The organism is Silvimonas sp. JCM 19000, from assembly GCF_054652575.1.
In genome coordinates this window covers 1-115343 of record NZ_BAAIHC010000005.1, presented here as the reverse complement: position 1 = coordinate 115343, position 115343 = coordinate 1, and the positions used below count along the sequence as shown (strand labels likewise).

Sequence of the window (115343 nt, the reverse complement as noted above, 5' to 3'; positions counted from 1 at the left end):
ATGGGCGTGCATTCCACACTGTTTGGGCCGCTCAAATATTCGGTACTGCCGCAATATCTGCAGCCGCGTGAACTGATGGCGGGCAATGGTCTGATCGAGGGCGGAACGTTTATCGCGATTCTGCTGGGCCAGATTGCGGGCACGGTGATTGTGCAACATCAGCCCCATGGCGAAACCATGATCATCTGGGCCTGCGTTGGCGTGGCGGTAATCGGCCTGCTCGCCAGCCGCAGCATGCCCAAGGCCCCGGCCCCGGCGCCTGATCTGAAAATTTCGTGGAATGTGCTGGGCGAAACCTGGCGCATTATCAGCTTCTCGCGCCAGAACAAAACTGTGTTCAACAGCCTGTTGGGCTTGTCGTGGTTCTGGTTTGTCGGCGCTATCTATCTGACCTATCTGCCGGAGATGGCCAAAGCCGTGCTGCATGGCGATGCTTCGGTCTACACACTGCTGATCACGCTGTTCTCGGTGGGCATAGGCGCGGGTTCGGTGCTGTGCGACAAGCTGTCCGGCCACAAGATCGAGGTCGGGCTGGTGCCGTTTGGTTCGATCGGCCTGTCTTTGTTTGGCATCGATCTGTACTTTGCGCTGGGCCATGCGCCGGCCGGCAGTTACGACTGGATGAGTTTCTTTGGCCACCACGGCCACTGGCGCGTCATGTTTGATCTGACCCTGCTGGGCGTGTTTGGCGGGTTTTATACCGTGCCGCTGTACGCGCTGATCCAGACCCGCTCCGACAAGCGCTTTGTTTCGCGCGCCATCGCCGCCAACAACATCCTCAACTCGCTGTTTATGGTGGTGGCGTCGGTCCTGGGCATCGTGCTGATCAAGGCCGGGCTGACCATACCCGAGCTCTTGCTGACCGTGGCGCTGATGAATGTCGTGGTAGCGATCTATATCTACACGCTGATTCCCGAGTTCTTGATGCGCTTTCTGGTCTGGATCTTGATCGGACTGTTGTATCGCATCAAGGAAAGCGGCCTGGAACATATTCCGGACGAAGGCCCATGCGTGTTGATCTGCAATCACGTCAGCTTTATGGATGCCATGGTCATCGCCGGTACGGTGCGCCGCCCGGTGCGCTTTGTGATGGACCATCGCATCTTCAAGCTGCCGCTACTCAACTTTGTCTTCCGCGTGGCCGGGGCGATTCCGATTGCGCCCGCCAAAGAAGACCCGACGCTGAAAGACCGGGCGTTTGAACGCGTGGCGCAATATCTGGCGGAAGGCGAAGTGGTTTGTATTTTTCCGGAAGGCGCAATTACGCGCGACGGCGAAATCCGCACCTTCCGCCCCGGCATCGAAGAAATCATCAAGCGCACGCCGGTGCCGGTCATCCCGATCGCTTTGCAGGGTTTGTGGGGTAGCTTTTTCAGCCGCAAGGATGGCGCGGCCATGATGAAAATTCCGCGGCGTTTCTGGTCGCGTATCGGGTTTCGGGTAGGTACGCCGGTACCCGCCGAAATGGCAGATCGCACAGTGCTGGAAGCGCGCGTACGTGAGCTGCGCGGCGACTGGAAATAAACCGCAAGCGGGGCGCAGTGCCTGCTGCCCCCGCCTTGTCGCCCGCCTTGCCAGCGCGGTGCATGGCCGCACCGTGCTTGCGCCTGTCCGTCAGAACAAGCCTGATTTTGCACCGCAACAGGCCGAAAAGCGCCTACGCCAGAGCCGTCCATGCACCGGCTTATTGCATGCGGACCGTTCGCTAAGATGGCTTCCACGTCGAGCCACTGCAATCCCGCAGCTGGCGCGGCAGGTGAAGTAGCACGATCGTAAATCCTTCCACAGGAGAAACATCATGGCGCACAACAACCAATACACCAACAACGATTCGAAATCGAATTCCCAACAATCGCAAGCTGGCAGCAGCAAACAGCAAAGTGCTGGTAACAGCCGCAGCAACGCCTCTTCTTCGTCTTCGAAGAACCAGGTGAGCGGCCAGCAAGGCGGCTCGCACGAGCAGCACGTCAATGCCGGTCGCCAAAGCCACAAGAACAGTTAAGTGGCAGAACCTGCGCTCCGCTGAGCGTGGATGACCGACGGAAAAACGGCGCTTTAAGCGCCGTTTTTCTTTGGGTGGCAGTGGGTCCGGTGCGCCATTTGCATCCCGGCCCACACCGCGCACGGTCAGTTCAGTGAATCATCCGGGTAGAACTTGACGCCCTGGCCGGTCAGCTTGGGTGCCAGCGTTTTGCCTTTGACGTCCACTTCGTACATCCAGACGCCCGTTGCCACTTCGACTGCGCCTTTGGTTGCCTGCGCCGCACCGCTCTGGGCATCGGGACTGAAGGTCCAGCCCTTGGTCACGAACTCCTGATAGGTATCAGGCTTGTCGAACACAAACACCACGTTGTAGGTCTTGTGGCCTTTGCCCCAACTGCTGGGCGCGTGCGACATCTTCATATAGGTGGCATGTTTGGTCGCGGTTTCCACCGCCATGCCATTGCCGAAGATGCCGCCAGTCAGCACTTTGCTGGCATTGCTGAAGGTGGCATAGCCCGCCGCCGCGCTGACCTTGGACTTGGCCGAGGGGTCGGCGGCGTATAACGCATCCAGTTCATGCGACGATTGCGTGCGCAAGGCATCGCGCTTTTCAGCAACGTTGCTGGTGGCGTTTTCGGCGCTCCATGCGGGCACCGCCACGGCCAGCAAACTGCCAAGCAATAACAAACGGGACCAGAGTCGGGGTTGGTTCATGATGTTTCTCCGTGTTTTAGCTTTTGGGGTGAAGCTTAATGCGCAGGCGTAACGGCAACCGCAATCTCTTCGGTAATCACCGCCACCACCTGATCACCTTGCTTGATGTCATGCAATATGGCCGGGTCATCGATCTTGACGCTCACCACACGACCCTTCGGCCCTTTGAGCGTGGCTACCCCGGTTTTATGGTCCACTTTGAGCACGTTGGCCACCAGCGTCTGGCGTCTTGCTTCGTAGCCGCCTGGCTTCTCGCCTTGTGGGGCGGAGGCTTGCACCGAGGTCTCGACATCTTCGCGTATGCCCTCACCGCCTTTGCGCAAGGCCAGCGCGACCGCTACTTTGTATTCGGCCTGCACGCGGTCGCCCACTTTGAGCTGATCAAAATTCTTGACCGAATCGTCGACGCGGATTTGCAGCACGCGCCCCTTGTCGCCCTTGATGGTGATTTCACGCGTGGCCGGGTCGATCGCTTCGATGCGGCCGCCAGCACGTTCTTCGGTGGCGGCAACGCCTGCATCGGCCACCTTGGGCGCGTCTTCGGCCACGGCGAAATGCACGCTTCCGGCAAGGGCCAGCGCCAATAAGGTCAGATGGGATTTCTTCATACTGCGTACTCCATGACATCAAGAAAAAAATCAGGCCTGGCGTGCCGGGGCTAAAAGCTGTAACCGACGCCTGCGCCATAAGTCAGCTGATTGGGGGTGCCGCGCTGGGTGACGATGGGGGTATCGGCAGCGGCGGCAATCAGACGCTGTTCGATCACGCCGACGCCCACAAACCATTTGGGCGCCACGCGCACCACCGCGCCCAGCCAGCCATACACCTGCTGGCTACCGCCATGGGCGTCAAACGCAGGCAAGCCACTGGCGGCTGCCCCGGCGCTGCTGACGCCGTAATAGGTATTCATGAAGCTGTGACTGCCCCAGCCGTATCCGAGCCCGGCACCGAGCAACACTTTGGGTGAGGCGGGCACCCAGACCGAGCCATAGATCGAGCCACGGGCACCGGTATATTCCTGGCCCGCATTGGTCATCACATAGGTATACAAGCGCACGCGATACGGCACGCCACCCACGTGCAGATATTCGTAACCGACAAAACCGCCGACTTCCATGGTGTTGTGGATGCCGGGCAAAGCATCCAGCACGGGGTCATCCAGGTTGCTGCGGCCTAGGCGGAGGCCCACCACCGGCCCCCAGCGAAACGACGATCCCGCCTGGCCCAGATCAAGCTGCGCCAGCGGGCCATACCATTCCAGCGTGTAATTGCTGCTGTGATATTCCAGCGCCGGCATCACGCCGATCAGCGTGTCTTTGCAGCCGGTACATTGCGTGGTGACGCCCACGCCTACGCCAACCAGATTGGGCAAGGCGGGCAGATCAATGGCGGCGTGGCTGAGGCCAGTAACAGCCAGCAACAGGCATAGCAGAATTCGGCGGGGCAGCAGCAAAGGGGCGACTCCAGAGATCAATCGGACCTGCCAGGCGGCGGCACTTCATTAAAGATGACGAATTGCCGAATCCCAAGTGGTTTCGCACGCTAAAACATTGCTACCCTTACGTCTTTACGAAATGTCTCAACGGATTGCTTGTGAGAGTGTGTGTTCTTGCCCTGCTACTGGCTGCCGCCGGTAGCGCCCATGCCGACGACAACGCGTCGGCTGTCGCTGAAGCCTTGTTTCCCGAAGCCGCCACGCCCGCGCAACCGGCGATTGTTGAGCCGCCGGTGCCGCCGACCCTGCCGCCGCCAGCAGCCAGCCCTGCCAGCGCCATCCCGACGCCGCCGCCGGCGCCCCGCCCCTTGCTGCCCAATCAAGCAGTGACGGGTGAAAAAGACGGCCGCTGGTTGCTCGACCAGCTATTGCCCCGCGATATCAAAGACCGGGCGGGCTGGAGCAATGACATCTACACCGCCTTCACCGCATTGAAGATCCCCTATACCCCCGCGTATTACTGCGCCGCGATGGCGGTAATCGCGCAGGAATCCACCTGGCAAAGTGATCCGGTGGTCCCCGGTCTGCCCGCCATCGTCTGGAGTGAAATCGACAAACGTATTCATCGCTTTGGCATTCCCCGCCTGGTGGTGCAAGCCGCGTTCGCCAAAAGCTCGCCCGACGGCCGCAGCTACAACCAGCGCATTGATGCCTTGCGCACCGAACGCCAGATGAATGCCTTGTTTGAAGACATGCTGACCGAACTACCGTTTGGTCAGCAGTTGGCGGGTGACAATCCTATCCGCACCGGCGGCCCGATGCAGGTGGGGGTCGACTTTGCCACTGCGCACACCAAAGTCTGGCCCTACCCGTACAAGATCGAGCGCAGTTTGCGCGACGAAGTTTTCACCCGCCGAGGCAGCGTCTACTTTGGCACCGCCCATTTGCTGCAATACCCGACCACGTATACGCAGATGATTTATCGCTTTGCCGATTACAACGCGGGCCGTTACGCCAGTCGCAATGCGGCCATGCAAGGCGTGCTGGCGCGACTGACCCATCAGTCGCTCAAGCAGGATGGCTATCTGATGAGTTACAACGGCACGCTGCCGACTACCGCCGTCACCGACAGCCAGCAAGCGCTGTTTACGCTGAGTGGCGCATTGGGACTATCGCGGGCGCAAATAGTGGCCGATCTCAAGCAGGAGCGTTATGCCGCCTTTGCGCAGACGCCGACCTACACCCGTTTTTATGCCTACGCCGACAAAACGCTGGGCAAGCCGCAGCCGCGCGAGGCGCTGCCGCAAATCAAACTGGTCAGCCCCAAGATCACGCGCAAGCTCACCACGGAATGGTTTGCCAGGCGCGTAGACGGACGCTATCAGGCGTGTCTGGCCACCACGCCGCTGCTGCCGTAAGGCGCGCGGGCTGCCGGGCCAGCGGGCAACCAACGCACTTGCTGGGTGGGATTGGCCGCGTTGTGTTTTTGATAGCGCGCTGGCCACGCGCTACTGCGGTTATAGGGCACGGTGCGGCCCGACAATGCCAATGCCACCCGGGTAATCATGTTTTGCGTGGGTGCGTGCTGGCCGTGCGTGCTCCCCATGATCAATGCAATCAGCAACAGGCCAATAAACTGATAGGGATGGGCGCGCAAATCGCGACCTGAAGTCAAAGCCCACGCCAGGCTCACGCTGGTGCCCAGCATAAAGCCGCCGATCACCTCGGATTGCGAATGCAGATGCAGCACCACGCGTGAAACCCCGATGGCCAGCGCAAACAACACCCCAGCCGTCCATGCCAGCGCTTGCATCCTGACGCCGCGACGCTGCGTCATCCATACCAGCAAGGCGGGATAGATGGTGCTGGAAAACATGGTGTGGCCGCTCAGCCCGGTAAAGTCGAGGGCCTCGATGCCGACGCCCCAACCCAGAAATGCCACTTTGGTCAGCCCGACCAGCGACGCACCGCCGCCAAACAGCACAAGCCACCATGCCAGGCTGCGCCAGGCGCGCTCAAACACCATCCACAAGGTGAACAGTGCAGCCACCGGCATCAGCAAGGCGGAGTCGCCAAAATCGGTCAGTGTAGAAAAAATCGTATAAGCAGTCGGAGTCATGGTTTCTTCGGGTCAAGCTGCAGGCGGCGCGGGTGGGCGCCAGACAAAAGCGGCGGCATGGTTGCAGACTTCGGGCCAGAACGCCAGAAAGTCCGCTTCAAAGCCAGCGTAAGCGTGCTCCAGTTCATCGGCCGCCCCCGCCAGTGCATTCGGTTGCGACAAGCGGTGAACGGACATCGAATCTATGGCCTGGCGCACCGCCGACAGTTCCCGATAGGCTGTCAGCCAGTCAAACTGGCGCATGCGCGGCGCAATGCTGGCCAGCCGTGGCGGCAACCACGCGGCGTGTTCGTCCAGCGCGCCATACACCGATTGGGCAAACAGGGCCAACTCGCCCACGCCCAGTTCGGCCCAGTGCCGCGCCAGCAGATGGTCATAAAACATATCGACCATGATGCCGGCGTAGCGGCGCCGCGCACTGCTGATCCGTTCGCGACTGCGGGCAAATAGCGGATGCGCATCGGTAAACGCGTCAATACTGCGATGCAAGGCCACGCCGCGCGCCAGTTCCAGCGGCAAAGCGCCGGGCAGATGGCCTTTGACAAAGTCACCCAGCAAAGCACCGGTCTTGTCGGCCGCGCTCGGTCCGCCCAGCAAGGCATGCGCCAGATAATTCATACCATCACCCGCAACTGGCTCGCCACGCTGAACTTTTGCGCTGCCAGCGGGCCTGTGGAGCTATCAATCACAAATACAACGTGGATACCGCATATGTCGTGGTTCAAGAATATTCTCGCTTCGGTGCTGACTGCCGCCACGGGCAACCCGCACCGCAATCTGCATTTTGATCCGGCCCGGCCGCATCACACGCCGACCGGGTTTCGCAACCGTTATCCGCACAGCCGCCCCAGTGGCGACGACTTTCGCCGTTGGCGTGCAGAACGTAAAGCAAAAGGCCTGCCACACCCGCCAGCCAGCGATCTGAGCCCGGTGCCACCCGACCTGACGCTGCTTTACGGCAATCGCACGCAAAACACGGTGAGCTGGATCGGCCATAACACCCTGCTGCTGCAAACCGGCGGCCTGAATATCCTGACCGACCCCGTGTTTTCACAACGTTGTTCGCCGGTGCAATTTGCCGGGCCCAAACGCCATCAAGCGCCAGGGATTGCGCTTGATCAATTACCGCATATTGATCTGGTCCTGCTTTCTCACAACCACTATGACCATCTGGACGCGCGCAGCGTGCATGCGCTGGTGCAGCAAGCCGGCGGGCCGCCGGTGTTTGCGGTGCCGCTGGGGCTGGATTTCTGGTTCCAGCGCCACGTACCCAAACTGCCACCCGAGCATCTGGTGGTTCTGGACTGGTGGCAGACCGCCGAAGTGGCCGGCGCCACCCTCACCTTTGTGCCGGTACAACACTGGAGCGCCCGCACACCGCTGGACCGCAATGCCACGCTCTGGGGCGGCTGGGTGCTGCAAACGCCCGATTTTCGCTTCTTTTTCTCCGGCGACCTCGGCTAATCCCGCGACATCGCCGACATCGCCGCGCGCTTTGATGGTTTTGATCTGGCCGCCATCGGCATCGGCGCCTACGAACCACGCTGGTTTATGCAAAGCCAGCATATCAATCCGGATGAAGCCGTGCAGATCCAGCGCGAGTTGCGTGCGCGCCAGGCCGTGGGCATACACTGGGGCACGTTTGAGCTGGCCGACGAGGCACTTGATCAGCCCGCGCTGGACCTGGCCGCGGCCCGGCTGCAGCATGGCGTGGCTGACGACGTCTTCTTTGTCTTGCGCCACGGGCAGACCCGCATTCTGGATACGGCACCCGATGCGCACGCCGCTTCCAATCTGTAGAACATTTGTTCTATAATCCGCCATCCCTTTCCAACCGCATCCGGCAGGACACCCAGACATGGACGACAACAAAAGCAAGGCGCTCGCCGCCGCACTGGCCCAGATCGAACGTCAGTTCGGCAAAGGCGCCGTGATGAAAATGGGCGACAACCAGATCGAAAACGATTTGCAAGTGGTTTCTACCGGCTCGCTCGGTCTGGATCTGGGCCTGGGCGTAGGCGGTTTGCCGCGCGGCCGTATTGTTGAAATCTTCGGGCCGGAGTCCTCCGGTAAAACCACGTTGTGTCTGCACGTGGTGGCCGAAATCCAGAAGCTGGGCGGCACTGCAGCCTATATCGATGCGGAAAACGCGCTCGACCCCATCTACGCGCAAAAGCTGGGCGTTAACGTGGGCGAGATGCTGATTTCGCAACCGGATACCGGCGAACAAGCGCTGGAAATCGCCGACATGCTGGTGCGTTCGGGCGGCGTCGACATCATCGTGGTCGACTCGGTCGCGGCGCTGACGCCCAAGGCCGAAATCGAAGGTGAAATGGGCGACGTGCACGTCGGCCTGCAAGCCCGCCTGATGAGCCAGGCCCTGCGCAAGCTCACCGGCAACATCAAACGCACCAACACGCTGGTGATCTTTATTAACCAGTTGCGGATGAAAATTGGCGCCATGATGCCTGGCCAGAGCCCGGAAACCACCACCGGTGGTAACGCGCTCAAGTTCTACGCTTCGGTACGCCTGGACATCCGCCGTATCGGCTCGGTCAAGAAAGGCGAAGAAGTGATTGGCAACCAGACCAAGGTCAAAGTCGCCAAGAACAAGGTAGCCCCGCCGTTCCGCGTAATTACCTTCGATATTCTGTACGGCGAAGGCATTAGCCGCGAAGGCGAAATTGTCGAGCATGGCGTTACCCACAAGATCGTCGAGAAAGCCGGTGCCTGGTATAGCTATAACGGCAACAAGATCGGCCAGGGCCTGGAGAATTCGCGCCAGTACCTCAAAGACAATCCTGAAGTGGCCGCCGAGATCGTGCAGAAAATCCGCGAGAAGATCGGCCTGAGCAGCGCGCCGATCGAAGTGGGCGGCTCGCTGGCGGACGAAGCCGAGCTGGACGCTTAAGCATTGCCGCTACCTACCCCGGTCTTCGCCCAGTCATGAACAGCAAGCGTGAACACACGCCCACTGCGGCTGACTTGCGAAACCGGGGTTTGCGTTTGCTGGCGCGGCGCGAACATTCACGTGGCGAGCTGCACAGCAAACTCAAGCCTTATACGCCGGACGAAGAAACGCTGAATGCGCTGCTCGATGATTTCGAGGAACGCAAATGGCTGTCTGATGAGCGCTTTGCGGAACAATGGACGCATTTCCGCTCCGAGCGTTACGGTAGCCGCCGCCTTGCCGCCGAGCTACGACAGAAAGGCGTGGCGACCGAAGTCATCAACGAGGCGCTGGACCAGGTCCGCGATGGCGAAGCGGAGCGTGCGCATGCGCTGTGGCAACGGCGCTTTGGCCAGGCCAGCGATGATCCCAAAGAACGCAACAAGCAACTGCGCTTTCTGGCTGCGCGCGGCTTTTCCCCGGCCATCATTTATCGCATAGTCGGCGGCAACATGGACGACGAATTCGGCCTCGACAGCGGCGACGAATAGTCTTGCGTCCTGAGCTGCAGCGGGCCGCTGCGGCCGCTTACCCCCGCCTCGACGCGGCAGCCACCCGGCTGATGCCGTTTCATCGCATTGCCGCATCTCAGCTTGCCTCACAAACCTCTCAGATTTGTCAAACCGTCTGTCTGACCAAGAAAGAAAAGCCGTCGCATTTGCGCCAAATCCGCGTTTAAGCGCCAGACTTTCCCCATCCTCTTGTGCCATATTGTCACCTCTTGCCTGGCTAACTTACAGCCGCGAACTCTGCATCCGCTCTTACACACAGAACGCATGAACGCGGCAGATCATTCAAAACGTTGACGCAAGGCCAGTCCACAGGGCTGGTAGTGGGGAGAGACATTTGATCGTCCGTAGCTACGCCCGGTTGACATGCAGTGGGGCACTGCATGAGTAGCCACATCATTCCCCTTCACGACGAAATGTCGTTTGAACAAGAAGCGCTGGCAGCGGCCGCTGACTTTGAACGCTGGCGCGTGCTGATCGTCGATGACGAGCCTGACGTGCATCAGGCCACCACCTTTGCGCTTAAAGAAGCCGTCATCCTCGACCGCCACCTCGAATTCCTGCATGCCTATAACGGCGATCAGGCCATCAAGTTGCTGGCCACTGAAACCGACATTGCGGTGGTGCTGCTCGATGTGGTGATGGAAGGCGAAGAAGACGGCTTGCTGGTGGCGCGTGCCATACGCGATGAGCTCAACCTGCAGGAAATCCGCATCGTCCTGCGCACTGGCCACCCGGGTTATGCGCCGGAATATCAGGTTATCCGCGATTACGGCATCAATGACTACAAAACCAAATCCGATCTGACCCAGGTCCGCTTGATGACCACGCTGACTGCGGCGATCCGCTCGTATCAGCAACTCAAGATCATCAACACCAGCCGCCGCGGCCTTGAAATGATCGTGGAGGCATCGGCGCTGCTGTTTGAACGGCGCTCGCTGGAAAGCTTTGCCGCTGGCGCGCTCACACAACTGGCGGCCTTGCTCGGCCTGGCGCCGGATGGGCTGATCTGCACACATCAGCCGCGCAGCCCGGGTTTGCGCCCGGCCCAGGACTGGACCATCGTCAGCGCCGCCGGGGAATTGCAGCCGCTGATCAATCAACCGCTGCACGCGCTCGACCGCCCCGAAGTACTCAACGCCATCGAACATGCCATACGCTCGCGCAGCTCCATCTATTCGCCGCGTTTTACCGTACTGTATTTGCGACGGCCGTCGGCGCAAGAGGCGGCGATTTATCTGGATACCGGCCGCCCGATTCCGCTCGCAGACCAGCAATTGCTGGAAATCTTTTGCAGCAATATTGCGGTCGGCTTCGAAAACATTGCGCTGTTCAAGCAATTGCAGGATCTGGCCTATATCGACCCGCTGTGCCATATCCCCAATCGCACGCAATTTGTCAGCCGGCTGAATCACTTGCTGCAATATCCACAACCGGACCAGATTGTGGTTTTGCTCGATATCGCACAGTTCTCGCAAATCAACGACGCGCTCGGCCATCTGATCGGCGACCAGTTATTGCAAAGCGTAAGCCAACGCTTGCGCGCGCTGGTGCCGCCCTCGGTGGCGCTGGCGCATATAGGCGTTGATCTGTTTGGCCTGGCCGGGCGCGAAGCGGATATCGGGCTGGATCGGCTGCATGCCGCTTTTGCCAAGCCTTTTAATGTCGGCACTCATTTATTGCGCATCAAGATTACAAGTTCAGCCGCGCGCTTGACGGATACCGAGGCCACCGGCATCGGCTGCCTCAAGGACGTTACCATCGGCCTGAACCTGGCCAAACGCGAAGGTCCGGGTAGCTTTACCTGGTATTCGCCCGCCATGAGCCTGGCGTCGCGCCAGCGGCTGGAATTGCTGCACGACCTCGAAGCCGCCATCCGCCAGCAACAGCTGCTGGTGTACTACCAACCACAGATTTCGCTGCGCGACGGTGCCGTCATCGGCATGGAAGCGCTGCTGCGCTGGCCTTTACAGAACGGCCAGTTTATTGGCCCGGATCGCTTTATTCCGCTGGCCGAGCAATCGGGCTTGATCATCGAACTGGGTGATTGGCTGCTGGGCAAGGTGTGTGAGCAGATGGTGGCCTGGCGCAATGAGGGCCTCGGCGATCTGAAGGTGGCGATCAATGTATCGATGGTGCAGTTCAACCACGACACGCTGGTCGATCAACTGGCCCTGCGCTTGCGCCAGTTTGGCGTCAAGCCCAGCCAGATCGAAATCGAGATCACGGAATCGGTGGCCATGCAGACGCTGGAAGACGTCATCGACACCATCCGCCGTCTGAAGCAACTGGGCGTTACGGTCTCGATTGATGACTTTGGCACCGGTTTTTCTTCGCTGGCCTATTTGCAGAAACTGAACGCCGACCGCCTCAAGATCGACCGCAGCTTTATCCGCGAAATCGGCGCCAACGAGGGTTCACTCAGCATTGCCGAAATGGTGATCAACCTCGGCCACAAGCTGGGGATCGCCGTGCTGGCCGAAGGGGTGGAGACGGCGGAACAAGCGGCCTTGCTGCGTGCTTCCGGTTGCGATGAAGCGCAAGGCTATCTGTTTGCCAAGCCTGCCCCGGCGCGCATGTTGGGACAATGGCTGCGCGAAACCGAGGGCCGGGTACTGATCGGCGCACCGACCCAAACCGTCCACCCCTGAACCCCGGGTTTAATCCGGGCCGTCAAATGGCCGGGCCGGATTGTGGGGTGCCTGCAGCCAGGCATCCCACGGTGGCGCTTCGCCCCATGCGCTTTGCAGAAACGCAATAAACGCGCGCACCTTGGCCGACACGTGGCGGCGGCTGGGATAGATCGCCTGTAATGCCATGGCCGGTAATTGATAATCCTGCAACAACGGCACCAGCGCGCCCGAGCGTAAATCATCGCCCACCAGAAACGTCGGCTGCTGAATGATGCCCTCACCCGCCCGCGCTGCCGCCACCAGCACATCGCCGTTATTGGCGCGCATCACCGCGCGCACCGGCACGCTGCTGCGGCGTTGTTGCGCATCGACAAAGCTCCAGGTTTCGCCATCGGCGGCATAGCTATAGGTCAATGCGCGATGCGCACGCAATGCCTCCGGGGTAGTTGGCGTGCCGTGCCGCATCAGATAGCCGGGCGCGGCGCAGATGACGATGCGGATGGGCGTAATCTTGCGCGCCACATACGATCCGGGCATTTGCGCGGCAATGCGCAGGCCCAGATCCAGCCCTTCTTCGACCAGGTCCACGCTGCGATCGGCCAGCGAAATATCCAGTTGCACCTGCGGATAACGCGCGCAAAACTGCGGCAGTAGCGCAGCCAGGTGGCGCGTACCCAGCGAAACCGGCGCGGTAAACCGCAGCGTGCCCGTCGGTTCTGCTTCGTGACTGCCGATTTCGCTTTCAGCCTCGGCGATATCGGCCAGGATTTGCTGGCAACGCGCCAGATAGCTACGCCCCGCATCCGTTAACGCCAGCCGCCGCGTGGTTCTTTGCAACAAGCGCGCCTCCAGCTGGCTTTCCAGATCGGACACCAGGCGCGACACCACCGAGGTCGACAGGCCCAGCCGTTCGGCCGCGCCGACAAAGCTGCCCGCTTCGACCACGCGCACAAACACCGTCATTGCCTGCAATTTATCCACGCCTGCCTTCCCTGGTCTGCTGTTTGCGCCGGTAGCGTAATCCGGCCACGCTATTTTGGCTAACGGCGCGCTAGCTGGGCTGTACCTGGCTAAGCTGGAGTACGCCCGCTGCACTGGTTTAAACTGCGCGGTCCTCTCGCCCGTTACCCCGGAACACGCCCTCCATGTCTGCCACCCCCGCCGCCGCCCGCCACCCCGGCCTGAGCAAAGGAGCCATCATCCTGCTCGGCACCCTCACCGCCATCGGCTCCATTTCCATCGATATGTACTTGCCCGGCTTTCCCGCCATCGAAGCCGACCTGCACGCCACCGCGGGCCAGGTGCAATGGACGCTGGCCAGCTTCTTTATCGGGCTGGCGCTGGGCCAGTTGTTCTATGGCCCGATCTCGGATCGCTTTGGCCGCAAGCCGCCGATGTATGTCGGCATGATCCTGTACGCGCTGGCGTGTGTCGGCTGCATGATGGCGCACTCGATCGAGTGGCTGATCGCCTGCCGTTTTGTCCAGGCGCTGGGCGGCTGCGCCGGGATGGTGGTGGCTCGTGCTGTGGTACGCGACCGCTGTGAACCGCGCGAAGCCGCCAAGGTCTTTGCTTTGCTGATGCTGACCATGGGCCTGGCGCCCATTCTCGCGCCCTTGCTGGGCGGCAGCCTGGTCGTATTTGCCGGCTGGCGCGTGCTGTTTGCGGTGCAACTGGCCTTTGCCGTGATTTGTTTGCTCGGCATGCATTTTGGTTTAACCGAAAGCCACAACCGGGACAGCACCCAGCCACTGCACCTGGGTCGCATCCTCGGCAGTTATTTCAATCTGCTGCAGGATCGCTGGTTTGTGGGCTACACCCTGGCCAGCGGCCTCGGCTGGGCCGGCATGTTCGCCTATATCACCGGCTCACCCTATGTGCTGATTACGCTACACGGCATCAAGCCCGAACATTTTGGTTGGGTTTTTGGCAGCAACGCCTTCGGCATGATCTTTGCCGCGCAAATCAACAGCCGTTTGCTCAAGCATTTTGAAATCGACACCATCTTGCGCCGGGCCTTGTGGGTGCCGATGCTGGCCGGGATCGCACTAGCGGCCGTGGCCTGGTTCAAGCTGGAAACCCTGACCATCTTGTTGTCCGGCCTGTTCTGCTTTGTGGCTGCGCTGGGCTTTGTTGGCCCCAACGGCTCGGCCTCGGCCATGCGCCATCAAGGCCAACGCGCCGGGCTGGCCTCTGCCTTGATGGGCAGCATGCAATTTGTGCTGGCCACCGTGATCGGCACCATCATGGGCGCATGGCAAGACCCCAGCGCCCGCCCGCTGGCATCCTTGATGGCGATTTGCGGCATCCTGGCCTTTGTGGTGCACCGACTGCTGGTGGTGCGCGTGGAAGACCCGCGCAATCACCCGGTCTGACGCCAGCAACACGGTGCCTGGCGCCCCTGCGTGGTTGTCATTGCCGGACGGCACCGCGTCGGCTTGCATACATCCCGCCGCGGCAGCTATCCGCTGCGGGATGTTTCCACTAGAATCACGGGTTCCCTATTCAAGCGCGACCAAGCCCCAGACCATGACATCCGCTGAGATCCGGCAGAAGTTCCTCGATTTTTTCGCCTCGAAGGGCCACCAGATTGTGGCTTCTTCGTCGCTGATTCCCGCCAATGATCCGACGTTGCTGTTTACCAACGCCGGTATGAACCAGTTCAAAGACGTTTTCCTCGGCTTTGACAAGCGTCCGTACACGCGCGCCACCACCGCGCAGAAAGTGGTCCGCGCCGGTGGCAAGCACAACGATCTGGAAAACGTCGGTTACACCGCACGGCACCACACCTTCTTTGAAATGCTGGGCAACTTCAGCTTTGGCGATTATTTCAAGGAAGACGCGATCAAATACGCGTGGGAATTTCTGACCAGCCCGCAATGGCTGGGCCTGCCTGCGGACAAGCTGTCGGTCACGGTGTATGCCGAGGACGACGAAGCCTACGACCTGTGGCACAAAACCATCGGCGTGCCGGCTGAGCGCATGATCCGCATCGGCGACAACAAGGGCGCCAAATACGCCTCCGACAACTTCTGGACCATGGGCGACACCGGCCCGTGTGGCCCGTGTACCGAGATTTTCTACGATCACGGCGCACACATCCCCGGCGGCCCGCCCGGCTCGCCGGATGAAGACGGCGATCGCTTTATCGAAATCTGGAACAACGTATTCATGCAGTTCAACCGCGACGAAGCGGGCGTACTGCACAAGCTGCCCAAGCCGTCGGTGGATACCGGCATGGGTCTGGAGCGGATTGCTGCGGTGATGCAGCACGTCAACTCCAACTACGACATTGATCTGTTCAAGCAGCTGATCGCCGATGCCCAACGCGTAACTGGCGCGGCCGATATCAACAGCCCTTCGCTCAAGGTCATCGCCGATCACATCCGCTCCTCGGCCTTTTTGATTGCCGATGGCGCGTTGCCGGCCAACGACGGTCGCGGTTATGTGGTGCGCCGCATCGTGCGCCGCGCCATTCGCCACGGCTACAAGCTGGGCCAGAAAGGGTTCTTCTTCCACCTGCTGGTGGCCAAGCTGGCCGAGCTGATGGGCGACGCCTATCCCGAACTGCGCCAACGCCAGAGCGCCATCGAAGACGCGCTGCGCCTTGAGGAAGAAATCTTCGGCCGCACGCTGGAAAACGGCATGGCGCTGCTGGAATCCGCACTGGCCGGCGACAAGAAAGAACTCGACGGCGCCACCGCCTTCAAGCTGGCTGACACCTTCGGCTTTCCGATCGATCTGACCGCCGACGTGTGCCGCGAACGCAATGTCACGGTCGATATGGCTGGCTTTGAAGCCGCGCTGGAGGCGCAACGCGTGCAATCCAAAGCCGCTGGCACCTTCAAGATGGCGGCGGGCCTGGCCTATGAAGGCGACGGCACCTGCTTCCACGGCTATCAACAAGCCACCGCCGACGCCACCGTGCTGGCGCTGTATCGTGGCAACGAGCCGGTGCAACAACTGCTGGCGGGTGAAGATGGCGTGGTCGTGCTCGACAACACGCCGTTCTACGCCGAATCGGGCGGTCAGGTCGGTGATACCGGCGAGATTTCCGCAACCGGCGGCATCGACGCGCTGTTCGATGTAACCGACACGCAGAAAGTCAAAGCCGATGTGTTTGGCCATCAAGGCCGCCTGGTTCGTGGCACGCTCAAAGTGGGTGACCGCGTTGCCGCGGCCATCGATCAGCACAAGCGCAGCGCCACCCAACGCAACCACTCGGCCACCCATTTGCTGCACGCCGCGCTGCGGGAAGTCCTGGGCAAGCATGTGGAACAGAAAGGTTCGCTGGTTAATTCCGATCGCACCCGTTTCGACTTCAGCCACCCCAAGCCGGTGACGGCAGAAGAACTGGCCCGCATCGAAGCACTGGTTAACCACGTGGTGATGCATAACCACGAAGTCCACACCGCCAATATGAGCTACGACGATGCCATCAAGGCGGGTGCGATGGCGCTGTTTGGCGAGAAATATGGCGACGAAGTGCGCGTCCTGAAGATGGGTGATTTCTCGACTGAATTGTGCGGCGGCACCCACGTCAGCCGTACCGGCGATATCGGTTTCTTCAAAGTTCTGTCGGAAGGCGGCGTCGCTGCCGGCATCCGTCGCGTTGAAGCCACCACCGGCGAAGGCGCCCTGGCGCTGATCCAGCAACAAGAGCGCGAGCTGAAAGCGGCCGCCGCCCTGGCGCAGGCGCAGCCGGGCGAGTTGCTGACCAAGCTGGAGAAGCTGCAAGACAACGCCAAAGCGCTGGAAAAAGAACTGGCCAGACTCAAAGGCCAACTGGCCGCCAGCAAGGGTGATGAGCTGGTCAATAACGCGGTCGCCATCGGCAACGCCAAAGTATTGGCGGCGGAACTGCCCGGCGCTGACGTGAACGCCCTGCGTGAAACGCTGGACAAGCTCAAAGACAAACTGGGTAGCGCGGCCATCGTGCTGGCCACGGTGGCCGACGGCAAAGTCAGCCTGGTGGCAGGCGTAACGGCCGATCTGACCAGCAAGGTCAAGGCGGGCGAACTGGTTAACTTTGTCGCGCAACAAGTTGGCGGCAAAGGCGGCGGTCGTCCGGATATGGCGCAAGCGGGTGGCACGCAACCCGAACACCTCGGCAACGCCCTTGCCGGCGTGCAGGCCTGGGTAAACGCCAAGCTGTAATCCACCACGCATTCAAGGCATTAGCAAAACCCGGCGGCACGCCGGGTTTTTTTACGCCTGCCGTAGCCGCGCGCCTAATTCCTTTCAGCGCTTTTAAGCGCACTGCTGGTTCTTTCACACGGTTTGATGGCCTCGTTAGACTGCCCACTCTCGCATGCCACAAGCATTTGCGGGCTATACCGTAGAGCACGCCCCGGTGCGCTCCGGGCCGCGCAATCCCCTCAAAACCACGCGCTGCCAGCGACAAAATCAATGCGCCGCGCAGGAACCCTGCCATGTCTCAAGACGCCCTGCTGAGCCTGATCGGCCAGACGCCCTTGCTCAAAATCAGCCGGATCGATACCGGCGTGTGTGAGCTGTTTGTCAAACTGGAAAACCAGAATCCCGGCGGTTCAATCAAGGATCGTATCGCGCTGACCATGATCGAAGCAGCCGAGCGCGACGGTCGTCTGCCACCGGGCGGCACCATTATCGAAGCCACCGCCGGCAATACCGGCCTGGGCCTGGCACTGGTGGCCACGCGTAAGGGCTACAAGCTCAAGCTGGTGGTGCCCGACAAAATGAGCCTGGAAAAAATCGCCAACCTCAAAGCACTGGGTGCGGAAGTATTGATTACGCGCTCGGACGTGGGCAAAGGCCATCCGCTGTACTACCAGGATTACGCGCGCCGCCTGGCCGATGAGACGCCGGGCGCCTATTACATCGACCAGTTCAACAATCCGGCCAACCCCGCCGCGCATGAAAACGGCACCGGCCCGGAAATCTGGCAGCAAATGGCGCATGACGTCGATGCCATTGCGGTTGGCGTGGGTTCGAGCGGCACGCTCAGTGGCCTGACGCATTTTTTTGCACGCGCCGCGCCGCATGTCGAGTTCATCCTGGCCGATCCGGTCGGCTCAGTGCTGGCCGATTATGTCGAAACGGGCAAATACGGCGAAGCGGGCAGTTGGCGTGTGGAAGGCATCGGCGAAGACTTCATTCCGCCGCTAGCCGACTTCAGCAAAGTGCAGCAAGCGCATCGCATTAGCGATGCCGAAAGCATTGCCACCGCGCGCTTGCTGCTGGAACAAGAAGGCATACTCGCCGGTTCGTCTACCGGCACCCTGCTCGCCGCCGCGCTGCGTTATTGCCGCGCGCAAACCATGCCCAAGCGGGTGGTGACCTTTGTCGCCGACAGCGGCAACAAATATCTGTCCAAACAATTCAATGAGGGCTGGCTGATTGATCAGGGTTTACACGCGCTACCGCAACAGGGCGACCTGACGGACTTGATTACGCGACGGCATGACCAGGGCGCAACCATCACCGCCCGTGCCGATGAAAGTCTGGCCGACGCCTACGCCCGCATGCGCCGCCACGATATTTCGCAACTACCGGTACTGCAAGCCAACGACCAGGTGCTGGGCATTATCGATGAGTGGGACATTCTTGAAGCCGTGAATGCGGCACCCGAGCATTTTGCCGCGCCGGTGCGCCAGACCATGAGTACCGAGCTGGTGACGCTGCAGCCGGGCGATAGCATGGCCGCTTTGTTGCAGGTTTTTAATCAAGGCAAGGTGGCCCTCATCGTCAATGCCGAAGGCCGCTTTATCGGTCTTATTACGCAAGCCGATGTGATCAATTACTGGCGCAACAAGCGCTAAGCGCGCACGCAGCATGGCGCAGTCCTCTAATCCCCTTGCAGGAGCAAGCATGCCCCATCCCGATACGCTGGCGGTCCACGCTGGCTACGCCCCCGACGCCACTGGCGCGGTGATGCCGCCGATTTACACCAGCTCCACCTACGCCCAAGCGGCGCCGGGCGAACACACCGGCTACGAGTACATCCGCAGTGGCAACCCCACCCGCGCCGCACTGGAACACGCACTGGCCGAACTGGAAGGCGGCGCGGCTGGCTTTGCCTTTGCCTCGGGCCTGGCCGCGATGGCAACGCTGGTCGATTTACTCGACAGTGGCAGCGAAATTGTCGCCATCGACGATCTGTATGGCGGCGCGTGGCGTTTGTTCGAAAAGGTCCGGGCGCGCAGTGCGGGTCATCGTATCCGCTATGTGGCCGATGAGGCCGCCTTCAAAGCCAGCCTGAATGCCAGCACCAAACTGGTCTGGCTAGAAATCCCCACCAACCCGCTGCTCAAGATCATCGACCTCAAAACCGTGATCGAGGCCGCCCACGCGGTGGGTGCGCTGGTGGTGGTGGATGCCACTTTTGCCACACCGTATTTGCTACGGCCGCTGGAGCTGGGCGCGGATATTGTGCTGCACTCGGTCACCAAATATCTGAATGGACATTCCGATGTACTCGGCGGCGCGGTCATTGTGCGCACGCCGGAACTGGCCGAGCGCGTGCGCTATCTGCAAAACGCAGTCGGCGCAGTCATGAGCCCGTTCGATAGCTTTCTGGCTTTGCGTGGACTCAAAACGCTGGGCCTGCGCATGCAACGCCATTGCAGCAATGCCCAGGCGCTGGCGCAATGGCTGCAACAGCAAGCGGGCGTGCAGGATGTCATTTATCCAGGCCTGGCTAGCCATCCCCAGCATCAGTTGGCCGCACAGCAATTCAAGCAAGGCTTTGGCGGTGTGGTAACACTGCGGCTGGCCGCCGATGATGCCGCGGTGCGGCGTTTTCTGAATGCGTTAAAGCTGTTCACCCTGGCGGAAAGCCTGGGCGGCGTGGAAAGCCTGGTCAATGTGCCGTGGTTTATGACGCACGCGTCTTTGCCCGAAGCAGACCGGCTGCAACGCGGCATCGGCCCCAATCTGTTGCGTCTATCGGTCGGCATCGAGCATCTGGATGACCTGCAGGCCGATCTGCGCGCCGGGCTGGCGGCTTTGCACGCGGCCTGAGCCGTGCCGCAAAAAGGCCCGACGGCATCGCGCCAGTCGGGCCTTTTTGGATAGCCATCACGGTAACTGCGGCTCAGCGCCGGGGCTTGCCGCCCCAGGCCGCAGCGCTGTCCTGGCTGCCCCCATCATCGCGCTCGGCTACTTCGGGCGCCGACGCCACTCTGGACGCGCTTTGGTACGAGCTATAAATCCGTCCCACTGAATTTACATAGGCCAGCAAATGCGTACCCACGCTTTGCCTGGCCACTTTCTCGACATTGCCGTTCCACTTGTCCGGATCCAGCCCTTGCGCAGCCGCCTTTTTGCGCAATTGCTGCACCCGGCCCTCGCCTGCGTTGTAGGCCGCAATCATAAAGGCCATCTGGTCATCCGGGCGGATGCTGGGGCTGCTGAATTGATCGCGCAAATAGCCCAGATAGCGCGCAGCCGCGGTGACATTCTGCTGGTTGTCGTGCGGGTTGGTGACGCCCATCTTGCGTGCCGTCACCGGATTGATCTGCATCAGGCCGGTCGGGCCGCCCTTGGTGCGCACCACCGGATTGAGCGAGGTTTCTTTCTGGCCGATGGCGGCGAGCAATAGCCAGTCCATATTGTTGGCAGTCGCCACCAGCTGGAACATCGGCGCAAAAAAGCCGAGTTTATCCATCGACGACATCTGGTCGGGGCTGCTGACATGGCCGTCACTGTCTTTGTTGATAAAACGCTGGGTGCTGGCCAAGGCCCGATTTGCCACGCCGTCGCCTTTGGCCGCCAGAAACTGGTTGACCTGCGCCAGCCAGCCGGGCTTGTCTTGCGGCAGGGCCCACACGTATTCGACCGCCTCGGGCGCGCAGGCATCTACCTGCAACTGGCTAAAGCGCTTGCTCCACAAGCGCGTGACATAGCGGCTGGCCAGCGTGGCTTGTTGATCTTTCAATTCTCCGAGGATGCTTTCCGCTGTGCTGCCGATAGCGGCTTCCTGCAAAGAGACTTTGACGTCGGCAGTGACCACGCGGCGCGCATAACTGGCGGGAGGCTGCAGCAGCGCATGGCCGCCCAGACTGCTCCAGTCGCTCAAGGCGGGCGCGCCTTTGGGCTGCACTACACACCAGTTGTCTTTGAGATAAGGCGTCGACGCCGCCGCCAGTTGGTTCAAGCCCGCCGAAGCGGGGATCAAGCCTGCCGCCAGATCGCCTTTACCGGCGCGCAATTGCGGCAGCAATTCACCGGCATCGACCGGCAGGTAGGTGAACTTGAGCGGCGTGCCATTCTTGCCGCGATTGCGGTTCAGCCAGGTTTCAAACTCTTGCAGCATGCTGTATTCAACGCCATGCGGTCGCCCATGCTGAAAGAAAAAGGTAGAGGCGCCCAAGGCCACCAGCACGCGAATCTGCCGGGGGGGCCTGGCCGGATCAAAGTCCGCCTCGCCCAGCGTGGCCGCGGCATCATCGGCGACGCCAGCGTTGGCGCTGGCGTCATCGACAGCAGGCGCAGCCTTGCCTTTGGCCGTGACTTTGACGGTTTTGCTGGCCTTGGCATGCGCTTTGGCATGGCTGGCGGCATAGCTCGGCGCGGCACCCAACAGCAACAGCGCAAGCACTAAATTGAAGAAAATCAGGGGTTTGGCCTGTGACATGGCCAGCATTGTAGGGGCGTTCGGCGTGGTTGTGCCAGTGAACGCGTCACAGACGCGTATAATCGCGGCCTGTCCAATTTGCGAATTGCTGCCCGCCATGCCTTTGCTTTATGTAGAAAACGCCAGCCTTGCCTTCGGTCACTGGCCCCTGCTCGACCATGCCATGTTGTCAGCGGATGAAGGCGAACGCGTCGGTTTGATCGGGCGCAATGGCCAGGGCAAATCCACCCTGCTCAAGACCATTGCCGGCATCCACGCGCTGGACGACGGCGATATCCGGATCGCGCAATCGGCGCATATGGCCTTTGTGGCGCAAGAGCCCGAATTCCAGGCCGACCAGACCGTATTTGAGGCCGTGGCGGAAGGCCTCGGCGATTTGCGCCAGCTGATCGTCGATTACCACGCCTGCGCCGATGCGCAAGATGGCAGCGAAGCCGCGCTGGACCGCCTGATGGCGCTACAACACGAACTTGAATCCCGCGATGGCTGGCGTTTTGACGCGCTGATTGCCTCAACGCTAACCACGCTGGGCCTGCCGCCGCATACGCAAATCAAGGATTTGTCCGGCGGCTGGAAAAAGCGCGTGGCGCTGGCCCGCGCGCTGGTCAGCGAACCGCAATTGCTGTTACTGGACGAGCCGACCAACCACCTGGACGTATCGGCCATCGAATGGCTGGAAGGTTTGCTAAGCAACTTTAACGGCTGCGTGTTGTTTGTAACGCACGATCGGCGTTTTCTGGACAACGTCGCCACCCGCATCGTCGAACTGGATCGCGGCACGCTGACCAGTTTTCCGGGCAACTTCAGCGCGTATGAAACCCGCAAGGCGGAATTGATTGCCGCCGAAGAAACCGTGGCACGCAAATTCGATAAAGTGCTGGCGGCAGAAGAAGTGTGGATCCGCAAAGGCATTGAAGCACGCCGCACGCGTAACGAAGGCCGCGTACGGCGACTGGAACAATTGCGCCGCGACCGCGCCGCCCGCCGCGAACGCGTGGGCAATGTTTCGTTCAAGGTCGATGCCGGCGAACGCTCCGGCAAACTCGTCGCAGAATTCGAAAATGTCAGCCTCGCCTTCGGCGACAAAACCATCATCCGCAATTTCACCTCGCGCTTGCTGCGCGGCGACAAGATCGGCCTGGTCGGCGCCAACGGCATCGGCAAAACCACTTTTCTGAAGCTGGTGCTGGGTGAGCTGGAACCCGATAGCGGCGTGGTCAATCGCGGCACCAAACTTGAAGTGGCGTATTTCGATCAATTCCGCGAACAACTGGACGAAGAAGCCTCAGTGGCCGATGTGGTCAGCCAGGGCAATGAATGGGTCGAGATCGGCGGCCAGCGCAAGCACATCATGGGTTATCTGGAGGAATTCCTGTTCCCGGCCGAGCGGGCGCGTAGCCCCGTGCGTTCTTTGTCCGGCGGCGAGCGCAACCGTTTGTTGCTTGCGCGCCTCTTTACCCGCCCTGCCAACGTGCTGGTGCTGGACGAACCGACCAATGATCTGGATATTGATACGCTTGAATTACTGGAACAGTTATTGATCGACTACCCCGGCACCGTCTTTCTGGTTTCGCACGACCGGGCGTTTCTCGATAACGTGGTCACCCAGGTCATTGCCTTTGAAGGCAATGGGGTCTTGCTGGAAAACGCGGGCGGCTATCAAGACTGGCAAACCGCGCGCCAGCGCATGCAGCAAGCACGACTCGAGCAAGCAAAGCCAGCACCGTCGGTAGCCGACAAACCGGCGGAACGGCAGCGCACACGCAGTGCCAAGTTGAGTTATAACGAGCAGCGGGAACTGGAGCGCTTGCCCGGCGAGATCGAGTCGCTGGAAACCTTGCTGACGCAAGTACAGGCATCGCTACTGGACCCGGCCACTTATCAAGATCAAAAAAAGGCGCGCGAGATGCAACAGCAGGTTGAACAGATCGAGACCGATCTACTGCAAAAAATGGAACGCTGGGAACAACTGGAAGCCAGACAACAGGGCAGTTGATGAACTGGCTTGAGCGCCTGGCGCACCGCCACCACACGCCGCAGCCGGCGCTCAAACCGCTGCGGACGGCCCTGCTCTGGTTTTATATTGCGTTGCTGCTGTTCAGCGGCTTGACGCTGGCATGGCTCACCTTACGCGACTACAACGCCAATATCGAAGAAGCGCGCGCGCAGGATTTGCTGCTGGCGCGCTCGCTGGACGAACAAGCCACGCGCACCTTCGTGGGCGCCGAGCAAACAGCCCAGGCCACCCTCGAGCGCCTGGCCAGCAGCAACGGCATCGACGCCACCGAAGAGCACGATCTCTCCACCGAAACCCGCGAGCGCACGCGGCAGACGCCGCAAGTGGGCGAAATCATCAGCGTGGACAGCCAGGGCATTTTGCACAGCAGCAGCCTGCGCTACCCGTCCAAGCCGATGGATATGTCGGACCGCACTTATTTCAGCTATCACCGCGACGTAGATGACTCGCGCTTTTTGCTTTCGCCGCCGGTGCTGTCGCGCACCGATGGTCGCTGGCTGATTCCGGTTTCGCATCGCATTAACAAACAGGACGGCGAGTTCGGCGGTGTTTTGCTGACCGGGGTGGATCCGGCTTACTTCATCCGCTTTTACGATTCGCTCAAACTACCGCGCGGCACGCATATCAAGTTATTGCGCACCGATGGCGTGGTCCTGATGAATTACCCCTTTGTGCTGGCCGAATTGGGTCGCAATGTGCGCCAGCCGGATGGCGTGCGTTTCAATGGACCAGAGTCAGCACCGGGCGCGCATTACCGCGATATGGGCAGCGAAGGCAGCGATGAATTGCTGACTTATCTGGTCTCTAGCGGCGATTTGCCGCTGGTGGTGATGGTCAGCTCTGACGTCAATACCGTCATGACCAAATTCCATAGCGATCTGGTAAGCCGCGCAATTTCAGCATTGGTGCTGATCGTGGTGGTCAGCGCTTTGCTGTATTTGTTGTTGCGGCAAATCCGCCGGGTAGAGCAAATTGAATCGCGCTTATATCTGACGCAATTTACCGTCGATGAAGCGCCGGATGCGATGTTATGGGCAGATCGACAAGCGTTTATCCGCTATGCCAATCGTGCCGCCTCCATGAGTAGCGGCTACACCAATGAAGAACTGGTGACCTATCGTTTTCTTGATCTGTTTCCCAATATCACCGATCCGCAATGGCAAGACTTCTGGTACAAGCTGACCGTCGATAAACGCCTGGTCTATATCACGCATCAGCGTGACCGCAGCGGCAATCTGTTGCCGGTGGAAATCACGTTTAATTACATCGAATTCTTCCAGGAAGCCTATGCGTGCACTACGGTGCGCGATATTACCGAGCAACAGAATTCGGAACGCGAACTGCGCCGCCACCGCGATCATTTGCAAGATCTGGTGCTGGAGCGTACCGCCGAGATTCGCACCGTACTCGATGCCAGCCCGTTGGCGATCATGCTGTCGGTGCGCAATACCATACGCCTGGTCAATCCGGCGTTTGAAATCCTGTTTGGCTATGCCGCCAGCGACATTATCGGTTTACCGACGCGGATTATTCATGCCTCGGAAGAACGCTATTCCGAACTGATCAGTGCCATTTGGGGCCGCATCAATACCGGCGGCGTGTTCCGCGGCGAAATCGAGCTGTACCGGCGCGATCATTCCGGCTTCTGGGCCATGCTCTACGCCAAGGCGCTGGTACCGGGAGATCCGGGCAAAGGCATGATTACGGTGGTCGAAGACGTAACCGCGCAACGGATTGCGGCGCAGGCCTTGCGCCAGTCGGAACGACTCAAGCGCACGATTATCGACACCACCGCCGACGGTTTTATCCTGATCGACACGCACCGGCATATCGTCGATGTCAACAATGCGTTTTGCCAGCAACTGGGCTTCCGCCGTGAGGATTTGATCGGCAAACAACCGCAAAGCCTATGGGGCGAAACCGCGCTGCAATTGTTCCCGGAACAACTGGTCAAGGACGGCAATGGCATCAGCCATATCGCCGAAGTCAGGCTGCCCGACAATACCGGACGCAAGCTGCCCTTCCTGGTTAATTCGGCTTCGATCAATGACGAGCAACAGCGGCTGGAATATGCCTTTGCCTTCCTCACCAATATTTCGCATCTCAAAGATATCGAGATGCGTCTGGTTGAAGCCAAAGAATCGGCGGAAGAAGCCAACGTCTCCAAATCGGCCTTCCTCGCCAATATGTCGCATGAATTGCGCACGCCGATGCATGCCATTCTCAGCTTCTCTGAAATGGGCATTTCCAAAGCGGGTAAAGCCGATCCGCAAGCGCTGGCGCGTTATTTTGAGCGCATTCATTCCAGCGGCAATCGTTTGCTGGTGTTGCTGAATGATTTGCTCGATATGTCGCGCCTGGAAGCCAACAAAATGCGTTACGACAAAACGCGGCATTGTTTGCAGCACACGGTGCAAGGCGCGGCGGCAGAAATTGCGCCTTTGTTGGCGGGCAAACAGCTCAGGTTGTTTATCGATGATATGACCGCGCCACTGGAAGGCTGGTTTGACCAATCCCGCATGATGCAGGTGGTGGTCAATCTGTTGTCCAATGCCATCAAATTCAGCCCGCCGGACAGCACCATTGAAATTGCCTTTATGGCCGATGTGACACTGGATGGCGCGCCTGCAATCGGCTTGACCGTGCGCGATCATGGCCCGGGCATACCGGACAATGAGCTGGATGCCATTTTCGACAAGTTTATTCAGAGCACGCGCGTGCGCTCCAGTGTCAGTGGCACCGGCTTAGGTCTGGCCATCAGCAAACAGATTATGGAAGACCACGGCGGGCGCATAGTGGCGAGCAATCATCCGCATGGCGGCGCGGTGTTTACGGTGTGGATACCGGTGGGCGAAGCCGATTAAAGCGGCTGACTTGATGCAGAAAAAAACGGGGCACTCCAGCAGGAGGCCCCGTTTTTGATTACGCCATTCCAGTCACTTGTTCCGGCTGCGGAAAGCGCTGGCACAAGGCATTAAACAGCCATGCGCCGTGTGGCATCCATTGCTCGCCCCAGCGCCAACTATGCGCCATGGTGGCGATTTCAGACTTTTTGAAGTCGATGTCGTGCTCGTTATCAAAACCCGCCGTAATGCCATTACAAACGCCGCCCGGCGCATTGTAATAACCAGGCTCGTAACGCGGGTTATTGCGCCCCCAGCCTTGCAGCATGCAGGCGTCGTAGGGATTGGCGCCCAGAATCCAGTCCAGCGCGCCTTGCGCATATCGCTCCAGCGCTGCGACCATATCGTCCTCGCCTTCAAACAAGCGCTGCGCGCGCGTCGCGGCGGCGGCCAGCGAGCCAAGCCGGGCGTTTTCGCCCTGCCACCAGTAACCGGTGCCGTTGTCGTGCGGAATAAAGAATTGCGTCTGGCCCACGCTGCCCGGCTGTTTGACGTATTGGCGGGGGTAGCCAAAGGGGTTGTTGACCTCATTAAACGTGATGCTGATTTCAAACTCATAGGCATCGCGTAATGCGGCGCGGATGCGGCCAGCTGCCGGGCTGGTTGGCACCACCTCGGCATAACGCTGCAGCGCAATCAGCGGCAAGCCAGCATCCACCGCGTGAAACCAGGACCGCTCGCCCAGCGCATCAGCCCTAAACCAGCCTTGCGCGCTCTGCCGCTCCAGCAAGCTCAGGGCCCGGCGGATGGCGGCATCGGCGTACTCGCCCTCACCCGTCACCGCCAGCAACTCGGTGGCGGCCAGCAAGGCGCAGAAGTCGTCGATGATGTTTTCCGCGCCGTCGTCCAGGTATTCGAGATTGTGTGCTTGCAGATGGGCAAAGCCGCTGCGCGCAGCTTGCAGATATTGTCCGCGCGAAAAATCGCCATCCCGTGGCAACAGGCTGGCGCGCGCCAGCGCCGCAATCGCCATACCGCCACCCTGGCGGAACGCCGCTTGATAGTGGTCGGACTTGCTGCCTTGCTGCGTGGCATAAGCGCATAGATCGCGCTGGTTTTCGTCTTTGCTCCAGCGATCAAACAGCGTCATGTAGAAGTAACCGGCCGGGTCTTGCATGCGCAGCAAAAAATCCGCGCCGTGCAGGGCTTCATCGACCATGCGCTCGTTAAACCATTTGAGTTGCGGCGGCAATTGCGCCCAGCCATCAAGCAGATTCCACACCACTTGCGGTGTCTGCTGCGGGTTCATGAAATTGGCGACGGACAAATGCGATAGATATTTGGAGCAATCGCCCGAGGCGTCAAACCAGCCGCCGTGCACGTCGCGGCGCTCATCGCTGCCGAACTTGGGACGGCTGCGGTCGGCATGGTCGTACAGGCCGGTGCAGCGCTGGCCTTTGATGTAATGCACCAGGTCAGACAGCATCTGCCCGGCAAACAAATCGGCGCCAACCGCAAAGGTGTGTGAAGTCAGCGCAGGCTGCGGGCCATCCACCACAATGAAATACTCGCCCGGCGTAGCCAGCGCAGAGAAATCCGCCTGCCAGAAATGCCAGTCTTTCCACTGGTCGACGCCCCCGGTCGCAACCAGGGCGCCGGTGTGCACGGCGGCGCGCGTCTCGGCGTCATAGACGGTAAAGCCGGTCAGCGGTGCGGCGGCCGGCGCTTCGATCAGCGCAACCTTGCGCGCGGACGGCGTGTAGCCAACGTGGTTCAGCAAGATTTTCATGGCGATAACTTGTGTTGTGAGCCGAAGGCGCCAGTCTGGCATCGCGCAACGGGCATAGCCAAACGAGCGGACAAGCCGGGCAAAAGACACGCCGACGCAACCTGGATTGCCGTGACCACCACGCCCGCGCGGTACCGCCCACATGTTTGTACGGCGGCAGCAGGGAGCGCCCGATAGACTTAGCGTGCTTCCGCCGGATGGTATGGCGCGGGCTCGCTCGGGACTTCATCCGCTTCAAACAAGGCTTCCAGCTCTTGCATGGCATCGCGCGACGCCTGAATCAGCTTGTCCTCGTCGTGGTAAATCGCCATCTGCCGCTGCAGCAGCGCTTCATCGTGCTGACGGAAGATGCGCGCGGTGCGCTCCGCGTCCAGACGGCTGGCACCGAGCGCCTCGAGTACATCAACGCCCAGTTCAACGCTGGCCGGAAAGGTCTCGCGCACCGCCGCCTCGACCCCGAGGTCCATCAGCCGGTAGTAGTGAAAGCGGTTGCGCGCCCGGGCAAAAATCTTCAGATGGGGAAAGTGCTCACGCACGGTTTCGGCCGTTTTGATCGAGGCCGGGATATCGTCGATGGCCAGCACAAACACCTTGGCCTTGTCCGCCCCGGCCGCACGCAGCAAATCTACGCGCGACGCATCGCCGTAATACACCTGGTTGCCGAAGCGCTTCACAAAATCAACCTGATCCGGGCTGATTTCCAGCAGCGTGGCTTTGATATGCCTGGAGCGCAGCATCCGCGCAATCACCTGCCCAAAGCGGCCGAAACCGGCCACGATGACCGGGTTGTTCATATCCGGCAGTTCATCGAAATCACGGGTGGCGCGCTTTTCCCGCCACGGCACAATCACGCGCTCATGCGCCAACACCACGAATGGCGTTAACGCCATCGACAAGGTGACCGCCAGGCTGAGCAATTGCGCGGTGGCTTGCGGCAGAATGCGACCCTCATCAGCCAGCGACAGCAATACAAAAGCAAACTCACCACCCTGGCACAGATAGACCGCAAAACGGCGCGATATCTTGCCGGTCGCGCCCGCCATGCGCTCGATGCCCCACAGAATCAGCGCCTTGACCAGCATCAAGCCTACCGCCAGCAACAGCACCAGCAAGGGCTTGGCTACCAGCAAGCCCATATTGGCCGACAGCCCGACCGCGACAAAAAACATGCCCAGCAGCACGCCCTTGAAGGGTTCGATATTGGCTTCGACCTCGTGGCGGAATTCCGAATCGGCCAGCAACACCCCGGCCACAAACGCGCCCAGGCTCATGCTGAGGCCCGCCGCTTCCATCAACCATGCGGTGCCGGTGACGACCAGCAGCGTGGCCATGGTCAGCAGATCGCGGCTTTTGGCGCGCGCCACCAGGCCAAACGCGGGCCGCAGCAAAAACCGCCCGGCCGCGACGATAGCGACCAGAGCCAGCAAGGACATCCACAACGGAATACCGGATTGATCCACGTGCACGGGTGAGAGCCACGGCAAGGCGGCCAGCACCGGAATAACGGACAAATCCTGAAACAGCAGCACGGCAAAGGCGTCGCGACCGTAGTGGGTGGTCAGCTGGTTTTTCTCGGCCAGCATCTGCAATACAAACGCCGTGGACGACATCGACAGCGACACGCCGACCACAGCGGCGGCCTTCCAGCTCAGCCCACAGGCCATGGCGATGCCGCCGAGCGCCAGACTGCACAGCACCACCTGCGCGCCGCCCAGGCCGAATACGGCACGGCGTAACACCCACAAGCGCGACGGCTGCAGCTCCAGCCCGATGACGAACATCAGCAAAACCACGCCGAATTCGGTGGTTTGCAGAATCTGTTCCGGCTCGCCCACCAGCTTGAGACCCCACGGCCCGATCAGCACACCTGCCACCAGATAGCCCAGCACGGCGGCCAGGCCAAAACGCTTGAGTATGGGCACGACCAGCACGGCGGCGGCCAGCAAAAGGATGGCTTGGGTTAATCCGGGCATCGGGCGGCAGCCGTGTGGTGTAAGGAGGAATGCGCGAGTGTAACCTGCCCTCGCCGCCCGGCCAAACCGGCAGATGGGCTAGATCGGCCGCAGCCAGGGCTTGCCTGACCAGTTGGACGGTGTATCTGTTTTGTATCGCCTGTAACGCACCCGTCACGTCGCTTCTTGATACTGCGCGAACCTCTCACGCAAGGAAGTCGTCAAGAAATGATAACGTCAACGCGCACTCTGCAATCCGTACTGGGCCTGACCGCCGTCGCCGCGCTGCTAAGCGCCTGCGGCAGCGGCAACGATGGCCCGGTGGGCACCACCATCCTGCCCGCAGGTAGCACCATGGATGTGGCCATCCTGGAAACCAGCGACATCCACTCCAATGTGGTCGGCTACGACTATTACAAACTGGCGGAAGACAAAAGCTACGGCCTGGACCGCACCGCCACGCTGATCGCCAATGCGCGCAAGCAGTGGGCCAATTCGCTGCTGTTTGATAATGGCGACACCATCCAGGGCACCGTGCTGTCGGACTACCAGGCGCTGATCAATCCGGTGCAATGCTCCGACATGCTGGCCGTGTACAAGCAGATGAACCAGCTGGGTTATGACGCCGGCACCATGGGCAACCATGAGTTCAATTACGGCCTGCCATTTTTGTCCCAAGTCACCAACACCGACTTCAAACTGGCTGGCATTTCCAAGGGCACCAGCAAAACCAATCCGGGCAATGCGGCCACGTGTGCGGCTCCCAGCTTTCCGTTTGTATCGGCCAACGTGGTCTCTGCGGCCACGCAAACACCCATCTTCAAGCCCTACCAGATTCTGGATCGCACCTTTAAAGCCAAGGACGCCAACGGCAAACTGTTCGACGCCACCCTCAAAGTGGGCGTAATCGGCTTTGCGCCGCCGCCGATCATGCAGTGGGACAAAGGTAATCTGGAAGGCCATGTGCTGGTGACGGGCTGGAAAGAAACCGCGCAAAAGTACATTCCCGAAATGAAAGCAGCGGGTGCGGACATCATCGTGGCGCTGGCGCACGGCGGCATCGATATGGTGACGCCGTACGCGCCGGATATGGAAAACGGTGCGGGCTACCTGAGCCAGGTGCCGGGCATCGACGTCTTGCTAACGGGCCACCAGCATTTGTTGTTCCCCGATAACAGCGGCAAATCCACCTTTGCCGGCCAGCCCGGTGTGGATGTGGTCAATGGCTTTATCAACGGCGTGCCGACCGTGCAGCCGGGCCAGTGGGGCAACAACCTGGGCACCGTGCAATTGCAGCTGGCTTATGCGGATGGCAAATGGAGCATCAACAAGACCGCCACCAAAGTCGCCCGCCAGACCACGCTGCTGACGGCAGCCGCAGGCACTACCCCGGCCACTTATGTAACGCCGGATACCAGTCTGCAAGCGCTGGTGCAGTCGGTGAATGACGCCACCATCGCCTATGTAAAAACGCCGATTGGCACGGCCAGCTTTGATATGTCGACCTATTACGCGCTGCAAGGCGACGTGTCTGCGCTGCAGATCGTCAATATGGCGCAGATCGATTATCTGAAGAGTTATGTGGCCGCCAACAACCCGAGCTGGGGCAATCTGCCGGTGCTGTCGGCCGCTGCGCCGTTCAAGGGTGGCCGTAATGGTCCGGGCGACTTCACTTTTGTGAAGCAAGGCCCGATCGCCATCAACAATGCGGCGGATTTGTACCTGTACCCCAACACGCTGCAGGTCGTGCGCGTATCGGGCGATATCGTGCGGCAGTGGCTGGAAATGAGCGCGCAGCAGTTTAACCAGATCGACATCAGCAAGACCGATGTGCAGCAGCTGGTCAACACCGCGTTCCCGACCTTCAACTTTGACGTGCTGTACGCCGAGGGCAACAAGCTGCAATACCAGATCGACGTGACCAAGCCGGTAGGTTCGCGCGTGACCAACCTGACCTATAACGGCGCGGCGCTGGATCTGAATGCGCAGTTTCTGGTGGTCACCAACAACTACCGCGCCAGCGGTGGCGGCAACTTTCCGGGCCTGGTGGGTGGCACCGGCGATATCGTGCTGAAAGCGCCCGATGCCAGCCGCGATGTGCTGATCAATTACATCAAACGCGCCAACACGCTGGATCTGGCCACCTATGGCAGCGCGCGCAGCTGGTCGTTTGTGAAGACCGCAACGCCGTCCGGCCCGGTGGTGTTCAGCAGCGTGGCCGGCAGCCTGGCGCTGGCAGCGGCGCATGGCGTGACCAACCTGAGCGTGTACAGCACCACGCCAGACCCGGTGACGTCGCTGACGCAATATCAGCTAAACCTGGCCCAGTGATGTAACCGCTGTCTCATAGGGTGGGTCTAGACCCACCACCCAGAGTGGCTTGCCAAGCTCCGCACTACTGGCAAATGGCTTTGGGTGGTGGGTCTAGACCCACCCTATGCTTTCTTCGGACAGACGTTGGGCGGCATCAGATCGCCCAGTCGATGGGCGCGCGGCCGTGTTGTTGCAAGTACTGGTTGGCGGCGCTGAAGTGGCCGCAGCCGATAAAGCCGCGATAGGCGGACAGCGGCGAGGGGTGTACCGATTCCAGCACGCAGTGGCGCTGGCGGTCGATCAGCGCGGCTTTTTTCTGCGCGTGGCTGCCCCACAACAAGAACACCACGCCGGTTTCACGCGCGGCCAGTTCGCGGATCAGGGTGTCGGTCAGGATTTCCCAACCGCGTTTGGCATGCGATGCGGCCTTGTTGGCTTCGACCGTCAACACCGTGTTCAGCAGCAACACGCCCTGCTCGGCCCAGCGCGTTAACGTGCCGTGTTGCGGCGGCGTCAGACCAAAATCGCGCGCCAGTTCTTTCCAGATGTTGTTGAGCGACGGCGGCATGCGCACACCGGGCGGCACCGAAAAGCTCAAGCCGTGCGCCTGGCCCGGTCCGTGATACGGGTCTTGCCCCAGGATCACCACGCGCACGGCGTCGGGTCGGGTATGTTCCAGCGCGGCAAACCAATGTTCGCGCGGCGGATAGATGGCCTTGCCGGCGGTGGCTTCGGCTTCCAGAAAATCAGACAGCGCCAGCAAAGCGGGATCGTGTCGCAGCGATTGCAGCAACGGTTGCCAGGCGGCGGGTACGGCATCAAGAATCAAGACTTGCTCCACGCAAAGAACGGATATGCACGCGATGGCGGCTGAACAGCACGCGTTCAAACGCCTCGCGCAGGGCTGGTTGCGGCCACAGGTAGCGGGCGCGGATTTGCCAGGTGTCACCTTGCGGCTCGGCGGCGCTGATTTCCAGCGGCAGGCTCAGCAAATAGGCAAATTCATGGCTGAGTGATACATCCAGCCAGCCTTGCTGCCCGGCCAGCAACGCTTGCGCTGACGTCCAGACCAGATCATCCAGCCCGAATTGCACGTCCGCGTGCGACGGTAGTTGCGGCGTCAGCAGGCGCCCCAGCCACAACAGCTGCAAATCCAGCCGTCGCTGCATCGGATCAGGCTCGTCGCCTTCCGGATGCTCCAGCAGCATCAGCACTTGCAGATAACGCGTCGCCTCAAGCGCGCTTTGGCCCGGCTGGCTGGACCAGCGCAGTGGCAGCGTGGCGGGCACGTAAAAGCTTTCAGACGGTGCGGACATGGTGACGATCCTGGCGGGCGCAACAGACGCGCGATTATACGCGGCTCTGGCGCACGCGTTCGTACAGGCAGATGGCGGCGGCGTGGCCGACGTTGAGTGATTCGATACCCGGTTGCATCGGGATTTTAAGGCGCAGCGTGGCGGCAGCTTCAAGTTCGGTACTCACGCCCTGACCTTCCGCGCCCATCACCAGGGCAACATCGCCACGCAGATCGCTTTCATACAAATCAACGGCGCCGTCGAGCATCAAGGCGGCGATGCGGCCGTTAAACTGGCTGGCGGCGGCCAGCAGATCGGTGCGCTCGACAATCTCCAGGGCAAAATGCGCGCCCATGCCCGCGCGCAAAACCCGCGGCGACCAGACATCGGCGCTATGCAGCGACAACGCCACTTGCTGCACCCCGGCCGCCGCCGCAGTGCGCAATATTGCGCCGACATTGCCGGGGTCTTGCACCCCATCCAGCCACAGGCACAGGCCCGCGTGGCGCAGTGCGGGCGCATTGGGGATGTGGGCGAGCGCGATCAGGCCGGTGGCACTGGGCAGCTCGGTCAGCGTGGCGAACAGCGCGTCGTCCAGCAAGGCGGGGTCTTTGCCATAGCGCGCCAGCAGGGTCTGGTGCTCCGGGCGCTGCAGGCCGCTCTGGCTGATCAGGATGCGTTCCAGTGGCCAGCCCGCATCCAGCGCCGCCGCCACCAGATGCGGACCATCGAGCAAGGTCTGGCCGAGCTTGAGCCGGTCGCGCCGGTTTTCGGCGAGCTTGTGGCACAGCTTGTAGAGCGGGTTTTGCGCGGACTGGATCAGATCCATGGGATTGGGGGCTAACGACGAGAAAGGCGAGATGATACCGCGCGCGGCGCGGTCGGGCAGCATTGCGTCTGCCACCACGGCCAACCGCGCGCAAACCGACCAGCAAAGCCGCCATCACATAGGGTGGGTCACGACCCACCCTACAAAGCCGCATGTTCATATTGCGGCCCCATATCGCGGCCCGTGGTTATGGCTTGGGGCTTCTGTCGCTCAGGGCACGCCCCACCAGCAGGCAGACTTGTTTAAAGCTGGCGAAATCAGCATCGGCGAGCGGATCGTCGCTGGGCCGTTCGCCCACAAAGATGCCGATCGGCTTGGCACCCATAAACAAGGACATCGCGCAGAAGTCGCCATTGCCAAAGCGCTGCAACCAGGGCGCGGGCAGCAGCGGCTGAATTTCGGCGCGCGTGCCATTGTGCAGCCACACCGCCTGCGGTTTGTTCAGCAAGCGGGTAAACAGATGCGGGGTAACGGCGGCGAGCACCAGATCGCGCAGAGGCTCGTGCGGATCAGCACTTTGCACCAGCCGCGCTTGCAGACGCTGGTCGGCGGGCACGTAAACCAGGAATGCTGCGCGCTTCATATTCAGGCCTTCAACCAGGGCACGCAGACTCAGATTGATCAGTTGCTGCGCGGTGGCGCCCTGTTTTCCCGCCAGATGCAGAGCCTGCATCCGTACCGACAAGACATCGCGTACTGGCGCATCCGTCGCGGGCGACGCGGCGCCTGCCGCCGTTGCCGCTGCGGTTACGGTGTGCGGGGTGGCGCGCGGTGGCGGCGCGGCGCTCACTTCCACTGTGGGCAACGAGGCCATGACCGGCGTGGCGACCGGGCGTGGTGGTTTGGGCCATTCGCCGGGCAACATCGGCAACCAGCGCGGCGCCTGCAGCCGCATTTCACCAAAGGGCTCGCGCTGCACCTGCGTCAACATCATCTTGCGCGCGGTGCTCCAGGTATTGGCCACGTCCTCTTGCAACACGCCCGCCAGGGTAGCCAGTTCGGTCTGCACCTCGCTTTGCCACCAGCCCCGGTCCAGCGCATGTGCCAGCCGCAAAGCAGAATGCTGCAACACCACGCGTGGCCCGCCTTCGGCCGCCGGCGTCATCAGCGTGAGCACGGCTTCGGGAAAGCGCCAGGCACTGAACAATTCATGCGCGGCGCCCGGCGCGGGAGGCTGGGCGGTTTCGGTGCTGGCCAGGGTATACAGAATGGGCGGCACACAAGCCATCAGCGCGGCAATAAACACTTCGTCCAGGCGGGCGTCCATGCGCCGATTGGCGTAGTCGCGCGTCAGGCGCGCCGCAAAGCGGCCATCCACCACCAGTTTCTGGATGCGTTCATAGGCTTGCGGGTGGGCGGGCAGGATCAGATCTTCCAGCACCGGCATGCGGCTGAAGCGATCCAGAAACGGCGCCGTACCGAATAATTGCAACGCGTTGTCGATGCTGACGATATCGGCCGACAGACTGGAGCGCATGCGCTGGTTGACCACGCGCAGCACCTGCGCCGTCAACAGCGGATCGCGCAGCACCAGATCAACCACATCGGCGGGCCGCACGCGTTCGGCGCGGCGCAGCATGGGCTGCAATTGCTCGTGGCTGCGCTGCAACATGGGCAGCGCGCGGCCCGACCAGTAGTCGATCCACGGCTGATGCGTCATCGGTGATGCCATATATAAAGTCTGCTGTTTTTCCAGTCTTCCACCTCGACAATCTCGTCAGGCGGAACACCGGGGATTGCAAAACTGTTGCTGATCAGACGGCTGCCGGGCTGCCACTCTTGCTGCAGTTTAAGCCACAGAGCGGCCATCGGCTCAGGCGAAAGATAAGCATAGATGACGTCATAGCCGCCCAGGTTGAGCGCCATGGCATCGCCGCGCAGCCAGGTGGCGGCCTTGCCCAGGCGCGCGCGGCCGATCAACCACGGCAGCCATGCCAGTTCGATGCCACTGAGCTGCACGTCGGGGCGCTGGCGATGCAACCACGCCAGCACGGTGCCGGTGCCCGCGCCGATATCGAGCAGGCGCGCGTGCGGCGGAATATGTTCGGAGAGTTTGCCCAGCGCATGCGGGTTGCTGAGGTAGAGCGGCACGCGGCTACGCACCGCTCCGGAATACACCACAAACATCAGCACAAAAGCGACCAGCCAGACCCAGGACGGCACGTTGAGCGTCAACGCGCCGACTACGGCCAACGGAAACACGGCGTGTATGAGCATCCACCAGCGGCGGTCATGCACCACGCGCGCGGCAATGGCGGCCAGCAAGGCGGCCGTCACCGCCTGATTGAGCAAGCCTGCACGCGGCAGCAGCCAGAAAGCCAGCAGCACCGCGGCCAGTTGCAACAAGACAAAGCGCAGCGGCTGCGACATTACTCGTGGGCAGGTGCAACAGGATGGGCGTTAGCGGGCCCCGCCACGCGCCCGGTGGTCGAAGTCGCGGGCGCGGCGGGCGCATCCGGCGTGGTGGCCATTGCGGCCGGGCCAGGATTGGCGGCATCGGCGGGTGCCGACGCGTCTTGCGTTACGCCCGCCTGGCTGCGGATTTCGTCAGCCGCTTCTTTGTTCAACACCACGATGCTGATGCGGCGATTAACCGGCGCGTAGATATTGCTTTTATCCAGCGGAATCTGGTCGGCAAAGCCATTGACGCGCAATACCTTTTCGCCCGGCACACCCGCGCCATCAATCAATTCGCGACGCGACGCATTGGCGCGATCGGCCGACAATTCCCAGTTGCTAAAGCCGCGTTGGCCGCCGGCGAATTGCTGCGCATCGGTGTGGCCGGATAGCGAAATATCATTGGGCACATCGACCAGCAATTTGCCGATTTCATCAAGAATATCGCGCGCATACGGTTCGAGCTCGCTGCTGCCCGATTTAAACATCGGACGGTTTTGCGCATCGACAATCTGAATGCGCAAACCTTCGGCCACCATATCCAGCTTGAGCTGGTTTTTGAATTGCGCCAGCTTGCTATTGGTTTTGGCCTTGTCATCCATCATGGCCTGGAATTTCTTTTGCAATGCCGACAAGCGCCGCCGATCTTTGGCCTGCTCATCTTGCTGCACTGCGCCTTTTTTCATCTGGCCCACTTGCTGCGTCAAATCTTTGCCGCCGCCCTTGACCAGCGAATCGGCATCACCCGCGCCCTCGCCGCCGCGCCGCGCAATCTTGAGCGGATTGGAAAAGTAATCAGCAATGCCTTTCAGATTGCCTTTGGAGACTGAGCCCAGCAGCCACATCAGCAAAAAGAACGCCATCATGGCGGTCATGAAGTCGGCATAGGCGATTTTCCACGCGCCGCCATGGTGGCCGTGTTCGCCCTTCTTGATGCGCTTTACGATAATGGGACGTTGTGAGTCGTCGCTCATGGTTGCCCCTGCAAGGCAGAACGCCGCGGCAGCAAGGCTGCGCGGCGTTGGTTGATCGGATTACGCGCCGATGTTATTTCGACTTGGCGTTCTTCACGAATTCTTCCAGCTCCTTGAAGCTGGGGCGCTCGGTCGAATTAAGTGCCTTGCGGCCAAATTCGACCGCCACTTGCGGCGCGTAGCCATTCAGGCTGGCCAGCATGGTGGTCTTGATAACGGTAAACGCCTGGTGCACGGCGGCATTGCGTGCTTCCAGAATGGCCGCCAGCGGGCCGACAAAACCATAGGCCAGCAAAATACCCATAAAGGTACCCACCAGCGCCGCGCCAATCAGCTTGCCCAGCTCGGACGGTGGCAAATGCAGCGAACCCATGGTGTGCACCACGCCCATCACCGCCGCCACAATCCCGAATGCCGGCAAGCCATCAGCCAGTTTGGTCACCACAGTGACCGGGTCGGCGGCTTCGTGATGGTGAGTATCGATTTCCACATCCATCAGGTTTTCGATTTCAAAGGCGTTAAGGTTGCCGCCCACCATCAAGCGCAAATAGTCGGTAATGAATTCAACCAGATGGTGGTCGTGCGCCACTTTGGGATATTTGCTGAACACCGGGCTGTTATGCGGATCTTCCACATCGCCTTCAATCGACATCAAACCCTCTTTACGGATTTTGGACAGCAGCTCAAACATCAGCGCGAACAAATCCATATAAAAGTTTTTGTTGTAAGGCGGGCCTTTAAACAGCAAGGGAATCGACTTGAGGAAAGCCTTCATCGGCTTGCCACCATAGCCGACGATGGTGGCGCCAATGCCGCCACCAAAAATAATGATGATTTCGACCGGTTGCCACAGCACGCCCAATTCGCCGCCGTGTGCCGCATAGGCGCCAAAAATACAGGCGACCATGAAAATATAACCAATGATGACGAACATGCGCCGTGTATTCCCTGTATTGAATTCGGGGGAGTGGCCGTGAATGACGGCACTTTGATTTTTCTATGTAGAACAGCGCAGATCTGCGCGCCTGATCAACACAAACATCCGTGATTCCACAAACCGTTGTGGCCCCTTATCCAGATGTCATTTATCCCGCATTCCCGCAGTTTAGAGGCAAGGGCTTGCAAGCGACAACCCAGGCTTACTCCCAGAGCGACATTTGTGCGACGGCCATACGCACCGGCGCAAAACTGTTGCGATGGATCGGACATGGGCCCAGGCGCTTGAGCGCGCTCAGATGTTCGGGCGTGCCATAGCCTTTGTGGCGGGCAAAACCGTAATCGGGCCAGGTTTCGTGGTGCTGCAACAGCTCGCGATCACGCGCCACTTTGGCCAGGATGGACGCGGCCGAGATGCAAGCCTGCAGTGCGTCGCCCCCGATAATGGTCTGCACCGCGCAGCCCAGTTGCGGCGCCCGGTTACCATCAATCAAGGCCAGTTCCGGCGGCGTGTGCAAACCGGCAACCGCACGCTGCATCGCCAGCATGGTGGCCTGCAATATGTTGATGCGATCGATTTCTTCATGCGTGGCAAAGGCGATCGACCAGGCAAGGGCTTTTTCCTGAATTTGCGGAAACAGCTTTTCGCGTTGGGCTTCGCTCAGCTTTTTGGAATCATCCAGCCCCTTGATGCGATGGCGCGGCGGCAGGATCACGGCGGCGGCAAACACCGAACCCGCCAGCGGCCCGCGCCCGGCTTCGTCCACACCACACACCAGTTTGATCGGCTTGATCGCCTTGTCAGCCACGGCCCTTCCCCAACACCTTGACCACCGCATCCGCGGCGCGATCCGCTGCGCCACAGCGCAATTGCTCATGAAACCCGGTAAAACAAGCGTTAATGCGCGCGGCAAAACGCTTGTCATCAATCATGTTTGAAACGGCTTGCACGATATTGTCGGCGGTGGCGTCGTGCTGCAACAGTTCAGGCACCACAAAGCCAGCCGCCAGCGCGTTGGGCAAGCTGATGTAGGGCGTTTTAATCTTTTTGCGCACCATGCGATAGGTGAAGTTGGTCAGCCGGTAGGTGACTACCGTCGGACGCTTGGCCAGCATGGCTTCCAGCGCGGCGGTGCCGGAGGCCACCACGATGGCGTCTGACGCCTGCATTGCTTCATGCGCGTGACCGAACATCAAACGGAACGGCAGTTCTTGCGCGCCCTGCTTCCACATTTCGGTTTCGAACATATCGCGCGTTTCTCGCGTAATGAACGGCACCAGAAAAACTGCATTGGGATAGCGCTCAAACAGTTTGCGCGCGGTTTCGACAAACAGCGCGGCGTGCAACGCCAGTTCACTCTGGCGGCTGCCCGGCAATAGCGCAAACACGGTGGACGCCACCGGCACTCCCAGCGTTTCGCGCAGGGCCGGTTGGTCGGGTTCGAGCGGAAATTGATCAGCGAGCGGATGCCCCACATAAGTGGCTGGAATCCCCGCCTGGCGATACAGCGCTTCTTCAAACGGAAACAGCAACAGCACGTGCGACACCGCTTGCCCGATTTTCTTCAGGCGTTCGGCGCGCCAGGCCCAGATGGACGGGCTGACGTAATGCACTACCGGAATCCCGGCGGCTTTGCACGCGGCTTCGAGGCCCAGGTTGAAATCAGGCGCATCGATACCGATCACCAGATCGGGCTTTTCGCGCAGGATGGCGTCTTTGAGTTCACGCCGGATACGCAGCAGTTCGGGCAGATGCTTGATCACTTCGGCATAGCCGCGCACGGCCAGCTTTTCCATCGGCACCACGCTATGCGCGCCCTCGGCTTTCATGCGCGGCCCCGCAATGCCGCTATAAATGGCATGGGGCAAACGCTGGCGCAGCGCTTCGATCAGCGCGGCACCCAGCAAATCGCCCGAGGCTTCGCCCGCGACGATGGCAATACGCGGATGACCGCCCGCTTGCGGAAAGAGTCGATCTATCATCGGCTCACACGGAAAACAGAGTTAAGGGACAAGCAGACGGTTGCCAGCTCACCGGATAATGCCACGTTCGCTGGCTTGCACGAATGCCAACATCGCGCCCACTTCAGCCGAAGTCTGCGCCATTTCGGCCAACGCGGCCTGGGCGTCTTCCATGCTCAGCGCCTGGCGATACAGCGCCTTGTAGGCTCGTTTGACCACACTGATCTGCTCGGCGCTGTAGCCGTGACGACGCATGCCTTCGCTGTGCGCGCCAGCGGGCTTGGCCCGATTGCCTGCGGCCACAACAAACGGCGGTACGTCTTGCGAAATCGCGGCGGTGAACGCGCTCATTGCATGCGCGCCAATGCGGCAGAACTGGTGCACGGTGGTAAACCCGCCCAGAAAAACCCAGTCCTCAACATGCACGTGGCCAGCCAGCGTGACATTGTTGGCAAAAATCGTATTGCTGCCGATGCGGCAGTCATGCGCCACGTGCACGTAGGCCATGATCCAGTTGTTGTCGCCAATACTGGTGATGCCTTCGTCCTGCGCGGTGCCGGTCGAAATGGTGATGTATTGAAAAAAGGTGTTGCCGTCGCCGATGGTCAGCCGCGTCGGCTCGCCCTTGTACTTTTTGTCTTGCGGGTCGCAACCGATGCTGCCAAACGAATGGAAGCGATTGCGCGCGCCGATGCGGGTTACACCGCTGATGACCACGTGTGCATCAATCACCGTGTCCTGGCCGATGCTGACATCGGGCCCGATGATTGCGTACGGGCCGACGACCACGCTGTCATGCAGAACCGCGCGCGGATCGACCACGGCGGTGGGATGGATATTTGCCATAAATGCGGGTCCTGAAAGGATGAAGCGGGCATAACGCCCGCCGCAACAACCTGCCTGATCGATCGCGCGCGCCGCGCGCTTACAGGCTCTTGTTCACCTTGCGCTCGGCGCAGAGCAATTCGGCTTCGGCCGCCAGCTCGGTGCCGACATAGGCTTTGGCGGCGTACTTGTAGATGCCACGCTTGGACTGCAGCAGCTCAACACACAAGGTCAGCTGATCACCCGGCACCACCTGGCGCTTGAAGCGCGCATTGTCGATACCGGCAAAGAAATACAGCGAACTGCCATCCGGCTCTTTGCCATCGCTCTTGAACGACAGCACGCCTGCGGCTTGCGCCAGCGCTTCCATGATCAACACACCCGGCATGACCGGGTAGCCGGGAAAATGCCCGGGGAAAAACGGTTCGTTGATGGTGACGTTCTTGATGGCCTTGATCGATTTGCCCAGCTCAAGTTCAGTCACGCGGTCTATCAGCAAAAATGGATACCGGTGCGGTAAGTATTTGATGATTTCATTGATATCCATTGTTTCGCTCATTCTTCCTCCTGCGCTGCGGCAGTGTCTTGCGCCGCCAGCTTTTTTTCCAGTTGTTTGACCTTGCCGCTCAGTGCATCAAGGTGCCGCAAATGCGCGGCGTTTTTGAGCCACTGATCGTGGGTCTGCACGGGGCTACCCGCGTAAATGCCTTTGTTGCGGATCGACTTGGATACCAATGCCGAATTCAGCAGGATGACATCGTCGCCAATCTCGATATGGCCGCCCATACGGGTGGCACCGCCAAACTGGCAGCGCGCACCGATGCGCACCGAACCCGAAATACCGCTCATGGCTGCCATGGCGGTGTGCTCGCCCACGTGCACGTTGTGGCCCAGCATCACCAGGTTATCAATGCGCACGCCATTGCTGAGCACGGTATCGTCAATCGCACCGCGATCCACCGTGGCATTGGCGCCTATCTCAACGTCATTGCCCAGCACCACACGCCCGATCTGCGGGATTTTCTCCCAGTGATCCTTGGCCCAGGCATTGCCAAAGCCATCGGCACCAATCACGGCGCCCGGATGCAGAATGCAACGCTCACCCAGCACACATTCGTTCATCAATGTGACATTGGGATAAAGAATGCTGCCAGCGCCGATCTGCGCATTGGCGCCGACAAAAACATTGGCGCGCAACACCACGTTAGCCCCGATGACGGCCCCCGCCTCGACCACCACATTGGGGCCGATTTGCGCAGTGGGATCGACTTTGGCGCTGGGGTCGACGCAGGCGCGCGGATGGACGCCAGGCTGCACGGCCGGGGCCGGATGCAGCAGCGCGGTGGCGCGTGCGTAGTACAGATAAGGATCGTCGGTAAGGATGCACGGCTTGCTGATATCGGCCGCATCGGCGGGCTTGATCAGCAGCGCGGCGGCCTGACTGGCCATCGCCTGACTTTTGAAGCGCGAATTGGACAAAAACGCCAGCGCATCAGGCTGGGCGTTTTCGAGGGCGGCCACACGGCTCACCTGGATATCTTCACCCCGCAGGGTGCCGCCAAGGGCGGTCACTAATTCTGATAAAAACATACGCCGCTCACTTGTCTGACAGCAGCTTGAGCACCTTGTCGGTGATATCAATGCGCGGACTGCGATAGGCCGCTTCCTGCAAGATCAGATCATATTTTTCGCTATTGGCAATCTGCTGGATCGCGTTGTTCACGCGTTCCTGAATGCCCGACAGCTCTTCATTGCGGCGCGAGTTCAAGTCTTCGTTGAGCTCGCGCTGCATCCGTTGGTAATCGAGGTTGAGCTTGACCAGTTGGCGCTCTTTGTCTTTGCGATCCGCATCGGCCAAGCCGCCTTTGTCCAGCTGCGCCTGCAGGGATTTACCTTGATCAGCCAGCTTCTGCACGTCCAGGCGGCGGCCTTCGAATTCCTTCTCCAGCCGTTTGGCCGCACGTGCTGCCGGCGCCGATTCCTTAAGGATGCGATCGGTATCCACAAAGCCGATGCGGATCCCGACATCGGCTGCCATGGCCGCGGTCGAGACTAACGCAACGCACAACAACATTCCGATCTGTCGCGCTAACTTCATGCTTGCAACCTCTTTTCTATATCCGGTCAGAAAATATTGCCGATCTGGAACTGGAACGCTTCCGTCGAATCGCCCGTCTTGGACTTCATCGGCTTGGCAATACTGAACTTGAGCGGACCAATCGGCGAGACCCACGAGAACGCGGCACCGACCGAATAACGGTTATCGCTGAACGAGAACTTGTCGTCCGGACCCCACACGCCACCCGAATCCGCAAACACCGACAAACGCGTGCTGTGATCGTTTTTCATACCCGGCATCGGGAAGAACAACTCGAAGCTGTTGGTCAGCATCTTGTTGCCGCCCATACCGTCGCCGTATTCATCCTTCGGACCAATCGTACCGTAGGCAAAACCGCGCACCGAGTTCACACCACCGGCGTAGAAGTTCTTGTAGAACGGATAGTCCGTGTTGCCATAGCTATTGCCGTAACCGGCTGCCAGGTTCCACATCACGGCAAAGTCTTCACCGATCGGCACCCAGTACTGGCTGGTGGCGTTCAGGCGATAGTACTTCAGGTCCGAACCCGGCACCGAGGCTTCGGCCGAGGTATTGAACGACCAACCCGTCGTCGGATAAGACGCGCTGTCACGCGTGTCACGGGCAAAGCGGATGGTCGAGTTGAACGTGCCGGTCTTGTTGCCGTACTTGTTGACGAAGTCTTCAACATAAGCAGGCGTCGACGTCGTGGTATCGATCTTCAGGTTGTCATAACCAAACGACCAACCCACGCGGTTTTCTTCAGTAACCGGCAAGCCAAAGGTCAACGCGCCACCCCAGCCATTGGTGGTGTAGTTACCCAGGTTGTTGTACGACGGATCGGTATCGCGTTTGTAGAAGTTCCAGCCCATCGAGATGCCATCCGGCGTCGCGTACGGGTCAGTCAGGCCGAGCGAATACACGCGCTGCGATGAGCTGTTGTTGAATTCCGCTGAGAACTGCTTGCCGCTACCCAGAAAGTTGGTCTGCGAAATCGACGCAATCAACACCACGCCTTCCGACTGACCGTAACCCGCGCCGATATTGAACTGGCCGGTTTTCTTTTCGGTAACCCGGACGTTCATATCCACCTGATCCGGCGCATCCGGCACCGGCGGCGTATCGATATTCACTTCCTGGAAGTAATCGAGCTGGTCCAGACGCTGCTTGGAACGCTTGATCTTCGAACCATCATACGGCGCCGATTCAGCCTGACGCAGTTCACGGCGCACCACTTCATCCCGCGTCATGGTGTTGCCGACCACGTTGATATTGCGCACGTAAACGCGACGACCCGGATCAACGTAGAAGGTAAAGGCAACGGTATGGTTGACCTTGTCGACATCGGGCACGGCGTTGACGTTGGCAAAGGCGTAGCCATCGACACCCAGACGATCCGTGACCGCCGCGGTGGCTTTGTTCAGTTTCTGGCGCGAGAAGGTTTCACCGGCCTTGATCTTGACCAGTTTTTCCAGCTCGGCTTGCGGGATGGTGCTGTCGCCGGCAAATTTGACGTCGGTGACGGTGTACTTTTCACCCTCGGTGATATTGATCGTCAGGAAAACATCTTCTTTGCTTTCCGAGATCGCCACCTGGGTCGAATCGACGTTGAACTCAAGGTAACCGCGGTCCATATAGTACGAACGCAGGGTTTCCAGATCGGCCTGGAATTTCTGGCGCGAATACTGATCGTCCTTGGTATACCAGCTCATCCAGCCCGGGGTGCTGAGCGACAATTCGCCCAACAGGTCTTTTTCTTTAAAGACCTTGGCACCGACCAGGTTGACCTGCTGGATCAGCGCGGTGGCGCCTTCCGAGATATTGAATTCGATACCCACGCGGTTGCGTTCAAGCCGTGTGACCGTGGTCTTGACGATCACCGAGTAACGACCGCGCGAGTAGTACTGTTGTTTGAGTTCCTGCACCGCGGCATCGAGCGTGGCTTGCTCGAAAATACGACCTTCGGTGAAGTTCTGGCTGCCCAGCGCCTGCTTGATCTGGTCTTTTTCCAGCAGCTTGGCGCCGTTGATGTTGATCTGCGAAATGGTGGGGCGTTCGTCTACCGTAACCACCAGCACTTCACCATTGCGTTCCAGCCGCACATCGTTGAAGAAGCCGGTGGCAAACAGCGCCTTGATGGCGGCTTGCGCCTTTTCATCATCCAGCGTGTCGCCCACTTTGAGCGGCAGATAATTGAAGACCGTACCCGCATCGGTACGTTGTAGTCCTTCTACGCGGATATCCTTTACGACGAATGCGTCGATAGCCCATACCGGGAGTGCGCTCACGGAAAGTGCAGCGCCAAGCAACAGGGAAAGCGTTTTTAATTTCATGTGTCGGATCGGATTCTGGCGGAGTCAGCCAGTTATGAGTCGGTAGAAATCGTTATACAGCGCGAGCGCCATCAAGCCGGCAAGAAAGAGGAGGCCCAACCGCATGCCGACTGCTTCCACTGTGGCGGACACCGGTCGTCCGGTCAACAGTTCGGCAGCATGATACATCAAATGCCCGCCATCAAGCAGGGGCACAGGTAACAGGTTAAGTATCGCCAGACTCAAACTGACCAGCGCCAATGTATCGATAAATGGCTCCAGTCCAGCCTGTGCGCTTTGCCCTGCCATGCGGGCAATCGTGAGGGGTCCACCCACCTGGCTGGCCGACACATGCCCGGTGATCATGCGGCCAAACAGCACGCCGTTCAGCCGTATGGTCTGCCAGGCCTTATTGACAGCAGCGCCCAGCGCCGCTACCGGGCCATAACGCATTTTCATTTGCTGGCTGGCCCATTGTTGCTCGTCCGGCGTCGGGGCAATGCCCAAGCGCCCGATTTGTTTGCCTTTTTCGGTGACCACATCCGGATGCGCGATCACTTCGAGGTGCTGACCGTGCCGCAGCAAACCCACGCGCAAGGGGGCGCCGGCCGCCTGCGCCAGTCGATGTTGCAGCATGCTCCAGCTGGTGAGGGCCTGGCCATCAAGGCTCTGCAGCAGATCGCCTTGCTGGATGCCGGCCCGGGCGGCAGCGCTGCCGGGCGACACTTCAGACACCTGCGGCACGATATGCATCGGTGATACGCCCAGCTTGCTGAGGGTGTCGGCATCGACGCTCTCGATACCAAATGCCACCGGGTCGATAGAAACGGCTACATCACGCCCGTTACGCTGCAATTGCACCGAAAACTTTTTTCCCTGACTGGCGGCATCGAGCAGTCCGGTCTGGATGTCATCCCAGTTGCGCACAGGGGTCTGATCTATGCGCTGGATGCGATCACCCACGCGGATGCCGACATGGCTGGCCACGGTATCGACCGCCACATCGCCCACCACCGGCGCCAGGGTGGACACGCCCACCATAAACAACACCCAGTAGAACAGCAGTGCCAGCAACAGATTTGCAGCCGGCCCGGCCACAACTACGGCCATTTTCTTGAGTGGATGTTGGCGATTGAAGGCGCGATCAAGATCGGCTGCCGCCACGGGGGCTTCGCGTTCGTCCAGCATGCGGACGTAGCCGCCGAGGGGAATGGCGGCAATTTGCCAAGTGGTTTCGCCGCGCTGCCAACGATAGAGCGCCTTGCCAAACCCGATGGAGAACGTCAGTACCTTGACGCCACAGCGGCGCGCCACCCAGTAATGACCGAATTCATGCACCGTCACCAGGATGCCCAGCGTGACGATAAACGAGAGCGCCGCGACCAGGCCGTTCATGGGTTCAGCGCTCGCGCAGCCACTGTTGCGCCACTTCGCGCGCGTGCGCGTCGGCTTGCAACAGCAGATCGATAGAGGCATCGCTGGCGTTACTACAGCAAATGCCCAGCGTGTGTTCGATCAGGGCGGGGATGCCATTCCAGTCGAGTTGGTGCTCGAGGAATGCAGCCACAGCAACTTCATTGGCCGCATTGGCGATTGCAGTCGCCGGGCCGCCCTGGCGCAACGCTTCAAAGGCCAGGCGCAGGCAGGGAAAACGCTTGAGATCGGGCTCTTCAAAATCGAGGCGCCCTACTTTGAACAAATCGAGCCGCTCCACCCCGGATTCGACGCGCTGCGGATAAGCCATGCCATAGGCAATCGGCGTACGCATATCGGGCGCACCCAACTGGGCCAGCACCGAGCCATCCACATACTCGACCATCGAATGCACGATGCTCTGCGGATGCACCACCACGGTAATTTCGTCGGGGCGCGCATTAAACAACCAGTGCGCTTCGATGACCTCAAGGCCCTTGTTCATCATGGTGGCCGAGTCGACCGAAATCTTGCGCCCCATCGACCAGTTGGGATGGCGCACTGCTTCTTCGGGGGTGATGGCGGCCAGCGTCTCCAGCGGCCGGGTACGGAACGGGCCACCGGAAGCGGTCAGCAGAATCCGGCGCACACCCGCTTGTTGCAGGGTGCCGTGATACGGCCGCTCGCGATGCGCGCGCGGCAACACCTGGAAGATGGCGTTGTGTTCGCTATCGATAGGCAGCAGTTCCGCGCCAGCGGCGGTAACGGCATCCATAAACAGCTTGCCCGCCAGCACCAGCGTTTCTTTGTTGGCCAACAGCACGCGCTTGCCGCACTGCGCGGCGGCCAGCGTTGACTTCATGCCCGCTGCGCCAACGATGGCGGCCATCACGGTATCGACTTCGGGCGCGCAGGCCACTTGCTCGAGCGCGGCCGCGCCACACAACACTTCGGTTTCGAGCCCGGCGGCGCGCACCATGCCACGCAAGGTTTCGGCAGATTGCTCGTCCAGCACCACGGCATAGCGCGGCGCAAACTGTTTGCACTGTTGCAGCAACCGATCCAGCTGCGTGGCGCCACTGATGGCAAACACACGATATTGATCGGGATGGCGGGCCACTACATCGAGCGTATTGACGCCGATGCTGCCAGTGGCGCCAAGGACGGTAAGTGTTCTGAGGGTCGGTGCGGTCATGGATTGCCGTAGTTTTCTAGAGCGCCGCGGAATCAACCGGGCGATTAATGCTGGATCAGCCAGGGCCAGAGCAAGGCGGCGATGGGCAGAATGGCAAGCAGGCTGTCGACGCGATCAAGCACGCCACCGTGGCCCGGCAGCAACTGGCTGCTGTCTTTGATACCGGCCTGGCGTTTGAACAACGATTCCATCAGATCACCCACAATGGAAACGGCGGTCAACACCCAGGCCGCCAACACCAGCTTCCACAAGGGCAGCGTGGTCAAGGCGCCCAGCACCAGCGCATAGATAGTAATGCCGACCAGCGCCCCCGCGACACCTTCCCAGGTTTTGCCCGGACTGATGGCAGGCGCCAGCTTGTGTTTGCCAAAGGCTTTGCCGGAGAAATAGGCGGCAGTATCAGCCACCCAGGCAATGGCCATTACAAACAGCAAAGGCAGCGGACCCGCCTCGGCACGCAAGGCAATCAGCGCCAGACCCGCCGCCACCAGCAGCAGCACGCCAGGCAGCGCGCCATTGGCCAGCGTGCTGCGCAAAATCCAGCGCTTGCGCAACCACAGCGGGGCCAACACAAACCAGAACAGGCTGGCCGCCGCCAGGGTCGGCCAGAGCCACGCGGTATGAAACACAAAGTTCTCGCCCGGTGACAGCGCCATCACCAGCGCGCCCACCAGCACGCCCAGGGCAACCCGGGCCGGCATGCGATAGCCGCACAGCGCGCCCCATTCCCATGCGCCCAATCCGGTAACGACGGCGGCGAACATGGCCCAGCCCGGCGCACCCAGCAAAAACAAGGCGGCCAACACCAAAGGAATGAGGATCAGCGCGGTAATGACTCGGGTAATCAGCATGTCAGGGCGTTACGCTTTGCAGTTGTTCGCTGATGCGGCCAAAACGCCGCTCGCGGCCGCGATACCAGTCGATAGCGGCTTCAATGGCGGCCTGATCAAAGTCCGGCCACAGCATGTCGGTGAAATACAGTTCGGTATAGGCCAGGTGCCACAGCAAAAAGTTGCTGATGCGGCGCTCGCCACCGGTGCGGATAAACAGATCCGGCTCCGGCGCATAGGCCATTGCAAAATAAGGCGCCATATCGGCTTCGGTAAAACGGGTGGCCAGATCAGGGCGATCCGCCAGCAAGCGATGCGTGGCTTGCAACACGTCCCAACGCCCGCCGTAATCGGCGGCAATCGACAGCGTTACCCCGCTGTTGCCCGCAGTGCGTTGCTCTGCGGCTTCGATCATGGTGACCAGTTCGGCCGAAAAATGCGTACGGTCGCCCACAATCTTCAAGCGGATGCCGTTCTCGTGCATGCGGTCGATTTCGGACTGCAACACACGCAAGAACAGCCCCATCAAGAACGAGACTTCATCGGCCGGGCGGCGCCAGTTTTCGCTGCTGAAGGCAAACACGGTCAGATATTTGACGCCCAGCGTATCGCACGCCTTGACGGCGCGGCGCAATGCTTCCACGCCTTTTTTGTGACCGAATACACGCGGCATCAGCCGCTGTTTGGCCCAGCGCCCATTGCCGTCCATGATGACGGCGATGTGCTCAGGCACAGCGGCGATCTCTTGTGGCGTCTCTACCGTTGAACTGCGAAAAATGCCCAACCCGCACCTCTGAACAAACTTCAAGTTTTGATACAAAACGGCGGCCACCATTGCTGGGGGCCGCCGCTGCGGTGGCCGTGATCAGACGGTCAGCAACTCTTTTTCTTTCTCAGCCAGCGCCTTGTCGATTTCGGCGATAAAGCGGTCGGTCAGTTTTTGCACTTCATCCTGGCCACGACGCTCGTCGTCTTCCGAAATCTCTTTGTCCTTGAGCAGGTTTTTCAGGTCGTTGTTGGCATCGCGACGGATATTACGCGTGGACACGCGCGCGCCTTCAGCTTCGGTGCGCACTACCTTGATCAGGTCTTTGCGGCGTTCTTCGGTCAGCATCGGCATCGGCACGCGAATCTGGTCACCGTTGGTGGCCGGGTTCAGGCCGAGGTCGGAATCGCGAATGGCCTTTTCGACCTTGCTGATCATGTTCTTTTCGTACGGTTGCACGCTGATGGTGCGGGCGTCGGCCAGCGAAATATTGGCGACCTGGTTTACCGGCACCGGCGAACCGTAGTAATCGACCTGGATATGGTCGAGCAGGCCGGTGTGTGCGCGGCCGGTACGTACCTTCATCAGATCGGTCTTCAACGCTTCGAGCGTCTTCTGCATTCTGGTTTCGGTATCTTTTTTGATCTCGGGGATCATGACTAAGCCTCTTTAAAGCGAAGGTCGGCCCCTTGCAAGGCGCCGACTGTCAAAACGGTAAGGTAATGCCAGAGAAGCTCAGCAGTGTACCAGCGTACCCTCGTCTTCCCCAAGTACCACGCGCTTGAGTGCGCCGGCCTTGAAGATACTGAACACGCTGATATTCATCTTCTGGTCACGACACAAGGCAAACGCGGTCGCGTCCATCACCTTCAGGTTACGGCTGATGGCTTCGTCAAAGGTGACGGTGTGATAGCGCACGGCATCCGGATTCTTCTTGGGGTCGTCGGTGTATACGCCATCGACCTTGGTCGCCTTCAGCACGATATCGGCGCCGACTTCCATGCCACGCAACGCGGCAGCGGTGTCGGTGGTAAAGAACGGGTTACCGGTACCGGCACCAAAGATCACGACCTTGTTTTCTTCCAGATAACGGATGGCTTTGCCGCGAATGTAGGGCTCAGCCACTTGCTGGATGGTGAGCGCCGATTGCACGCGGCTGACAACGCCAGCGTGGCGCATGGCGTCTTGCAGGGCCAGCGCATTCATCACGGTGGCCAGCATGCCCATGTAATCGGCGGTGGCACGATCCATACCCGCTGCGGCAGGCGCCACGCCACGGAAGATGTTGCCGCCGCCAATCACGATGGCAACCTGCACACCCAAATCCACTACGCCCTTGATTTCATTGACGATACGCTCGATGGTGACGCGGTTGATGCCATAGCTATCTTCCCCCATCAAGGCCTCGCCAGACAGTTTGACCAGGATACGTTTGTATTTGGGTTCGAGGCTCATGCGAGATTCCTTAAGCGAGGGGTATAAAACGGGAGTTGACCGCGATACGGTCGAAGTATGCACTTGGCGATGCCTTGTGAGCATGGCGAAGCACACACCAGGCGAACAAACGCCGCGCGTCGCCGCGCGGCGTTGGTATTACGTGTCATCCATCAAGGAGCATAGACGAATGATACGGTTTTCGCAGCCCGACCCTGGATTGCAGGGCCTGGCTGGGTGTCAGGCTGATCAGACCTTGGCAGCGGCAGCGACTTCAGCTGCGTAATCCACCACTTTCTTCTCAATGCCTTCGCCGACCACAAACATGGTGAATGCGTCGACTTTGGCGCCCTTCTCGGCCAGCAGTTTTTCAACGGTCTGGTCCGGGTTCTTCACGAACGGTTGGCCCAGCAGGGTGACTTCGGCCAGGTACTTGGTGATACGGCCTTCAACCATCTTGGCAACGATTTCTGCCGGCTTGCCCGATTCAGCAGCTTGCGCGGAGAAGATCTTGCGTTCGGTTTCCAGCAGTTCGGCCGGTACTTGATCCTTCGACACGCAAACCGGCTTGCTGGCCGCGATGTGCATGGCGATGTCTTTGCCCAGTTGCTCGTCGCCACCTTGAACGGCGATCAGAACACCGATCTTGGAGCCGTGCAGGTAAGCGGACAGCGCGCCGTTGGTTTCGTAACGCACCGAGCGACGCAGGGTGATGTTCTCGCCCAGCTTGGCCACGATGGCTTTACGTGCTTCTTCAACGGTGGTGCCTTCAACGCTGACGTTAGCCAGGGCGTCGATGTCGGTCACGTTGGATTCGGCAACGGCTTTCACTGCCAGCGCAGCGAAGGCAGCAAAGTTGGCATCTTTAGCCACGAAGTCGGTTTCACAGTTGACTTCGAGCAGTGCGCCCAGCTTTTTGTCGTCGGAGATGTAAACAGCAACGGTGCCTTCAGCAGCGGTACGGCCAGCCAGCTTGGTGGCTTTGTTGCCGGACTTGATCCGCAGCAGTTCTTCAGCAGCTTTGATGTCGCCCTGGGTTTCGACGAGTGCTTTTTTGCACTCCATCATGCCCATGCCAGTCATTTCACGCAGTTCGCCTACCAGCTTCGCGGTGATTTCGGCCATGGTGTTTCTCCTGATTCGATGATTTTTGAATACTTACGAAAAAGGGGCTGTTGCGCCCCTTTTTCGACTGGATATTACCGAGCGTTAATTACGCTTGAGCTTCAGTCGCAGCCTCAACCACTTCCTGGATGGCCTGGTTACGGCCTTCCAGCACAGCGTCAGCCACGCCACGAGCGTACAGACGGATAGCGCGCGAAGAATCGTCGTTACCCGGAACCACGTAATCGATGCCATCCGGATTGTTGTTGGTATCAACGATGCCGATGACCGGGATGCCCAGTTTTTTGGCTTCGACGATGGCGCCGTGTTGGTAACCGGTGTCGATCACGAACAGAGCGTCCGGCAAACCCTTCATATCCTTGATGCCGCCCAGCGAGCGCTCGAGCTTTTCAACTTCGCGCTTGATGGTCAGCAGTTCTTTCTTGCCGTAGCCGTTGTTTTCGTCAGCGATGATGGCGGTCAGTTCTTCCAGACGCTTGATCGATTGCTTGACGGTCTTGAAGTTGGTCAGCATGCCGCCCAACCAACGGTTGTCGACGTAAGGCATGCCAGCGCGTTGTGCTTCTTCAGCCAGGATTTCGCGTGCTTGACGCTTGGTGCCCACGAACAGCACGGTGCCCTTGTTTGCCGACAGACGACGCACGTACTTCAGTGCTTCTTCAAACAGCGGCAGGGTTTTTTCCAGGTTGATGATGTGAATCTTGTTGCGTGCGCCGAAGATGTATTGACCCATCTTCGGGTGCCAGTAACGGGTTTGGTGGCCGAAGTGAACACCGGCCTCGAGCATTTGACGCATGCTGATAGACATTGCAAAAATTCCTTGATAAGGGTTATGGCCTACCGTTCGCGCGACACGCCAGACAAGTCTGACGCACCCTTAGGGGCGAACCGGGAAGTTTTTCCGCACAGCGCGGAACGCAAGATTATGCCGTAATTGTTACTTCGCCTCAAGCCCGGCTTGCCGTTCAGCCGGGCGCGCCGCACACGCGGGCACGCTGGCCGCAGCGCACAGACTATCCAGCCGTGTCTGTGCGTCGACATGGATATCAGCGCGTTGCAGTTGCTGGCCTATGCGCACTTGCAAGGCAAAGTCATCGGCCAGCCACGCCGGCACGGCCAGTTGCCGGTCCAGCACCAGCGCCGACTGCAGCGATGCCCAGGCGGCCGCGCCCTGATTTTGCAGCAATTGCGCCTCCGCCAGCAGCCGCCAGCCATGCGCACGCTCGGATGCAGGCGCGTCTGCTTGCGCGGTCACAGCGGAGGCCAACGCCGCTGCGCGCGGTCCGTCTTGCTGCGCCAGCGCAATACGCGCATCCAGGTTATCGAACCATGGCCTCAATCCGCACGGCGCATCGCAAAGCGCGCGCGCCTGCTGCACGTGGTCCGCTGCGGCGTGCGCATCGGGCAGGGCCAGCAAGGCCAGCTGGTAATGCGCACGGCTGCGTTGCAATCGCGGAAACAACATCTGCCCCGGCATCGGTGCGATGGTCTGGCGCGCGGCTTCCCGTTGCGTTAGTTCGACCTGGGCATTGGCCAATCCCAACCTTGCTTCACCCTGCCCGGCCCAATCGTCCACAGCGGCGCTCAGCAGCAGCGCCTCTTGCCATTGCGCGGCGGCGTCAGCCCACGCGCCTGTCATGGCCGCGCGTTGCGCCGCCACCGCGTGTGCGTTGTATTGTTTAAGCGCAGCAGGTTGCACCGGCGCAGGCTGGCTGGCGCAAGCACTCAGTATTAATAGAAGTACGGGCAGATAGCGTTTCATTGGCGGCTATCCGGCATAGGCGCAGACGCGTCGGGCGCGCTGATCCACTTATTGAATGGCCAGCTATGGCTGGCACCGTTGGCCAGTTCGCTGCCGGTTTGCACCAGCGCATCGGCGTTACGCACCAGGCCCGGCAAGCGCGGCGCGGCCTGGTCGACGGCCTGGCGCGTGGTGGTGGTGATATGCGCCACTTCGCTGGCAGCCGTATTGGCATGGGCGACGATTTCGGGCGCATGCGCCGCCACTTCGGACGCCACCTGGTCGGCTTTGTTCAGTACCGCTTGCGCCTGGCGCGCGGCATCGGTGCTGGCCACCAGGGTGGCGGGCAGTTCGGTTTTGCTGACGTGCTCCAGATTAACCAGTACCTGGTCCAGCGTTTTGCGGGTCTCACGCAGTTCGGCTGAGAATGCCTGCACATTGGCCAGCGTGCCGCGGATATCGCCCTTGGGGTCATTCACATAATCCAGCGTCTCATGCACCGAATCGATAATCGGGATGGTGCGCTGGCGCAGATCAGCCGCAATCTCCGGCAAGCCCATCGCGGGCGCAAACACCAGCTTGCCGCCTTCCTTGATCGGCGCGGCGCCGGGCGTGCCGCCCGCCACTTCAATGTAATGATCGCCCAGCAAGCCATCCTGCTGTAGCAACGCCACCGAATCGGGCTTGACCCACTTCAGATACTTGTCGTCGATCAGCATTTCCACATCGACTTTGGCCTGATCATTCAACGTGACCTGATCCACCACGCCTATCTTGAAGCCGGACAAGCGCACCTGCATGCCGTTATTCATGCCGTTGCCGCTTTCGGCCACAAACGACAAGCGGGTGCGGCTGACAAAATAACCTTGCTTGAGCGCCAACAGGCCCAGCAACAAGCCAAAGCACACCAGCCCGAGCGCGATAAACATCGCCACGCGCCAGCCCAACCACTGAAAACGGGCATCAGTGTCCCGCAAGTATTTCAAGGCCATTGTCGCTTCTTGTTCAAGTTGTCAAAGGCGCCAGCGTCAGGTCGTGCAGCGCCCAGGCGTGGTCGGGCGCGCCCTGACCGATAACCAGCACGGCCGCGGTGGCAGCGAGTTCATCCAGCACCGGGCGCAATAACGCCGAGCGATTGCAGTGCCCCCAGATGTCCTGGTCCAGCAAGATCAGGCCGGGGCGCAGAATGGCGGCACGCACCAGCATCAGCATGCGTTTGCGGTCGCGCTCCAGGGTCACCGGCAAGGCGGTGGCGATGCGCTCGACCTCGCTATCGCTGATGCCCAGCCGCAGCAAGGCGGCGACAAAGCGGACTTCCAGCTCCGGCAGCGGCGCTACTTTTTGATACCAGGCGGGCAGGATCAGGTTTTCCCACACGCGCAGATTACTCAGCAAGCCGCCGTTTGATTCCAGTACGGCCACCTGGCCGGGGTAGCTTGCCTGCGCCAGACCCGCGGCCAGATCGAGCTGCGTCTCGGCCTCGGCCCGGGTCGGGGCCGCGCACCAATAACGCTGGCCCACTTCAAGGCGTACCGGGCCGGTGGCGGCCAGGGTCAGATCGTACATAGCGTCCACGCCGTTTCGATCAGAAAAATCACAAACAAACCGCGCATTACGGCGCGCGACGATGCTTTGGGGATATCGGTCACATACGGTCCGACGCGCAGCCCGACATAGCACGCCGTCAGCGAACACCCCAGCCCGAACACCAGCGCTTTACCCAGACAAGTGAGCATCAGATCAATGCGCAGAATGCGGTCGATGGCGAGGATCTCGTAAGTGACATCAGTCCCCGCCGAGAACAGCGTGCCGCCCGCCTGCGACGTCAACGCAATATATAAAGTGAGCCCGACGCAGGCGATGGTCATCCCCAGCACGCGCGGCATGATCAGATAAGTACCGGGTGGTATGCCCATGCGGAACAAGCTGCGGATTTCGCCGTGCACCTGCATGGTGGCCAGCTCACTGGCGACGGCGGAGGACGAGCGTGCCACCAGGATGATGGCGGCCAGCAAGGGGCTGATTTCCTTGAAGCTGAGCGCAGCCAGCAAGCGCAGCGAGGCGTCACGGCTTTGGCCGTACTGGCCGTGCAACAGCGAAATCACAATCGCGCCCAGGGCAAAACCGATTGCCAGCACCAGAAACACCGCCTCGTTGCCGGTAAAGTAGATCTGCCGCAGCAGCACGCGCCGCACCGGCTGGTGGCGCAGGCCAGCCAGCGGCGTGGTGATGGGGGCAAGCAGTTGGGCGAGGCGCATTTTTTATAGAATTCGACGGGGCGGCGGGTTTGGGCGAAACGCCAAGCCGCACTATAAACTGTCATCAGGCTGAACGGCACCAGGTATCAGCATGTATCTGATCATGGCGTGACCGCGCTCCCTCTTGCCAAGCCGCTGTTGCGCCCATAACTCGGTGATCAGACACCGTCGCAAAATGGCTCACAGGCATTACGCTCTGTGTAATCGCGGCAATAGCCATATTCGATTAGATCGGCTTGATCGTATGACTTAGACTAACGGCCGCTTAACTGACGATAAAAAGGAAACCCTCATGTCCACCCGACACTCGCCGTTGCTGATTCTTGGTTCCGGCCCAGCAGGTTATACCGCCGCCGTTTACGCTGCTCGCGCCAACCTCAAGCCGGTGCTGATTACCGGTCTGGCCCAGGGCGGCCAGTTGATGACGACCACCGACGTGGATAACTGGCCGGCGGATAACGATGGCGTGATGGGTCCGGAATTGATGAGCCGTTTCCAGAAGCATGCAGAACGCTTCGGCACCGAAATGATCTTTGATCACATCCACACCACTTATCTCAAAGAAAAGCCGATCCGGCTGGTGGGTGACGCGGGCGAATACACCTGCGACGCGCTGATCATCGCCACCGGCGCTTCGGCCCAGTACCTGGGTCTGCCGAGCGAAGAAGCGTTTGCGGGCAAGGGTGTATCGGCTTGCGCCACATGTGACGGTTTCTTCTATCGTGGCCAGAAAGTGGCTGTGGTGGGTGGCGGCAATACCGCCGTCGAAGAAGCGCTGTATCTGAGCAATATCGCCGCGCACGTCACGCTGGTACATCGCCGCGATACCTTCCGCGCCGAGAAGATTCTGGTTGACCATCTGCATGAGAAGGTCGCCGAAGGCAAGATGACGTTGGCCACCAACCAGACGCTGGACGAAGTACTGGGCGACGCCACGGGCGTGACCGGTGCTCGCCTGAAGTCGAGCGTGGATGGCGCCACCAGCAACCTGGACGTCGCTGGTGTGTTTATCGCGATCGGCCACAAGCCCAATACCGACATCTTCCGCGGTCAGCTCGAGATGGACGAAACCGGCTACATCATCACCAAGGGCGGCCGTGATGGCGGCGCCACGTCGACCAGCGTGCCGGGCGTATTTGCCGCGGGTGATGTGCAAGACCATATCTACCGTCAGGCCGTCACCTCGGCGGCCAGCGGTTGCCAAGCGGCGCTGGATGCCGACAAGTATCTGGAAACGCTGCGTTAAGCCCTGCTGACGTACAAAAGGCGGCCCACGGGCCGCCTTTTGTGTTTCTGGCGGCTCTGCCGCTTACCCCGATGGCATGTTATGTTTCGGCCATCGCCGCCGTCCCGCCGTGCTTCTGCCGTAATGTCCGACCTCAAAAGCAATCTCAAGCAAATCAAGCAGCGCCTGCAGACGCAGCCCGCGGCCGCCCGGCCCGCGCCTGCGCCCGCCCCGGCGCCGACCGATCACGAGTTGTTTATGGCCGAAGTGCGCGACGTGACGCCGTTGTATCGCAAGCCCGATTACCAACATCCCCCCGAATGGCCCAGCCCGTGGCCACGCCAGCGCATGAAAGACGAAGCCGCGGTCATGCCCGATGCCATGACCGACTTCTGGCCGTGGGATGAGCTGGAATCAGGCGAAGAATTGCTTTATCTGCGCGCCGGGCAAAAGCTGGACACGCTCCGCAAATTGCGGCGGGGCGAATGGGTGATTCAGGGCGAACTGGATTTGCATGGCCTGAATACCGATGAAGCACGCAGCGCGGTGGCCGGGTTTTTATTGCAGGCGCGGCAAAGCAACAAACGCTGCGTGCGCATCATTCATGGCAAAGGCCTGGGCTCGAAAAATCGCGAGCCGGTATTAAAGCTCAAGTTGAAGAACTGGCTGGTACAACGCAACGAAGTATTGGCCTTCAGCCAGGCCCGCGCTGTGGACGGCGGCTCGGGCGCATTGCTGGTCTTGCTGAAAGGCTGGCGCGAAAAGTAATCGCTGCCGCGCAACCACCCAGGCTCAACGAAGCGACAGCGTAAATGCGCCATCCGGAAACTGTTCACAAATAAACGCTACAAACGCCTGCACCTTGGGGCTCTGCAGACGGCGCGAGGTGTGCAGCACCCACAGCTCGACTTCATCGCCGTAATGGGCCCACTGCACCAGCTCGCCGCTCGCCAGTTTGTCCTGGATCAGCGAATGCGGCAGCACCGCAACACCGACGCCCGCCACCACGGCATCACGCACCATCAGCAGCGACGATACACGCAGCACCGCTTGCGGCAATAAGCGCAGACGCCCATCGCGCACGCTCCAGATCTCTCCGGGCCGAAAATACGGCATCACCACGGCGGGTACCGGCCAGGGTTCGTCACGCCCGGTCGGCAGCGGAATGCCGGGCGCGGCCGCCAACACCCTTTGGTCACGGGCAAAGCAGCGCCCCACCAGCGTGCTGTCCGGATCGGGATTGATGCGGATGGCGATATCAAATTGCTCTTCCACCAGATCGACCAGCTTGTCGTCGGCTACGGCTTCAATTTCAACCTCAGGGTAAAGCAACTTGAACTGCGCCAGCAGCGCGCCCAATGTGGTTTGCGAAAACAACAGCGGCGCGGCTATACGCAAGCGGCCACGCGGTGTGGCTACACCTTCACGCGCTGCCGCCACTGCATCCATCACTTCGCGCAGCGGCCCTTCAGTCCGGCCCAGCAATTGCTGACCCGCGTCGGTCAATTGCAGACTGCGCGTGCCCCGTTCAAACAGCCGCACACCCAGGGCCTGTTCCAGCTCGGCAACCCGCCGCGACAAGGTGGCTTTGGAACGACCCGTCGCCCTGCTGGCGCGACCAAAGCCGCCATGGGCCGCTACCTGATGCAAATCTGCCAAGGCGTTCAAATCCATGCTGTCTCAATTCTGATCCACGATGTCTCGATTTTAGGGTCTGTGTTTTGAATATGAAACCTCCTATTGTTCGTCTTGCTTAACAACAACACACCAGACCAACCTGAAGGAGATTTCGATGAACACCGTCCGCGCACTTGTATTGAATGATTACGGCGACCAGAGCGCCACCCAGGTCGCATCCGTCGACGCACCCAGCATTGCCGCCGACCAGGTGTTGGTGCGCGTCTACGCCGCAGGCATCAACAGCCTCGACTGGAAAGTTCGTGAAGGCTGGGTACGCAAGGCCTTTCCGCTGCAATTGCCCAGCGTGCTGGGTATCGAACTGGCTGGCGTGGTCGAAGCGGTCGGCGCGGCGGTCCAGCATCTGCAAACCGGCGATCGCGTAATGGGGCCGCTCGGGGGTCTGGGCGCGTATGCCGATCTGGTGGCGGTGAATGCCAGCAACCTGATCAAGATCCCGGCAGGATTGAGCAATGTGCAAGCGGCCGCGCTGCCCATCGCCGCGGTATCCGCCTGGCAAAGCCTGAACCGGGCCGGCCCCGTCCGCGCGGGCCAGCGCATTCTGATTCATGGCGCAGCCGGCGGCCTCGGCGGATATGCGCTGCAGTTTGCCCACCGCGCGGGCGCCGAAGTCTTTGCCACCACCCGTAGCCAGCACGTCGATTATGTAAAAGGCCTCGGCGCCGACCATGTCATCGCCTATGACCAGACGCGCTTTGAAGACAGCGTCAGCGAGATTGATCTGGTGCTTGATTACGCGGGCGGCGAAGTGCTCGACCGTTCGTGGTCCGTGCTGGCGGCCGACGGCGTCATCGTCAGCGCGGCATCGCCGACGATCGAGGCTTGCGTGCCCGCCGGGCGGCGCGGGCTGTGGTTTATGAACCAGCCCGACAGCAAGTTGCTGCAGCAAATTGCGGCGGATGTGGTGCAGTTGCGCCTGCAGTCGCGCATCAGCGCCACCGTGCCCTTTGCCGACCTGCCCGCCGCCATAGAGCGCAATCGTATTGCCGCGCAGCCGGGCAAAACCGTGGTCGATTTCACGCTTTAAGCGCCCCCCTTGCCACATCAGCACGCAGCAAAAAGCCGGCACCCGCCGGCTGGGCGGCACACCTCTGGGGTGCCGCCTGTTTTTCATATCTCCCCGTTTATTTACAGCGCGGTCACCGTATAGGTATGCGTATTGGCGGCCGGATTGGCGGTGATGGACAGCACATGACGTACCGGGTCATAGCTGCTGCTCCAGCTGCCCGCTGCGTCGGTGGAAGTGATGGTATAGCCATTGCTATACACGGTGGGGCTGAGGAACATGTCCGTCGTACCCGTCACCCCGGTCTTGTTAATAAAGCTGGCGTTAAGGCTGCGCTGGGCGGCGTCAAAGTACAGCTGCACCGGGGTGCCCGCTACCGCTTGCACGTAAGGGCGCGACAGATGCGGGGCGAGCGCGGTAAATACGCCGCCACCTGCGTAAGGACCGCTGGGGCCCTGGTCATTGGACCACCAGAACCAGCTGGCGCCGATGTTATCCATAGCCGCCACAACCTGGTCGACATACGTGCCATTCCCCGGCGCGCTTACGTAAATCGCGCCCCACTCACCCAAAGCAAGCGGTGCATTCCACAGTGCTGCCGTGGCTGTATTGGAGGCCAGCCAGGTGGTGGTTAACAGATCCACCGGGATGACATTCAGACCGGTATAAGACCCCGAATTCGAATACTGGCTAAGGGTGGGCGGATACAGGTGCGGTGCATACACCAGCCGGGCCCCACCTGAGCGCGGGTCTAGCGGTGCCGGCAAAGTGGTCGGCAGGCCTTGATTGATCGGGAAGGCCGAGGGTTCGAGGAAAATCCAGTGCTCCTGATCCACGGTGCGGATCTGGTTGATCACCGCCTGATACGTCGCCAGCAGTACGGTGGGCTCAAAGGTGGCGCTTTGCAGGCTACCGCCCCATGGCTCATTCATCAGGTCGTAGCCGATCACTGTGGTGTTGGCGGCAAAGTAAGCGGCCACGTGTTTCCACGCGTTGGCGTAGTAGGCGCGCAATTCCGGGTGCTGGCCGCTGGTGCCCCAGAAGTTGTCCCATGCGTGCGTTTCGCCCGGCTGCAGGTAGGTCAGCCCGAAATTGCTCTGGTACTGCACCGGGTAACCATCGGTATAGGTGGCCCAGGCGGGGGCGCCATCCACGTCAGTGCCGTTGTATGCGGTGGGCCATACAGATCCTGGTGCATGTCCAGGATGACGTACATGCCCGCTGCCTGGTACCACGCCACGCGCGCGGCAACGCTGGCCAGATAGTTATCGTCATACTGGCCGGGCTGCGGCTCCAGCAGATCCCAGAACACCAGATAGCGCACGGCGTTGGTACCCATGGTCTGGTTTTCGGCCAGCACATCGGTGGCAGAAATCCACGGCGTGCCGTTGCCCTTGGAGGCAGCTGAGGTATTCAGGCCATGCAATACCAGGGCGCGCCCCTGGTGATCGGTGATATAGCCCCCGGCAGGCGCCAGGCCCCCCAGGGCGTGGGCGGGGGTACTGAGCGCCAGCAGCGCGGCAAGCGTGCTGCAGCTACGCTGCCATTTGCCCCACAGTGGGCTGCGGCTTTGGGTGCGGCCATGCATGACCGTTTCCTTTTTGCGAAGGGAGGCGTCGAAATAACATAGGCAGCAGCCACAACTCGCAACGATGTCGGATTTGGCAGGATATAACGCAGGCTTGGCCGGGATGGGCAATCGGCCTGCGGGCCGGGCTGCGCGCCTGGTACCCGACTTAAGTCATTGGCAAGCATGTTGCCATGAGCAAAGACATGTAATGCCGACGAAGGGCGCAGCGCTGGATGCGTTTGCCGGTTTTTAACGTCCCGCTCACCTGTCCGGGCACGGTCAGAACCGCTGTGCGCCCAACGGCGCGACCAAACGCGGAACGGGCCAATAAAAAAACGCCATCAACCGCTGATGGCGTCAGATTGACGCGGGCGCACGCCGGCTTTTATGGAACCTGAGCCAAGGCAGCCATCACGCCAATGCGGTGTTCACCTTCTCCAGAAAGTCGGCGTAGTGGATCGGCTTGGCTACATAGCCATCGCATCCGGCCGCCAGCATGCGCGCTTCATCGCCTTTCATGGCAAACGCGGTCACCACCACCACTTTGATATGACCGGTGGTGCTGTCCGCTTTTAATAAACGGGTTGCTTCCAGCCCATCCATACCCGGCAATTGCACATCCATCAAAATCAGATCGGGCAATTCCGCGCGCGCCAGCGATAAACCTGTGGCTGCTTCGGTCGCCGTGCTGACCGTATGACCGGCGTTCTTGAGCAGAAAGGTGAATAGCTTCAGATTCGCCGCGTTGTCTTCAATAATCAGTATTCGTGCCATAACGCCTGGTTACTCCGCCGGGTGGTAGGGCAACCACACCTTGAATTCGGACCCCTGCCCGGCCGTGCTCGCCACCGACAGACGCCCATCATATAACTCGACCAATTGCCGCACCAAAGCCAGGCCCAGACCCGTGCCTTCGTATTTGCGCGACAAAGAACTATCCAGCTGCACAAATGGCTGGAACAGATTATTCAATTCTTCCGGGGTAATGCCGATGCCGGTGTCGCGCACCGCGATGGCCAGATATTCCGGATGCTGCGGCACGCTGTCACTACCAATAAACCGCAAGCCGCTCAAGCTGGCACCGCTGACGCGGCGGGCAATAACCGTTACTGCGCCGCCGTCCGGGGTAAATTTAACCGCGTTGGACAGCAGGTTATAAATGATCTGCTTGGTTTTACGCGGATCGAGTTGCGCCCGGCCCAATTCTTCGGCGTCGACTTTTAATTCTATGCGGTGCGAATAGGCACGCCCCTTCAATACCGTCAGGCAGTTCTGCAGCAAGGTTGGCAGATCAACCGCTTCGATCTCCAGTTCCATCTTGCCGGCTTCGATTTTGGACAGATCAAGAATGTCATTGATCAACAGCAGCAAATGCTCGCCGCTGGAATAGATGTCCGAAACAAATTCTTTTTGCTGCGCATCCAGTTCGCCGATCAAACCATCGCGCAAGACCTCGGAAAAACCAATAATCGCATTCAGTGGCGTGCGCAATTCGTGCGACATATTGGCCAGGAATTCGGATTTCATGCGGCTGCTATGTTCCAGTTCCTGATTCTTGCGTGCAATTTCTTTATTGGTTTCTTCCAGTTCGGCGGCGTGTTGCGCCAGCCGGATATTCAATTCGCTGACCTGGCGTTCGCGCTTGAGCAATTGTTCATTCACCATCACGGCCTGTTCATAGGTCGAGATCAGCAAATCCAGAATCTGTTGGCGCTCTGCATTGATAAAGTGTTTTTGATTGCCCAGATACAGCGCGATGCCAAATTGCACATTCTGGCCATGGCGCAATTTCTGGTTCATCAACACGTGCTCGATCAGCGTGAGCAGATAGGTTTCGTCATAAGGCTTGCGGATAAAATTGTCGGCCCCGCATTCCAGCCCCCGGATGATGTCTTTGGGGTCGGTCAGCGACGTCACCAGGATGACCGGCACATCGCGCCATTGCGGCGTGGCCTTGATGGTGCTGCACAAGGTATAGCCGTCCATTTGCGGCATCACCACATCGGACAACACCAGATTGGGCCGCTTTTGCTCCATCAGCGCCAAAGCCTGATGGCCATTGGCCGCCACGCGCACGCTGTAGCCTTTGCTCTCGATCTGGTAGCGCAGTTTTTCCGCCTGGGTGGGGCTGTCCTCAACAATCAGGATCTCTATGCCCGTGGACTTGTTGTCCATGTACTACTCCGTGTTGCTGCTGCGTTTATCAATCTATCCGGCCCGGGGTAATAACCCCTGCTTGCAAGCGGGCGAGCCGTGGCCTGTTCCGGCCGGTGGGGTGGCACGCGTTCGAGCGCGTGGCGCACACGTTAATACATACGTTGCATTTGCAATTACCGACGGGTTTGCCCGACTGACGGCGCAGGCAGGCGCTCGACCAGTTGGGCTATGGTCATGGCAATCACTTCAGGTGGCTGCACATAGACGGCTGCATCCAGCTTTACCGCTTCGCCGGGCATGCCAAAAATGACCGAGCTTTCTTTATCCTGGGCAAATGTCACCGCGCCCGCCTCGCGCATGATGCGCAATTCTTTGGCGCCATCGCGGCCCATGCCGGTGAGCAAGACGCCCACGGCCGCCGCGCCATAGACCTGCGCTACGGCACGGAACAAAAACGAAGCGGAGGGCCGCACGCAGTACTCGCGCGGCGCCTGCACCAGATCGATCAACCCCAGCGGCGTCACCCGCATCTGCACGTCCCACGGCGCCACATAGGCCGATCCGTTAACCAGGCGCTGGCCATGCTGTGCCATATAGACCGGCATGCCGCTGGCCTGGCCGAGCCAGTCACAAAAGCCCTGGGTAAAGCCTTCGGCAATATGCTGCACGATCACAATCGGTAATGGAAACGGTTTCGGCAGATTCTCCAGCAGGCACTTCAGCGTCAACGGTCCGCCGGTCGATGCGCCCACCGCCACGATGCGCGGTTTGCTCGCCGCAGCGCTGGGCAAGAGCGGCGCCGCCGCTGGCTCTGGGGCACGCTGACCGGCCCAGCGTTTCACCACTTGCACGCCAGCCATGGCACGTATCATCTGCAAGAGTTCGCTGGCCAGTTCGGCATGTTTCGGATGGCCGGGCGGCGTGGGCTTGACCAATACGGTCAAGGCGCCGGCTTCCAGCACGCGGAAATCATCGCGCGCATTTACATCAACCGGGGTGGCGGTGACGATGATGATGCGCGTCGGCGCCGTCTGCATGATCTGGCGCGTCGCCTCAAAGCCATCCATACCCGGCAGGATCACGTCCATGGTGATCACATCGGGCCGCAATGTTTGCGCGGCGCGCACGGCCTGTTCGCCGCTGGCCGCCGTGCCGACCACTTCGATGTCGGCATCGCCGTCAAGGATGCTCAGCAACAGTTCGCGCGCGGTAATCGAGTCCTCCACCACCAGCACGCGGATCGGCTGCGCCCGCTTTTTCATATCAATCTCCGGATGGCGGCCAGCAAGCTGGTCTGGTCGAAGGCACTCTTCACAATATAAGCATTGGCGCCCGCCTCAACCCCGCGCTCCTTGTGCTCGCGACTGTCGAGGGCCGTGACCAGGATTACCGGCGTAGCCGCGGTCCGGGCCTCGGCGCGCAGGCGGGCGGTCAGGTCAAAGCCATCCATACGGGGCATTTCAACGTCGGAGACCACCAGATCAAACTGTCCGGCCCGCGCCTGGGTCAGCGCATCCAGGCCATCCACCGCGGTGGTCACCTTGTAACCATTTGCTTCGAGGATGCCTTTGAGCAATGAACGCGAGGTGATCGAATCTTCCGCCACCAGCAGCGACTGCTGCGCTGGCGCATCCGGATCGGCGGGACGCAAGCTGCTGCCCGCGCTGGCGGCAGCGCTGGCGATCAGTTCCGCCGCGTTCAGCACGGGCACCACCTGGCCGCCTTCGAGCAAGGTTGCGCCAGCGATATTGCGGACGTGGCGCAATTGCGGGCCCAGGCCTTTGACCAGCACTTCGATATCGGCCAGCACCGCATCCACCACAAAGGCAATGCGCCGCCCGCTGGCGGCCACCACCGCCACATTCAGCCAGTCATTGAGCGGCGCGGCGGCCGCGCCGCTCAGGCCCAGCGTTTCACTCAGACGCACCACCGCGATCGCCTCATCCCCGATGCGGGTACTGGGCTTGCTGCCCATGCTGCCGACGGCGCTGGCGGGCAAACGCAACACGCGTTCAACGTGGCGCGTCGGCAGCACAAACTGACGCTCACCCGCGCTGACCAGCACGCCACGGAAGGTCGCCAGCGTGGCAGGCAACAGCATTTCAAAGCGCGTGCCACCCGCCGCGGGCGCTTGCAGCAATAGATGACCACCCAGCTTTTCCACCTTCTCGCGCACGATCGCCAGGCCCAGACCGTGGCCGGACAAATCGGTCAGGATGGGGCTGGTGGAAAAGCCGGTTTCAAAGATCAGATTGCGCAGCGTGGCGGTGTCCATCGCGTCGAGTTGCGCTGCGGTATAACGGCCCTGCGCCAAGGCCACTTCGCGTATGCGCTGCAGCGCGATCCCGGCGCCGTCGTCTTCGATGCATAACAGCACTTTGCCGCCGTCATAAGGCGCTACCGAAATCCTGAGCTGGCCGCGCTCCGGTTTGCCCAGGCTGCGGCGTTGTTCGGGCGCTTCCAGGCCGTGATCGATGGCGTTGCGCACCAGATGGATCAACGGGTCTTTGAGTTGTTCCAGAATGCGGCGGTCAATTTCTATGCTCTGGCCTTCCAGCAGCACGTCGACCTGCTTGCCGGTGCTTACGCCCAGGTCGCGCGCCAGCCGGGGCACCAGATCCAGCAAGACCGCCGCCGGTTGCAGCAGCACTTGTTTGACGTCATCGAGTAACTGATCCACCAGCGAGGCCGTGGCGCGTTGTTGCTGCCGCGCCGCGTGTTCCATATGCGCCAGCTTGTCTTGCAGTTGCTTGCCGAATAGCTCGTCTTGGGTATTCACCTCCAGCCAACGCGCAAGTTCGCCGCTGCTGTCGGTATTCTGCTGCCGCGCTGCCACGCGCAAGCCCAGCACTGCGCGGGCGCGATCACGCCGCCAGGTGCTGACTTCGTCATGCAAGGCGCGGATCGACGCCACCCGGTGCGCAGCCTCTTGCTTCAGGCCCAGCAATGATTCGAGTTCATTCAGCAATACCCCGAGCCGGCCTGAGGACACGCGCACGGTATCGCCCATTTCTTGATGGCGCGGGTGGAAGTCATGGGCCGAGGCAATCGGGGCGCGCCCGGCGGCGGCATCCGGCACGGCCTGCGGCGCGGCCGCTTCCGGCGCAGCCACGGTCGGCGCCACCACGGCGGGCGCCACCGCAGGCAGCGGATCGGGCAAAGGCGGCACCGGCATGACCGGCTCCACCTGCAAGCCCAGCGGCGCCAGCGCCAGCGATTCCACCGGCGGCAACGGCAGGCCAAGGTCTTCCGGCGGCGTCAGCAACTGATCGAGCGCGCCAATCAGCTTGATCGACGCCAGATCCAGCGGCCGATCAATCGGCTCGCTCGACAGCACATTTTCCAGCCCGACCACCGCATCGCTGACCGCACGGTGCACCGGTCCGGTCAGCGGCATCTGGTTTTTGCGCAAAGCCGACAGCACGCTTTCCAGCGAGCGACAAATCAGCTCGATGGTCTCCAGATTAACCGAGCGCGCCGCGCCCTTCAGGCTGTGCGCCTCGCGGAACAGCGTTTCGATCAGCGGCTGCAACACCTCGCTACCGTCTTCGGCCCGCACCGCCACGTCCAGCTCCAGCATCAGGCTGGACATGGTCTGTAAATGCTCCTGCGCTTCGATGCGGAACATGGCCAGCAAACGCTGCAGAAAGCGTTCTTCTTCAGTCGACATTCACCCTCAACCCGGCTTGTAGAGCCCTGCGGCCGCGTGGCCCGGCTCGTCGTGTGTTCAGACCTGGTAGCGGTCCACTACCTGCTTGAGCTTCTGCCCCAGCATGTGCAGGTTGTGCGCGGCCACTTCGGTCTGGCGCGTGCCTTCCATATTTTGCGTGGCGGCCACTTTGATATTGTCGGCGGCTTGCGCCAGTTGCCCCATCCCCGCCAGTTGTTGCTGTGCCGAAACGGCAATCTGGCTGGCGGCTTCGGCGCTTTCGTCGCTGCTTTCGGCCAGCAGGCGAATCGATTCACCGGCCTCGCGTGACAAACGGGTGCCGGCTTCGACCGCGCGGTTGCCTTGTTCCGTGGCGACGACGGCGCGACTGGTGGCTTTCTGGATATCCCCGAGAATGCCGCGGACTTGCGCGGTGGCCTGGCGCGATTGCTCGGCCAGGCTCTTCACTTCTTGCGCCACCACGGCAAAGCCCCGCCCTTGCTCGCCCGCTTTGGCGGCTTCGATCGAGGCATTGACCGCCAGCAGATTGGATTGCTCGGCCAGATCGTTCACCGTGGCGATGATTTCGCCGATGGCCTGGCTTTGCTCAGACAAACGCAGAATGCTGTCGCCGATCTGTTCCATTTGCTCGCGCACTTGCTGCATGCCCAGCATGCTTTCGTCTACCGATTTGCGCCCCGCCACCGATACTTGCGCCGAACGTTGCGCCACGTCGGCCACATAACGCGCTTTCTGGCTGGACACCAGCGCGGTTTGTTTGACTTCTTCCACCGTGGTGGCGGTCTCGGTGGTGGCGGTGGCGGTCTCGGCGGCGGCGGCGGCAATCTGGCTGGCGCTCACCTGGATTTCGCTGGCCGACGCCGTCAACACGCTCACGCCCTCGGCAATTTCGCGGTTCACCTGGCGCAGATTCTGCGTCATGGTGGCAAAGGCATTGCCCAGCACGTCTTGCGCCGACACCGGCGTGATGCTGGCGCGCAAATCACCTTCGGCGATGCGTTGCGCCACATGCGCCATGCCGCGCAGCGATTCAGTCATGCGGATAAACGCGGCGTTCAGCGCGCCGACTTCGTCATTGCGCTTGACCACCTGGGCATCGACACTCAGGTCGCCCAGGCTGATGCGCTCGGCCACCCGGGTCAGGTCACGCAAGGGGCCGACGATGGCACGATTAAGAAAGATGCCCGCCCCCAGCACAAACAGCGCGGTCAGGCTGATCCCGATGACAATGGTGTCGACGGTAAAAGCGGAATTGGCTTCGGCTTCGGCATTACGCGCTTCCAGCGCGGCCACCACTTTCTTGTTGAGCTCGGTCACGATGCCGCGCGCCTGATCCATGGTGGTCTTGCCGCGATCGGTGACGACCACGGCGCGCGCGGCTTCAAAGCCTTTGTCGCGGCGCAGGATGATGGTCTCCTTGAGCTCGGCCAGCTTGGCATCAGCCAGCACGGTCAGTCGCGCGATGGCTTGTTTGGTCTCGGCCTGCTCGACGGTTTGCGCCAGCGTGGCCAGCCGGCTATCAATCTGCGCTGCCGCGTTGTTATAGGGTTCCAGATAACGCTCTTCACCGGTGATGACATAACCGCGCTGGCCGGTCTCGGCATCCTTCAGCAAAGACATCACGTCGGCCAACTGGCTTTGCACATCCAGCGCATGCGCAATGGCCTTCTCGGATGCGCTGAACTTGTTGATATTGGTCCAGGCGGCCACCCCCACGATCACAATGGCGGCCAGCACCACCAGCAAACTACTCCACAGCTTGACGCCGATGGATGACTTCATAAGTGCTCTCCCTGCTTGGTTAGGCATTGGCGCGGCCCGCGCCTTATCAGTATCGGATGTTGTTTTAACTTAGGCGCTGGGCTGCTCGACCACAACCGCGCTACTGCGTAACAAGCGCAGCGCATCGATCACCACGCTCTGGCTGGCGGTCACGCCCTTCAGATAATCGGCCCGCACGCCCCCCAGCGTGGGCAAGGGCGGCTGGATCTCGGCCAGCGCCAGCATGCGGGTGCCGATGATCACATCGCCCAGAATGCCGAATTCCATTTCGCCATCGCTCAGCACCATCACTTTATTCAGATCGGTAATGCCACGCGCAGGCAAACCAAAAAACACGCGCAAATCCATCACCGAGATGATCTTGCCGCGCACATTGACCACGCCCAGGACAAAGGCGGGCGTACCCGGCAGTGGCGTTAACTGGCGCAGCGGATACACCTCTTGCACCCACGCCGTTTCGATGGCGTAACGCTCGTGCGCCAGGATGAATTCCAGCACCTCTATGTGTTCGCCCTCGGCCGCGCCGTCCGCGAGTGGACGGGCCAGCTCACGGGCGCGTTGTTGCATCAGCGCGTCGACGCCAGCGGCGTCCGCTTCTGCCAGCGGATTGTTCATGCTCATCAGTGCCATTCCTCAGTGCGGATCGGGCCAGCGCGCTTCATGCGCTGGCCTGCAACATCAAACGCAATTGCGCCACGGTCATGCCGTCGGATTCGGGCAATAAATCGTCATCGCGCAGGCCGCTTAACAAGCCGAGTGTCACGCCGTACTGGCGTGTGGCGGCGCTGCGCTGGCCAGCCCGGGCCAGCAGTGTACCCAGAAGATAGTGGGCCAGCACAAAGTCATCCTGCAAAAACAGCGCCTGGCGCAAGGCCTGGATGGCGGCGTCGTGGTTGCCTTGCTCGCTGGTAATGACCGCCGCCAGATAACGCAGGCTGGCATCGGTTTTATCGTGTTCGATGGCTTGCTGGCACCAGCGCCCGGCCGCATCCAGCTGGCCCATATTGGCGTGGGCGCGGGCCAGCAAGGGCAATTCCGCGGCGGTTGGCGTGCTGCCGATCAGGGTAATGACCTGCGCGTAGCGATGCTCGTCCAGCAAACCCTGGGCGATTTCGTGCCGCGCGATCACGGCAGGCGCGGCCACGGGCGGATGTAGCGCAGCGTGGCGGGCGGGGGGCGACCGGGGCGTGGCTGGCGCGGGCGCGGCAGCCGCCGCTTCGGCCACTGCGGTGCTGGACAGGGGCGGCAACCATGCCGCTGCTGGCGACAAACCCTTGCGATAAAAACTGACGTCGAGCGCGGTTTCCTGATTGAAGCCGATAAAACGTTGGCGGCCGGTTTCGCTCAGCCCGGTCAGCAATACGCCGCCATCGACCAGGGCATCGCGCAGCTTGTCGACGATGCGCTGCATGGCGGCTGGCTCAAAATACATCAACACATTGCGGCACAGGATGATGTCAAAGGCGGCGAGATTCGCCACCGGCGGAAATGGGTCGTTGAACAGATCGATCGAGACAAACTGCACCAGCGGCCGCAATGCAGCCGCCACCTGGAACTGCCCGCTGGCGGTGGTCTGGAACCAGCGTTGGCGCAACCAGGCGGGGGTGCCGCGAAACGACCATTCGCGATATACCCCGGTGCGGCCACGTTCCAGAAAGCGCGGCACGATATCGCTGCCGACCACGCTGATGCGCCAGTCCGACAGGTCCGGCAGCAAGCGTGACAGCAGTATGGCCAGGGTCCAGGCTTCTTCTCCGCTGCAGCAGCCGGCGCTCCAGATGCGGATGCTGCGGTCCAGACCACGGCGGCGCTCGATCAGCTCGGGCAACAATTGCTGTTCCAGCAAATCCAGGGTGGGGGTCTCGCGCAGAAACCAGGTTTCTCCAACCGATAAATGGCTAGCCAACAATTCAGCATGGGCGTGGGTATACGGCCGCGTCATCAGCCAGCCCATTGCCGCTTGCGCATCCGCCAGGCCGAGTTCATGCGCTACCCCGGCCAGGCCGCGCCACAGTTCGTCATAGCGTGAGGCGGGATAGCTCAGGCCGGTGCTGCGGCCCAGCCATAGCAGAAAGGCTTCGGGGATGGCGCTGCCAGGGAGCGGGGTTGGAGTCAAACTCACACCGCCGTCAGTGCCTGGTCTAGCCATGCGGCTTCGTCCTGCGCCAGAAAGCGGTCGAAATCCTGGATCAGGATCAGCCCATCCGCCAGCCGCAGCACGGCGGCGGTGGTGGCATCCTGCACGCCGAGCGCGGCGGCATCGAGCAAGGCAGTGTCGGGCCAGGCGGCCACGCTATGCACCTGATCCGCAAAAAACGCCAGCCTGCGCGTCGGGGTTTGCACCAGCACCAACTGGTCGGCCGGGCGCGGCGCTCGCGTGGGCAAACCAAAGCGGGCGCGCACGTCAAATACGGGCAGGATTTCGCCACGCACATTGATCACGCCAAGGATACTGACCGGCGCGCCGGGCAAGGGGGCCACGGCGGCGGCGCGTTCTACCCGGATGATCTGATGGTGGTCGAGTGCGTAACGCTGCGCGTCCAGGCGCCATTCCAGCAATTGCCGCATGAGAGAACTCGTCTGGCTGACAACCGCCGGGTTTAGCCGCCCACCTCTTCTGCCAACGGCAAAGGCCGTAAAAAGCGGTTGACGGTGTCCAGCAGTTCCCAGCGATTAATCGGTTTATGGATAAATGCATCGGCGCCGCAGCTATCAATCCGCTGCTGCACCGCGATATCGTCGAGCGCCGACATGATCACTACCGGGGTGTTTTGTAATACCGCAATCTGGCGGATCCGGGCGGTCAGCTCGAAGCCGTCCATGCCTGGCATCATCAGATCAACCAGGATCAGGTCGGGCTGCATGGCAGGCATCAATGCCAACGCCGCCTCGGCGCTTGAACACTCGAAGGTGGCGTACTGCTCGGCGCTGATCAGTATATTCAATAATTTGCGACTGAACTCGTCGTCATCGACGATCAGGACTTTCGCCGTAGTCTGGGTCATCAGGAATTGCGCCTCGAACTTTGCCGTGGCGTCTCACAGCAGATTAGTCAAAGTGGCCGGTTTCCGCACATCCGGCGCAAACGTCCGTCGGTCGCCACCGCCGGGTGGGATGCTGACACGCGCAAGCTACACTTACCAGTCAGTCATGGACAGCAAGGCATGCCTTGCTATAAAAACGCTGCCACAACAAACCAGAACAAGCGCTTTTCGCCATGCTCAGGCCATGCCCACAAGGCTGAAACAAACGCCTGTCTGCCGCTACCAGGAGCGCTCCCGGTTGAAGCAGAACCATAAACAGCCAAGCATGGCGCAACGAAAAAAAGGGAAGCTGTATGCCACTTTCAATTCTCGTGGCGGATGATTCATCGATTGCCCGCAAGATGCTGATCAAGGCTTTGCCCCCGCATTGGGACATCAGCATCAGCCAGGCCGCGGACGGCCAACAGGCGCTGGCCGCCTGCCGTCAGGGCGATATCGACGTAATGTTTCTCGACTTGACCATGCCTGTGCTCGACGGCTATGCCGTACTGCAAGCACACCGCGATGAAGATCTGAACGGTCTGATCATCGTGGTCTCGGCCGACATCCAGGAACAAGCCCAGATTCGCGTACGCGACCTGGGCGCCATCGCATTCATCCAGAAGCCGGTCGACGCCGGCAAGATCGAGCGTGTGCTCAAAGAATACGGAATTCAATTATGAGCACCGACTTGCTTAGCGAAGACCAGCGCGAGGCGCTGCAAGAACTCGTCAATATCGGCATGGGCCAGGCCGGCGCCTCGATTGCGCAAGTGCTGGATGAGTTTGTCAAACTGTCGATCCCGCGAATTTCTTCGGTGGCGGCCTGCAATCTGTCGCAGGAAATCGTGCGCCTGGTGGGCGACGCCGATGTCTCCGCCATACGCCAGGCGTTTACTACCGAATTCCGTGGCGAAGCCATTGTGGTGTATCCGGAACAAAGCATGGCCGGGCTACACGAGGTGATGGGCTATGACGCCGGCACCAAAGAAAACAAGGGCGAAATCCTGCTGGATATCGGCAATATCCTGGTCGGCGCCTGCGTGGGCGGCATTGCCAATTTGCTGGGCATGCTCAGCGCCTTCTCCGCCCCCACGCTGATCGCCGATCAGACCCCGGCTTATCGCTTGCTCAAACCCGAACACATACAGGCCCGCGTGGCGCTGCTGGTCGAGGTTTACTTTGTGCTGGAAGAACGCGACTTCCGCTGCCATCTGATCATCCTGATGCCGGAAACCGACATCCTGGCCCTCGGCCAGGCGCTCGACCGTTTTGTCGACGGCATTTAAGCGCCGCAACGCATACGGTGGGTCTAGACCCACCATTCAAAGCCACGAACAAGAACGCAACCATGGCGGGCTTGATCAATGGCCTTGGGGGTGGGTATTGACCCAACCTATGCGTTCCGCGCTGCGACACGGCGTAGTCGCAACACAGCGTTGTCTCCTGGCCGTTCCGCCTCGCAACGGATATAACTAAGGCACAAGCAACCGGCGCACCCGCCGCCGCTGGAGATCTCCGTGCCCTGCTCTATTTGCCCTGGCGTTTTGTCTTTCGCATGATCCCCGCCCCGATTCCCGCCAATGATGCCGCCCGCGTGCAGGCGCTGCGTGCGCTGGCCATGCTTGATGCTGGCCCGGACGCCACGCTGGACCGCGCCACGCGGCTGGCGGCGCGTTTGATGCAGACACCGCATGCGCTGGTCACGCTGGTTGATGCCGACCGGCAGATTTTCAAAGCGCGGCATGATTGCGATCTGACCGGGTCGGAACGTGCCATTTCGTTTTGCGGCCACGCCATCGTGCAAGACCAGCCGCTGGTGGTGACCGACGCCCTGCTCGATCCGCGCTTTTCTGATAACCCGCTGGTGCTCGGCCCGCCTTCCATCCGCTTCTACGCCGGGGTACCGCTCTATACGCTGGAGCGTTACGCCATCGGCACGCTATGCGTATTCGATACCGAACCGCATATTCCGGATGCCGCCAGCCTGGACGCGCTGACTGATCTGGCGCGCTTGCTGCAGCAATCGATCAATCTGCGCGAACTGGAATTGCGCAAGACGGTGCAGCACAGCGACGTCCTCAAGCAAGTGCAGGATGAAGTGGTGCGGCGGCAAAAACGCCTGGCCGATACGCTGGAGACCGCACTCGAAGCCTTTATCGGCACCGCGCAGGATGGCCGCATTCTGGCGTGGAACCACGCGGCAACCGAGCTCACTGGCTGGAGCGCGGACGAAGTCAGAGGCAAACGCTATCAAGATATCTTGCTGATTCCGGAAGACCGTCTGGCCGCCGCCAGCGCGCGCGATGAATTTATTCGCGAGGGCCGCAGCAGCCGGTCCGCGCGGCGCGAAACCGAAGTCTTGCGCAAAGACGGCAGCCGCATCGCAGTCGAAATGACGGTCAACCCCATCGCCGATGGCGGCGACATTTTGTTCAACCTGTTCATGCACGACATCTCGGCGCGCAAGCATGCTGAAAACGCCCTGCGCGAAAGCCGCGAAGAGCTGCAGACCATTGCCGACAATCTGCCCGTGCTGATCGGCTATATCGACGCGGATTACCGCGTCGGCTACGTCAACGCCATCTGGAAAGACTGGTTTGGCAAATCGCCCGCCGAAGTAAATGGTCGCCCGCTAGACCAGGCCATCGGCCCCGAACTATGGGCGCGCGCCCGGCCCTTGCTGGATAAAGGGCTGCAGGGGCTGAAACTGGCGTTTGAATCCACTGTGCCCATCCTGCACGGTGAACGCACGCTGCGCCTGACAGTGATTCCGGATGACGACCACCAGGGCAATACGCGCGGCGTGTACATGATGATCATCGACATCAGTGACCGCAAACGGCTGGAAGAACGCCTGCAGCGCGAGGCGCTGGAAGACCCGCTTACCGGCCTGCCCAACCGCCGCGCCATCCTGCGGCGCATCGAAGAAGCCTGCGTGCGGCAAAGCCGTCATCCCAGCCCGGTGGCGCTGTTTTTTCTGGATCTGGATGGCTTTAAAGGCGTCAACGACCGCTTTGGCCACGACGCTGGCGACGAAGTGCTGCGCGAATTTGCCCGCCGCCTGCGCGAAGCCGTGCGCGCCAATGACACCGTGGCGCGGCTGGCCGGCGATGAGTTCACCGTCTTGCTGGAAGACCTGCACGACGAGCATGATGCCGCCCAGGTGGCCAGCAAGATTGTCGGCGTGATGCGCGCGCCGTTTCTGTTGCATGGCGAAGTACTGCACCTGTCGACCAGCATCGGCATTGCCATGCGTATGCCGCACCAACCGGCCAATCCTGGCGCATTGATCGATGCGGCAGATGCCGCCATGTATGCGGTCAAACGCGCCGGCAAAAACAACTACGGCTTTGCTGCGGAAGGCGATAGCTAGAACACGGACACAAGCATGCGGATTGGTTTGATCTCTGACACTCACAACTTGCTGCGGGCCGAAGCGCTGGCGTGGCTGGCCGGGTGTGACCATTTGATCCACGCGGGCGATATCGGCAGCGCCCAGATTCTGGACACCCTGCGCACCCTGGCGCCGCTGACCGTGGTGCGCGGCAATAACGATATGGCGGCGTGGGCGGATACGATCGCCCCGCAAGCAACGGTCGAACTGGGCGGCGTCAGCTTTCTGGCCGTGCACGACAGCGCCGACGTGCCGCGCCCACTACCCGCGGACATCCGCGTGGTGGTCACTGGGCACTCGCACAAGCCGCTGATTCGTGACGCGGGCGGCGTGCTGTTCGTTAATCCCGGCAGCGCCGGGCCGCGCCGGTTTTCGTTGCCGATTTCCGCAGGCGAGGTGCGGATCAGCCACGGCCGGCTCACCGTGCGGACATGGGATCTGATCGCCAACCAGCCCCTGGCCGAACACCCCATTCCATAGGCTGGGCCACGACCCACCACCCCAAGCCGCCAGGCAGAACATCGTCGCCATGCTGTTCTGCGCCGCCGCTTTAAAAAGTGGGTCACGACCCATACCCGCGCTTACTGGCGCATGGTCTTCAGATAGCTATCGCGTGAGGCCACGGCGGTATTGGTGAAGTCAGTAAACACGCCATCCACCCCCAGTTGAAAGAACTTCTGATATTCCGCATCCGGACTGCCCTGATACGAGCCAGCCAGATATTTCGCTTCATTGCGGAAGGTAAACACATGCACAAACAAGCCCGCCGCGTGCGCATCCTTGATCAGCGAGGTGGCCGGTTGCGCGCTGGCTTGCGTGGTTGAGCCGGTAAAGGGCGTGCCGTCGGCGTTGCTGTCGCCTGGCCACGGCGTAATCTTCAACGGCACGATCATTGGCTTCCACGGACCGATGCCGTCGGCGTAGGTCTTGATCTCGGCCAGACCTGCCGGGGTGAGCATGGCATCAAACCAGCGCGGATCGCCTGCAATCGTCCAGTCGTAGGGGCGGCTATCGGTGATCTCGTTGTACACCACGCTGCCGTCTTTCAGGTTGACGTCCCACGCATCAATCAGCTGCACCACCCGCGTGTTCAAGCCGTGGCTGCGCATGTATTTGAGGCTGCCGGGTTCAAAGCTTTGCACAAAGACCGCAGCAGTTTTGCTGTTGAGATTGTTGTCGTTCAGGATCTTGATCAGCGCGTCTTCCAGCGGATGGCTACCCGCCACGCCGCAGCCATTGGCGATGGCTTGCTCATTATTCCAGGTCGGGTTTTTGGTCTCGGGATAAACCGCAATCGGGCGGCCGTATTGCGCGCTTTTGGCCTTGGCGATGTTGATGATTTCCTGAAAAGTCAGTACCGGATACAGGCCGTTGTACTGGCTGGGGCGCTCGCTGGCGGCATCGTAAGTGGTGCCACCAATCAGCTTGAGTTCGGCCGCGGTAAAGTCGGTAATCGACCAGTCATTGGTGTGGTCTTCGCCATCCACAATCAGTGACTTGAGCACAGATTTCGGGTCATTCGGGTCGGTCAGATCCACCAGATATTGCGCGGGCCCACTGGTTGGCGTGGTCGGCCAGCTCACATTGACCAGGCGGCCAGGCACCGTGCGTTTGCGCGCCGCAAAATCCGCGTTGGTGGCAGCGACCGCGGCGATATTGGTGTTGTCGCTCAGCCACGGATTGTGGCGTGCCACCAGCACACAGTCTTTGCTCAGGTGCAGATCTTCTTCCAGCGCGTCGGCGCCATCATCGGCCGCCAGTTCGTACGACGGTTGGGTTTCTTCCGGGCGCAGGCCAGGCAAACCGCGATGGCCTATGACCATGGGCTTTTGCCCGTCCAGCGTGGGCAGCGTGGCGGAATCGTTGCCTTCGCCGCAGGCGGCAAGCAAGGCGGCGGACAGGCAGGCAGACAACAGCGCCAGGCGGCGCAAGTGCGGGTAGGTCATCGAGTCGCTCCAGATGCGTTTTTTAATGGCGCAGTCATTGAGCAACAGTTTCATGACAGTTTGACGATACGGCGCGTTACAACCGTGCTGCAGTACCGATGCAATCGGCCCATCGATATAAGGCGTTTCTGCAGGCGTTGCGGGCCTCAGGCCAGATCGGGTGGGCCTTCCGGTGGCCAGTAGCGGGTCTGGATTTCCGCCATCACCCCGGTCTGTTCGATCTTGAGCAGCAGCGCCAGAAAATCCGGCCGACTTTGCGCCAGATGTTTACGCGCACCGGTCCACTTCGACAGGATGGCCGCCATGATATCGAGCGCATTCAGTTGGGCGCCGCCCAGCCACGGCGCGTCCGGCGTGGGCTGATAGAACATATCGGCAAAGGCATCCCATAAAAATCCGGCGCGCGCTTGCGTGCCTTTGCGGATGCGGGCGATATCGTCTGCCGTGGCGTTATCGCACCAGCGTTCGGGATAATCATTGATGCCGGTGGCGGCGTAGTTATTCGCGGCCATATACACCAGGCCGCGCAGGGTGCGCGCCCGCGCGGCGGCGGCTTGCGGCAGCAACTGGCTGTCGGGGTGGCGTAATCCAAGTTCGATCAGGATGGCGGCGCTTTCGGACATCACGGTGCCATCCGGCAAGACCAGTGTGGGTATCTGTACCAGCGGATTCAGTCGGGCCAGTTCGTCACGGCCCGGACCCGCATCCCACGAGGCGGCGTCAACATTGCGATATTCCACGCCGATGATTTCAAGCGCTGCAGCGACCACCGCCGCGCCAGAACCGGTTGTGCCGTACAGGGTATACATCAACGCCTCCTCACTCTTGCCGGGGCGCTGCGCTTTATTTGCGGCTCAGCACCCAGGTGACCAGTTGCCTGGCTTCATCCTCGGTCACCGGGTTTGCCGGCATCGGCACCGGGCCCCAATCGCCCTGGCTGCCATTACGTACCCGGCCCGCCAGATAGGCCAATGCGTCTTTGCGACCTTTGTATCGAGCCGCAACATCTTTATAGGCCGGGCCGACCACCTTGTGGTCAACGGCATGACAGGCCAGGCAGTTTTTGGCTTGCGCCAGCGCCTCCGGGTCCGCTGCCACAGCGGGGGTGGCGACCAGGCCAGCCAGCAGCAGCAAGGGCAGTAAGCGACGATTCATTTTGATAATCCTTTTTGAGTGTGGGCCGGTGCGGTGGCCGGGATGGTTTAAAATGGCCGCGCACGCACCCTGACCGACATCCCATCGTCATACTTTGATCTGGATCATTACCGCTCGTTATGGATACCTTTCCGCTGTTTCTCAATCTGCAAAAACAACACGCGCTGGTCGTCGGCGGCGGTGAAGTGGCTTTGCGCAAATGTCGTCTGCTATTGAGCGCGGGCGCCACTGTGCAGGTGGTGGCCCCCACCCTGGTGGCCGAACTGGCGCAATGGGCAGCCGATGGGCAAGTGACATGGTTGGCGCGGGATTATCAAACAGCCGATGTGATTGGACAGCGGGTAGTCATTGCCGCCACCGATGACACCCCGGTCAACGAGCAGGTGTTCACCGACTGCGAAGCGCGCGGCATTCTGGTCAATGTGGTCGACAATCCGGCGCTGTGCCGGTTTATCGTGCCGGCGTTGATCGACCGCTCGCCCTTGCAGATTGCCATTTCCACCGGCGGCCGCGCCCCGGTGCTGGCGCGCTTGATCCGCACCCGCCTCGAAGCGCTGTTACCGCAAGGCTATGGCACGCTGGCGCGCCTGGCCGGTGATTTGCGTGACGCGGTCAAAGCCCGCTTTGGCGACAACGAACGTGCGCGGCGGCGCTTTTGGCAAAGTGCGCTGGAAGGCCCGGCCGCCGAGCAGGCGCTGGCGGGTGATGTCGAAGCCGCGCTGGCGCAATTGCAGACGCAACTGGCCAGCGCCGACGAGGGCGAACTCAATCGCGGCGCGGTTTATCTGGTCGGCGCCGGCCCCGGCAATCCGGATCTGCTCACCTTTCGCGCACTGCGTTTGATGCAACAGGCCGATGTGGTGCTGTATGACAATCTGGTCTCGCCCGCCATCGTCGAGCTGGTGCGGCGCGATGCCGAGCGCATTTACGTGGGCAAAAAGGCCAGCAACCACGCACTGCCGCAACAGGACATCAACGCCCTGCTGGTCACGCTGGCGCAGCAAGGCAAGACCGTAGTGCGGCTGAAGGGGGGCGATCCGTTTATTTTTGGTCGCGGCGGTGAAGAAATCGAAGAACTGGCGCAGCACGGCGTGCCGTTTGAGGTGGTACCGGGCATTACCTCGGCGGCCGGGGCTTCGTGTTACGCCGGTATCCCCTTGACGCATCGTGATCATGCGCAATCGGTCACGCTGGTGACCGGCCATCGCCGCGAAGGCGAAATCGAGCTGGACTGGCCGCGTTTGACCAATCCCAACGAAACCGTAGTGGTGTATATGGGCGTAGCGCAGGCGCCGCGGCTGTGCGCGCAGCTGATCAGCCACGGTCGCGCCGCCGACACCCCTGCCGCCGTCGTGCAGCAGGCCACGCTGCCGCAACAACGCGTGCTGATCGGCACGTTGGCGAGCTTGCCGCAACAAATTATCGAGGCGCAAATCAAGCCGCCAGCGCTGATCATCATCGGCAACGTGGTGAGCCTGGCCGACAAGCTGGCGTGGTATCGCGCGCAGCATGCGACCTGAGTTGTTGTAAGCAGGCCGCATTTGTCTGCCGAGTTTCGGCGTGTATACGCCAACCAGCACGCCGCACATGCTCAAATTGCGCGCGACCTTTATGATGCTGGCATAGCTGCACGCCACGTCGTGCCGCCTCATAACAATCATTTATCGCGCTCAGGCAAAGCATGGCTCACGACGTAGGCAAACTGCGTTATGTGATGGCGGGACTGATCTTGCTCACGCTGGTGTTGCTGGGCTGGCAACACTGGGGCATGAACCGCCGTCTGGACATCAGCCCGCAAACTGGATATCGGTACAGCGTCACGGACGACCGCCCCGAGGGCGACTCCATCGCGCAATTTTTTGGCGCTGCACACGGCGGTCGCCTTGAATGCAGCGTGGGCAGCAAAGCCGCCAGCCCGTATTGCCAGCTGGATATCCGCACTGACAGTCTGGCGCATGGCGTTGATCTGTCGGCCTATGACTCGGTTTATCTCGAAGCTAGTTATCACGGCCCGGGCAGCCATCGCCTGCGTTTGTTCCTGCGCAACTTTGATCTGGCGCAATCGCGTGCCGATAACGAAAACAGCTGGAAGCTGAACGAACTCGACATCACCCCCGACCCTGCCGCCGAGCCCGATCACATCAGCATTCCCTTGCGCAATATGAATGTGAACTCAGCATGGCTGGCTGATAACCAGGTCGCGGCCGACTACGCAGCGGTGGATTTATCCAATGTGGTGATGTTGCAGATTGCCACGCCCGGCCTGCGCGAGCCGGGCCTGCATACCATCGACATCAAGGCATTGGCTTTCCGCGGCAAATGGATCAGCCGCGAAGCCTTGCTCTTGCTGATTGTGGCGGTGTGGGCGGGTGCCGCGCTGATCTATCTGTTACTCGGCCTGCATCGGGTCCGGCAGAACCTGGCCGCCAGCCGCGCGCGCCAACAAGAACTGGAAGCGATGAATATCTCGCTCGAAATCCAGAACCTGCGCATCGAAGAAGCCGCGCGCCGCGATCCGCTCACAGGCGCGCGCAATCGCGCCGGCATACGCGACGAACTGGTGCGCGAAATGAAAAAAGCGCGCAAAGGCGTCGATACCTTCTCCATCCTGTTTATTGATCTGGACCACTTCAAACGCATCAACGACGAACGCGGCCACGGCGTGGGCGATGCGGTGCTGAAGCAACTGGTACGTGAACTGGGCAGCCAGATTCGCCATAGCGATTATCTGGTGCGCTGGGGCGGCGAGGAATTCATGCTGATCTGTACCAATACGCCGTTTGAAGCGGCGACACGGCTAGCAGAAAAACTGCGTTTACATATAGGCGCCGCGCAATGGCCCGAAGCCCTGGCGGTGACCGCCAGCTTTGGCGTGACCACTTATGCCGCGCCGGAAGCGCTCTCCGCCGCGCTGGCCCGCGCCGACGCAGCGCTGTACCAGGCCAAACACAACGGCCGCAACCGCGTGGTGGGCCACGCACCATAACCCCCAGCCCGGCCACGGCCCGCGCGGGCCATGCCCACCCCAGGCTGCCGCGCGCATAGCGCAGAGCCTGACCCTGACCGCAGCGCGGTCTTTTCTGACTGCTCGCTTGAAAAGCGTCCGGTGGTGCCCATCTTTTGGTCAATTGCACGACTTACCAGAGGGCCAATCATGCGCTTTGACAAACTCACAACCAAATTTCAACAAGCCTTTGCCGACGCCCAAAGCCTGGCGCTGGGCAATGACAATGCCTATATCGAGCCGCAACATTTGCTGCTGGCTTTGCTTAACGATGCCGATTCCGGCATCCCCGCCCTGCTCGCTCGCACTGGCGTCAATGCCCAGCCGCTGAAGCAGGCGCTCACGCAGTCGATCGAACGTTTGCCCAAGGTGGAAGGCAACGGCGGCGAGATCACCGTATCGCGTGATCTGGCCAACCTGCTTAATCTGACCGACAAAGCCGCGACCAAACGTGGCGATCAATTCATCTCCAGCGATCTGTTTATCTTGGCGCTGGCCGATGACAAAGGCGACACCGCGCGCTTGTTCAAGCAGCACGGTGGCAACAAGGCCGCCATCGAAGCCGCGATTGAAGCCGTGCGCGGCGGTGCGGGCGTGGATAGCGCCGATGCCGACCAGAAGCGTGAAGCACTGACTAAATACACCACCGATCTGACCGAACGTGCGCGCCAAGGCAAGCTCGACCCGGTGATCGGCCGGGACGATGAAATCCGCCGCGCCATCCAGGTATTGCAACGCCGCACCAAAAACAACCCGGTGCTGATCGGCGAACCTGGCGTGGGCAAAACCGCCATTGTCGAAGGCCTGGCGCAACGCATTATCAACGGCGAAGTGCCGGATTCGCTCAAGCACAAACGCGTGCTGGTGCTCGATCTGGCGTCCTTGCTGGCTGGCGCCAAATATCGCGGCGAGTTTGAAGAACGCCTGAAGGCCGTGCTGAGCGAACTGGCCAAGGACGAAGGCAGCACCATCATCTTTATCGATGAAATCCACACGCTGGTGGGTGCGGGTAAAGCGGAAGGCGCCATGGACGCCGGCAATATGCTCAAGCCTGCCCTCGCGCGCGGCGAACTGCATTGCATCGGCGCCACCACGCTGGATGAATATCGCCAGAACATCGAAAAAGATGCCGCACTGGAACGGCGCTTCCAGAAAGTGCTGGTGGAAGAGCCCAGCGTGGAAGACACCATCGCCATCCTGCGCGGCTTGCAAGAAAAGTATGAGATACACCATGGCGTCGAGATCACCGATCCGGCCATCGTGGCAGCGGCCGAACTAAGCCATCGCTATATCACCGACCGTTTCTTGCCCGATAAAGCCATTGATTTGATTGACGAAGCCGCGTCGCGCATCAAGATCGAAATCGACAGCAAGCCGGAGGTAATGGACAAGCTGGACCGCCGCATTATCCAGCTCAAGATTGAACGCGAAGCCGTCAAACGCGAGAAGGATGAGGCCAGCCAACGCCGGCTGGGTCTGATCGAAACCGAGATTGGCGAGCTGGAAAAAGAGTATTCCGACCTTGAAGAAATCTGGAAGGCCGAGAAAGCCGCCGTATTGGGCAGCCAGTCGATCAAGGAAGAAATCGAGCAGGTTAAATTGGCGATGGACACCGCGCGCCGAGCCGGCGAATGGGACAAGGCCTCCGAGCTGCAATACGGCAAGTTGCCGGAGCTGGAAGCACGTCTGCACGCCGCCGAAGCGGCCGAGGGCAGCGCCAACACGCCAAACAAATTGCTGCGCACGCAAGTGGGCGCGGAAGAAATCGCCGAAGTGGTCAGCCGCGCTACAGGTATTCCGGTGAGCAAGATGATGCAAGGCGAGCGCGACAAATTGCTGCGCATGGAAGACGCGCTGCATAAACGCGTGGTGGGCCAGGATGAGGCCGTGCGCCTGGTCTCCGATGCCATCCGCCGTTCGCGCTCGGGCCTGGCTGATCCTAACAAGCCGTATGGTTCGTTCTTGTTCCTCGGCCCCACTGGCGTCGGCAAGACCGAACTGACCAAGGCGCTGGCGGAGTTTTTGTTTGATTCGGATGAGCACCTGATCCGCATCGACATGAGCGAATTTATGGAAAAGCACTCGGTCAGCCGCCTGATTGGCGCACCGCCGGGCTATGTCGGCTACGAAGAAGGCGGTTATCTGACCGAGGCCATCCGCCGCAAACCGTACAGCGTCATCCTGCTGGATGAAGTCGAAAAAGCACATCCGGACGTGTTTAACGTGCTGCTGCAAGTGCTGGACGACGGCCGCCTTACCGATGGCCAGGGCCGCACAGTCGATTTCAAGAATACGGTGATCGTGATGACGTCCAACCTGGGCTCGCAGCAAATCCAGGCCATGGCATCGGATGATTATCAGGTGGTGAAACTGGCGGTGCTGGCCGAAGTTAAAACGCATTTCCGGCCCGAGTTTATTAACCGGATTGACGAAGTGGTGGTGTTCCACGCGCTGGACCAATCGCAGATCCGCAATATCGCGCGCTTCCAGCTGGGCCGCCTGCAACAACGGCTGGCGCAAATGGAAATCGGGCTGGAAGTGAGCGACGCCGCGCTCGAAGTGGTGGCCGACGCGGGCTTCGATCCGGTGTATGGCGCCCGTCCGCTGAAACGCGCCATCCAGAGCGAAATCGAAAACCCCTTGGCCAAGCAATTGCTGGCAGGCGAGTTTGCCGCCAAGGATACGATCAAGGTGGACGCCAACGGCTCGCGTATGGTGTTTAGCAAGGTGTAATGCGTTTATTTTTGAATAAGCAAAGCCCGATGGCGCAAACCATCGGGCTTTTTTCTGGCACCCGGCTGCCGCTTTATCCCAGCAAGCCCAGCTTGACCATTTTGACCGCCGCATCCGTCTTGTTGACCGCGTTGAGTTTGGTCATCGAGTTCTTGATATGGAATTTGACCGTGCGCTCGTCGATGGCCAGGATCATGCCGATCTCGGAATAGGTTTTGCCCGCAGCGGTCCACCGCATGACTTCTCTTTCCCGCACCGTCAGTTCTTGCCGGCTTTCCGGCACGTAGCGTGCCATCAGCAGCGAGTTGATCGAGCCCTGTACCGCATGGGTCAGATAGGACATCCGCACTTCTTTGGCGTCCAGCTCGCTTTGCTCGATCTGCTCACCCGAGCGCACAAACGACATCATGCCCACATCGCCGCGCAGGCCGCGCACGGGCATGCACCAGCCTTGTGACAGCTGATGTTGCTCCGCTTCTTCCCAGAATTCGTTTTTAAGTTTGAGGCGACTGCTGGCCCACACCAGCGGCTCGGTGCGGGTTAGCCCATGCTGCACGGTGGGGTCAACCTGAAAGTAATTCCGACTGACGTATGCGGTTTCCCATGCCGCCGGATAATTCGAATACAGCACAAAGCGTTGATTGCTGACAGGCAATGGGAGGCGCACACCGTAGGAGCTATATTCAAAACCCAATTGGCTTACGAGTTTGCCCGCGATTCTAAAAACGTCTTCGGCCGTCGTTGCCTCGGCAACAACATTCAGATAATGCTCTCTCCAGGTCACCATTTAATTTTATTGCCCCAATGGACAGTTACATTATTAGCGTGGCATTGACTACGATAAGAACCTGGTCACGACCAGAATCCTGACTTTGATCCTGATTCAATCGCGAGAAAATATATGAAATTGCTAATCCCGGACGGCCTGGTACGTATCGGCTATGCGGACCTTGCAAATTTTTGCTTTCAGCCCTACCTGGCCTGGCAAGATGCCTGTCTATCTGGCGAGTTGCAACATCAGGGCCTGCCCGCCGTGCTTGCCGGTTACTCGGAATGGATCAGCTACCAAAGCCCGCAACCCTTATCCATAGGCTGGGCGTGGTTTTCCTGCGAGTACGGCACCTACAGCCTGGCCCCGTGTGGTTTTTCGACCAATCTGATGCTCTGCGATTGCGCGGGTTACGATCTGGGGCAACAACGCACCGAGGCCATGCTTGATCTCTGGCTTAAAACACAAGACTGGCAGAATAAAACCAGAATCCTGGTCGATTCAACCATGGGCATTTAATCCACGTTTTGATGTTGCTTTTTTACCTGCCCAAAATGGCAGCTTTTTATCGCACCATTTTGCGAACTCTAATTGGGACACTTCAACTTCCATTGAAACTCCCGATGTTACAACTTGTAACTGGCACCAAAAAAACCATAGGCCCGCAGGCAGAGTTAAATCTGGCGCAGTATCGATACCGGATATTTTTTGAAAAGATGGGCTGGCCATTACCGGTTGAAAATGGCCTGGAGCGCGACGACTTTGATCGCAGCGACACCGTCTACGTGGTGGCCCACGGCCCCTCCGGCGACGTCTGTGGCTGTGGGCGCCTGCTGCCCACGCATACTTCTTATCTGTTGAAAGAAGTGTTTCCCGAACTGGTGGGCGAAATGCCCCTGCCCTGTGACCCCCGAATCTGGGAGCTGTCGCGCTTTGCCATCAGCCCGCCCGCAGGCATGGCGCTGTCCGCGCCAGAAGCCTGGGCAAACACCTGTCGCTTGATGTCCGGCATTGTGCGCACCGCGCTCGAGCACGGCGCAGAAAAGCTGATTGCATTCTCTGCAGTGGGCAATGAACGCTTGCTCAAGCGCATGGGCGTCAGCGTGCAACGCATTGCCGCGCCACGTTTGATAGACGACAAACCGGTGGTGGCCTTCTGGATAGACATCGATGCCAGGACCCGGCAATCACTGGGCCTGACTGGCCTGGATTCGGCCCGCCTGAATGACTGACGCCTGCCTGCACCGAGGTCTGAAGGATATCCGGATATGCAATTTCTAGATGAACCCGCCAACGCGCAGTGGCAGCACTACCTTAGTCAGCAGCGCCTGACTGCAGCCGAAGCCGTGGCCGCTTTTAAAGCGGCGCAGGCGCGTGCGGGCGAGCCACTGCAGAACATCGTTTTTCCGCCGCCTTTGTTTACCCGGTCGACCATCAGCGCACTGGCGCAGGCTTCGACCGAACTGGTGCGCATACTGATGTCTTTGCCCGAACGTATTTTTGGCGGGGATATCGCTGCCATGCTGGCGTTTCAGGGCATTCCCGCCGCCGAAGCCCGTTTTATCCAGCATTTCTGTAGCCCTAAGTTATTGAATGCCGCCCGCGCGTTTGCACGGCCGGACTTTTTGCTGACCGAAGCGGGCTTTAGCGCGGTTGAGATCAACGTCGGCTCCGCGCTGGGCGGTATCGGTTTTTGCGACGGAATTGCGGCGGGGTTTCTCGCGGATCAGTATCACCAGCATTTGACCGCACAAAACGTCCAGTGCCGGGCGGCACCGATGCTGCAAACCTGGCTGGCGGCGATCCGGGCGCTCCTGCCCACCGCCGTGGCCAACAAAGCCGCGCCGCTGTTTTTTGAAGCCATGGTCGACCCGCAGGACTTGCAGTCGCCGTTGCTGGGTCATGCTTACCTGGTCAAATCCTTGCGCGAGCACGGTTTTGCCTATGCCAACGGGCTGGCGCAAGACCTGACGTTTCGCGAGGACGGTGTTTTTTATGGCGATCGCCAGGTCGATATCGTCTACGGCATGTTTACCTATGCCGAAATGCGTGCCTTGCACGTCGCACCCGATTTTCTGTATCGCCTGGCGGAAGCAGACGCAAAGCAGCAGGTGGCCATGATCGCGCCGCCGGCAAATATGCTGTTCGATAACAAAGCCAACCTTGAGCTACTGAGCGCCAGCCAGTTTGCAGACTATTACTCGCCCGCCGAGCGCGCGCTGCTGGCGCGTCTGGTCCCCGCCACCTTCCGCCTGCACGAGGCAAGCATGCAGCGTGCCCTGGCCCAGCGGGACGCGTGGGTGCTGAAACCTGCGGCCGACTACGGCGGTGCAGCCGTGACCATCGGCGCCAATGTGACCGATCTGGCCTGGCTGCAGATCCTGCACGCTGCGCTGGTCTCGGGCAGCCCGTATGTACTGCAAGAAAAAATACCCACCTTATGGAGCTACGCCAGCGCTGCCCACGCGGCAGGGCAACGGTTTTTTGTTTGCCTCGGGCCGATGGTGTTTGGTGGCCAATATGGCGGCGCCTTGCTGCGCCAGACGCCACTGACGCCGCATATCCCGGTCATTAATGTGCGACAAGGCGCGTCGGCGGGCGTGGCGCTGGCCACTGGCTAAGCCAGCCCGCGCGGCCGCTGCGCAAGGCCCCGGCCACGGTGTGTGGCGCGGGGCCTTGTGCGCGTTCAGGCAAAGTACTTGGCCGTCTCCAGCCCGATCAGCGGATCCAGCTCGCACAAAAAGCGGTGGGCCTTGTGTGCCACTGCTTCCGGCGTTTCGGCAGTGCAGATCACGTGCCCCATGATGCTGAGATTGCCTTCGTATTTGTCGATCTGCTTGCCCGCCTCGATGGCCAGCGTATTAAACGTAATGCCGTATTGATCAAGCAGTGCCTGCAACTGCCCTTGTTCAAACGTGGCCGCAATGCGCCCGCCATGGCGCGCCGCAACGGCAAGCGTAATGCCAGCGGCGGCAAAGCCCGCATCATTCACTTCCACCGGCTCGCCCAGATGCAGGCGGACCAGGTGCTCATAGGCATCCTGACCCGTCAGCATCTGATACATGACCGGCGAGACGCTGCCCATCATGCGCGCATTTATTTCCACCAATACCGGCCCCGTCTCGGTCATCAGCAGCTCAACGTGGTAGAGGCCGATCTGTATGCCCAATGCAGAAAATACCGTCTGCAAATACTGGTTAATTTCCGCTTTTTTTGCGTCGGCCAAGCCGGATGGCATCACGGCGGCCAGCTCGAGCAAATCGTAATAATGGGCCCGATAGCGCGAGGTGGTGGCGTAACACATCACCCGGCCGTCGCGCACGATGGTTTCCGCGGAATGCAGCATGCCGCTTACGTATTCTTCAACAATATATTCGTGACTGATGATCTGATCGATGGCGTCCGATTTCTCACGGCTCTGCTGCAATGCCAATACATATTGCTCAAAGTCGGCCTGGGTTCGGCAAATGGCGGAAAACTGTTTGGCAAAGCCGCGCACCGGCTTGACCACAAACGGCAATTTGATTTTGCGCGGGCCCTGCAATAAATCTGCTTCGGTCAGGACTTCAAATTCTGGCGAGCGGATGCCGTGAGCGGCCAGGGTGGCGCGCAATTCGTTTTTGAAAACCGCGGCGCGCAACGCCTCAGCCGAGGGATAAAGCGTGCCGAATTCTTCCGCTGCAATCGACGCCGGCACAATGCCGGTTTCGGCGGTACTGATAATTGCGTCGATCGGGTCCACCTCGGCCAGGCGGCGTAATAGCTGGCTGACGTTGTGCTTTTCCAGGTCATCCACCAACAGATAGTGATCGGTAAACGCGAGATGGGGCGCCAGACGTGCCGGATCTTTGGCCATCAGATCAATAAAGCTGGTGGAGCGGGTCGGCTTGACCAGTGTCACGCGATGCCCCATTTTTTTGGCCGAGCGAAACGCATTCAGCCCGATTGCCGTGCTATCAAGAAAAACCACATGTGCCATAAGGTGCTCTTTTTAGTGTCGGCGTTATTTATAAAGGCTGCAAAACGCCAGATTGGAAAAGAAAACAAATGAAAACAGCGCCACGCTCATGGCCGTGGCGGGCAGCCTGATCTGCAACATCACGATTTGCGCCAGCGCAATCAGGGCGGAGAGCGCCAGCACTAGCCCTGCCGGACAATGGCCAGCAACAAACAGCATTAACAAATTGGCAATCAGAAAACCTGCATTGGTGGTCGGCAAGCCGGTACTGCAATGGCCAGCGCCATCGGATGTGATATTGAAATGCGCCAGCCGCACGCAGCCACATAACACCAGCGCCGATGCGACCAGCCAGGCGCCATAGCCATCCAGCAACAGCGTCAGGCACAAGGCAGGCACGATATTGAAATTGACCAGATCCGCCAGCGTATCCAGCTGTTTGCCAAATGCGCGCCGGGTTTGATCTTTAAAGAAATAGCGTCGCGCCAGATAACCATCCAGGTGGTCCAGAATGGCAGTGATATAAACCATGCCCAGCGCAAACCGGGTTTGTTGATGCAGGGCCAGATAAAGCGCAGCCACGCCGAGCAAGACATTAAGCCCGGTTACATTGTTGGCGCCGTCCATATAGGCGCCCGGCATCAACCAGGATTTGCTGGGGCTAGGCATATGACGTCCTCGCCGCCAACTGTAGCGTGGGTAAAGCGCTCAGGCGCTGCAGCGCCGCATCAAACGCCGCAGGCGGCGCCGATAGCACCATGCGCAGGTGGTCCTGCCCTTGCTGCCCATACACCGCGCCAGGCACGGTCGCCACCCGGGCTTGCTGCAACAGAAACGTGGCCACATCTTCTCCGGCGCTGGCCGCGCGCGCGCTGGCGGGCAAACTGTTGGCCAGCGCGGCCACCTGGGGAAAGGCAAACATGCCGCCCATGGGCTTGCGGGTCCATGCAAATCCGCGCGCTGCGGTCAGCGTGCTTTGCACCGCCTGCGAGCGCTTTGCAATCAGCTCGGTTTGCTGGCTTAACCAGGCGTCAATTTGCGGGTAATCGAGTATCCGCGTCGCGATGCGTTCGTATTGCGCGTTCACCGCCAGCACCAGGTAGTCATGCACTTTGCCCGCCGCTTCGATCACTTCCGGGCACGCCACCATCCAGCCGATGCGTAAGCCGGGTACACCGAATTTTTTCGACATGCTGTTGAGCAGGATGTGACGTTTGCCGCTGCGGTCAAAGCGTCGCGCCGAAAAATGCGCACGCCCGAACGTCATGCTGTCGTACACCTCGTCATGGATCACCCAGGTTTTGCCCTCATCCGCGTGTGCCATCACCTGGCGCCAATCATTTTCGGAGAGCACATAACCCGTTGGATTCTCGGGTGAATTGATGATCAGCGCCGCTGCATTGCGCAGCCCTTGCACAAAAGCGTCGTTCTGCCCGAGCAAGGCAGCATATTCGTCGTACGCAGGCGGACGCAGGAACACATCCGGCTGCCGGCCCAGCGTGAGCAAGGCACGCTGATACAACATATAAGACGGATCGGTCAGCGCCACGCGGTCGCCCGGCGCTGTGCACGCCAGCAGCGCCAGCGTGAGCGCTTCCACCCCACCATGCGTCACCAGGATTTCGGTGTCGGGATTCACCACCAGGCCATAGCGGCGCAAATACCAACGCGATATCGCCCGACGCAAGGCGAGCGATCCCTGCGTCGTCTCATAGGATTTGGCGCACTGCAGAAAAGTAGCGAGGCTTAAATCCTCGGTTTCGATCTGCTGCAACAGCGGCTCCGGCGGACCGAAAAACGGTTCGCCGATGCTCAGATTGACGATAGACGCATCGCGCTTGGCCGCTTCGGAGATGCGCTTGGAGGCATACGGCCCTAAGGCCATCACAGCTTCATTCATATTGATTCCAGAATCAGTCCCGCTCAGGCGGCGGCAATGGCGGCAGCCAGATCGCGCGCACGCGCCAGGTCGCCAGCGTTATCGATCTCCACCCACGGGCGGCCCTCGGCATCCACATAAGAGGTGTCAAAGCGGGCAAAGGCGCGCTCCAGAATCTGGTACAGCTGCATCGGCCCGGTGTAGTCCAGCCGCGCCAGCGCATCCACCACAAACTGGCGGGCGCGATTGCTGAGCTTGACCGTGCAGATCAGCTCGCCCAATGCGCCATCAGCGCGCTGCAGTTGTGCGCGGCCGTGCTCGACAAACTGCAGCGCCGCCACCTTGCCTTGCGCGGCGTAGGCCACCGTGTCGATGGAGGGACTCTGGCTTAAGGAATCAACCGCGATGCAGATATCCGCCGGGCTGGCCGCAAGTTGGCGCAGTAGCGACGGCGGCACCAGCAAATCGCCTTCAAAATAAATCACATCGTCTTGCACGCTCGATAAGGCCAGCCAGGCACTCCAGTCCAGATTGCGGGTGACGTAGTGCGGGTTATTGATCAGACGAAACGGCTGTTTGGCAAAACCATGGGCGATCTGCACGGCCAGCTCGGCGGCACCATGGCCCAGCACGAAGGTGGCGTCAGCCAGCCCCGCCGCGGCAAAATGCGCCAGTTGCCGCGCGATCAGCGATTGACCGGCCACGTCCAGCGTCGCCTTATGGCAATGCGTGGTCAGGGGGGCAAGCCGGCTGCCTATGCCAGCCATTAAACAAGCGATGTACATGCTGCGAACTCCGTAAAAAACGCTGCGTAACAAGGCTGGCTTATGCCGCCTCAAAGCCGACCGTAAAGCTGCTGCCCTGGGCCAGGTTGACCGCAATCGGCACGCCGTCGTACCAGTCTTCCCGCACAAAAGTGCCGCTGTATTGACCATCCAGCACGATGGAGCCCATGCAGATCATCCGGTTTGCGCCTTGCCACGCCGCCAGCGTGTAGGTCCAGATGTCTTCGATCAGCTGTTGCAACAAATACGGTTCCTCGGCTGCCACCAATTGTTCCAGCAAGCGCTGCCACGAGGCGTCGTCATGGTTTTTGCCAAATTCCACGCCAAAACCGCATAGTCCCAACCCGGGTTTAACGACAAAACGTTGCCGTTGTGCCAAAGCCAGCGGCAACGTTTCTTTATTGAGAATAAAAGAGGGCGGTATATATTGATCAATCAGTGCCGCTTCCTGCGCCGTAAAATAGTGGCGATATTGCGGGCTGCTTAAAAAGGCCAGATTGATTTTGTTGTCATAGATGGCACACGCGGCTGGCGAGCCAATAAAATCAATTAATCCGTTTGCTTCGGCTGTGGCCAGATCGGCAATGATTTGCGCATCGACCTGATATTGCATTTGCTCGGCGTACACAAAATCGGTATAAACCACGTCCACCTTTTTGCCGCGGCAATACACGCCGCTGGCATCGATGGTCAATTCGCCGGTATTGCCGGTAATGACCTCGAATCCGCTTTCTTTAACCATATTGATAAAATCAGGCCACGCAAAATTCAATTCCGGCTGCTCGGCCGGATTATCCAGCAGCTCCAGCAAAACAGTGGCGCGCTGCGGCGACCATGTCTGGCATTGCGCGCGCATCATGGCGCCCCAGTGCTGATTGATATCCGGCTTGCTCAGCGCCACGCCTGATTGCGCAATAGCGTGATACAGCGCATCGCTTTCAAAGCTACGCGCGCAGCGGTTGGTGGAGCCGAGGCCGCCGAGTGAGGGCGTGACATTCATTTCGACAAACTGGAATCCACGCTCGGTCAGAATTGCATCGGGTCGCGCCAGTAATCGAGCCCGCCCCAATTGGCGCGGCGAGGCGGCCTGCAAAAAATATTCGACCCGGGATTGCGGCAATCCTTGCGCTTGCAGCATTTTCTGCAAATCCCCGGCAAAAATCCGCTCGGGAATCTGAAACACCAGTTCCAGCAATTGCCGCGCAATATCGCCTATTTGCGCAACGTAACCAGCCTTGAATACCGGTGGCGGATAACATACCGGCCATTTGCCATTAAAAATCTGTTGCAAGCGCTGGTTATAGGCATCAAAAGCAGGCTGATAGCCTGTGGCCTGCAGCCAGCAGTCCGCAATTTCAAACACACGGGGATCCAGCTTTTCTGTCATTGTCGACTCCGCAAAAACCTTTTTGGGTTCTGGATGGGCATCACGCCCAGATTGCTTTATGTATTTCCGCCATGCGGGAAATAGCGCGCTGAAATACCGCGCCGTCGCCACAATTGGTCAAGCGGATATGTCCGGCGCCTGCCTGGCCATACAAGTCGCCGGGAACCACGGCGATTTCGTGCGCCTGCAACAGATATTTCGCCACCGCGTCTGACGCCGAAACGTCAGAACCGGCGTATGCCGCGGGCAGGTTTTGATAGATCGCACTGACCTCGGGAAACAGAAACATGCCCCCGCGCGGCGTGCGGTTCCAGGCGAAACCGCTGGCGGGCCCGAGCGCATTCAGGGCGTACAGATTGCGCTCCCGCAATGTCTGCGCGTTGTGCTCGCACCAGGTGCTCAGGCCAGGGTCTGTCAACAGCCGCGTCGCAATGCGTTGCGCCCACGGGTTTACGCTCAAACACATCGACTCATGCACGCGCGCCGCCAAGGCGATCACTTCTGGCGCGGCGATCAGCCAGCCTATGCGCAAGCCTGGCACCCCGAACTTCTTTGAGCAGCTGTTGACCAGGAGCGAGCGCTCGCGCAAGCCCGCATGTGCCCATGCCGGCTGGTGCGGGCGGCTCAGCGCCAGCGTGTCATAGACTTCGTCGTGCACCAGCCAGCAACCGGCGCGCGCCACCTCGCTCTGAATCCGCGCCCAATCTGCCGCACTGCTGACGTAACCAGTGGGATTTTCCGGCGAGTTAAGCAGCACAGCCTGGCTGGAGGCGGCGATGCTGAAGTCCAGAAACTCATGTTCCGCCGCCGCCCGGCGATAGCGCCTTACGCGCCGCCCCATCAAATGAATGGCGCGATCGTACAAGGTGTAGCCAGGATCGCTCAGCTGGACTTCATCGCCAGGATTGGTCACGCACAGCAGCGCCACGTTCAGCGCCTGCATGCCGCCATGGGTCACCAGGATTTCTTGCTCGGGGTCAATCTGCAGGCCGTAGCGCTGCGCATACCACGCTGCGATGGCGCGCCGCAGCGTCAAAGCGCCGCAGGAATGTTCGTAGGCTTTGAGCCCTTGCAACAGCGGTGCAAGCTGCAGATCTTCAGCCGCCACGGCATCCAGCACCTGCTGCGGCAAGGCAAAGTCCGGTTCGCCTATGCTCAGGTTCAGGATCTGCGGATTCGCCTTGGCCGCCTGCGCGATGGCCTTGGAAGACTGCGCCGGCGCTTGCTGCAAGTACTGGTTTAGTGTGGGCATACTGTTTCGCACCTCGGATCAGGCTCGCGCCCCTCGGTGGCCGCGAGCGCGACAAAACGCGCCAGCGCTGCGACCAGCTCATCGATATCCAGCATGCTCAACTCGCCGATCACCCCCACCCGAAACGAATGCGGATTGGCGTGTCTGGTCGGATAGATATGCAGCCCTTGCTGCGCCAGCCAGGCATGGAGCTGGTCCATGGGCAGCATCACCCCGGGCGCGGCTTGAAACGTCATGATGATCGGGGCGCGATATTGCGCGGCGATCACCGGGGCAAAGCCGATTTGCCGCATGCCCGCCAGCAAATGTTCCGCCCGCAGCGCGTAGGTCTTTAGCCTGGCGGCCTGGCCACCGTGTTGCTCGTATTCCTGAATTGCTTGTTGCAGCGCCAGCAACACTTGCAGCGGCGGCGTAAAACGCCATTGCCCGTCTTGCTGCAAACCCAGCCATTGCGCTTTGAGATCAAGGCTGAGCGAGCGCGGCGCGTTGTTCTGCAACAGCAGGTCAGTCCGCGCAATCACAAAGGCCACACCCGGCAAACCATGCAGACATTTGTTGGCCGACAAGGCCATGCCCGCAATCCGCCGCGGCTCGATATTCAAGGCCATGGCGCCAAAGGTGCTGATGACATCCAGCAACAGCAGTGCGCCATGCTGTACGGCCAGGCGCGACAGTCCTTCCAGATCGTTCAGCACGCCGAGGGCAGTTTCAAAATGGACGGCCGCCAGATGGGTGATGTGCCCGCTCTGCTGCAGGCGCTGCTCCACCAGCACAAGGTCGAGCGCCTGATACGGATCCAGCCGCAGCACCTCGTGCGAGATGCGGTGGATGCGGCAGATCTCTGTCATGCGGGCGCTATATACGCCGTTCTCGATGATCAGGACGTGGCTGTGCGCGTCCAGCAAACTGGTCAACATGGCCTCGACCGCAAACGTGCCGCTGCCCTGGATGGGCACCACGCTGTGCGCGTCGCCGAGGCCGGCAATCCTGGCTATGGCGTGCTGCAAATTCTGCGTCAATGTGATCGCTGCAGGCGTCCTTGAGCCCAGATCGGCGGCCGCGGCAGCGCGCACGCTCGAACTGGTATTCAAAGGGCCGGGCGTAAAAAGCCGGTCAGGAGTGCTCATAGGGTTTCCGGGTGGCAAGGGTCGGGGCAGCGGGTGCGCACCCGCTGCGCTTCAGGTCAGCGCATCGTGCAAAGTCGGCGTCGACACATGGAACATCGGATGGCCGGGCTGCTCGCGCTTGGCGCGGTAATACGGTGCGTAGCGCTCGCCCTCCGCCTGCAGGCTGAAGGTAAAAAACAGGATGCGGCGGGTGTGGTCCGAGCGGTTTTCGGCCGAGCGATGCGGCACAAACGAATCGAAGAACACAATATCTCCGGGCGCTGCCTCAAGCAGATTCCAGTGCATGGTGGCGGCGAACTCGTCCCGGATATCGCCATTTCTGGCCCCACCCACATAGCTGGGCAGCACGGGCAGACGTCCACGTGGTGTGTTTATCAGTGTGTCGTGCTGCCCCTTCGCCCAACCGGGCGCGGCCATTTCGAGGGCGCCATTGCGGGCGGTGGCGGGTTCCAGCATCAGTGCGGCCGTGATATGAAACGAGCTATCAAAGTGGCGGTAGGCCGTAATATCCTGGTGCGGCGCAAACCCGCCGCCTCCGGGTCGTTTCAGATTGCATTTGTCTTTAAACAGCAGCAGCGGCGCGCCCACCAGCGCCTCGGCCACGCTTTGCAGCGCGCCCACCACCTGGTGCCGGAAAAACGGCGAGCTTCCCGCGATATGTTCAAAGCGGCACAGCTGCTGCCGGTCGCGGGCTTCTGCCACCGCAATCAGCGTGCTGGGCGGAGTGGCCGCATGATTGAGCAAAGCGGCCTGCGCCGCCAGTTCAAGGCGGTCATGCTCGGCACGCAACGGTGCCAGGTCGAGGCCGCTTTGCTGCGCTGATTGATGCACGTAGCCCGCTTGATGAAACTGTGCTTTGAGTTGTTCCATGTCTGCCTTATCTGCTGGCTGAGGACGGCCCCGACGTCGGGGCCCAGGGCTTTAGCGCAGGGCCGCCAGCCGCTGCAAGGCGCGCTCGAATTCTTCCTGCGGCGTGCACAAGACCATCCGCACATGGTTATTGCTGGCGGGCCCGTAGACCGAGCCTGGCACCACCGCCACCCCCACCTCGTCCATCAGATAGCGGGCGACAGCGTCACCGACGGGCAGGCCTGGCGTACGAAACTGCTCCGGCATGCGGCGATAGATTGCGCTGACCTCCGGAAACAGGAACATCGCGCCCAAGGGCTTGCGCGGCCAGGCAAAGCCAGCCTCGGCGCCAAGCGTGGACAGCGCCACCGTGGCGCGGTCACGCATGTCTTTCGACACCTGTTGCAGCCAGGGGCTACGCGCACCATCGCGCAACAGGCGCGTGGCGATTTGCTCGTACTGGATATTGACGCCCAGGTACAGATAGTCATGCGCCTTGGCCGCCTGTTCGATCACCGGGGCGGGCGCCACCAGCCAGCCTATCCGTAAGCCGGGCAGACCAAATTTCTTGGAAAAACTGTTGATGATGATCGCGTTATCGGCCAGCCCCTCTACCGCGCGCGCCGGGCGATGGCGCCGTTCAAAAGCCATTGCGTCATAGACTTCGTCATGAATGATCCACGTGCCGTTGCGACTTGCGGCGTGGGCAACCTGCTGCCAGTCCTCGTCACTGAGCATGTAGCCGCTGGGGTTTTCCGGCGAATTGATGATCATGGTTTTTACCCCGTCCAGTGCGGCCGGGTCGGCCAGCATCGCGGTGTATTCATGCACGCCAGCGGGCCGGGTCAAGCGTTTGACCTTGCGCTCCAGCGTCTGGATGGTTCGGGCGTACAGCATGTAGGACGGGTCGCTGATCGCCACCGACTCGCCCGCGGCGGTAGTGCTCAGCAAGGCCAGGGTGATGGCCTCTACCCCGCCGTGCGTCACCATGATTTCGCATTCCGGATCCAGCACCAGGCCGTAGCGTTCCAGATACCAGTGCGCGATCGCCTGGCGCAAAGCCAGACTGCCGCGCGGCGACTCGTAACGCTTGGCGGCGTCGAGGAAACGCGCGATAGACAGATCTTCGTTGGCAATGGCCTCCAGCAAATATTCGGGCGGCCCGAATACGGGCTCACCAAAACTCAGATTGGCGACATCCGGATTATTTTTGGCCTGCAAGGAAATGGCTTTGGAGGCATAAACGGCCATGCCGGTCAGCACAGGGTTAAGGCTGTGGTCGGGCTTCAGTTCAGTGGTGTTCACGAGATTTTTCCCAGTTTTATCGGTAAACGGTCGGGTCGATCAGCAAGGCGCAATTTCGAGCGCTGTATCGCAAGCCAGGCGGGGCGCATCGGCGCTGCCCGCCAGCGTCTGGCGAAAACGCTGCGCCACGGCGGCCGGGGTAAGCGTGGGACGGCCGAGGGTGGCCATCGACCCCACCTGAATCGGCACGTGCAGCAAGCGTGGCCCGGCGCAGGGTTGCGCCAGCGCAGCGGCAAATTCATCCAGCGTGGCGCAGCGCCGTGCGGCGCTATACCCGGCGGCTAGCGCCAACCGGACAAAGTCCACCGCGTCGGCGGCGGTGCGCTGCCCGCCGGTCGAGTCATAGCTGCCGTTATCGAGAATGATGTGGGTGAGATTGGCCGGTGCGCTCGCGCCGATGCTCGCCAAATTGCCCAGATGCATCAGCGCGGCCCCGTCGCCATCCAGCACATACACCGGGCCTGCGCTGCCCAACGCCACACCATGCGCGATGGCGCTGGCGTAACCCATGGAGCCAACGCAATAAAGATGCTGCGGCCGGTCCTCGATGGTGAACAGCTCCCGGCCGGTCTTGCCGGTAGTGGCGATAACCATGGCATCCGGGTCTATATGCGCCAGAAAAGTGGTCAGGGCTTGCTGCCGCGTAGGAAGAAACGCCGCCTCGGCTGCGGTGGCGCCACTCGGGTTTGCCGGGCTGAAGGTTTCGCCCCCCAGAATCAGCGCGAAGGGCCGTTGTTCGCGGGCGATATAGGCCAGGGCATGCTCGACGGCCGCGCGCGAACCCGCCTCGTCATCCGGCAACAGCGCCCAGCCGACGTCCAGCGTATCAAGCAGATCGGGCATGATCTGCCCCATCTGGCGATGTTGCGGCTCGTCTTTGGTCCCCGGCCGCCCGCGCCACGTCATCAACAGCAGCACGGGAATTGCAAACGGCTCATTCAACGAGGTGAGCGGATTGACCATATTACCCAGACCGGAATTCTGGCAGAGCACGACGGCGGTTTTGCCGGTCAGCCAGATTCCTGCGGCAATCGACACCGCCTCGCCTTCGCTGGCCGCAATCACATAGCGGGTTTCGTTGCGGCCTATGACTTCGTTGATCAAGGGGGTCAGATAAGAGCATGGCACGCCGGTAAAGCAAGCGACGCCGGATTGCACGAGCTGATCTACAAATCTTTGAGGCGATAGCATGATAGGGGGCTCATTGCAGACGGGTTATTAAAATGAACGCAATTACACTTCCAGATATTTCTTTTCCGCCGCCTGCACTTCAAATTCATTGGTCAGCTTGAAAACTTCATTCAGACTGGCAATCCGGTCTTCAACAATGGCCACTGATTCCTGGCTTTTAATCGTGCGCGTTACTTCACGAATTGCATTGATCGATGCACGCAAACTGTGATTTGCCCAGATCACGCAAGAAACGCCGGCTTGGCGAAATGCTTCCGTCGGGGTGTTGTAATACTTGGTGGGCACAATAATCACCGGTGTATTGCGCTGCCAGTGCCGACAAAATTCAAGAATCTCGGCGCCATCGGCTTTTTTGGAATGAATCAGAATGGCATCAGCGCCGGCATCGCTATAAGCATCCGCCCGTTTCAGGGCTTCTTCCATCGGGCAGCCGCTAATCAATGCCTCTACCCGCGCCACCACGCAAAAATCGGCATCTTCCTGGCTATCCTTGGCCGCGCGCAGTTTTCCGGAAAACTCCTGGATGGTGGCCAGATCCTGGCCCGCGCCAATAAACGAATTCACTTTGGGGAATAATTTGTCTTCAAGGCAGACGCCGGCCACATTCCGTTGCGACAGTTTCTTGACCAGGCGGCGCACATTATTAAAGTTGCCAAAACCGGTATCACCATCCAGCAGGATCGGCACCTGGGTGTTATCAACCATAAAATCAACCACATCCATGACCTGAGTCCACGAGGCTTCGTTGCGGTCACTCAAGCCCATGGAGGCAGAAATAGATAAACCCGAACCCCACAAGGCCTGAAAACCACTTTCTTCCGCAATCCGGGCGCTCAATGCACTATGCGCTTCCATAATGAAAGTCAGCTCATTGCTATTGATCAGCTGCTTCAGCTTTGTTGTTTTCTTCATATTTAACTCCGCTGCGAAACCTGTTTCGCAAACTGTTTTAAATGACGGCGGCGATTTCACCCTAAGGGGATGCTTTGATCGCCGGGACCGCAGATATAAAGATAAAAACGGGATGCGGTTGATACGCCCGGTTTTATGCGACATAGGGCAATACGCGGTACCGGACTTTGCAGAATTGCAATCTGAATCACCGGGATCGATTTATATTGATTTGTCGGCGCTGGGCCGGGATATACCAATACAAATACAAGCGTGCCGCTGCAGCATCGGGTCTGTATGGCCGGGGATAGCCCGAACCGGAAAAATATCCTGTAATTTCTTACAACTTACGCAGCAAGAAATACAATAGCAGCGAATTTATGGAAGGCCCTCGTAGTGGGCAACTGCCCGATCGGACAGGTAGCGCATCAGCCCGCGCAAGCCGTTTTATACCAAGGCTAAAACCATTGTGCCCCGCGCCTATGCCCCGCTTTGCCCTGCCATAGCGTGCGCATGCGGCGGCGGCCTATCAAACGCATAACCGGCCAGCTCGCCAGATAACTGCTTGATCGAGCGTGCCGACAGGAAGATCGCCATTGTTTGCCCGCACAGAACCTGATCACAACCTCACGCGGGATTTCTACCGCTTGTGGATGGCCACACTGTTCTCATGCCTGGCAGATGGGATTTCGGTGGTTGCGTTTCCATTGCTGGCCCGGCAATTCAGCGCCTCGCCGGTCGACATCGGCTGGATCGTGGCATGTCGCACTTTGCCGTGGCTGCTACTAAGCATTCCGGCAGGCGCACTGATTGACAGGCTGGATCTGAAGCGGGTGCTGATCAGCGCCAATCTGATCCGCGTGAGCGCCTGCCTGATGCTGGTGGTACTGACCTTGTTGCAACGGATCACGCCACAGATCTTGATGGGCGTGGGCTTGCTGATCGGTACGCTAGAGGTCTTTTTTGATATGTCGATGCAGACGCTGCTGCCGCGCCTGGTCAATCAAAACGCGCTGACCGGCGCAAATAGCCGGCAACAAGGCGCAGAGTTGCTGATGAACAAATTCATCGGCGCGCCCGTGGGCGGATTTCTGGCCGCCTACAGCTTTCCGCTGACCTTTGCTGTGCTCTGCGTCTGCTTTTTGATACCGGCGCTGCTGGTCAGGCGCATTGCGGGATCGGGCCAGCTGGAAAGCGCACTGCCACTGCAGACCCCCTCGCTATGGGGTGGCATGCTGGAAGGCATGCACTATGTGCTCCGCCATCGCATCCTGCGGCTATTGGCCTTCAACACCGGCTACGTCAATTTTTCGCTGCAGGCCGTCAACGCCATGTTTGTGGTGTTTGTGGTGCAGGGCATAGGCGCCCCTGCCTGGACGCTGGGGCTGCTGACCACGGCGGGTGCCTGCGGCGGCCTGCTCGCCGCGTTATTTACCGAAAAGGCGCGCCGCTTGCTGGGACTATCTACCTGCCTGCGCCTGCTGATCGCCGCACTTCCGCTGACGATACTGATCACGCCGCTCGGCATGAATCTTTGGGTCACTGCATTTGCGCAGTTTTTGCTGGGGCTGGACCTGTCAGCGTGGGCCATCCTGTCGGTCTCGTATCGGCAGTCGGTGGTGCCCGCACCCATCCAGGGACGCGCCAACGCTTTTTATCGGCTGATGGCGTGGGGCTTGCTGCCCTTGGGCAGCATCGCCGGGGGCTGGGCCGCCACCCAGTTCGGCTTTGTGCTTATGTATCTGGGGTTTGGCAGCGCCTTGATCCTGCCGCTGGCATTGATTCCGCTGTTGTCACCCGCGCGGATCGCGGCCGCCGAACGCACGGCAGGCAAGGCAGCGGCCCCCGCCCTCGCCTGCAGCGTCATCGGCGCCGAGGACGCGCCCTGAGCGGGCACAGGGGCACTGCGCTTGCGGCAGCGCCTGTGCAATCGTCTCAATCAAACGCGTGCTTTGCTGCACGATGCTGTCGCGGTATTGCTCAAACGTGGCGTCGGTTATCGCGTTGCCATCTTGCGCATCAAATACCGTCATCACCGGCACATGCAAATGTCCGGCCCGCATTTTGGGGTTATGTATTTCGCGCAGCAAGACATTGCGATAGCCGCTTTCATTGGACAGATAATTGCCACCGCCCCCGCTTTGCGCGCAACTATCCGCAGCTGGAATCACGGGCGCAATCACCGGTGGATAAGGCCCGCCCTGTTTTTCATTGAAATGCGTAATGGTATTGGTATTGCAGTCGGCAAAAGCGCTGAATGAGGTATGCCACAGCACCGGAAATCCATCAAAGCCGCCCGCGTAGGGATTGGCGATGCCTGCACCGGTGTGTGCGTTGATCATGGCCGCCACCGGCAAGCTGGTGCCCAACCATTGCGGCGGCTGGTTTTGTTGCCACGGCTTGGCGTTGTAGCCCAACACATCACTGGGCGGATAGATATCCGAATCGCCTTGGTGCGCTAATAAAGGCGGAATGATTTCGCCGAGGTTATCGGCAAAGTTGGTGGCGTGATAACGGCCATGCCATTGCTCAATCCAGAATTCGCCTTTACCGCCCTGGCTCACCGTAATCGAAGCCTGCACGGCATTGGGGCCGCGCATAAAGGGCAGCAGCGTGTGTTCTTGCATGCCGTCGCGGAACGGTTGGTAATTGACCGGCAATAAATAAGTCTGGATTACGGCGATGCTGCCATCGCTCAATGTGATCTGGCGGCCATTCAGCGCCAATGCCAATGCGCCTGATGGATTGCCGATCCGCACATGCGCATCTGCGCTGCCCGGCTTGCCCAAAGTAAACGGATCGAAGCCGCTGATGATGATGCGGCGATATTGCGCCCCGGATGGAAACCGCATGCTGAATTGGCCGCGCGAGGCGCGTTCCAGCGTCCACAGCAATTGCGCGCGTTGCGCCTCGCTTAATTTGAAACCGGGCTGCCATTGCCGCACTGCTGCGGTCAATTGCAAGCGCGACCAATACAGCATGCGGTCATCGCCATGCGGCAAATCGCCCCGCACCACCCGGCCCTGCACGCGGTCGAGTGCCGCTTGCCACAAGGCAATGCCGCTACGGCGGATGAACTGGTCAGCAGCGCCAAACGAAGTTTGCTGGCACAAGGCGCTGGCAAAGGCCGGGCCGTATTGATCAAAGCCACTGGCGCGCAGGATTTGCGCCGAGAACGCGACGCCGCCTGGCACCACCGTATTGGCCAGGCGCTGCTCTTCCACCGACAGCGGCCGCGAGGCATCGATACACCCTGCATGCGCCCAACTTGCCACTACCAACGCCATCATCGCCAACCAGTTTTTCTGCATCGATTACTCCGTCCCGGGGTTGCTTGTGCCAACAACGCAGTCTACCGGCAGCGCCGCCCGTCGGGCAGTCCTGGCTGGTGCACCGCGTTTTCAGCCTGGTTGACGATCATCTAGACGTCCGTGCGCTTGCGCGCTACGCAGCGATACTTTGCGCAACACATCGCCCCCATAACCAGCTGGTCAGTGTCGGTTTCCGACGGTTTTTGCTTAACAAATCCGCAATCTGCGCTGCCTACCTTGCGCTGGCGCCAGCCCGTTGCGGGCCAGGCAAATACAGACCCACAGAGGACGGAGACGAGACCATGGATCAGCACAACAAGCCTTTTAACCGCCGCCGCTTTATGCAATCCGCCGGCGCCGCTTTAGCGACTTCGATGTTGCCACCGGGCCTGCAGAAAGTACTGGCCGCCCCGGCGGGCAGCGGCACTTTGGGTTCGATCGCGCATGTGGTGATTTTCTCGCAAGAGAATCGCTCGTTTGATAGCTACTTTGGCAGCTTGAATGGCGTGTCTGGCTTTGCTGACAACCATCCGCTGCTGCAAAACGCCGCCAATGGCGTGGCCAATGTGTTTTATCAAAAGAGCGGCAGCACCATCCAATGCCCGTTTCATCACAACCTTAAAACCACGGCTGCCGAATGCGCCGCCGATGTGGCGCATGACTGGACCTCGGGCCACACCGCCTGGGACAACGGCAAGCTGACCAGGTGGTATAGCGCCAAGGGCGGCTTGTCGATGGGCTATTTCAACCGCGCGGATATCCCGTGGCATTACGCGCTGGCCGACAATTTCACCACCTGTGACCATTATTTTCATTCGGTGATGGGCCCGACCAACCCCAATCGCTTGTACCTGATGACGGGCACCATCGATCCGCAAGGCAAGAACGGCGGCCCGGTCATCGATAACAGCGAAAAGGGCTACACCTGGACCACCTACGCCGAGCGCTTGCAAGCCGCAGGCATCAGCTGGCGCGTCTATCAGGAAACCGATAATTTCGACGACAACGCGTTGGCGTGGTTTAACAGTTTCAAAAATGCCGCGACCACTTCGCCCTTGTATATCAACGGCATGCAACGCCGTGCCGCCAGCGCATTCGCCAACGATGTGGCCAATGACACGTTGCCCGCGGTGTCGTGGATTCTGGCCCCGACCGCGCTATCCGAACACCCGGACCATGGCCCCAATCCGGGCGCTAATTACGTGAACCAGTTTCTGACCGCACTCGCCGCCAACCCCAAGGTGTGGGAAAAAACCGTGTTCTTGCTGGTGTACGACGAGAACGGCGGCTTTTTTGATCATGCAATGTCGCCGGTGGCGCCCAGCGGCACCGCCGATGAGTTTGTTAACGGTTTGCCGATAGGCTTGGGTGGGCGCATTCCGGCGCTGGCGATTTCGCCGTGGTCCAAGGGCGGGTATGTGGCCAGCGAAGTGTTCGACCACACCTCCACACTGCGCTTTCTGGAAGCCTGGACCGGCGTGCAGGAACCCAATATCAGCGCGTGGCGGCGCAAGGTGTGCGGCGATCTGACCAGCGCCTTCAACTTTAACGCGGGCGACTACGCTTTCCCCACGCTGCCCGACACCGCCGCGCTGGCTGCGGCCGCCGCAACGGAATGCAAAAACCTGCCCGCCGCCACACCGATCGCCACCACCACCGCGCCGACCCAGGAAACCGGTCCACGCCCGGCGCGCGTGCAACCGTATCAGCTGAATGGCTGGGGCGGCGCGGAGCGTTCCACCGGCCGCTACTGGGTGTATATGACCAACCACGGCCCGCAAGACGTGATGATGACGGCGTACGTAAACGCCTATCGCACCGATGGCCCCTGGCGGTATCAGGTGACTGGCGATGGCGTGCAGGCCAAGGATTATTTCAGCGTTAACACCTACGGCGGCGGCAAATACGACATCAGCCTGTATGGACCCAACCGCTTCTATCGCCGTTTTGCCGGCAATATCAGCGCCACCGCATGGCAGAACCAGCCCGAGCCCGAAGTGACCATTACGCTGGGTGCGGCCGGTGCGCCGATTGCGCTGTCGTTTGTGAATGCGTCGACCACCACAGCGGCCGTGTTTAGCGTCAAGCGCCGCAATGTGCCCACCGACGGCAGCGGCGGCCGCGTCTGGACGGTGACCGTGCCGGCCGGGCAAACCATAGGCGGCAGCTTCCCCACCAACAACGACTGGTATGACTATGTGATTACGCTGAGCGGCGACAGCCTGTTTGCGCGTGAGTTTGCGGGCCATATTGAGGGCGTGGAAAGCAAGACTGAAATGCCGTTTACGGGCTGATCGGGGGTTTGGCGTCCGCGTTTGGGCCCATTAATCAAAGCCGTATGCCATAGCGCGGCGGGTGGCCAGGGTGGTGGGCGGGGGCAAAACCACCCAAAACCCGGCCAGACGCCCCTATTGCAGCATCTGGGTACGGCTTTGATGGGTGGGTCGAGACCCACCCTATGGTGCGCCGCCTTGCGCTCGCGCGCGGGGCGGCGACACCTGCTAAAATCCGGGCTCACGATCAAAGCCTCCGCCCCATGCCCAGTTACCTCGCTCTTGAAACCTCCACCGAACATCTGTCGCTGGCGTTGCACACGCCGGAAGGCTTGTTTCTGCACGCCGAACACGTCGGCCAGAAGCATGCTGAACTGACGCTGCCCGCGCTCGAACAACTGCTGGTGCAAGCTGGCGTAACGCGCGCTGAGCTGGCGGGCGTGGCGTTTGCCATGGGCCCCGGTTCGTTTACCGGTTTGCGCATCGGCTGTGGCATTGCGCAGGGCCTGGCGTTCGGGCTCGATATTCCGGTGGTGGGGGTGTCGACGCTGGAAGCGCTGGCGCAGCAATGCCCCGGCGATCTGGCTTATATCTGCATTGATGCGCGCATGAACCAGGTCTACACCGCGGCGTATCAGCGCGAAGGCGAGCAATGGCACGAAATCTTCGCCGCCGATGTGCTCAATCCCGATACCATCCCCGTGCCCGAGCAAAGCGGCTGGATGGGCCTGGGCAGTGGCTTTGCCGCTTATGCCGACACGTTGCAGCAACGTCTGGGCGCGCAACTGGCTGATACGATGCCCGATGCCTATCCGCATGCTCGCAACATTCTGGCGCTGGCTTTGCCGCGCTTTGAGGCGGGCCAGGGCATGCCGGCGGATCAGGCCACCTTGCTCTATCTGCGCGACAAAGTGGCGCTTAAAACCCACGAGCGGGTGGCCAAATGACAGTAAAGCTGCGCGCCTTGCTGGGCTCGGATATCCACGCGGTATTGGCGCTGGATAACGCCACCAATCCGCACCCATGGAGCCACACGCAATGGCAGCAAGCGCTGGAAGCGCACGACTGCATTGCGCTGGACCGTGATGGCGCGCTGGCTGGTTTTGCCGTGACGAATACGGTGCTGGACGAAGCTGAATTGTTGTTGATTGCGGTCGACCCCGCGCTGCAACGCCAAGGCCTGGGCACGCAATTGCTGAGCGCCGTCATCAATGCCTTGCGCAGCCGCGACGTGGCTAAATTGTTTCTGGAAGTGCGCGCGGGCAATGCCGCCGCGCAAGCGCTGTATGCCAAGGCGGGCGGTCTGCGCATTGGCCTGCGCAAAGACTACTATCCCGGCACCGACGGCGGCCGCGAAGATGCCGTCAACTACGCCTTTACGCTGCATGCTCCCAGCAACGGGACTGAGCCATGAGTCGGCGCGAACAGATCCTGGATGAACTCGGCCTTGGCCCGCTCTGGCTGGAGCGCGCGCATTGGCAGTCGCTGGCGGCAACCGAATTTGTGCCTGCCCCACTGACCGACGGCCCGGTTACTGCGCCCGCCCCCGTACCGGTCGCACATGCACCGCATCCGGCTGTGCCGGTACCCGCCGTCGATACCGCGCCGGTGATCGCCACGCACGCCATTGCGGCGCTGGAAGCGACTTCCACGGAGCGTCCGCTGCGCAAAGCGCCGATTGTGCCGCTGGTGGAAACCCGCGCCGAGCCTGCACTTGCCGAGGCCGCCACCCCCGACACCCGTGCCCTCGAAATCGCGCAGATGGATTGGCCGACTTTGCACGCGGCGATGCAGGGCTGCGTGGCCTGTGGCTTGAGTGGCAGCCGCACGCAAGTGGTGCCGGGCGTGGGCAGTCCGCAAGCCGACATCATGGTGATCGGCGAAGCGCCGGGGCAAGAAGAGGATCTCCGTGGCGAGCCGTTTGTGGGCGCGGCCGGCAAGCTGCTCGACAATATGCTCAAAGCGATCGGCGAGGCGCGCGGCGAGCGCGTTTATATCGCCAACGTGCTCAAATGCCGTCCTCCCGCCAACCGCAATCCGCAAGCGGACGAAGTGGCACGCTGCGCGCCCTTTCTGCAGCGCCAGGTGGCGTTGGTGCAGCCCAAGGTCATCTTTGCCGTCGGCCGCTTCGCCATCCAGATGCTGTTGAATACCGACGCGCCCGTCAGTGCGCTGCGCGGCGAAGTACATTACTACCAGGGCATCCCGGTCGTAGTCAGCTACCACCCGGCCTATCTGCTGCGCAATCTGCCCGACAAAGCCAAAGCCTGGCGCGACCTGCTGCTGCTAAAAGCGACCCTGCCATAGGGTGGGTCCAGACCCACCACTCAAAGCCGATGAGAAGCTTGATGCAGTAAACCTTCTCGCTGGTTTTAAGGGCCGCAATAAACCAATCCCCGAGAAGACCAATGAGTTAGCCCTTCTCTTTGGCTTTGCCGGGTGGGTCCAGACCCACCCTATGCCTGGCGTGCGGCGTCAGCAGCGCTCATCCGATCCTGCCATAGGGTGGGCCCAGACCCACCACTCAAAGCCGATGAGAAGCTTGATGCGGTAAACCTTCTCGCTGGTTTTAAGTGCCGCGATAAACCAACGCCCGAGAAGATCAATGAGTTAGTCCTTCTCTTTGGCTTTGCCGGGTGGGTCTAGACCCACCCTATGCCTGGCGTGCGGCGTCAGCAGCGCTCCGACCCTGCGATAGGGTGGGTCCAGACCCACCACTCAAAGCCGATGAGAAGCTTGATGCGGTAAACCTTCTCGCTGGTTTTAAGTGCCGCAATAAACCAACGCCCGAGAAGTTCAATGAGGTAGCCCTTCTCTTTGGCTTTGCCGGGTGGGTCCAGCCCCACCCTATGCCTCTGCGGTTATTGCGCCCGCGCGGCGTTGGCGAATTGGCGGGCGGCGTCGGCGGCGCTCATTGCGGGCGAGCGCCAGAACTCGCGTGCGACCTTCATGCAGCCTTCGCGCGCGGCTTCGGCCAGACACTGGCTGTGCGCCCATGACGGCACCAGCACATTGGCACCGGCGGCCTGGGCAAAGTCCTGCGCCGCCTGGCGCGAGTAGCCGTCGAACTTGCCCAGGGGCACGTCGGTGCGCGCCGGGATATTACCCTTGAACAAGTTGAACGCTTCCTGCCCTTCCTGGCTCATCACCAGTTCGACCAGATCGCGCTGGGCCGCCTGCCTGGCCGGCTCTTGTTGGCGGAACATGATCAGCGCATCGGCGGCAAACGAAAACTCGCCGCGCGCGCTCGGCGCAGGCCAGCCGGTGTAATCGCTGCCCTGCTGTTTGCCGGCCTGAATAAATTCCGGCTTGGCCCAATCGCCCATGATCTGCATGGCGGCACGCCCGTTCAGCACGTCGCCGGTGGCCAGGTTCCAGTCGCGACCGGCTTTGTCTTCGGTGCAATACGGCTTGAGTTTGCGGAACAACTCAAACGCCTCGACCATCTTGCTGCCACCCAGCGCACTGGCGTCACGCTCTACAAAACAGGCACGATAAAAATCAGCGCCCTGCGCGGCCTGGATGGTTTCCAGCAAGGTGGCGATTTGCCAGTCCTGTTCGCCGATGGCCAAGGGCGTGATGCCGGCCTGTTGCAACTTGTCGCACAGCGCAAGGAATTCCGGCCAGCTGCGTGGCTGGCTGCCGCTTACCTTCTGAACCAGGCGCGTATTAACCCACACCGTATTCACCCGCGCCACGCCCAGCGGAATGGCCACGTAATGGCCGTCCACCTGGATCATCTTGTCAAACACGGCGGGCAGCAACTTAGACCAGCCGCCGCTGCGCGCTTGCTCGTTCAGATCAGCCAGCGCGCCCGCCTGCGACCACTTGCCGATATTGATAATGCGGTTTGCCGCTGCTGTCGGCGCCTTGCCCGCCTGCACCCGTGCATTCAGCGCCGCCATCGGGTCACCGCTGCCCGCGGGCGTATCCATCCAGTGATGGTTACGCTGATTCAGCCGGGTCTTTAACTCGAACACCGCACGCGCTTCGCTCCGTGACAACCACCAGTGCAGTACCTCGATATCGGCCAGCTGAAACTTGCCTACTGCCTCCAGCAAGGCTTTGGCGCGCTCATCCACGGTCTTGAGCGTTTGCGTGGCTTGCGTCAGCGCCGAATCGGTCGCTTGCGTCATATCGCTGATATGTCCAGCCGCACGTGCCATGGTTTCGGTGGCCGACGATTGCTCTTGCGTGGCTTGCGCAATCTGCCGCACCACTTGCGCTACGCCATTCATGCGCTCGGCGATTTCGAGCATGTGGGCGCGGGCATCGCCGGCCCGTTCTACCGACTGCGCCACGCCCGCCGAAGTACGGCTCATATCGTCGGTGGCGGCGTGGGTTTCGGTATTCACCGACTCAATACGGCGCGCGATATCCACGGTGGCGGCTTGCGTGCGTTCAGCCAGCTTGCGCACCTCATCGGCCACCACGGCAAAACCCCGGCCTTGCTCGCCGGCGCGCGCGGCTTCAATCGCCGCGTTGAGCGCCAGCAAATTGGTCTGACCGGCAATATCCTTGATCACGCCGACGATGCCGCTGATTTCCGCCGCGCTGGTATTCAGATTGCTCATGGTGCCGCCAAGGCCGCTCATGGCGCTGGCAACGCGCTCGACCTCGTCTGACACACTTTGCACCGCATGGGCGCTCTGGCCGGACATGCTTTGGGTTTCGGACACCACCTCGTCGACATCACGGGCGCTATCGGCAATGCGCGAGATGCTTTCGGTAATTTGCTCCACCGTCGCGGCCGAGGCGGCGGCATGGTCGGATTGCTGGCGGGTATCGGCCGAGATTTGCGCGGTCACGGCGGTCAGCTCGTGCAGGCTGAGCGCCAACGCTTCCATTTCGCGCTGCACTTCGCGCAGTAGTGATTGCTGGCCGCTGACAAAACGATTGAGCGGCGCGGCTATGGCGGCCGTCTCACCACGCTCGGCAAAACGCAGAGACAAATCGGCCGAACCTTGTCCCAGTTGTTGCAGCACACTTTCGATCTGACGCAAAGGCTGCATGATCCAGCCCGAAGCCAAAGCCACCACCAGCGTGCTGACCAAGGTAACTGCCAGTGCACTGGCTACAACTGTAACGCCGGGTAAACCGCCCTGGGCAATGCCCGCCGCGACCATGCCCGCCACCCCGCTGCCTAGCGCCACCAGCGCCAGCAACCGCCCCCGGATTGAATTCAACATCACTGACTCCCCTAAACCCACAAGACGTGTTCGCGTATCTACTGCGATGTCAGCTGCATCGCTGAGATGTAATTCTAGGGGAGCGACTACATTTTCGTCTCAACCGCGCACCGCCCTGATGCATTGCATACACACCAGGGCGGCACCTTATAGCGCGGCGGGATTATGTGGGCTGGGTAAAACGGAACAGCAAACCGCCGGTGACCGCCGGGCCGAGCGTAATCTGGCCACCGTAGCGTGCGGCAATATTGCGCACGATGGTCAGGCCCAGGCCACTGCCCGTGGCATCGTTGCCGGGCACGCGATAGAAGGGATCAAAAATCCGCTGCAGATGTTCGGGTGCGATGCCGGGGCCGTTATCTTCCACTTCAAACACCGCCGCGCCGTCCTCCGCCCGATAGACCGAGACGGTAACCACGCCCCCCTCGGGCGCATAGCGCACGGCGTTGTCGATGGCGTTACGGCACAAGGTACGCACATCCACTTCGATGGCCTGGACCGCCACCGCCTCCAGTCGACCAAACCCCAGGTCGACCCGCCGCGCCAGCGCCGCCGCCATGATGTCCTCGACCGTGCGGCGGGTTGCCTCATCCAGCGACACCGACACCGTATTGCCCACGGCCGCTGCCTGCAGCCGCGCCAGTCCTAATAATTGTTCCAGTAACAAACGTGTGCGTTGCAGCCCGGATTGCAGAACGGCCAGACGCTCCGCGCTCTCGCGCGGCAGCTGGCTATGCGCCAGGTTCTCCGCTTGCACCGTGAGCGCAGTCACCGGCGAGCGCAATTCATGCGCGGCGTCGGCGATAAACAAACGCTGCTGCTGTAATGCCGTCGCCAGCCGGTTCATCAGCCGGTTGATGGCGCCCACAAACGGCCGGATCTCGCTCACCATCGTGGCCTCATCCAGCGGCTGCAGATTGCCGTCATCGCGCTGATCCAGTTGATCGGTAGACTGCCGGATCGGCTCCAGCGTGCGCCGGATAATCAACACCACCATGCCCACCAGCAAAGGCAGCATCAGCACCAGCGTGACCAGGCCGCGCATGCTGCCAAAGCGGGCGATCTCGTCGCGCACCATGGTTTGCTGTGCCACCGCCAGCCGCTTGCCATCGGGGCCGCTCTCGATATAAACGCGCCAGTGTTTGCCATGCCAGTGCGCGGTCTGCATGCCATCTGACAACGGTTTGATCAACGCATCGGCGGCGGCGGTTTCACCTTCATGCTGGATCACCACATTCGATTCTGAATCCTCGGCGCCGCGGCCGCTCAAATCCGTTTCATCCACCGTCGGCAAGTGATAGCGCATGGCCAGCAAAGAAATCTGGCGCAGCTGGTCATCCTGCGTTTGCGCCGCTTCTATATATAAAGACACGTAGGACACCAACGTCGCCACCAGCGCGAACAGCACGGTAAACGTGGCCATCCACAGCGACAAACGATATTGCAACGAGTTTTTCACGTATTTTTGTCCACCATCCAGCCCAGACCGCGCACGTTTTTGATCACGTCGCTGCCAAGTTTTTTGCGCAAGCTATGGATTACAAATTCAACCACATTGCTTTCGACCTCTTCATTCCAGCCGTAAATGCGGTCTTCCAGTTGCTGGCGCGACAGGATGGCACCCGGGCGGATCAATAAGGCTTGTAGCAAGGAGAACTCGCGCGCGGATAGGCGACAGGTGCGCTCGGCATAAGTGGCCTCACGCGTGGCCAGATCGAGCACCAGCGTGCCATTGCCTAGCGTGGGCGCGCCCGCACCGCTCTGGCGCCGTGCCACGGCACGCATCCGTGCCAGCAATTCGCCCACTTCAAAAGGCTTGAGAATGTAGTCATCCGCGCCGGCGTCGAGACCGGCGATACGGTCTTCCACCGCATCGCGCGCACTGACGATCAGCACACCGACCGGGTCTTCGCGCTGGCGCAACCACGTCAGCACCTGCATGCCGTCGCGGCCGGGCAAGCCCAGATCCAGCAGCAGCACCTCATAGCAACTGGCTTGCAAAGCCTGCATGGCGGACTCGCCATCGCGTACCCAATCCACGGCATAGGCCGCATCTTTGAGCGTCTGCACCACCGCCTCGCCGATCATCCGATCGTCTTCTACCACCAGAACTCGCATGCTTTGCACCCAGGACAACGTTCATGGACCACCGCGCCATGATAGACGATGCAGTGTCGCGTATCGGGCTTAGCGTGTGCTTAGCCGCAGCATAGCGGGCTATGTTCCGGCCTGTACTGCATCCAGTGCCGCTGGCGCTGCGTATATACGGATGACCGCGCCAACAGACGCGGCCCTTCTGATAACAATGCACTGGAGAAAATACGATGAAACGTCTCGTCATGAGCTTGCTGCTTGCACTCGCCGCCGCCGGCGCAGTCAGCCCGGCCTTTGCCGACCAGAATGGCTCGCAAGGCGCGGTCTGGCACAAAGGGGACAACCCGGCCAACCCGGACCAAGGTGTGCCGCCCATGCAAACGCAGCACTGAGCTTTGCCCGGGCGCAATCGGCCTCTGCCTGGGCGGAGCGATTGCGCCATTTTCTTGTGCTGCGCCGCTGCACGCTTATTAAGAATTTTTGGGCATACTGCAGAAGTATTCAGTTTTGTTCAGCCGGGCCGCCCCGCCGCCCAGAATGGCCTCCATCAGCTCAACCAAGCCCTGACTGGAGACCATCATGCAAAAGACCACCGCCATCATCATCCTGACCCTGAGCGCCATTTTCGCCGTGGCCGAAGTCGCCGTAGCGCAACGTTTTGAAACGGTGCTGGATAAAGTGGAATTACAGATCGAACAAAGTGGCGCCCATGGCATGGAACAACAGATTGTTCCGCCGGCTGCGGACCTGAGTTTTTTGCGTTGAAACCAGCGCACACAAAGCAATTGCAGCCTTTAAAAAACCCATGCTACTATTCGCCCCCTCAAGTGTGCCGTTGTAGCTCAGTTGGTAGAGCACCTGACTTGTAATCAGGGGGTCGCGAGTTCGATTCCTGCCGGCGGCACCAGAAATAATGCAGTTGATTCAAATAGTTATGCTTAAGGCCATCTCCGCGAGGAGGTGGCCTTTTTTGTTTTTGTTCGCTTATATTAGAAAAGTTTCTAATAAGAATTTCGCCCGATGTGACAGCTTCAGTACCGGCGGCGTCAAGCCAGCGTCGCCGACAAGGCTGAGATAGCAACTAGCGCCATGGCGAACGGCGGGGTTCCAATGTATTTCCACAACCCCGAATCCGGTGAGCACCGCCATCACGCTTATCGGCCGAAATAACCCACAGTAGAACGATCGTTCTAGAATGGCGGGCCATTATCTACGTTGCCCATCATGTGTACTCGGATCGTCCAATGTCGCGAACTGAACGACTATGCCACTTCGCTATGCTGGAACTCGCGCACCCAGCGCAAGCGGTGGCCGGAGCCAAACTACAACGCGGGCTTAGGCCATCGCATTGTGATCGCCCATACGCTTGATCGGATCCCCGACGGCAAATTCAGCTTGAGCAAGTGGGGCCTGCGACCTCAATGGGCTACTGATACCGGCCTGCCTGTGGTGATAAACGCCCACTTCGGGCACGTC

Annotated in this window: 100 protein-coding genes, 1 tRNA gene and 1 pseudogene (1 of these 102 running past the window's edge); 36 read left to right on the top strand and 66 right to left on the bottom strand. The window is 60.5% G+C overall.

The genetic code is table 11. The features are described from left to right. Window positions 1-1524, top strand: partial view of an MFS transporter gene (locus tag ACYQ1A_RS06825; RefSeq protein ID WP_499361222.1) — the 3' portion only. It extends 357 nt beyond the left edge of the window; only the last 1524 of its 1881 coding nucleotides appear in the window; its start codon lies off the left edge, out of view; it ends in the stop codon at window positions 1522-1524. A gap of 274 nt (window positions 1525-1798) precedes the next feature. Further along, window positions 1799-2002, top strand: coding sequence for a hypothetical protein (locus ACYQ1A_RS06820; protein WP_062224727.1), 204 nt, complete (start codon window positions 1799-1801; stop codon window positions 2000-2002). Between the two features lie 125 nt (window positions 2003-2127). On the opposite strand, the gene ACYQ1A_RS06815 is transcribed toward ACYQ1A_RS06820, so the two are convergent. The 3 genes from ACYQ1A_RS06815 to ACYQ1A_RS06805 are packed head-to-tail and all read right to left on the bottom strand — an operon-like array spanning window position 2128 to window position 4150. After that, window positions 2128-2697, bottom strand: coding sequence for a lipid-binding SYLF domain-containing protein (locus ACYQ1A_RS06815; protein WP_499361221.1), 570 nt, complete (start codon window positions 2695-2697; stop codon window positions 2128-2130). Between the two features lie 35 nt (window positions 2698-2732). Continuing rightward, a complete protein-coding gene (locus ACYQ1A_RS06810) occupies window positions 2733-3305 on the bottom strand; it encodes a hypothetical protein (protein ID WP_499361219.1) in 573 nt (190 codons plus the stop codon). A 50-nt stretch (window positions 3306-3355) separates the two neighbouring features. Further along, on the bottom strand, window positions 3356-4150 hold the full coding sequence (locus tag ACYQ1A_RS06805) for a MipA/OmpV family protein (RefSeq protein ID WP_499361218.1): 795 nt from the start codon (window positions 4148-4150) through the stop codon (window positions 3356-3358). A gap of 140 nt (window positions 4151-4290) precedes the next feature. Here ACYQ1A_RS06805 and ACYQ1A_RS06800 point away from each other — a divergent pair, with 140 nt between their 5' ends. Further along, the gene (locus ACYQ1A_RS06800; RefSeq protein ID WP_499361217.1) at window positions 4291-5550 is read left to right on the top strand and encodes a DUF1615 domain-containing protein; all 1260 of its coding nucleotides are present in this window, start codon (window positions 4291-4293) and stop codon (window positions 5548-5550) included. On the opposite strand, the gene ACYQ1A_RS06795 is transcribed toward ACYQ1A_RS06800, so the two are convergent. Further along, window positions 5514-6251, bottom strand: a complete 738-nt coding sequence (locus tag ACYQ1A_RS06795; protein WP_499361216.1) for a phosphatase PAP2 family protein — start codon at window positions 6249-6251, stop codon at window positions 5514-5516. The genes ACYQ1A_RS06800 and ACYQ1A_RS06795 overlap by 37 nt on opposite strands. Window positions 6252-6263: 12 nt before the next feature. Then, a complete protein-coding gene (locus ACYQ1A_RS06790) occupies window positions 6264-6869 on the bottom strand; it encodes an acyl carrier protein phosphodiesterase (protein WP_062222820.1) in 606 nt (201 codons plus the stop codon). Here ACYQ1A_RS06790 and ACYQ1A_RS06785 point away from each other — a divergent pair. From ACYQ1A_RS06785 to ACYQ1A_RS06770, 4 genes and pseudogenes are all read left to right on the top strand, one after another. Continuing rightward, window positions 6783-8051 (top strand): annotated as a pseudogene (locus ACYQ1A_RS06785) (MBL fold metallo-hydrolase). The gene ACYQ1A_RS06790 and the pseudogene ACYQ1A_RS06785 overlap by 87 nt on opposite strands. Before the next feature lie 58 nt (window positions 8052-8109). Then, window positions 8110-9162: a recombinase RecA gene (recA, locus tag ACYQ1A_RS06780; RefSeq protein ID WP_062222819.1), complete on the top strand. Its 1053-nt coding sequence runs from the start codon at window positions 8110-8112 to the stop codon at window positions 9160-9162. Window positions 9163-9197: 35 nt separating this feature from the next. Then, on the top strand, window positions 9198-9692 hold the full coding sequence (gene recX, locus ACYQ1A_RS06775) for a recombination regulator RecX (RefSeq protein ID WP_062222816.1): 495 nt from the start codon (window positions 9198-9200) through the stop codon (window positions 9690-9692). Window positions 9693-10093: 401 nt separating this feature from the next. Beyond that, window positions 10094-12361 carry a GGDEF/EAL domain-containing response regulator gene (locus tag ACYQ1A_RS06770; protein ID WP_499361210.1) on the top strand — a complete coding sequence of 756 codons (2268 nt, stop codon included), beginning with the start codon at window positions 10094-10096 and terminating at the stop codon, window positions 12359-12361. A 9-nt stretch (window positions 12362-12370) separates the two neighbouring features. On the opposite strand, the gene ACYQ1A_RS06765 is transcribed toward ACYQ1A_RS06770, so the two are convergent. Beyond that, the gene (locus ACYQ1A_RS06765; protein WP_499361208.1) at window positions 12371-13324 is read right to left on the bottom strand and encodes a LysR family transcriptional regulator; all 954 of its coding nucleotides are present in this window, start codon (window positions 13322-13324) and stop codon (window positions 12371-12373) included. A gap of 164 nt (window positions 13325-13488) precedes the next feature. Here ACYQ1A_RS06765 and ACYQ1A_RS06760 point away from each other — a divergent pair, with 164 nt between their 5' ends. The 4 genes from ACYQ1A_RS06760 (at window position 13489) to ACYQ1A_RS06745 (ending at window position 20344) form a co-directional block, all read left to right on the top strand. After that, entirely contained in the window at window positions 13489-14718 is a 1230-nt protein-coding gene (locus tag ACYQ1A_RS06760) for a Bcr/CflA family multidrug efflux MFS transporter (protein WP_499361207.1), read from the top strand. Between the two features lie 154 nt (window positions 14719-14872). Next, the gene (gene alaS / locus ACYQ1A_RS06755) at window positions 14873-17500 is read left to right on the top strand and encodes an alanine--tRNA ligase (protein ID WP_499361206.1); all 2628 of its coding nucleotides are present in this window, start codon (window positions 14873-14875) and stop codon (window positions 17498-17500) included. Window positions 17501-17775: 275 nt separating this feature from the next. Continuing rightward, window positions 17776-19143, top strand: a complete 1368-nt coding sequence (locus ACYQ1A_RS06750) for a pyridoxal-phosphate dependent enzyme (protein WP_499361205.1) — start codon at window positions 17776-17778, stop codon at window positions 19141-19143. Window positions 19144-19192: 49 nt separating this feature from the next. Further along, a complete protein-coding gene (locus ACYQ1A_RS06745) occupies window positions 19193-20344 on the top strand; it encodes a trans-sulfuration enzyme family protein (protein ID WP_499361203.1) in 1152 nt (383 codons plus the stop codon). Window positions 20345-20417: 73 nt separating this feature from the next. Here ACYQ1A_RS06745 and ACYQ1A_RS06740 read toward each other — a convergent pair whose 3' ends face one another. Beyond that, the gene (locus ACYQ1A_RS06740) at window positions 20418-21959 is read right to left on the bottom strand and encodes an MltF family protein (RefSeq protein ID WP_499361202.1); all 1542 of its coding nucleotides are present in this window, start codon (window positions 21957-21959) and stop codon (window positions 20418-20420) included. Window positions 21960-22056: 97 nt separating this feature from the next. Between ACYQ1A_RS06740 and ACYQ1A_RS06735 the strand changes: the two genes are divergently transcribed. Then, complete coding sequence (locus tag ACYQ1A_RS06735; RefSeq protein WP_499361200.1) at window positions 22057-23955, top strand: ATP-binding cassette domain-containing protein; 1899 nt, start codon at window positions 22057-22059, stop codon at window positions 23953-23955. Beyond that, a complete protein-coding gene (locus ACYQ1A_RS06730) occupies window positions 23955-26840 on the top strand; it encodes a PAS domain S-box protein (protein ID WP_499361198.1) in 2886 nt (961 codons plus the stop codon). The genes ACYQ1A_RS06735 and ACYQ1A_RS06730 overlap by 1 nt, the downstream gene beginning before the upstream one ends. Window positions 26841-26898: 58 nt before the next feature. On the opposite strand, the gene ACYQ1A_RS06725 is transcribed toward ACYQ1A_RS06730, so the two are convergent. Beyond that, on the bottom strand, window positions 26899-28608 hold the full coding sequence (locus tag ACYQ1A_RS06725) for a glycoside hydrolase family 9 protein (RefSeq protein ID WP_499361196.1): 1710 nt from the start codon (window positions 28606-28608) through the stop codon (window positions 26899-26901). 179 nt (window positions 28609-28787) lie between these two features. Further along, window positions 28788-30581, bottom strand: coding sequence for a monovalent cation:proton antiporter-2 (CPA2) family protein (locus ACYQ1A_RS06720; RefSeq protein WP_499361195.1), 1794 nt, complete (start codon window positions 30579-30581; stop codon window positions 28788-28790). A gap of 207 nt (window positions 30582-30788) precedes the next feature. On the opposite strand from ACYQ1A_RS06720, the gene ACYQ1A_RS06715 reads away from it, so the two are divergent. Further along, window positions 30789-32891, top strand: coding sequence for a 5'-nucleotidase C-terminal domain-containing protein (locus ACYQ1A_RS06715; RefSeq protein WP_499361194.1), 2103 nt, complete (start codon window positions 30789-30791; stop codon window positions 32889-32891). Window positions 32892-33027: 136 nt separating this feature from the next. Here ACYQ1A_RS06715 and ung read toward each other — a convergent pair whose 3' ends face one another. The 26 genes from ung to ACYQ1A_RS06585 all read right to left on the bottom strand — a co-directional run bounded on the left by ung (window position 33028) and on the right by ACYQ1A_RS06585 (window position 57242). Beyond that, on the bottom strand, window positions 33028-33702 hold the full coding sequence (gene ung / locus ACYQ1A_RS06710) for a uracil-DNA glycosylase (protein WP_499361192.1): 675 nt from the start codon (window positions 33700-33702) through the stop codon (window positions 33028-33030). Continuing rightward, window positions 33692-34189, bottom strand: a complete 498-nt coding sequence (locus ACYQ1A_RS06705; RefSeq protein ID WP_499361190.1) for a hypothetical protein — start codon at window positions 34187-34189, stop codon at window positions 33692-33694. Before ACYQ1A_RS06705 ends, ung begins: the two co-directional genes overlap by 11 nt. 34 nt (window positions 34190-34223) lie before the next feature. Continuing rightward, on the bottom strand, window positions 34224-35060 hold the full coding sequence (locus ACYQ1A_RS06700; protein ID WP_499361189.1) for a TrmH family RNA methyltransferase: 837 nt from the start codon (window positions 35058-35060) through the stop codon (window positions 34224-34226). A 124-nt stretch (window positions 35061-35184) separates the two neighbouring features. After that, the gene (locus ACYQ1A_RS06695; protein ID WP_499361187.1) at window positions 35185-36669 is read right to left on the bottom strand and encodes an HDOD domain-containing protein; all 1485 of its coding nucleotides are present in this window, start codon (window positions 36667-36669) and stop codon (window positions 35185-35187) included. Further along, complete coding sequence (locus ACYQ1A_RS06690) at window positions 36654-37367, bottom strand: class I SAM-dependent methyltransferase (protein WP_499361185.1); 714 nt, start codon at window positions 37365-37367, stop codon at window positions 36654-36656. The genes ACYQ1A_RS06695 and ACYQ1A_RS06690 overlap by 16 nt, the downstream gene beginning before the upstream one ends. Continuing rightward, entirely contained in the window at window positions 37367-38368 is a 1002-nt protein-coding gene (gene motB / locus ACYQ1A_RS06685) for a flagellar motor protein MotB (RefSeq protein WP_499361184.1), read from the bottom strand. The genes ACYQ1A_RS06690 and motB overlap by 1 nt, the downstream gene beginning before the upstream one ends. A 73-nt stretch (window positions 38369-38441) precedes the next feature. Beyond that, entirely contained in the window at window positions 38442-39302 is an 861-nt protein-coding gene (motA, locus tag ACYQ1A_RS06680; RefSeq protein WP_053935945.1) for a flagellar motor stator protein MotA, read from the bottom strand. 205 nt (window positions 39303-39507) lie between these two features. Beyond that, window positions 39508-40113, bottom strand: a complete 606-nt coding sequence (gene rnhB, locus ACYQ1A_RS06675) for a ribonuclease HII (protein ID WP_499361183.1) — start codon at window positions 40111-40113, stop codon at window positions 39508-39510. Further along, window positions 40106-41287 carry a lipid-A-disaccharide synthase gene (gene lpxB, locus ACYQ1A_RS06670; protein ID WP_499361181.1) on the bottom strand — a complete coding sequence of 394 codons (1182 nt, stop codon included), beginning with the start codon at window positions 41285-41287 and terminating at the stop codon, window positions 40106-40108. Before lpxB ends, rnhB begins: the two co-directional genes overlap by 8 nt. A 48-nt stretch (window positions 41288-41335) precedes the next feature. Then, window positions 41336-42112, bottom strand: a complete 777-nt coding sequence (gene lpxA / locus ACYQ1A_RS06665; protein WP_499361179.1) for an acyl-ACP--UDP-N-acetylglucosamine O-acyltransferase — start codon at window positions 42110-42112, stop codon at window positions 41336-41338. A gap of 79 nt (window positions 42113-42191) precedes the next feature. After that, a complete protein-coding gene (gene fabZ, locus ACYQ1A_RS06660) occupies window positions 42192-42650 on the bottom strand; it encodes a 3-hydroxyacyl-ACP dehydratase FabZ (protein WP_499361178.1) in 459 nt (152 codons plus the stop codon). After that, on the bottom strand, window positions 42647-43681 hold the full coding sequence (lpxD, locus tag ACYQ1A_RS06655; protein WP_499361177.1) for a UDP-3-O-(3-hydroxymyristoyl)glucosamine N-acyltransferase: 1035 nt from the start codon (window positions 43679-43681) through the stop codon (window positions 42647-42649). Before lpxD ends, fabZ begins: the two co-directional genes overlap by 4 nt. Before the next feature lie 7 nt (window positions 43682-43688). Then, a complete protein-coding gene (locus tag ACYQ1A_RS06650; protein ID WP_499361176.1) occupies window positions 43689-44189 on the bottom strand; it encodes an OmpH/Skp family outer membrane protein in 501 nt (166 codons plus the stop codon). Window positions 44190-44215: 26 nt separating this feature from the next. Then, the gene (gene bamA / locus ACYQ1A_RS06645; protein WP_499361174.1) at window positions 44216-46456 is read right to left on the bottom strand and encodes an outer membrane protein assembly factor BamA; all 2241 of its coding nucleotides are present in this window, start codon (window positions 46454-46456) and stop codon (window positions 44216-44218) included. Between the two features lie 69 nt (window positions 46457-46525). Next, window positions 46526-47875, bottom strand: coding sequence for an RIP metalloprotease RseP (gene rseP, locus ACYQ1A_RS06640; protein WP_499361173.1), 1350 nt, complete (start codon window positions 47873-47875; stop codon window positions 46526-46528). 4 nt (window positions 47876-47879) lie between these two features. Then, window positions 47880-49088 (bottom strand): 1-deoxy-D-xylulose-5-phosphate reductoisomerase, encoded by a 1209-nt coding sequence (ispC, locus tag ACYQ1A_RS06635; RefSeq protein ID WP_062223698.1) that lies wholly within the window; start codon window positions 49086-49088, stop codon window positions 47880-47882. A 44-nt stretch (window positions 49089-49132) separates the two neighbouring features. Next, window positions 49133-49939 carry a phosphatidate cytidylyltransferase gene (locus tag ACYQ1A_RS06630; protein ID WP_499361171.1) on the bottom strand — a complete coding sequence of 269 codons (807 nt, stop codon included), beginning with the start codon at window positions 49937-49939 and terminating at the stop codon, window positions 49133-49135. A gap of 1 nt (window position 49940) precedes the next feature. Next, on the bottom strand, window positions 49941-50627 hold the full coding sequence (gene uppS / locus ACYQ1A_RS06625; RefSeq protein WP_499361361.1) for a polyprenyl diphosphate synthase: 687 nt from the start codon (window positions 50625-50627) through the stop codon (window positions 49941-49943). Window positions 50628-50783: 156 nt separating this feature from the next. Further along, window positions 50784-51341: a ribosome recycling factor gene (gene frr, locus ACYQ1A_RS06620; protein ID WP_499361169.1), complete on the bottom strand. Its 558-nt coding sequence runs from the start codon at window positions 51339-51341 to the stop codon at window positions 50784-50786. Between the two features lie 78 nt (window positions 51342-51419). After that, on the bottom strand, window positions 51420-52139 hold the full coding sequence (gene pyrH, locus ACYQ1A_RS06615; protein WP_053935934.1) for a UMP kinase: 720 nt from the start codon (window positions 52137-52139) through the stop codon (window positions 51420-51422). Between the two features lie 228 nt (window positions 52140-52367). Beyond that, window positions 52368-53243 (bottom strand): translation elongation factor Ts, encoded by an 876-nt coding sequence (gene tsf / locus ACYQ1A_RS06610; RefSeq protein ID WP_499361168.1) that lies wholly within the window; start codon window positions 53241-53243, stop codon window positions 52368-52370. 88 nt (window positions 53244-53331) lie between these two features. Beyond that, window positions 53332-54051, bottom strand: a complete 720-nt coding sequence (rpsB, locus tag ACYQ1A_RS06605) for a 30S ribosomal protein S2 (protein WP_053935932.1) — start codon at window positions 54049-54051, stop codon at window positions 53332-53334. 129 nt (window positions 54052-54180) lie between these two features. Beyond that, entirely contained in the window at window positions 54181-55005 is an 825-nt protein-coding gene (locus tag ACYQ1A_RS06600; protein WP_499361167.1) for a hypothetical protein, read from the bottom strand. Further along, window positions 55002-55976 (bottom strand): MlaD family protein, encoded by a 975-nt coding sequence (locus ACYQ1A_RS06595; RefSeq protein WP_499361166.1) that lies wholly within the window; start codon window positions 55974-55976, stop codon window positions 55002-55004. The genes ACYQ1A_RS06600 and ACYQ1A_RS06595 overlap by 4 nt, the downstream gene beginning before the upstream one ends. A 13-nt stretch (window positions 55977-55989) precedes the next feature. Next, window positions 55990-56550, bottom strand: coding sequence for a hypothetical protein (locus ACYQ1A_RS06590; protein ID WP_499361165.1), 561 nt, complete (start codon window positions 56548-56550; stop codon window positions 55990-55992). Continuing rightward, the gene (locus tag ACYQ1A_RS06585; protein WP_499361163.1) at window positions 56538-57242 is read right to left on the bottom strand and encodes an ABC transporter permease; all 705 of its coding nucleotides are present in this window, start codon (window positions 57240-57242) and stop codon (window positions 56538-56540) included. Before ACYQ1A_RS06585 ends, ACYQ1A_RS06590 begins: the two co-directional genes overlap by 13 nt. Window positions 57243-57534: 292 nt before the next feature. Between ACYQ1A_RS06585 and trxB the strand changes: the two genes are divergently transcribed. Together trxB and ACYQ1A_RS06575 are read left to right on the top strand one after the other, a co-directional pair. Then, window positions 57535-58488 (top strand): thioredoxin-disulfide reductase, encoded by a 954-nt coding sequence (gene trxB / locus ACYQ1A_RS06580; protein ID WP_499361162.1) that lies wholly within the window; start codon window positions 57535-57537, stop codon window positions 58486-58488. A gap of 123 nt (window positions 58489-58611) precedes the next feature. Further along, a complete protein-coding gene (locus ACYQ1A_RS06575) occupies window positions 58612-59235 on the top strand; it encodes a Smr/MutS family protein (protein ID WP_499361160.1) in 624 nt (207 codons plus the stop codon). 24 nt (window positions 59236-59259) lie between these two features. Here the strand turns inward: ACYQ1A_RS06575 and ACYQ1A_RS06570 are convergent, their stop codons facing one another. After that, entirely contained in the window at window positions 59260-60141 is an 882-nt protein-coding gene (locus ACYQ1A_RS06570; protein WP_499361159.1) for a LysR family transcriptional regulator, read from the bottom strand. A gap of 118 nt (window positions 60142-60259) precedes the next feature. Between ACYQ1A_RS06570 and ACYQ1A_RS06565 the strand changes: the two genes are divergently transcribed. Then, window positions 60260-61192, top strand: a complete 933-nt coding sequence (locus ACYQ1A_RS06565; RefSeq protein WP_499361157.1) for an NADP-dependent oxidoreductase — start codon at window positions 60260-60262, stop codon at window positions 61190-61192. Between the two features lie 101 nt (window positions 61193-61293). Here the strand turns inward: ACYQ1A_RS06565 and ACYQ1A_RS06560 are convergent, their stop codons facing one another. From ACYQ1A_RS06560 to ACYQ1A_RS06510, 11 genes are all read right to left on the bottom strand, one after another. Next, on the bottom strand, window positions 61294-62325 hold the full coding sequence (locus tag ACYQ1A_RS06560) for a cellulase family glycosylhydrolase (protein WP_499361156.1): 1032 nt from the start codon (window positions 62323-62325) through the stop codon (window positions 61294-61296). Continuing rightward, window positions 62253-62759, bottom strand: a complete 507-nt coding sequence (locus ACYQ1A_RS06555; RefSeq protein ID WP_499361155.1) for a cellulase family glycosylhydrolase — start codon at window positions 62757-62759, stop codon at window positions 62253-62255. Before ACYQ1A_RS06555 ends, ACYQ1A_RS06560 begins: the two co-directional genes overlap by 73 nt. A 393-nt stretch (window positions 62760-63152) precedes the next feature. Continuing rightward, window positions 63153-63515 (bottom strand): response regulator, encoded by a 363-nt coding sequence (locus ACYQ1A_RS06550; protein WP_062225031.1) that lies wholly within the window; start codon window positions 63513-63515, stop codon window positions 63153-63155. Between the two features lie 9 nt (window positions 63516-63524). Further along, window positions 63525-64916, bottom strand: coding sequence for a hybrid sensor histidine kinase/response regulator (locus ACYQ1A_RS06545; protein WP_499361154.1), 1392 nt, complete (start codon window positions 64914-64916; stop codon window positions 63525-63527). A 155-nt stretch (window positions 64917-65071) separates the two neighbouring features. After that, entirely contained in the window at window positions 65072-66160 is a 1089-nt protein-coding gene (cheB, locus tag ACYQ1A_RS06540) for a chemotaxis-specific protein-glutamate methyltransferase CheB (RefSeq protein ID WP_499361153.1), read from the bottom strand. Beyond that, window positions 66157-68568 (bottom strand): hybrid sensor histidine kinase/response regulator, encoded by a 2412-nt coding sequence (locus tag ACYQ1A_RS06535; protein ID WP_499361151.1) that lies wholly within the window; start codon window positions 68566-68568, stop codon window positions 66157-66159. Before ACYQ1A_RS06535 ends, cheB begins: the two co-directional genes overlap by 4 nt. Before the next feature lie 57 nt (window positions 68569-68625). After that, the gene (locus tag ACYQ1A_RS06530; protein ID WP_499361150.1) at window positions 68626-70350 is read right to left on the bottom strand and encodes a methyl-accepting chemotaxis protein; all 1725 of its coding nucleotides are present in this window, start codon (window positions 70348-70350) and stop codon (window positions 68626-68628) included. Window positions 70351-70419: 69 nt separating this feature from the next. After that, complete coding sequence (locus ACYQ1A_RS06525; RefSeq protein ID WP_499361148.1) at window positions 70420-70971, bottom strand: chemotaxis protein CheW; 552 nt, start codon at window positions 70969-70971, stop codon at window positions 70420-70422. 37 nt (window positions 70972-71008) lie between these two features. Further along, complete coding sequence (locus tag ACYQ1A_RS06520) at window positions 71009-72472, bottom strand: CheR family methyltransferase (RefSeq protein ID WP_499361146.1); 1464 nt, start codon at window positions 72470-72472, stop codon at window positions 71009-71011. Beyond that, window positions 72469-72918: a chemotaxis protein CheW gene (locus ACYQ1A_RS06515; RefSeq protein WP_499361144.1), complete on the bottom strand. Its 450-nt coding sequence runs from the start codon at window positions 72916-72918 to the stop codon at window positions 72469-72471. Before ACYQ1A_RS06515 ends, ACYQ1A_RS06520 begins: the two co-directional genes overlap by 4 nt. Window positions 72919-72950: 32 nt before the next feature. After that, window positions 72951-73355 carry a response regulator gene (locus ACYQ1A_RS06510; RefSeq protein ID WP_499361142.1) on the bottom strand — a complete coding sequence of 135 codons (405 nt, stop codon included), beginning with the start codon at window positions 73353-73355 and terminating at the stop codon, window positions 72951-72953. 332 nt (window positions 73356-73687) lie between these two features. Here ACYQ1A_RS06510 and ACYQ1A_RS06505 point away from each other — a divergent pair, with 332 nt between their 5' ends. The 4 genes from ACYQ1A_RS06505 (at window position 73688) to ACYQ1A_RS06490 (ending at window position 77249) form a co-directional block, all read left to right on the top strand. Next, on the top strand, window positions 73688-74056 hold the full coding sequence (locus tag ACYQ1A_RS06505) for a response regulator (RefSeq protein ID WP_499361141.1): 369 nt from the start codon (window positions 73688-73690) through the stop codon (window positions 74054-74056). Beyond that, a complete protein-coding gene (locus ACYQ1A_RS06500) occupies window positions 74053-74661 on the top strand; it encodes a chemotaxis protein CheC (protein ID WP_499361140.1) in 609 nt (202 codons plus the stop codon). Before ACYQ1A_RS06505 ends, ACYQ1A_RS06500 begins: the two co-directional genes overlap by 4 nt. Window positions 74662-74930: 269 nt before the next feature. Beyond that, entirely contained in the window at window positions 74931-76748 is a 1818-nt protein-coding gene (locus ACYQ1A_RS06495) for a sensor domain-containing diguanylate cyclase (protein WP_499361138.1), read from the top strand. A gap of 15 nt (window positions 76749-76763) precedes the next feature. Next, window positions 76764-77249: a metallophosphoesterase family protein gene (locus ACYQ1A_RS06490; protein WP_062224959.1), complete on the top strand. Its 486-nt coding sequence runs from the start codon at window positions 76764-76766 to the stop codon at window positions 77247-77249. A gap of 101 nt (window positions 77250-77350) precedes the next feature. Here ACYQ1A_RS06490 and ACYQ1A_RS06485 read toward each other — a convergent pair whose 3' ends face one another. The 3 genes from ACYQ1A_RS06485 to ACYQ1A_RS06475 form a co-directional block, all read right to left on the bottom strand. Then, window positions 77351-78715, bottom strand: a complete 1365-nt coding sequence (locus tag ACYQ1A_RS06485) for a glycerophosphodiester phosphodiesterase family protein (protein ID WP_499361137.1) — start codon at window positions 78713-78715, stop codon at window positions 77351-77353. Window positions 78716-78861: 146 nt separating this feature from the next. Then, window positions 78862-79524: a glutathione S-transferase family protein gene (locus ACYQ1A_RS06480; RefSeq protein ID WP_499361135.1), complete on the bottom strand. Its 663-nt coding sequence runs from the start codon at window positions 79522-79524 to the stop codon at window positions 78862-78864. Window positions 79525-79558: 34 nt separating this feature from the next. Beyond that, window positions 79559-79870: a c-type cytochrome gene (locus ACYQ1A_RS06475; RefSeq protein ID WP_499361133.1), complete on the bottom strand. Its 312-nt coding sequence runs from the start codon at window positions 79868-79870 to the stop codon at window positions 79559-79561. Window positions 79871-79989: 119 nt separating this feature from the next. Here ACYQ1A_RS06475 and cysG point away from each other — a divergent pair, with 119 nt between their 5' ends. The 3 genes from cysG (at window position 79990) to clpB (ending at window position 85607) form a co-directional block, all read left to right on the top strand. Beyond that, window positions 79990-81390: a siroheme synthase CysG gene (cysG, locus tag ACYQ1A_RS06470; RefSeq protein WP_499361132.1), complete on the top strand. Its 1401-nt coding sequence runs from the start codon at window positions 79990-79992 to the stop codon at window positions 81388-81390. Between the two features lie 161 nt (window positions 81391-81551). Then, on the top strand, window positions 81552-82856 hold the full coding sequence (locus ACYQ1A_RS06465) for a GGDEF domain-containing protein (protein WP_499361131.1): 1305 nt from the start codon (window positions 81552-81554) through the stop codon (window positions 82854-82856). A gap of 168 nt (window positions 82857-83024) precedes the next feature. Further along, on the top strand, window positions 83025-85607 hold the full coding sequence (gene clpB, locus ACYQ1A_RS06460) for an ATP-dependent chaperone ClpB (protein ID WP_499361129.1): 2583 nt from the start codon (window positions 83025-83027) through the stop codon (window positions 85605-85607). Window positions 85608-85680: 73 nt separating this feature from the next. Here clpB and ACYQ1A_RS06455 read toward each other — a convergent pair whose 3' ends face one another. Next, window positions 85681-86394, bottom strand: a complete 714-nt coding sequence (locus tag ACYQ1A_RS06455; protein ID WP_499361128.1) for an autoinducer binding domain-containing protein — start codon at window positions 86392-86394, stop codon at window positions 85681-85683. A gap of 114 nt (window positions 86395-86508) precedes the next feature. On the opposite strand from ACYQ1A_RS06455, the gene ACYQ1A_RS06450 reads away from it, so the two are divergent. Genes ACYQ1A_RS06450 through ACYQ1A_RS06440 form a run of 3 tightly spaced genes read left to right on the top strand, consistent with a single transcriptional unit; the run spans window position 86509 to window position 88997 of the window. Continuing rightward, the gene (locus ACYQ1A_RS06450) at window positions 86509-86895 is read left to right on the top strand and encodes a DUF4902 domain-containing protein (RefSeq protein WP_499361126.1); all 387 of its coding nucleotides are present in this window, start codon (window positions 86509-86511) and stop codon (window positions 86893-86895) included. Window positions 86896-86906: 11 nt separating this feature from the next. Then, window positions 86907-87608 carry an acyl-homoserine-lactone synthase gene (locus ACYQ1A_RS06445; RefSeq protein WP_499361124.1) on the top strand — a complete coding sequence of 234 codons (702 nt, stop codon included), beginning with the start codon at window positions 86907-86909 and terminating at the stop codon, window positions 87606-87608. Window positions 87609-87644: 36 nt separating this feature from the next. Continuing rightward, window positions 87645-88997: a hypothetical protein gene (locus tag ACYQ1A_RS06440; protein ID WP_499361123.1), complete on the top strand. Its 1353-nt coding sequence runs from the start codon at window positions 87645-87647 to the stop codon at window positions 88995-88997. Window positions 88998-89062: 65 nt separating this feature from the next. On the opposite strand, the gene ACYQ1A_RS06435 is transcribed toward ACYQ1A_RS06440, so the two are convergent. From ACYQ1A_RS06435 to aepX, 11 genes are read right to left on the bottom strand one after another with little or no spacing between them, the layout of a single operon-like run. Then, complete coding sequence (locus ACYQ1A_RS06435) at window positions 89063-90355, bottom strand: ATP-grasp domain-containing protein (protein ID WP_499361122.1); 1293 nt, start codon at window positions 90353-90355, stop codon at window positions 89063-89065. 24 nt (window positions 90356-90379) lie between these two features. Continuing rightward, the gene (locus tag ACYQ1A_RS06430; protein WP_499361120.1) at window positions 90380-91003 is read right to left on the bottom strand and encodes a CDP-alcohol phosphatidyltransferase family protein; all 624 of its coding nucleotides are present in this window, start codon (window positions 91001-91003) and stop codon (window positions 90380-90382) included. After that, on the bottom strand, window positions 90996-92234 hold the full coding sequence (locus ACYQ1A_RS06425) for a pyridoxal phosphate-dependent aminotransferase (protein WP_499361119.1): 1239 nt from the start codon (window positions 92232-92234) through the stop codon (window positions 90996-90998). Before ACYQ1A_RS06425 ends, ACYQ1A_RS06430 begins: the two co-directional genes overlap by 8 nt. A 23-nt stretch (window positions 92235-92257) precedes the next feature. Next, window positions 92258-92998, bottom strand: a complete 741-nt coding sequence (locus tag ACYQ1A_RS06420; protein WP_499361117.1) for a phosphocholine cytidylyltransferase family protein — start codon at window positions 92996-92998, stop codon at window positions 92258-92260. Between the two features lie 40 nt (window positions 92999-93038). Further along, entirely contained in the window at window positions 93039-94385 is a 1347-nt protein-coding gene (locus tag ACYQ1A_RS06415; RefSeq protein ID WP_499361116.1) for a hypothetical protein, read from the bottom strand. Window positions 94386-94425: 40 nt separating this feature from the next. After that, entirely contained in the window at window positions 94426-95637 is a 1212-nt protein-coding gene (locus ACYQ1A_RS06410; RefSeq protein ID WP_499361115.1) for a pyridoxal phosphate-dependent aminotransferase, read from the bottom strand. After that, window positions 95625-96764 (bottom strand): 2-aminoethylphosphonate--pyruvate transaminase, encoded by a 1140-nt coding sequence (locus ACYQ1A_RS06405; protein WP_499361114.1) that lies wholly within the window; start codon window positions 96762-96764, stop codon window positions 95625-95627. The genes ACYQ1A_RS06410 and ACYQ1A_RS06405 overlap by 13 nt, the downstream gene beginning before the upstream one ends. A 51-nt stretch (window positions 96765-96815) precedes the next feature. After that, window positions 96816-97634: a phytanoyl-CoA dioxygenase family protein gene (locus tag ACYQ1A_RS06400; protein WP_499361113.1), complete on the bottom strand. Its 819-nt coding sequence runs from the start codon at window positions 97632-97634 to the stop codon at window positions 96816-96818. Between the two features lie 51 nt (window positions 97635-97685). Then, window positions 97686-98918 (bottom strand): pyridoxal phosphate-dependent aminotransferase, encoded by a 1233-nt coding sequence (locus tag ACYQ1A_RS06395; RefSeq protein WP_499361112.1) that lies wholly within the window; start codon window positions 98916-98918, stop codon window positions 97686-97688. Window positions 98919-98957: 39 nt separating this feature from the next. Beyond that, a complete protein-coding gene (aepY, locus tag ACYQ1A_RS06390) occupies window positions 98958-100109 on the bottom strand; it encodes a phosphonopyruvate decarboxylase (RefSeq protein ID WP_499361111.1) in 1152 nt (383 codons plus the stop codon). A 42-nt stretch (window positions 100110-100151) separates the two neighbouring features. Continuing rightward, complete coding sequence (gene aepX, locus ACYQ1A_RS06385) at window positions 100152-101165, bottom strand: phosphoenolpyruvate mutase (RefSeq protein WP_499361109.1); 1014 nt, start codon at window positions 101163-101165, stop codon at window positions 100152-100154. A 431-nt stretch (window positions 101166-101596) separates the two neighbouring features. Here aepX and ACYQ1A_RS06380 point away from each other — a divergent pair, with 431 nt between their 5' ends. Continuing rightward, window positions 101597-102889: an MFS transporter gene (locus ACYQ1A_RS06380; protein WP_499361108.1), complete on the top strand. Its 1293-nt coding sequence runs from the start codon at window positions 101597-101599 to the stop codon at window positions 102887-102889. Here ACYQ1A_RS06380 and ACYQ1A_RS06375 read toward each other — a convergent pair. Next, window positions 102794-104311, bottom strand: a complete 1518-nt coding sequence (locus ACYQ1A_RS06375; protein ID WP_499361107.1) for a PA0049 C-terminal domain-containing protein — start codon at window positions 104309-104311, stop codon at window positions 102794-102796. The two genes, ACYQ1A_RS06380 and ACYQ1A_RS06375, sit on opposite strands and share 96 nt — an antisense overlap. 302 nt (window positions 104312-104613) lie before the next feature. Between ACYQ1A_RS06375 and ACYQ1A_RS06370 the strand changes: the two genes are divergently transcribed. The 4 genes from ACYQ1A_RS06370 to ACYQ1A_RS06355 all read left to right on the top strand — a co-directional run bounded on the left by ACYQ1A_RS06370 (window position 104614) and on the right by ACYQ1A_RS06355 (window position 108891). Then, a complete protein-coding gene (locus ACYQ1A_RS06370; RefSeq protein WP_499361105.1) occupies window positions 104614-106605 on the top strand; it encodes a phosphocholine-specific phospholipase C in 1992 nt (663 codons plus the stop codon). 242 nt (window positions 106606-106847) lie between these two features. Then, window positions 106848-107531 (top strand): tRNA (adenosine(37)-N6)-threonylcarbamoyltransferase complex dimerization subunit type 1 TsaB, encoded by a 684-nt coding sequence (gene tsaB, locus ACYQ1A_RS06365; protein ID WP_499361104.1) that lies wholly within the window; start codon window positions 106848-106850, stop codon window positions 107529-107531. Beyond that, a complete protein-coding gene (rimI, locus tag ACYQ1A_RS06360) occupies window positions 107528-107998 on the top strand; it encodes a ribosomal protein S18-alanine N-acetyltransferase (protein ID WP_499361103.1) in 471 nt (156 codons plus the stop codon). The genes tsaB and rimI overlap by 4 nt, the downstream gene beginning before the upstream one ends. Further along, the gene (locus ACYQ1A_RS06355) at window positions 107995-108891 is read left to right on the top strand and encodes a uracil-DNA glycosylase (protein ID WP_499361101.1); all 897 of its coding nucleotides are present in this window, start codon (window positions 107995-107997) and stop codon (window positions 108889-108891) included. Before rimI ends, ACYQ1A_RS06355 begins: the two co-directional genes overlap by 4 nt. Before the next feature lie 554 nt (window positions 108892-109445). Here the strand turns inward: ACYQ1A_RS06355 and ACYQ1A_RS06350 are convergent. The 3 genes from ACYQ1A_RS06350 to ACYQ1A_RS06340 all read right to left on the bottom strand — a co-directional run bounded on the left by ACYQ1A_RS06350 (window position 109446) and on the right by ACYQ1A_RS06340 (window position 113891). After that, complete coding sequence (locus ACYQ1A_RS06350; protein ID WP_499361099.1) at window positions 109446-111773, bottom strand: extracellular solute-binding protein; 2328 nt, start codon at window positions 111771-111773, stop codon at window positions 109446-109448. A 163-nt stretch (window positions 111774-111936) separates the two neighbouring features. Beyond that, the gene (locus tag ACYQ1A_RS06345) at window positions 111937-113232 is read right to left on the bottom strand and encodes an ATP-binding protein (RefSeq protein WP_499361097.1); all 1296 of its coding nucleotides are present in this window, start codon (window positions 113230-113232) and stop codon (window positions 111937-111939) included. Beyond that, window positions 113229-113891, bottom strand: coding sequence for a response regulator transcription factor (locus tag ACYQ1A_RS06340; RefSeq protein WP_499361095.1), 663 nt, complete (start codon window positions 113889-113891; stop codon window positions 113229-113231). The genes ACYQ1A_RS06345 and ACYQ1A_RS06340 overlap by 4 nt, the downstream gene beginning before the upstream one ends. A 206-nt stretch (window positions 113892-114097) precedes the next feature. On the opposite strand from ACYQ1A_RS06340, the gene ACYQ1A_RS06335 reads away from it, so the two are divergent. From ACYQ1A_RS06335 to ACYQ1A_RS06320, 4 genes are all read left to right on the top strand, one after another. Then, the gene (locus tag ACYQ1A_RS06335) at window positions 114098-114259 is read left to right on the top strand and encodes a hypothetical protein (protein ID WP_499361094.1); all 162 of its coding nucleotides are present in this window, start codon (window positions 114098-114100) and stop codon (window positions 114257-114259) included. A gap of 187 nt (window positions 114260-114446) precedes the next feature. Then, complete coding sequence (locus tag ACYQ1A_RS06330) at window positions 114447-114632, top strand: hypothetical protein (protein ID WP_499361093.1); 186 nt, start codon at window positions 114447-114449, stop codon at window positions 114630-114632. A gap of 66 nt (window positions 114633-114698) precedes the next feature. After that, window positions 114699-114774 (top strand) — tRNA-Thr (locus ACYQ1A_RS06325). A gap of 317 nt (window positions 114775-115091) precedes the next feature. After that, on the top strand, window positions 115092-115343 hold a 252-nt coding region (locus tag ACYQ1A_RS06320; RefSeq protein ID WP_499361091.1), incomplete at its 3' end, for an SOS response-associated peptidase family protein.

Excerpts from the sequence above, each read along its gene's own strand:
- ACYQ1A_RS06535 (WP_499361151.1), bottom strand. The coding sequence starts at position 68,568 with ATGTCGACTGAAGAAGAACGCTTTCTGCAGCGTTTGCTGGCCATGTTC.
- ACYQ1A_RS06570 (WP_499361159.1), bottom strand. The coding sequence starts at position 60,141 with ATGGATTTGAACGCCTTGGCAGATTTGCATCAGGTAGCGGCCCATGGC.
- ACYQ1A_RS06355 (WP_499361101.1), top strand. The coding sequence starts at position 107,995 with ATGAGTCGGCGCGAACAGATCCTGGATGAACTCGGCCTTGGCCCGCTC.
- lpxD (WP_499361177.1), bottom strand. The coding sequence starts at position 43,681 with ATGTTTTTATCAGAATTAGTGACCGCCCTTGGCGGCACCCTGCGGGGT.
- ACYQ1A_RS06810 (WP_499361219.1), bottom strand. The coding sequence starts at position 3,305 with ATGAAGAAATCCCATCTGACCTTATTGGCGCTGGCCCTTGCCGGAAGC.
- ACYQ1A_RS06715 (WP_499361194.1), top strand. The coding sequence starts at position 30,789 with ATGATAACGTCAACGCGCACTCTGCAATCCGTACTGGGCCTGACCGCC.
- ACYQ1A_RS06815 (WP_499361221.1), bottom strand. The coding sequence starts at position 2,697 with ATGAACCAACCCCGACTCTGGTCCCGTTTGTTATTGCTTGGCAGTTTG.
- ACYQ1A_RS06630 (WP_499361171.1), bottom strand. The coding sequence starts at position 49,939 with ATGCTGATTACCCGAGTCATTACCGCGCTGATCCTCATTCCTTTGGTG.
- ACYQ1A_RS06510 (WP_499361142.1), bottom strand. The coding sequence starts at position 73,355 with ATGACCCAGACTACGGCGAAAGTCCTGATCGTCGATGACGACGAGTTC.
- ACYQ1A_RS06690 (WP_499361185.1), bottom strand. The coding sequence starts at position 37,367 with ATGTCGCAGCCGCTGCGCTTTGTCTTGTTGCAACTGGCCGCGGTGCTG.
- ACYQ1A_RS06705 (WP_499361190.1), bottom strand. The coding sequence starts at position 34,189 with ATGTCCGCACCGTCTGAAAGCTTTTACGTGCCCGCCACGCTGCCACTG.
- tsaB (WP_499361104.1), top strand. The coding sequence starts at position 106,848 with ATGCCCAGTTACCTCGCTCTTGAAACCTCCACCGAACATCTGTCGCTG.
- ACYQ1A_RS06490 (WP_062224959.1), top strand. The coding sequence starts at position 76,764 with ATGCGGATTGGTTTGATCTCTGACACTCACAACTTGCTGCGGGCCGAA.
- recA (WP_062222819.1), top strand. The coding sequence starts at position 8,110 with ATGGACGACAACAAAAGCAAGGCGCTCGCCGCCGCACTGGCCCAGATC.
- ACYQ1A_RS06415 (WP_499361116.1), bottom strand. The coding sequence starts at position 94,385 with ATGACAGAAAAGCTGGATCCCCGTGTGTTTGAAATTGCGGACTGCTGG.
- aepY (WP_499361111.1), bottom strand. The coding sequence starts at position 100,109 with ATGCTATCGCCTCAAAGATTTGTAGATCAGCTCGTGCAATCCGGCGTC.
- ACYQ1A_RS06435 (WP_499361122.1), bottom strand. The coding sequence starts at position 90,355 with ATGGCACATGTGGTTTTTCTTGATAGCACGGCAATCGGGCTGAATGCG.
- ACYQ1A_RS06405 (WP_499361114.1), bottom strand. The coding sequence starts at position 96,764 with ATGAGCACTCCTGACCGGCTTTTTACGCCCGGCCCTTTGAATACCAGT.
- rseP (WP_499361173.1), bottom strand. The coding sequence starts at position 47,875 with ATGAACGGCCTGGTCGCGGCGCTCTCGTTTATCGTCACGCTGGGCATC.
- ACYQ1A_RS06550 (WP_062225031.1), bottom strand. The coding sequence starts at position 63,515 with ATGGCACGAATACTGATTATTGAAGACAACGCGGCGAATCTGAAGCTA.
- ACYQ1A_RS06445 (WP_499361124.1), top strand. The coding sequence starts at position 86,907 with ATGTTGCTTTTTTACCTGCCCAAAATGGCAGCTTTTTATCGCACCATT.
- ACYQ1A_RS06595 (WP_499361166.1), bottom strand. The coding sequence starts at position 55,976 with ATGGCCTTGAAATACTTGCGGGACACTGATGCCCGTTTTCAGTGGTTG.
- ACYQ1A_RS06425 (WP_499361119.1), bottom strand. The coding sequence starts at position 92,234 with ATGAATGAAGCTGTGATGGCCTTAGGGCCGTATGCCTCCAAGCGCATC.
- ACYQ1A_RS06590 (WP_499361165.1), bottom strand. The coding sequence starts at position 56,550 with ATGTACGATCTGACCCTGGCCGCCACCGGCCCGGTACGCCTTGAAGTG.
- recX (WP_062222816.1), top strand. The coding sequence starts at position 9,198 with ATGAACAGCAAGCGTGAACACACGCCCACTGCGGCTGACTTGCGAAAC.
- uppS (WP_499361361.1), bottom strand. The coding sequence starts at position 50,627 with ATGGACGGCAATGGGCGCTGGGCCAAACAGCGGCTGATGCCGCGTGTA.
- ACYQ1A_RS06485 (WP_499361137.1), bottom strand. The coding sequence starts at position 78,715 with ATGACCTACCCGCACTTGCGCCGCCTGGCGCTGTTGTCTGCCTGCCTG.
- ACYQ1A_RS06440 (WP_499361123.1), top strand. The coding sequence starts at position 87,645 with ATGCAATTTCTAGATGAACCCGCCAACGCGCAGTGGCAGCACTACCTT.
- ACYQ1A_RS06475 (WP_499361133.1), bottom strand. The coding sequence starts at position 79,870 with ATGAATCGTCGCTTACTGCCCTTGCTGCTGCTGGCTGGCCTGGTCGCC.
- ACYQ1A_RS06790 (WP_062222820.1), bottom strand. The coding sequence starts at position 6,869 with ATGAATTATCTGGCGCATGCCTTGCTGGGCGGACCGAGCGCGGCCGAC.
- ACYQ1A_RS06820 (WP_062224727.1), top strand. The coding sequence starts at position 1,799 with ATGGCGCACAACAACCAATACACCAACAACGATTCGAAATCGAATTCC.
- rpsB (WP_053935932.1), bottom strand. The coding sequence starts at position 54,051 with ATGTCTATCAGCATGCGTCAAATGCTCGAGGCCGGTGTTCACTTCGGC.
- pyrH (WP_053935934.1), bottom strand. The coding sequence starts at position 52,139 with ATGAGCCTCGAACCCAAATACAAACGTATCCTGGTCAAACTGTCTGGC.
- ACYQ1A_RS06420 (WP_499361117.1), bottom strand. The coding sequence starts at position 92,998 with ATGTACATCGCTTGTTTAATGGCTGGCATAGGCAGCCGGCTTGCCCCC.
- rimI (WP_499361103.1), top strand. The coding sequence starts at position 107,528 with ATGACAGTAAAGCTGCGCGCCTTGCTGGGCTCGGATATCCACGCGGTA.
- ACYQ1A_RS06525 (WP_499361148.1), bottom strand. The coding sequence starts at position 70,971 with ATGAGCATGAACAATCCGCTGGCAGAAGCGGACGCCGCTGGCGTCGAC.
- ACYQ1A_RS06500 (WP_499361140.1), top strand. The coding sequence starts at position 74,053 with ATGAGCACCGACTTGCTTAGCGAAGACCAGCGCGAGGCGCTGCAAGAA.
- clpB (WP_499361129.1), top strand. The coding sequence starts at position 83,025 with ATGCGCTTTGACAAACTCACAACCAAATTTCAACAAGCCTTTGCCGAC.
- ACYQ1A_RS06600 (WP_499361167.1), bottom strand. The coding sequence starts at position 55,005 with ATGAAACGCTATCTGCCCGTACTTCTATTAATACTGAGTGCTTGCGCC.
- ACYQ1A_RS06450 (WP_499361126.1), top strand. The coding sequence starts at position 86,509 with ATGAAATTGCTAATCCCGGACGGCCTGGTACGTATCGGCTATGCGGAC.
- cysG (WP_499361132.1), top strand. The coding sequence starts at position 79,990 with ATGGATACCTTTCCGCTGTTTCTCAATCTGCAAAAACAACACGCGCTG.
- alaS (WP_499361206.1), top strand. The coding sequence starts at position 14,873 with ATGACATCCGCTGAGATCCGGCAGAAGTTCCTCGATTTTTTCGCCTCG.
- ACYQ1A_RS06760 (WP_499361207.1), top strand. The coding sequence starts at position 13,489 with ATGTCTGCCACCCCCGCCGCCGCCCGCCACCCCGGCCTGAGCAAAGGA.
- ACYQ1A_RS06545 (WP_499361154.1), bottom strand. The coding sequence starts at position 64,916 with ATGGACAACAAGTCCACGGGCATAGAGATCCTGATTGTTGAGGACAGC.
- lpxA (WP_499361179.1), bottom strand. The coding sequence starts at position 42,112 with ATGGCAAATATCCATCCCACCGCCGTGGTCGATCCGCGCGCGGTTCTG.
- ACYQ1A_RS06480 (WP_499361135.1), bottom strand. The coding sequence starts at position 79,524 with ATGTATACCCTGTACGGCACAACCGGTTCTGGCGCGGCGGTGGTCGCT.
- ACYQ1A_RS06745 (WP_499361203.1), top strand. The coding sequence starts at position 19,193 with ATGCCCCATCCCGATACGCTGGCGGTCCACGCTGGCTACGCCCCCGAC.
- ACYQ1A_RS06650 (WP_499361176.1), bottom strand. The coding sequence starts at position 44,189 with ATGAAGTTAGCGCGACAGATCGGAATGTTGTTGTGCGTTGCGTTAGTC.
- ACYQ1A_RS06375 (WP_499361107.1), bottom strand. The coding sequence starts at position 104,311 with ATGCAGAAAAACTGGTTGGCGATGATGGCGTTGGTAGTGGCAAGTTGG.
- ACYQ1A_RS06505 (WP_499361141.1), top strand. The coding sequence starts at position 73,688 with ATGCCACTTTCAATTCTCGTGGCGGATGATTCATCGATTGCCCGCAAG.
- ACYQ1A_RS06455 (WP_499361128.1), bottom strand. The coding sequence starts at position 86,394 with ATGGTGACCTGGAGAGAGCATTATCTGAATGTTGTTGCCGAGGCAACG.
- ACYQ1A_RS06575 (WP_499361160.1), top strand. The coding sequence starts at position 58,612 with ATGTCCGACCTCAAAAGCAATCTCAAGCAAATCAAGCAGCGCCTGCAG.
- ACYQ1A_RS06700 (WP_499361189.1), bottom strand. The coding sequence starts at position 35,060 with ATGCTGCCCGACCGCGCCGCGCGCGGTATCATCTCGCCTTTCTCGTCG.
- trxB (WP_499361162.1), top strand. The coding sequence starts at position 57,535 with ATGTCCACCCGACACTCGCCGTTGCTGATTCTTGGTTCCGGCCCAGCA.
- ACYQ1A_RS06735 (WP_499361200.1), top strand. The coding sequence starts at position 22,057 with ATGCCTTTGCTTTATGTAGAAAACGCCAGCCTTGCCTTCGGTCACTGG.
- ACYQ1A_RS06585 (WP_499361163.1), bottom strand. The coding sequence starts at position 57,242 with ATGCGCCTCGCCCAACTGCTTGCCCCCATCACCACGCCGCTGGCTGGC.
- ACYQ1A_RS06495 (WP_499361138.1), top strand. The coding sequence starts at position 74,931 with ATGATCCCCGCCCCGATTCCCGCCAATGATGCCGCCCGCGTGCAGGCG.
- ACYQ1A_RS06795 (WP_499361216.1), bottom strand. The coding sequence starts at position 6,251 with ATGACTCCGACTGCTTATACGATTTTTTCTACACTGACCGATTTTGGC.
- ACYQ1A_RS06530 (WP_499361150.1), bottom strand. The coding sequence starts at position 70,350 with ATGAAGTCATCCATCGGCGTCAAGCTGTGGAGTAGTTTGCTGGTGGTG.
- ACYQ1A_RS06465 (WP_499361131.1), top strand. The coding sequence starts at position 81,552 with ATGGCTCACGACGTAGGCAAACTGCGTTATGTGATGGCGGGACTGATC.
- ACYQ1A_RS06400 (WP_499361113.1), bottom strand. The coding sequence starts at position 97,634 with ATGGAACAACTCAAAGCACAGTTTCATCAAGCGGGCTACGTGCATCAA.
- fabZ (WP_499361178.1), bottom strand. The coding sequence starts at position 42,650 with ATGAGCGAAACAATGGATATCAATGAAATCATCAAATACTTACCGCAC.
- ACYQ1A_RS06350 (WP_499361099.1), bottom strand. The coding sequence starts at position 111,773 with ATGTTGAATTCAATCCGGGGGCGGTTGCTGGCGCTGGTGGCGCTAGGC.
- ACYQ1A_RS06730 (WP_499361198.1), top strand. The coding sequence starts at position 23,955 with ATGAACTGGCTTGAGCGCCTGGCGCACCGCCACCACACGCCGCAGCCG.
- ACYQ1A_RS06725 (WP_499361196.1), bottom strand. The coding sequence starts at position 28,608 with ATGAAAATCTTGCTGAACCACGTTGGCTACACGCCGTCCGCGCGCAAG.
- ACYQ1A_RS06515 (WP_499361144.1), bottom strand. The coding sequence starts at position 72,918 with ATGCGGCAATTGCTGGAATGGCGCCTGGACGCGCAGCGTTACGCACTC.
- cheB (WP_499361153.1), bottom strand. The coding sequence starts at position 66,160 with ATGAAAAAGCGGGCGCAGCCGATCCGCGTGCTGGTGGTGGAGGACTCG.
- tsf (WP_499361168.1), bottom strand. The coding sequence starts at position 53,243 with ATGGCCGAAATCACCGCGAAGCTGGTAGGCGAACTGCGTGAAATGACT.
- ACYQ1A_RS06750 (WP_499361205.1), top strand. The coding sequence starts at position 17,776 with ATGTCTCAAGACGCCCTGCTGAGCCTGATCGGCCAGACGCCCTTGCTC.
- frr (WP_499361169.1), bottom strand. The coding sequence starts at position 51,341 with ATGATCCCCGAGATCAAAAAAGATACCGAAACCAGAATGCAGAAGACG.
- ACYQ1A_RS06770 (WP_499361210.1), top strand. The coding sequence starts at position 10,094 with ATGAGTAGCCACATCATTCCCCTTCACGACGAAATGTCGTTTGAACAA.
- motB (WP_499361184.1), bottom strand. The coding sequence starts at position 38,368 with ATGAGCGACGACTCACAACGTCCCATTATCGTAAAGCGCATCAAGAAG.
- lpxB (WP_499361181.1), bottom strand. The coding sequence starts at position 41,287 with ATGATAGATCGACTCTTTCCGCAAGCGGGCGGTCATCCGCGTATTGCC.
- ACYQ1A_RS06565 (WP_499361157.1), top strand. The coding sequence starts at position 60,260 with ATGAACACCGTCCGCGCACTTGTATTGAATGATTACGGCGACCAGAGC.
- ACYQ1A_RS06370 (WP_499361105.1), top strand. The coding sequence starts at position 104,614 with ATGGATCAGCACAACAAGCCTTTTAACCGCCGCCGCTTTATGCAATCC.
- ACYQ1A_RS06720 (WP_499361195.1), bottom strand. The coding sequence starts at position 30,581 with ATGCCCGGATTAACCCAAGCCATCCTTTTGCTGGCCGCCGCCGTGCTG.
- ACYQ1A_RS06410 (WP_499361115.1), bottom strand. The coding sequence starts at position 95,637 with ATGCCCACACTAAACCAGTACTTGCAGCAAGCGCCGGCGCAGTCTTCC.
- ACYQ1A_RS06430 (WP_499361120.1), bottom strand. The coding sequence starts at position 91,003 with ATGCCTAGCCCCAGCAAATCCTGGTTGATGCCGGGCGCCTATATGGAC.
- ispC (WP_062223698.1), bottom strand. The coding sequence starts at position 49,088 with ATGACCGCACCGACCCTCAGAACACTTACCGTCCTTGGCGCCACTGGC.
- ACYQ1A_RS06555 (WP_499361155.1), bottom strand. The coding sequence starts at position 62,759 with ATGCATGGCCGCACCCAAAGCCGCAGCCCACTGTGGGGCAAATGGCAG.
- ACYQ1A_RS06330 (WP_499361093.1), top strand. The coding sequence starts at position 114,447 with ATGCAAAAGACCACCGCCATCATCATCCTGACCCTGAGCGCCATTTTC.
- ACYQ1A_RS06335 (WP_499361094.1), top strand. The coding sequence starts at position 114,098 with ATGAAACGTCTCGTCATGAGCTTGCTGCTTGCACTCGCCGCCGCCGGC.
- aepX (WP_499361109.1), bottom strand. The coding sequence starts at position 101,165 with ATGTCGCATAAAACCGGGCGTATCAACCGCATCCCGTTTTTATCTTTA.
- ACYQ1A_RS06340 (WP_499361095.1), bottom strand. The coding sequence starts at position 113,891 with ATGCGAGTTCTGGTGGTAGAAGACGATCGGATGATCGGCGAGGCGGTG.
- ACYQ1A_RS06740 (WP_499361202.1), bottom strand. The coding sequence starts at position 21,959 with ATGTCACAGGCCAAACCCCTGATTTTCTTCAATTTAGTGCTTGCGCTG.
- motA (WP_053935945.1), bottom strand. The coding sequence starts at position 39,302 with ATGTTCGTCATCATTGGTTATATTTTCATGGTCGCCTGTATTTTTGGC.
- ACYQ1A_RS06695 (WP_499361187.1), bottom strand. The coding sequence starts at position 36,669 with ATGGCATCACCGATGACGCATCAGCCGTGGATCGACTACTGGTCGGGC.